General features: G+C 70.9%; 104 protein-coding genes, 1 tRNA gene and 1 pseudogene (2 of these 106 running past the window's edge). 71 read left to right on the top strand and 35 right to left on the bottom strand.

Annotated elements, in window-relative coordinates; genetic code table 11:
- Both clpB and J7E88_RS22945 read left to right on the top strand, forming a co-directional pair.
- Positions 1-153 carry the end of an ATP-dependent chaperone ClpB gene (gene clpB, locus J7E88_RS22950; protein ID WP_215184030.1) on the top strand. It extends 2,433 nt beyond the left edge of the window, so only the last 153 of its 2,586 coding nucleotides appear in the window; the start codon falls outside the window, past its left edge; it ends in the stop codon at positions 151-153.
- Between the two features lie 785 nt (positions 154-938).
- Positions 939-1,484, top strand: a complete 546-nt coding sequence (locus J7E88_RS22945; RefSeq protein ID WP_215184028.1) for a YbjN domain-containing protein — start codon at positions 939-941, stop codon at positions 1,482-1,484.
- A 66-nt stretch (positions 1,485-1,550) separates the two neighbouring features.
- Here J7E88_RS22945 and J7E88_RS22940 read toward each other — a convergent pair whose 3' ends face one another.
- Positions 1,551-2,738 carry a pyridoxal phosphate-dependent aminotransferase gene (locus J7E88_RS22940; protein ID WP_374196309.1) on the bottom strand — a complete coding sequence of 396 codons (1,188 nt, stop codon included), beginning with the start codon at positions 2,736-2,738 and terminating at the stop codon, positions 1,551-1,553.
- A 226-nt stretch (positions 2,739-2,964) separates the two neighbouring features.
- Here J7E88_RS22940 and J7E88_RS22935 point away from each other — a divergent pair, with 226 nt between their 5' ends.
- The 8 genes from J7E88_RS22935 (at position 2,965) to J7E88_RS22900 (ending at position 11,246) form a co-directional block, all read left to right on the top strand.
- Complete coding sequence (locus J7E88_RS22935) at positions 2,965-3,204, top strand: hypothetical protein (RefSeq protein WP_215184024.1); 240 nt, start codon at positions 2,965-2,967, stop codon at positions 3,202-3,204.
- 367 nt (positions 3,205-3,571) lie between these two features.
- Entirely contained in the window at positions 3,572-4,120 is a 549-nt protein-coding gene (locus tag J7E88_RS22930) for a DUF2617 family protein (RefSeq protein WP_215184022.1), read from the top strand.
- A 53-nt stretch (positions 4,121-4,173) separates the two neighbouring features.
- Positions 4,174-5,757 (top strand): polyamine aminopropyltransferase, encoded by a 1,584-nt coding sequence (locus J7E88_RS22925; protein WP_215184020.1) that lies wholly within the window; start codon positions 4,174-4,176, stop codon positions 5,755-5,757.
- A gap of 116 nt (positions 5,758-5,873) precedes the next feature.
- Positions 5,874-6,899, top strand: a complete 1,026-nt coding sequence (locus tag J7E88_RS22920; protein WP_215184018.1) for an SRPBCC domain-containing protein — start codon at positions 5,874-5,876, stop codon at positions 6,897-6,899.
- A 19-nt stretch (positions 6,900-6,918) separates the two neighbouring features.
- Positions 6,919-7,713, top strand: a complete 795-nt coding sequence (locus J7E88_RS22915) for an aldose 1-epimerase (RefSeq protein ID WP_215184016.1) — start codon at positions 6,919-6,921, stop codon at positions 7,711-7,713.
- Between the two features lie 69 nt (positions 7,714-7,782).
- Entirely contained in the window at positions 7,783-8,322 is a 540-nt protein-coding gene (pyrE, locus tag J7E88_RS22910; RefSeq protein ID WP_215184014.1) for an orotate phosphoribosyltransferase, read from the top strand.
- 209 nt (positions 8,323-8,531) lie between these two features.
- Positions 8,532-9,554, top strand: coding sequence for a class II fructose-bisphosphate aldolase (fbaA, locus tag J7E88_RS22905; RefSeq protein WP_215184012.1), 1,023 nt, complete (start codon positions 8,532-8,534; stop codon positions 9,552-9,554).
- A gap of 237 nt (positions 9,555-9,791) precedes the next feature.
- The gene (locus J7E88_RS22900) at positions 9,792-11,246 is read left to right on the top strand and encodes an MFS transporter (protein WP_215184010.1); all 1,455 of its coding nucleotides are present in this window, start codon (positions 9,792-9,794) and stop codon (positions 11,244-11,246) included.
- Positions 11,247-11,521: 275 nt separating this feature from the next.
- On the opposite strand, the gene J7E88_RS22895 is transcribed toward J7E88_RS22900, so the two are convergent.
- Positions 11,522-11,941 carry a DUF3151 domain-containing protein gene (locus tag J7E88_RS22895; RefSeq protein ID WP_215184008.1) on the bottom strand — a complete coding sequence of 140 codons (420 nt, stop codon included), beginning with the start codon at positions 11,939-11,941 and terminating at the stop codon, positions 11,522-11,524.
- Positions 11,942-12,278: 337 nt separating this feature from the next.
- On the opposite strand from J7E88_RS22895, the gene J7E88_RS22890 reads away from it, so the two are divergent.
- The 12 genes from J7E88_RS22890 (at position 12,279) to J7E88_RS22835 (ending at position 24,893) form a co-directional block, all read left to right on the top strand.
- A complete protein-coding gene (locus J7E88_RS22890; protein WP_308307575.1) occupies positions 12,279-13,193 on the top strand; it encodes a DUF3152 domain-containing protein in 915 nt (304 codons plus the stop codon).
- 88 nt (positions 13,194-13,281) lie between these two features.
- The gene (locus J7E88_RS22885) at positions 13,282-14,103 is read left to right on the top strand and encodes a tryptophan 2,3-dioxygenase family protein (protein ID WP_215184006.1); all 822 of its coding nucleotides are present in this window, start codon (positions 13,282-13,284) and stop codon (positions 14,101-14,103) included.
- Positions 14,096-15,289 (top strand): kynureninase, encoded by a 1,194-nt coding sequence (gene kynU / locus J7E88_RS22880; protein WP_215184004.1) that lies wholly within the window; start codon positions 14,096-14,098, stop codon positions 15,287-15,289. The genes J7E88_RS22885 and kynU overlap by 8 nt, the downstream gene beginning before the upstream one ends.
- 339 nt (positions 15,290-15,628) lie before the next feature.
- Complete coding sequence (locus J7E88_RS22875) at positions 15,629-16,498, top strand: S9 family peptidase (RefSeq protein ID WP_215184002.1); 870 nt, start codon at positions 15,629-15,631, stop codon at positions 16,496-16,498.
- Between the two features lie 57 nt (positions 16,499-16,555).
- Entirely contained in the window at positions 16,556-17,377 is an 822-nt protein-coding gene (locus J7E88_RS22870; protein WP_215184000.1) for an SDR family oxidoreductase, read from the top strand.
- A 130-nt stretch (positions 17,378-17,507) separates the two neighbouring features.
- The gene (locus tag J7E88_RS22865; RefSeq protein ID WP_215183998.1) at positions 17,508-18,476 is read left to right on the top strand and encodes an alpha/beta hydrolase; all 969 of its coding nucleotides are present in this window, start codon (positions 17,508-17,510) and stop codon (positions 18,474-18,476) included.
- Positions 18,469-19,635, top strand: coding sequence for an acyltransferase (locus tag J7E88_RS22860; protein WP_215183996.1), 1,167 nt, complete (start codon positions 18,469-18,471; stop codon positions 19,633-19,635). Before J7E88_RS22865 ends, J7E88_RS22860 begins: the two co-directional genes overlap by 8 nt.
- A 19-nt stretch (positions 19,636-19,654) precedes the next feature.
- Positions 19,655-20,953 (top strand): sensor histidine kinase, encoded by a 1,299-nt coding sequence (locus J7E88_RS22855; protein WP_215184135.1) that lies wholly within the window; start codon positions 19,655-19,657, stop codon positions 20,951-20,953.
- Positions 20,950-21,615, top strand: coding sequence for a response regulator transcription factor (locus J7E88_RS22850; RefSeq protein ID WP_215183994.1), 666 nt, complete (start codon positions 20,950-20,952; stop codon positions 21,613-21,615). Before J7E88_RS22855 ends, J7E88_RS22850 begins: the two co-directional genes overlap by 4 nt.
- Before the next feature lie 92 nt (positions 21,616-21,707).
- Complete coding sequence (locus J7E88_RS22845; protein ID WP_215183992.1) at positions 21,708-23,012, top strand: histidine kinase; 1,305 nt, start codon at positions 21,708-21,710, stop codon at positions 23,010-23,012.
- The gene (locus J7E88_RS22840; RefSeq protein ID WP_215183990.1) at positions 23,009-23,668 is read left to right on the top strand and encodes a response regulator transcription factor; all 660 of its coding nucleotides are present in this window, start codon (positions 23,009-23,011) and stop codon (positions 23,666-23,668) included. The genes J7E88_RS22845 and J7E88_RS22840 overlap by 4 nt, the downstream gene beginning before the upstream one ends.
- Before the next feature lie 19 nt (positions 23,669-23,687).
- Positions 23,688-24,893, top strand: coding sequence for a cytochrome P450 (locus J7E88_RS22835; protein WP_215183988.1), 1,206 nt, complete (start codon positions 23,688-23,690; stop codon positions 24,891-24,893).
- A 579-nt stretch (positions 24,894-25,472) separates the two neighbouring features.
- On the opposite strand, the gene J7E88_RS22830 is transcribed toward J7E88_RS22835, so the two are convergent.
- Complete coding sequence (locus tag J7E88_RS22830) at positions 25,473-26,315, bottom strand: diacylglycerol kinase (RefSeq protein WP_215183986.1); 843 nt, start codon at positions 26,313-26,315, stop codon at positions 25,473-25,475.
- Between the two features lie 153 nt (positions 26,316-26,468).
- On the opposite strand from J7E88_RS22830, the gene J7E88_RS22825 reads away from it, so the two are divergent.
- Positions 26,469-27,752, top strand: coding sequence for an adenylosuccinate synthase (locus J7E88_RS22825; protein ID WP_215183983.1), 1,284 nt, complete (start codon positions 26,469-26,471; stop codon positions 27,750-27,752).
- 139 nt (positions 27,753-27,891) lie between these two features.
- Here J7E88_RS22825 and J7E88_RS22820 read toward each other — a convergent pair whose 3' ends face one another.
- Genes J7E88_RS22820 through J7E88_RS22810 form a run of 3 tightly spaced genes read right to left on the bottom strand, consistent with a single transcriptional unit; the run spans position 27,892 to position 31,147 of the window.
- Positions 27,892-28,857: a hypothetical protein gene (locus J7E88_RS22820; protein ID WP_215183982.1), complete on the bottom strand. Its 966-nt coding sequence runs from the start codon at positions 28,855-28,857 to the stop codon at positions 27,892-27,894.
- On the bottom strand, positions 28,854-30,695 hold the full coding sequence (locus tag J7E88_RS22815) for an alpha/beta hydrolase (RefSeq protein WP_308307574.1): 1,842 nt from the start codon (positions 30,693-30,695) through the stop codon (positions 28,854-28,856). Before J7E88_RS22815 ends, J7E88_RS22820 begins: the two co-directional genes overlap by 4 nt.
- Positions 30,692-31,147, bottom strand: coding sequence for a hypothetical protein (locus tag J7E88_RS22810; protein ID WP_215183980.1), 456 nt, complete (start codon positions 31,145-31,147; stop codon positions 30,692-30,694). The genes J7E88_RS22815 and J7E88_RS22810 overlap by 4 nt, the downstream gene beginning before the upstream one ends.
- 459 nt (positions 31,148-31,606) lie before the next feature.
- Here J7E88_RS22810 and J7E88_RS22805 point away from each other — a divergent pair, with 459 nt between their 5' ends.
- Complete coding sequence (locus J7E88_RS22805) at positions 31,607-33,340, top strand: serine/threonine-protein kinase (protein ID WP_215183978.1); 1,734 nt, start codon at positions 31,607-31,609, stop codon at positions 33,338-33,340.
- A 12-nt stretch (positions 33,341-33,352) separates the two neighbouring features.
- On the opposite strand, the gene J7E88_RS22800 is transcribed toward J7E88_RS22805, so the two are convergent.
- Positions 33,353-33,595 carry a DUF397 domain-containing protein gene (locus J7E88_RS22800; RefSeq protein WP_215183976.1) on the bottom strand — a complete coding sequence of 81 codons (243 nt, stop codon included), beginning with the start codon at positions 33,593-33,595 and terminating at the stop codon, positions 33,353-33,355.
- Entirely contained in the window at positions 33,592-34,428 is an 837-nt protein-coding gene (locus J7E88_RS22795; protein ID WP_215183974.1) for a helix-turn-helix transcriptional regulator, read from the bottom strand. Before J7E88_RS22795 ends, J7E88_RS22800 begins: the two co-directional genes overlap by 4 nt.
- 156 nt (positions 34,429-34,584) lie before the next feature.
- On the opposite strand from J7E88_RS22795, the gene J7E88_RS22790 reads away from it, so the two are divergent.
- The gene (locus tag J7E88_RS22790) at positions 34,585-34,992 is read left to right on the top strand and encodes a hypothetical protein (protein WP_308307573.1); all 408 of its coding nucleotides are present in this window, start codon (positions 34,585-34,587) and stop codon (positions 34,990-34,992) included.
- 25 nt (positions 34,993-35,017) lie between these two features.
- Here the strand turns inward: J7E88_RS22790 and J7E88_RS22785 are convergent, their stop codons facing one another.
- A complete protein-coding gene (locus J7E88_RS22785) occupies positions 35,018-36,850 on the bottom strand; it encodes a serine/threonine-protein kinase (protein WP_215183970.1) in 1,833 nt (610 codons plus the stop codon).
- A 153-nt stretch (positions 36,851-37,003) separates the two neighbouring features.
- Between J7E88_RS22785 and J7E88_RS22780 the strand changes: the two genes are divergently transcribed.
- Entirely contained in the window at positions 37,004-38,347 is a 1,344-nt protein-coding gene (locus J7E88_RS22780) for a S1 family peptidase (RefSeq protein ID WP_215183968.1), read from the top strand.
- A gap of 18 nt (positions 38,348-38,365) precedes the next feature.
- On the opposite strand, the gene J7E88_RS22775 is transcribed toward J7E88_RS22780, so the two are convergent.
- The 3 genes from J7E88_RS22775 to J7E88_RS22765 form a co-directional block, all read right to left on the bottom strand.
- Positions 38,366-40,090 (bottom strand): serine/threonine-protein kinase, encoded by a 1,725-nt coding sequence (locus tag J7E88_RS22775; protein WP_215183966.1) that lies wholly within the window; start codon positions 40,088-40,090, stop codon positions 38,366-38,368.
- Between the two features lie 138 nt (positions 40,091-40,228).
- On the bottom strand, positions 40,229-40,711 hold the full coding sequence (locus J7E88_RS22770; RefSeq protein ID WP_215183964.1) for a MarR family winged helix-turn-helix transcriptional regulator: 483 nt from the start codon (positions 40,709-40,711) through the stop codon (positions 40,229-40,231).
- Positions 40,708-41,301 carry a DJ-1/PfpI family protein gene (locus J7E88_RS22765; protein ID WP_215183961.1) on the bottom strand — a complete coding sequence of 198 codons (594 nt, stop codon included), beginning with the start codon at positions 41,299-41,301 and terminating at the stop codon, positions 40,708-40,710. Before J7E88_RS22765 ends, J7E88_RS22770 begins: the two co-directional genes overlap by 4 nt.
- A gap of 226 nt (positions 41,302-41,527) precedes the next feature.
- On the opposite strand from J7E88_RS22765, the gene J7E88_RS22760 reads away from it, so the two are divergent.
- Both J7E88_RS22760 and J7E88_RS22755 read left to right on the top strand, forming a co-directional pair.
- Complete coding sequence (locus J7E88_RS22760; RefSeq protein ID WP_215183960.1) at positions 41,528-42,883, top strand: aspartate aminotransferase family protein; 1,356 nt, start codon at positions 41,528-41,530, stop codon at positions 42,881-42,883.
- 382 nt (positions 42,884-43,265) lie between these two features.
- Positions 43,266-45,038 (top strand): FG-GAP-like repeat-containing protein, encoded by a 1,773-nt coding sequence (locus tag J7E88_RS22755; protein ID WP_215184131.1) that lies wholly within the window; start codon positions 43,266-43,268, stop codon positions 45,036-45,038.
- Positions 45,039-45,091: 53 nt separating this feature from the next.
- On the opposite strand, the gene J7E88_RS22750 is transcribed toward J7E88_RS22755, so the two are convergent.
- A complete protein-coding gene (locus J7E88_RS22750; protein WP_251023040.1) occupies positions 45,092-46,039 on the bottom strand; it encodes an NADP-dependent oxidoreductase in 948 nt (315 codons plus the stop codon).
- 114 nt (positions 46,040-46,153) lie between these two features.
- Between J7E88_RS22750 and J7E88_RS22745 the strand changes: the two genes are divergently transcribed.
- A complete protein-coding gene (locus J7E88_RS22745) occupies positions 46,154-47,167 on the top strand; it encodes a GlxA family transcriptional regulator (RefSeq protein WP_215183958.1) in 1,014 nt (337 codons plus the stop codon).
- 646 nt (positions 47,168-47,813) lie between these two features.
- Here J7E88_RS22745 and J7E88_RS22740 read toward each other — a convergent pair.
- Complete coding sequence (locus tag J7E88_RS22740) at positions 47,814-48,269, bottom strand: hypothetical protein (protein WP_215183956.1); 456 nt, start codon at positions 48,267-48,269, stop codon at positions 47,814-47,816.
- A 104-nt stretch (positions 48,270-48,373) separates the two neighbouring features.
- Between J7E88_RS22740 and J7E88_RS22735 the strand changes: the two genes are divergently transcribed.
- The 5 genes from J7E88_RS22735 to J7E88_RS22715 all read left to right on the top strand — a co-directional run bounded on the left by J7E88_RS22735 (position 48,374) and on the right by J7E88_RS22715 (position 54,572).
- Positions 48,374-49,129 carry a GntR family transcriptional regulator gene (locus J7E88_RS22735; protein WP_215184127.1) on the top strand — a complete coding sequence of 252 codons (756 nt, stop codon included), beginning with the start codon at positions 48,374-48,376 and terminating at the stop codon, positions 49,127-49,129.
- On the top strand, positions 49,126-51,558 hold the full coding sequence (locus tag J7E88_RS22730) for a dolichyl-phosphate beta-glucosyltransferase (RefSeq protein ID WP_215183954.1): 2,433 nt from the start codon (positions 49,126-49,128) through the stop codon (positions 51,556-51,558). The genes J7E88_RS22735 and J7E88_RS22730 overlap by 4 nt, the downstream gene beginning before the upstream one ends.
- Positions 51,559-51,688: 130 nt before the next feature.
- Positions 51,689-52,339 (top strand): hypothetical protein, encoded by a 651-nt coding sequence (locus J7E88_RS22725; protein WP_215183952.1) that lies wholly within the window; start codon positions 51,689-51,691, stop codon positions 52,337-52,339.
- An 84-nt stretch (positions 52,340-52,423) separates the two neighbouring features.
- Entirely contained in the window at positions 52,424-53,368 is a 945-nt protein-coding gene (locus tag J7E88_RS22720; protein ID WP_215183950.1) for a class I SAM-dependent methyltransferase, read from the top strand.
- A gap of 316 nt (positions 53,369-53,684) precedes the next feature.
- Positions 53,685-54,572 (top strand): SGNH/GDSL hydrolase family protein, encoded by an 888-nt coding sequence (locus J7E88_RS22715; protein WP_215183949.1) that lies wholly within the window; start codon positions 53,685-53,687, stop codon positions 54,570-54,572.
- A 368-nt stretch (positions 54,573-54,940) separates the two neighbouring features.
- Here J7E88_RS22715 and J7E88_RS22710 read toward each other — a convergent pair whose 3' ends face one another.
- Positions 54,941-55,690 (bottom strand): SLATT domain-containing protein, encoded by a 750-nt coding sequence (locus J7E88_RS22710; RefSeq protein ID WP_215183947.1) that lies wholly within the window; start codon positions 55,688-55,690, stop codon positions 54,941-54,943.
- Between the two features lie 324 nt (positions 55,691-56,014).
- Here J7E88_RS22710 and J7E88_RS22705 point away from each other — a divergent pair, with 324 nt between their 5' ends.
- The 7 genes from J7E88_RS22705 to J7E88_RS22675 all read left to right on the top strand — a co-directional run bounded on the left by J7E88_RS22705 (position 56,015) and on the right by J7E88_RS22675 (position 62,644).
- Complete coding sequence (locus tag J7E88_RS22705) at positions 56,015-56,350, top strand: YbaB/EbfC family nucleoid-associated protein (RefSeq protein ID WP_215183945.1); 336 nt, start codon at positions 56,015-56,017, stop codon at positions 56,348-56,350.
- Positions 56,351-56,454: 104 nt separating this feature from the next.
- Positions 56,455-57,054, top strand: coding sequence for a recombination mediator RecR (gene recR, locus J7E88_RS22700; RefSeq protein WP_215183943.1), 600 nt, complete (start codon positions 56,455-56,457; stop codon positions 57,052-57,054).
- The gene (locus tag J7E88_RS22695) at positions 57,047-57,706 is read left to right on the top strand and encodes a DUF5063 domain-containing protein (RefSeq protein WP_215183941.1); all 660 of its coding nucleotides are present in this window, start codon (positions 57,047-57,049) and stop codon (positions 57,704-57,706) included. Before recR ends, J7E88_RS22695 begins: the two co-directional genes overlap by 8 nt.
- Before the next feature lie 360 nt (positions 57,707-58,066).
- Positions 58,067-59,338 carry an aspartate kinase gene (locus tag J7E88_RS22690; protein ID WP_215183939.1) on the top strand — a complete coding sequence of 424 codons (1,272 nt, stop codon included), beginning with the start codon at positions 58,067-58,069 and terminating at the stop codon, positions 59,336-59,338.
- Positions 59,335-60,411 (top strand): aspartate-semialdehyde dehydrogenase, encoded by a 1,077-nt coding sequence (locus J7E88_RS22685; protein ID WP_215183937.1) that lies wholly within the window; start codon positions 59,335-59,337, stop codon positions 60,409-60,411. The genes J7E88_RS22690 and J7E88_RS22685 overlap by 4 nt, the downstream gene beginning before the upstream one ends.
- 428 nt (positions 60,412-60,839) lie before the next feature.
- Positions 60,840-61,499 (top strand): SigE family RNA polymerase sigma factor, encoded by a 660-nt coding sequence (locus tag J7E88_RS22680; protein WP_215183935.1) that lies wholly within the window; start codon positions 60,840-60,842, stop codon positions 61,497-61,499.
- Between the two features lie 71 nt (positions 61,500-61,570).
- Complete coding sequence (locus J7E88_RS22675) at positions 61,571-62,644, top strand: hypothetical protein (RefSeq protein WP_308307572.1); 1,074 nt, start codon at positions 61,571-61,573, stop codon at positions 62,642-62,644.
- Positions 62,645-63,017: 373 nt separating this feature from the next.
- On the opposite strand, the gene J7E88_RS22670 is transcribed toward J7E88_RS22675, so the two are convergent.
- Both J7E88_RS22670 and J7E88_RS22665 read right to left on the bottom strand, forming a co-directional pair.
- Positions 63,018-63,776 carry an SURF1 family protein gene (locus J7E88_RS22670; protein ID WP_215183933.1) on the bottom strand — a complete coding sequence of 253 codons (759 nt, stop codon included), beginning with the start codon at positions 63,774-63,776 and terminating at the stop codon, positions 63,018-63,020.
- 282 nt (positions 63,777-64,058) lie between these two features.
- Positions 64,059-65,873, bottom strand: a complete 1,815-nt coding sequence (locus J7E88_RS22665; protein ID WP_215183931.1) for a prolyl oligopeptidase family serine peptidase — start codon at positions 65,871-65,873, stop codon at positions 64,059-64,061.
- 173 nt (positions 65,874-66,046) lie between these two features.
- On the opposite strand from J7E88_RS22665, the gene J7E88_RS22660 reads away from it, so the two are divergent.
- Positions 66,047-66,307, top strand: coding sequence for a hypothetical protein (locus tag J7E88_RS22660; RefSeq protein WP_374196312.1), 261 nt, complete (start codon positions 66,047-66,049; stop codon positions 66,305-66,307).
- Between the two features lie 318 nt (positions 66,308-66,625).
- Here J7E88_RS22660 and J7E88_RS22655 read toward each other — a convergent pair whose 3' ends face one another.
- From J7E88_RS22655 to J7E88_RS22635, 5 genes are all read right to left on the bottom strand, one after another.
- The gene (locus J7E88_RS22655; RefSeq protein WP_308307571.1) at positions 66,626-67,324 is read right to left on the bottom strand and encodes a 4'-phosphopantetheinyl transferase superfamily protein; all 699 of its coding nucleotides are present in this window, start codon (positions 67,322-67,324) and stop codon (positions 66,626-66,628) included.
- Positions 67,325-67,502: 178 nt separating this feature from the next.
- The gene (locus J7E88_RS22650) at positions 67,503-68,078 is read right to left on the bottom strand and encodes a TerD family protein (protein WP_215183927.1); all 576 of its coding nucleotides are present in this window, start codon (positions 68,076-68,078) and stop codon (positions 67,503-67,505) included.
- Between the two features lie 255 nt (positions 68,079-68,333).
- The gene (locus J7E88_RS22645; protein ID WP_215183925.1) at positions 68,334-70,346 is read right to left on the bottom strand and encodes an ABC transporter permease; all 2,013 of its coding nucleotides are present in this window, start codon (positions 70,344-70,346) and stop codon (positions 68,334-68,336) included.
- 29 nt (positions 70,347-70,375) lie between these two features.
- Positions 70,376-71,170, bottom strand: a complete 795-nt coding sequence (modA, locus tag J7E88_RS22640; protein WP_215183923.1) for a molybdate ABC transporter substrate-binding protein — start codon at positions 71,168-71,170, stop codon at positions 70,376-70,378.
- A gap of 139 nt (positions 71,171-71,309) precedes the next feature.
- Entirely contained in the window at positions 71,310-71,705 is a 396-nt protein-coding gene (locus tag J7E88_RS22635) for a molybdopterin-binding protein (protein ID WP_215183921.1), read from the bottom strand.
- Positions 71,706-72,326: 621 nt separating this feature from the next.
- On the opposite strand from J7E88_RS22635, the pseudogene J7E88_RS36115 reads away from it, so the two are divergent.
- A pseudogene (locus J7E88_RS36115) lies at positions 72,327-72,499 on the top strand (LacI family transcriptional regulator); the annotation flags it as partial.
- Here J7E88_RS36115 and J7E88_RS22630 read toward each other — a convergent pair.
- Positions 72,496-73,356, bottom strand: a complete 861-nt coding sequence (locus J7E88_RS22630) for a DUF2637 domain-containing protein (protein WP_215183919.1) — start codon at positions 73,354-73,356, stop codon at positions 72,496-72,498. The pseudogene J7E88_RS36115 and the gene J7E88_RS22630 sit on opposite strands and share 4 nt — an antisense overlap.
- A gap of 1,268 nt (positions 73,357-74,624) precedes the next feature.
- On the opposite strand from J7E88_RS22630, the gene J7E88_RS36110 reads away from it, so the two are divergent.
- Positions 74,625-75,167 carry an SMI1/KNR4 family protein gene (locus tag J7E88_RS36110; protein WP_251023039.1) on the top strand — a complete coding sequence of 181 codons (543 nt, stop codon included), beginning with the start codon at positions 74,625-74,627 and terminating at the stop codon, positions 75,165-75,167.
- Positions 75,168-75,618: 451 nt separating this feature from the next.
- On the opposite strand, the gene J7E88_RS22620 is transcribed toward J7E88_RS36110, so the two are convergent.
- On the bottom strand, positions 75,619-76,338 hold the full coding sequence (locus J7E88_RS22620) for a hypothetical protein (RefSeq protein WP_215183917.1): 720 nt from the start codon (positions 76,336-76,338) through the stop codon (positions 75,619-75,621).
- Positions 76,339-77,610: 1,272 nt separating this feature from the next.
- On the opposite strand from J7E88_RS22620, the gene J7E88_RS22615 reads away from it, so the two are divergent.
- Together J7E88_RS22615 and J7E88_RS22610 are read left to right on the top strand one after the other, a co-directional pair.
- Complete coding sequence (locus J7E88_RS22615) at positions 77,611-78,243, top strand: hypothetical protein (RefSeq protein ID WP_215183914.1); 633 nt, start codon at positions 77,611-77,613, stop codon at positions 78,241-78,243.
- Positions 78,209-79,384, top strand: a complete 1,176-nt coding sequence (locus J7E88_RS22610) for an ImmA/IrrE family metallo-endopeptidase (protein WP_215183912.1) — start codon at positions 78,209-78,211, stop codon at positions 79,382-79,384. Before J7E88_RS22615 ends, J7E88_RS22610 begins: the two co-directional genes overlap by 35 nt.
- A gap of 55 nt (positions 79,385-79,439) precedes the next feature.
- Here the strand turns inward: J7E88_RS22610 and J7E88_RS22605 are convergent, their stop codons facing one another.
- Together J7E88_RS22605 and J7E88_RS22600 are read right to left on the bottom strand one after the other, a co-directional pair.
- Positions 79,440-80,687, bottom strand: coding sequence for an XRE family transcriptional regulator (locus J7E88_RS22605; RefSeq protein ID WP_215183910.1), 1,248 nt, complete (start codon positions 80,685-80,687; stop codon positions 79,440-79,442).
- Between the two features lie 158 nt (positions 80,688-80,845).
- Complete coding sequence (locus J7E88_RS22600; protein WP_215183908.1) at positions 80,846-81,226, bottom strand: GntR family transcriptional regulator; 381 nt, start codon at positions 81,224-81,226, stop codon at positions 80,846-80,848.
- 464 nt (positions 81,227-81,690) lie between these two features.
- Between J7E88_RS22600 and J7E88_RS22595 the strand changes: the two genes are divergently transcribed.
- The 10 genes from J7E88_RS22595 (at position 81,691) to J7E88_RS22550 (ending at position 88,195) form a co-directional block, all read left to right on the top strand.
- Entirely contained in the window at positions 81,691-81,957 is a 267-nt protein-coding gene (locus J7E88_RS22595; protein ID WP_215183906.1) for a DUF6284 family protein, read from the top strand.
- Positions 81,954-82,397, top strand: a complete 444-nt coding sequence (locus J7E88_RS22590; RefSeq protein WP_215183904.1) for a Pycsar system effector family protein — start codon at positions 81,954-81,956, stop codon at positions 82,395-82,397. Before J7E88_RS22595 ends, J7E88_RS22590 begins: the two co-directional genes overlap by 4 nt.
- Positions 82,394-83,269, top strand: a complete 876-nt coding sequence (locus tag J7E88_RS22585; protein ID WP_215183902.1) for a protein spdB — start codon at positions 82,394-82,396, stop codon at positions 83,267-83,269. Before J7E88_RS22590 ends, J7E88_RS22585 begins: the two co-directional genes overlap by 4 nt.
- A gap of 47 nt (positions 83,270-83,316) precedes the next feature.
- Positions 83,317-84,372 (top strand): DNA cytosine methyltransferase, encoded by a 1,056-nt coding sequence (locus J7E88_RS22580; protein ID WP_251023038.1) that lies wholly within the window; start codon positions 83,317-83,319, stop codon positions 84,370-84,372.
- Positions 84,356-84,742 (top strand): DUF6251 family protein, encoded by a 387-nt coding sequence (locus J7E88_RS22575; protein WP_215183897.1) that lies wholly within the window; start codon positions 84,356-84,358, stop codon positions 84,740-84,742. The genes J7E88_RS22580 and J7E88_RS22575 overlap by 17 nt, the downstream gene beginning before the upstream one ends.
- Positions 84,743-84,816: 74 nt before the next feature.
- Positions 84,817-84,978, top strand: a complete 162-nt coding sequence (locus tag J7E88_RS22570) for a hypothetical protein (protein ID WP_215183895.1) — start codon at positions 84,817-84,819, stop codon at positions 84,976-84,978.
- Positions 84,968-85,246, top strand: coding sequence for a hypothetical protein (locus J7E88_RS22565; RefSeq protein WP_215183893.1), 279 nt, complete (start codon positions 84,968-84,970; stop codon positions 85,244-85,246). Before J7E88_RS22570 ends, J7E88_RS22565 begins: the two co-directional genes overlap by 11 nt.
- A 1-nt stretch (position 85,247) precedes the next feature.
- Positions 85,248-85,571 (top strand): hypothetical protein, encoded by a 324-nt coding sequence (locus J7E88_RS22560; RefSeq protein ID WP_215183892.1) that lies wholly within the window; start codon positions 85,248-85,250, stop codon positions 85,569-85,571.
- Positions 85,572-85,660: 89 nt separating this feature from the next.
- Positions 85,661-87,766: an FtsK/SpoIIIE domain-containing protein gene (locus tag J7E88_RS22555; RefSeq protein WP_215183891.1), complete on the top strand. Its 2,106-nt coding sequence runs from the start codon at positions 85,661-85,663 to the stop codon at positions 87,764-87,766.
- Between the two features lie 240 nt (positions 87,767-88,006).
- Positions 88,007-88,195, top strand: coding sequence for a hypothetical protein (locus tag J7E88_RS22550; protein WP_215183889.1), 189 nt, complete (start codon positions 88,007-88,009; stop codon positions 88,193-88,195).
- 55 nt (positions 88,196-88,250) lie between these two features.
- Here J7E88_RS22550 and J7E88_RS22545 read toward each other — a convergent pair whose 3' ends face one another.
- A complete protein-coding gene (locus J7E88_RS22545) occupies positions 88,251-89,231 on the bottom strand; it encodes an HNH endonuclease (RefSeq protein ID WP_251023037.1) in 981 nt (326 codons plus the stop codon).
- 207 nt (positions 89,232-89,438) lie between these two features.
- Here J7E88_RS22545 and J7E88_RS22540 point away from each other — a divergent pair, with 207 nt between their 5' ends.
- From J7E88_RS22540 to xerC, 4 genes are all read left to right on the top strand, one after another.
- The gene (locus J7E88_RS22540; protein WP_215183888.1) at positions 89,439-90,290 is read left to right on the top strand and encodes a bifunctional DNA primase/polymerase; all 852 of its coding nucleotides are present in this window, start codon (positions 89,439-89,441) and stop codon (positions 90,288-90,290) included.
- A gap of 3 nt (positions 90,291-90,293) precedes the next feature.
- A complete protein-coding gene (locus J7E88_RS22535) occupies positions 90,294-91,769 on the top strand; it encodes an ATP-binding protein (protein ID WP_215183885.1) in 1,476 nt (491 codons plus the stop codon).
- A gap of 456 nt (positions 91,770-92,225) precedes the next feature.
- Positions 92,226-92,438 carry a helix-turn-helix domain-containing protein gene (locus tag J7E88_RS22530; RefSeq protein ID WP_215183884.1) on the top strand — a complete coding sequence of 71 codons (213 nt, stop codon included), beginning with the start codon at positions 92,226-92,228 and terminating at the stop codon, positions 92,436-92,438.
- An 86-nt stretch (positions 92,439-92,524) separates the two neighbouring features.
- Positions 92,525-93,706 (top strand): tyrosine recombinase XerC, encoded by a 1,182-nt coding sequence (gene xerC, locus J7E88_RS22525; protein WP_215183882.1) that lies wholly within the window; start codon positions 92,525-92,527, stop codon positions 93,704-93,706.
- 83 nt (positions 93,707-93,789) lie between these two features.
- Here the strand turns inward: xerC and J7E88_RS22520 are convergent.
- The 4 genes from J7E88_RS22520 to mptB all read right to left on the bottom strand — a co-directional run bounded on the left by J7E88_RS22520 (position 93,790) and on the right by mptB (position 97,691).
- Positions 93,790-93,863 (bottom strand) — tRNA-Pro (locus J7E88_RS22520).
- A 153-nt stretch (positions 93,864-94,016) separates the two neighbouring features.
- Positions 94,017-94,955, bottom strand: a complete 939-nt coding sequence (locus tag J7E88_RS22515; protein ID WP_215183880.1) for a metallophosphoesterase — start codon at positions 94,953-94,955, stop codon at positions 94,017-94,019.
- 46 nt (positions 94,956-95,001) lie between these two features.
- Positions 95,002-96,216: a glycosyltransferase 87 family protein gene (locus J7E88_RS22510; protein ID WP_215183878.1), complete on the bottom strand. Its 1,215-nt coding sequence runs from the start codon at positions 96,214-96,216 to the stop codon at positions 95,002-95,004.
- Complete coding sequence (gene mptB / locus J7E88_RS22505) at positions 96,213-97,691, bottom strand: polyprenol phosphomannose-dependent alpha 1,6 mannosyltransferase MptB (RefSeq protein ID WP_215184118.1); 1,479 nt, start codon at positions 97,689-97,691, stop codon at positions 96,213-96,215. The genes J7E88_RS22510 and mptB overlap by 4 nt, the downstream gene beginning before the upstream one ends.
- 225 nt (positions 97,692-97,916) lie before the next feature.
- Between mptB and J7E88_RS22500 the strand changes: the two genes are divergently transcribed.
- Entirely contained in the window at positions 97,917-98,381 is a 465-nt protein-coding gene (locus tag J7E88_RS22500; RefSeq protein WP_215183876.1) for a GatB/YqeY domain-containing protein, read from the top strand.
- Positions 98,382-98,576: 195 nt separating this feature from the next.
- Here J7E88_RS22500 and J7E88_RS22495 read toward each other — a convergent pair whose 3' ends face one another.
- Positions 98,577-100,796 carry a transglycosylase domain-containing protein gene (locus J7E88_RS22495; RefSeq protein ID WP_215183874.1) on the bottom strand — a complete coding sequence of 740 codons (2,220 nt, stop codon included), beginning with the start codon at positions 100,794-100,796 and terminating at the stop codon, positions 98,577-98,579.
- Between the two features lie 398 nt (positions 100,797-101,194).
- Here J7E88_RS22495 and J7E88_RS22490 point away from each other — a divergent pair, with 398 nt between their 5' ends.
- Positions 101,195-101,539 carry a WhiB family transcriptional regulator gene (locus J7E88_RS22490; RefSeq protein ID WP_177149633.1) on the top strand — a complete coding sequence of 115 codons (345 nt, stop codon included), beginning with the start codon at positions 101,195-101,197 and terminating at the stop codon, positions 101,537-101,539.
- Between the two features lie 426 nt (positions 101,540-101,965).
- Here the strand turns inward: J7E88_RS22490 and J7E88_RS22485 are convergent, their stop codons facing one another.
- Positions 101,966-103,297: an ArsA family ATPase gene (locus J7E88_RS22485; RefSeq protein ID WP_215183872.1), complete on the bottom strand. Its 1,332-nt coding sequence runs from the start codon at positions 103,295-103,297 to the stop codon at positions 101,966-101,968.
- Entirely contained in the window at positions 103,294-104,256 is a 963-nt protein-coding gene (locus tag J7E88_RS22480; protein WP_215183870.1) for an ArsA-related P-loop ATPase, read from the bottom strand. The genes J7E88_RS22485 and J7E88_RS22480 overlap by 4 nt, the downstream gene beginning before the upstream one ends.
- Before the next feature lie 291 nt (positions 104,257-104,547).
- Between J7E88_RS22480 and J7E88_RS22475 the strand changes: the two genes are divergently transcribed.
- The 6 genes from J7E88_RS22475 to J7E88_RS22450 all read left to right on the top strand — a co-directional run bounded on the left by J7E88_RS22475 (position 104,548) and on the right by J7E88_RS22450 (position 110,429).
- Positions 104,548-104,709 carry a DUF4177 domain-containing protein gene (locus J7E88_RS22475; protein ID WP_005314434.1) on the top strand — a complete coding sequence of 54 codons (162 nt, stop codon included), beginning with the start codon at positions 104,548-104,550 and terminating at the stop codon, positions 104,707-104,709.
- Entirely contained in the window at positions 104,706-105,176 is a 471-nt protein-coding gene (locus J7E88_RS22470; protein ID WP_215183868.1) for a RidA family protein, read from the top strand. The genes J7E88_RS22475 and J7E88_RS22470 overlap by 4 nt, the downstream gene beginning before the upstream one ends.
- Positions 105,177-105,400: 224 nt before the next feature.
- Complete coding sequence (locus J7E88_RS36815; protein ID WP_308307570.1) at positions 105,401-107,551, top strand: PQQ-dependent sugar dehydrogenase; 2,151 nt, start codon at positions 105,401-105,403, stop codon at positions 107,549-107,551.
- Between the two features lie 72 nt (positions 107,552-107,623).
- Positions 107,624-108,487, top strand: a complete 864-nt coding sequence (locus tag J7E88_RS22460) for an NUDIX domain-containing protein (RefSeq protein ID WP_215183866.1) — start codon at positions 107,624-107,626, stop codon at positions 108,485-108,487.
- Positions 108,484-109,323, top strand: coding sequence for an MBL fold metallo-hydrolase (locus J7E88_RS22455; RefSeq protein WP_215183864.1), 840 nt, complete (start codon positions 108,484-108,486; stop codon positions 109,321-109,323). The genes J7E88_RS22460 and J7E88_RS22455 overlap by 4 nt, the downstream gene beginning before the upstream one ends.
- A gap of 221 nt (positions 109,324-109,544) precedes the next feature.
- Entirely contained in the window at positions 109,545-110,429 is an 885-nt protein-coding gene (locus J7E88_RS22450) for a prohibitin family protein (protein WP_215183862.1), read from the top strand.
- Positions 110,430-110,551: 122 nt separating this feature from the next.
- Here J7E88_RS22450 and J7E88_RS22445 read toward each other — a convergent pair whose 3' ends face one another.
- Positions 110,552-111,226 carry a Crp/Fnr family transcriptional regulator gene (locus J7E88_RS22445; RefSeq protein ID WP_215183860.1) on the bottom strand — a complete coding sequence of 225 codons (675 nt, stop codon included), beginning with the start codon at positions 111,224-111,226 and terminating at the stop codon, positions 110,552-110,554.
- A 317-nt stretch (positions 111,227-111,543) separates the two neighbouring features.
- Between J7E88_RS22445 and nth the strand changes: the two genes are divergently transcribed.
- From nth to J7E88_RS22430, 3 genes are all read left to right on the top strand, one after another.
- Complete coding sequence (gene nth / locus J7E88_RS22440) at positions 111,544-112,362, top strand: endonuclease III (protein ID WP_251023051.1); 819 nt, start codon at positions 111,544-111,546, stop codon at positions 112,360-112,362.
- Between the two features lie 58 nt (positions 112,363-112,420).
- Positions 112,421-113,143, top strand: coding sequence for a CoA pyrophosphatase (locus tag J7E88_RS22435; RefSeq protein WP_215183856.1), 723 nt, complete (start codon positions 112,421-112,423; stop codon positions 113,141-113,143).
- A 117-nt stretch (positions 113,144-113,260) separates the two neighbouring features.
- A protein-coding gene (locus J7E88_RS22430; protein ID WP_215183854.1) for a MarP family serine protease crosses the window boundary here: on the top strand, positions 113,261-114,456 show its 5' portion. The gene runs 4 nt beyond the window's last position; 1,196 of the gene's 1,200 nt are visible here — the first part of the coding sequence; its start codon is at positions 113,261-113,263; its stop codon lies beyond the right edge, outside the window.

Genomic DNA, 114,456 nt, shown 5'->3' with positions numbered 1-114,456 from the left:
CCCGCGTACGGCGCCCGGCCGCTGCGCAGGCTGGTCCAGACGGCGATCGGCGACCGCCTCGCCAAGGAGATCCTCGCGGGCGAGATCAAGGACGGCGACACGGTCCGCGTGGACCGTTTCGAGGACGGCCTGCTGGTGGGCGCGGCGCGGTAGGGGGCGGGGCGGGTCCCGCCGTACGGGGCGCTTTCCCTGCCTCGCCATTCCCGACTGGGGTTTCGCCCGAGGTGCCGTGGACGGCCTGACGCCGGGGAGGTACCCCCGGTCCGGGGCGTCGGCCCCGGCCCTCCACTGCTTGGCGGCCGTGGAGGGCCATCCCGATCCGGGGTTTCGCCCGCGGTGCCGTGGACGCTTTGGCGGCCGTGGGAGGTATCCCTTCACCCCCTCCCCGTCTGGGGTTTCGCCCCCGGGCCGCGGACGGCCTGGCGGCCGTGGGCGTGAGGTCCGCGGCGGAACGTGAGGGGTGCCTCCGTTCCGATACCTGGGCTTAGCCCGCAGGCCCTGGGCGCCCTGACGGTCGTGGGAGGCCCATCGCGATCTGGGGCGTCGCCCCCGGGCCCCGGACTGTCCGGGCGGCCGTGGGAGTGGGGTCCGCGGGCGAAGCCGGGGGGGTCCCCTCATACCCAGACCGGGGCAAGCCGGGGGGTACGGGGGTGTCGTCAAGCCCCTCCTGGGCTTCGCCCGGGGCCCTTCCGGCGGTGTTCCGGGGCTCCTTCCGGGCTCCCCGGGGAGAGCCCCGTACGGCTTGATCGCGCGCAGCGAAATCCAGCCCCGCCGGGGAAACTCCCACAGCCGCCCGGCCGTAGGGGGAAATCGAGGCGAGGTGGTTCGGGGGAATCCCCGAGTCGGATCAGCTCGCAGCGGATCGGGCGCGGCGGGGCTTGCCAGGGGCGGGCGGGGATGGGAGAGGATGGCGGCATCCGTACGAAGGGAAATACACGGTGACCATCGATCCGTCCTCGATTCCGAATTTCGGGGGCCAGCCCCAGCCCCAGGCCGCAGGACCGGCGGGCCCCGTCGTTCCCGACCAGGACCTGGTCAAGCAGCTGCTCGAGCAGATGGAGCTGAAGTACGTCGTCGACGACGAGGGCGACCTCGCGGCGCCGTGGGAGGAATTCCGCACGTACTTCATGTTCCGCGGCGAGAACGAGCAGCAGGTCTTCTCGGTGCGGACCTTCTACGACCGTCCGCACCAGGTCGAAGACCGGGCCAAGCTCCTCGACCTCATCGACGACTGGAACCGCCGCACCCTGTGGCCGAAGGTCTATACGCACCTGCACGAGGACGAGGAGACGAAGGAGCAGTCCCTCCGCCTCATCGGTGAGGCGCAGATGCTGATCGGCACCGGCGTCAGCCTGGAGCACTTCGTGTCGTCCACGGTCAGCTGGGTGCGCGCGTCGATCGAGTTCGACCGCTTCGTCGTGGACCAGTTCGGTCTGGAGAAGGCCGAGGACGGGTCCGACGAGAAGCCGGCCGACGAGTCCTGACACGTCGCACACGCAAGGGCCCGGCGGGAGACCTCCCGCCGGGCCCTTGCGCTTGCGTGGCCGCTCTCAGGCGGCCAGGGATTTGAGCCGGGCCACCGCGTCGTCGAGGACTTCCGTCCGCTTGCAGAACGCGAACCGCACGAACGGGGCACCCTGCTCGCGGTGGTCGTAGAAGACCGCGTTCGGGATGGCGACCACACCGCACCGCTCGGGCAGCGACCGGCAGAACGCGAAGCCGTCCGATACCCCCAGCGGCCGGATGTCGGTCGTCACGAAGTACGTGCCGGCCGGGCGGTACACCGTGAAGCCGGCGGCCGCGAGTCCCGCGCACAGCAGGTCCCGCTTGGCGCGCAGATCGGCGCGCACGTCCTCGAAGTACGCGTCCGGAAGCCGCAGCGCCTCCGCGACCGCGTACTGGAAGGGGCCCGCCGACACGTACGTCAGGAACTGCTTCGCCGAGCGGACCGCGCTCACCAGCTCAGGCGCCGCCGTCACCCAGCCGACCTTCCAGCCGGTGAACGAGAATGTCTTTCCCGCACTGGAGATCGTGACCGTGCGCTCACGCATCCCTGGGAACGACGCGAGCGGCACATGCTCGCCGTCGAAGACCAGGTGCTCGTAGACCTCGTCGGTGACCACCAGCAGATCGCGCTCGACGGCGAGCGCGGCGATCGCCGCGAGTTCGTCCCGGCCGAGGACCGTGCCGGTCGGGTTGTGCGGGGTGTTGAGCAGGATGAGCCGCGTGCGGACGGTGACGGCGTCGCGCAGCTCGTCGAGGTCGAGGCGGTAGGCCCCGTCGTGCGGGCGCAGTGTCACCGGCACCCTTGCCCCGCCCGCCATGGCGATGCACGCGGCGTACGAGTCGTAGTACGGCTCCAGGGCGATCACCTCGTCGCCCGGCTCGACCAGGGCGAGCAGCGCGGCCGCGATCGCCTCGGTCGCGCCCGCGGTGACCAGGACCTCCGTGTCCGGGTCGTGGACCAGGCCGTAGCGGCGGAGCTGGTGCTCCGCGACCGCAGTGCGAAGCTCGGGCACGCCGGGGCCGGGCGGGTACTGGTTGCCGCGCCCGTCGCGCAGCGCCCGCACCGCCGCCTCCCTGACCTCCTCGGGACCGTCGGTGTCGGGGAAGCCCTGGCCCAGGTTGATCGACCCGGTCCGCGCCGCCAGGGCGGACATCTCGGCGAAGATCGTCGTGCCGAACTCGGCCAGCCTGCGGTTGAGCAGCGGTCGTGATCCCGCTTCGCGTCCTGTCATGGGCGCCATCCTGGGCCGAACCTCTGGACTTGCTCAAGTCTGCTTTGGGTCCGTGAGGGCGGGGGCACATCCCTGTCACGCAGATGAACGCCACCGGAAAGACCACGGTGAGCGTCACAACGCCACAGGAAAGACCACGGGGAAGCGGTCGCGCAGCGTCGCGGGGGACTCTCCCCCAGAGCCTTCGGCCTGGGAGGTACCCCCATCGGGGGAAGGAGAAGGGGCGGTGGAAGTGATGGCGGTATTCGGTGCAGTGATCATCGTGGCGATCGTCGGTCTCGCGCTGGTGATGTCCGGCAGGAGGTCGGCGAAGGGCGGCAGCGGCAGTCGGCACCGGAGCGGCGGCAGCAACGGCAGTTCGGGCAGCTGGTGGACGGCCGGTGACGGCGGCAGCTCCTCGTCGTGCGGGGGCGGCTCGTCCTCGTGCGGCGGTGGCGGTGGCGGTGGATGTGGCGGAGGCAGCTGACACGGGGCAGCTGGTCCGCGACCGGTGAAGGTGCCCGGCGGGTGAACTCCCGCCGGGTGCCTTCAGGTTGGTGCCGCCGTAGGCAAGTGCTTCTTACCGGGCGGCATTGCACGTACCCCTTGCGCCCCGCCTTTCGTTGAACAGGTGAACCGCTTGGCCCCCTAGGGGATGGAAACCATAGCAAGTTGGGTAAAAACGCTGCGGTTGACGCGTAGTTCGTGATTCCCTCCACATGGAACCTGTTGGATCCATCCAGCCCTCGGACCTCCTGTGGACCCGAGCAGGCCACCCCCCATGTCGTGCGCCCCGTCGTCGGGGCGTCAGGTCCACGTGTCCACCCGCCGAAGCGCGTATGCGGAGCCGACCCATGCTCACGACCATCGATACCGCCTATACCGACACCCGTGCCGACGACCTCGCCTGGGCGCTCGGCCGGGGGCCGCTGCCCGCCCTCGCCGTTCTCGACCTTGAACTGTCGGGAGCCAAACTGCAGTTGAGACTCCTGGGGGCGTCCCACCAAGTGCTCCTCGACCAGGAGCACGGCGCCTGTTCGGAGACCGTCGCCTGCATTCCGGGCAGCAGCACGCCGCTGCCCCTCGGGGTGGCCAAGCGGCTCGGCGACTGGGAGTACGAGTTCGCCGCGCGGGTCGAGACGCTGTCGGGTCAGTCGTTCGCCGGCCGTGCCCAGGAGCTGCTCGCGCTGGTGGCCGACCACCCCCATGGTCTCGCGGGCACCTTCCCCGGCTCGCCCCACGCCTTCACCGCGATGCTCGCCCAGCCCGGCGAGGGGCAGGTGCGCTGGCGCACCTGGCACGCCTACCCGCAGGAGGGCCGCCTCGTGGTCACACGTACGCGGGTCGGTGCGCTGCACCACGGCCAGCGCGCCGAGCGCCGCCCGGAACGTGCCGCACTGTAGTCAACACCTTTGGGTGACAAGCCGTGCGCGGCCAGAGACGTAGCGTTACGGGAATGGTCGATCGGCAGCTCGCATCCTTGCCCCCCGACACGGTGGTGCTGCCCGTGCGCCCGGACGCCGGCCGCGGTCTCGTTCTGCTCGCGGCCTTCGTCTGCGCCGCCTGCGGACTGGTCTACGAGCTCGAACTGGTCGCGCTCGCCGCGTACTTGATCGACGACTCCGTCACCCAGGCGTCCGTGGTGCTGTCCGTCATGGTCTTCGCGATGGGCGTGGGCTCGCTGCTCGCCAAACGGCTCCGCTGCCGCGCGGCGGTCGGCTTCGGCGTGCTGGAGGCGGTGCTCGCGCTGGTCGGCGGCACCTCGGCGATGGTGCTGTACGCGGCCTTCGCCTGGATGGGCGGCTCGCGCGTCGCGCTGGTGGCGTTCTCCCTCGCGATCGGGGTGCTGATCGGCGCGGAGTTACCTCTGTTGATGGCCCTGATCCAGCGCGTCTCGCGCCGGGACGCGGAGGGCACCGTCGCCGACCTGTTCGCCGCCGACTACGTGGGCGCGCTGGTCGGTGGACTCGCCTTCCCGTTCCTGTTGTTGCCCTGGCTGGGTGAACTGACGGGCGCGCTGGTGACCGGCTGCGTCAACGGGGTGGCGGGCTCCGTGCTGGTGCTGTGGCTGTTCCGGGGGGAGATGTCGGCACGCTGGCGGCTGCGGCTGCTGGTGCTCAACGGGGTGGTGCTCGCCCTGCTCGCCCTCGCGACCGCGCTCGTCGGCGACTTCGAGCGGGCCGCGCGCAGGGCGCTGTACGGCGACCAGGTGCGGGTGGCCGTGCACACCGGCGTGCAGGAGATCGTCCTCACCGGCCGGCCGTCCCAGGCGCCCGACCTCTTCATCGACGGGCAGCTGACGGTGCGCGGCCGCGACGAGCACCGTTACCACGAAGCGCTCGTCCACCCCGCCATGAACGGGCCGCACGCGCGCGTGCTGATCCTCGGCGGCGGCGACGGCCTCGCCGCGCGCGAGGCGCTGGGCTACGGGGACGTCGACTCGGTGACCATCGTCGAACTGGACCCCGGGCTCGTACGGCTCGCCCGCACGGACCCGGCGCTCACCACGCTGAACCGCCATGTCTATGACGACCCCGGACTGCGCGTGGTCACGGCGGACGCGTTCTCCTGGCTGCGCCTCGCGCACCGGGGGCGGTACGACGTGATCGTCTCGGACCTGCCCGACCCCGGCGTCACCGACGCCACCAAGCTGTACTCGCTGGAGTTCTACGGCCTCGTCCGCCGGGCCCTCGCCCCGGGCGGACGCCTGGCCGTCCACGCGGGGCCCGCGGCCCGTCCGCGTGCGTACTGGACCGTCGACGCGACGCTGCGGGCGGCCGGGTTCTCCACCGCCGCCTACCTCGACCGTGATCCGGGCGGCGGGGGCGACCGCTCCGGCAGCGGGGAGCGGACCAGAGGCGGCCGGGGCTTCCTGCTCGCCTCGGCGGGCCGCGTCCCGCATCTCACCCTGGATGACGGCATGCCGCCGCTGCGCTCGCCACTCGTGGACGAACTCGCCGCCTACGGGCGCGCGGCCGAACGCACGCGGGTGCCCGGTCTCGAACCGTCGACGCTGGTGCACCCCCGCTACTCCCGCTGAAACGGCGTTCCACCCCTCGGAGGAAGGGCCGCGCGAAGGGATGTGCGACGGGCCGTGCCGGGGATCTCGCGCGCGAAGGCAGACGCGGCGGGCCCGGCTGAGTAGGCTCGGGTTCCATGGAGCATGAGGTGTTCGTACCGGTTCCGGCTGAGACCCTCCGACAGGTGCTGCGGGATCCCGCCCGGGTCGCCCGCTGCATTCCGGGGCTCCAACAGGATGCCGACGAATCGGCGGAACCGCTCTCGGGCAGACTCAAGGTCCGCGTCGGCAGCCACACCATCACCTACCGCGGCACCCTGCGTCTCGTGGAGCAGGGCCGCACCTTCGCGGTGGAGGGCGAGGGCGGGGAGGCGCGCGGCAGCGGCTCGGTGAAGATCGCGCTGACGATCGGCCCGGAGCCGACCGACGGCGGTACGACGCTGACGTTCAGCGGCTCGTCGACGGCCGACGGCCGGCTCGCGGACCTGGAGGCGTCCGGGCGCACGTCCGCCGCCCATCGTCTTCTGGACCGGTTCGCGGAGGCGCTGGCGGCAGCGGCCTTCGACGCCCCGCCCGTGTCGTCGCAGGAGACGTCGGACGATGCCTCGGGCAAGGCCTCTGAGGACGCCTCGAACGAGGGGGCTCGGGCCGGGAGTTCGGCCGCCGACGTGTCCGCCTCCGACGTCTCCGCTGCCGGCGCAGCCCCGGTGGAGGCCGACGACGTGGAGGCGTCGGGTTCGCCCGACTCCGCCGCGCCCGGCGACGAGGCCCCTTCCGTCTTCGACGCACCTGTGCCCCCGCCGTCTCTCGGCCCCGCCGCCGAGGAGGAGTTCGCCGGTCTCGACGCCTCCGGCAACGACAACGACAACGACGACGACCTCGACGACATCGAGGACCTGGACGCTCTCGACGACATCGAAGGTCTCGACGAGCTCTCGGGCATGCCCGGGGAGCCGGCCGCCGAGGCCGCCCATGCGCGGCGCACGATGATCGGCCGGAGCGCCGAAGAGGTCGACCACGCGCCGCCGCGCGGCCGTTACGCCCCCACCCCGGGTCCCGACGCGGCCGGTTCCGGCGCCACCCTGCGATGGATCGCGCCCGCCGCGGCGCTCGCGGTCGCCTCCGCGGTCGTCATCGGCCGTGTGCTGCGCCGCCGCAGGTAGTGCGGGCTAGTGTCGTCGTGTGAGTAGCGAAGAGAGCGTCCGGCTGGGCGCAGGCGACGTCGAGTTGACCGTGCGTCCGGACAACGGCTGCCGTATCGGAAGCCTGCGCATCGGCGGCACCGAGGTGCTGCGCCAGGGCGAGCGGTACGGCACGTTCCCCATGGTCCCCTGGTGCGGCCGCACCAGAAACGGGCAGTTCCGCAACGGGGACGTCGTCCATCAACTCCCGCTCAACGCGGCCCCGCACGCCATCCACGGCACCGGCCGCGACACCGCCTGGCGCACCGCCACGGCGGGCAAGAGCGAGGCCGCGTTCACCTACGACCTCGCCGAGCCCTGGCCGTACACCGGCCGGGTCACGCAGACCTTCGAGCTGACGGAGGACTCGCTGACCGTCGCGCTGGGGGTGGAGACCTACGGCACCTCGTTCCCCGCGCAGGCCGGCTGGCACCCCTGGTTCCTGCGCAACCTCGGCGGCGGCGAGGACGTCCGCATCGACTTCACGCCGGCGTGGCAGGAGGAGCGCGGCGAGGACCACCTGCCGACGGGCGGTCGCATCGACCCGCTCCCCGGCCCCTGGGACGACTGCTTCGGCATGCCCGACGGCGTGTCGGTCAGTCTGACGTGGCCCGGGCAGCTGGAACTGACGGTCGCCTCCCGTGCGGAGTGGGTGGTCATCTACGACGAGCAGGCCGAGGCCGTCTGTGTGGAGCCGCAGTCCGGCCCGCCGAACGGTCTGAACACCCACCCCCGGTTCGTGACCCCGATCGATCCGCTGGAGATCGCGACGACGTGGACCTGGCGCCGGCTGTGAGGGGGCGGCGCCGGCGGACGGGGTCGAGCGGACGAAGGCGCCGGGGGGAAAGGCCCTAAGCTCATGGGCATGACTGATGTACGTGCAGAGCTGCTCCAGCAGATCAAGGACAAGGCCGTCGTGCACGGCAAGGTGACCCTCTCCTCGGGTATCGAGGCCGACTGGTACATCGATCTGCGCCGGATCACGCTCGACGGCGAGGCCGCGCCGATGGTCGGCCAGGTCATGCTCGACGCCACCGCCCACCTCGACTACGACTGCGTCGGCGGTCTCACCCTGGGCGCGGACCCGGTCGCGACCTCGATGCTGCACGCCTCGGCCGCCCGCGGTCAGCGGCTCGACGCCTTTGTCGTCCGCAAGGCCGGCAAGGCGCACGGTATGCAGCGCCGGATCGAGGGCACCGATGTGAAGGGCCGCCGCTGCCTGATCGTCGAGGACGTCTCCACCACCGGCGGCTCCCCGCTGACGGCTGTCGAGGCGGTACGGGAGGCGGGCGGCCAGGTCGTCGCCGTCGCCGTGATCGTCGAGCGCGGTGCCGCCCCGAAGATCGCCGAGGCGGGGCTGCCGTACGTCAACGCGTACTCCCTCGAAGAGCTCGGCCTCGCCTGAGGTCCCTGCCGACCACCTGGTCGGGCCGCTGACCTGGGCTGATGGTCATGGGCGTTCTGTTTCACGTGAAACAGGACGCCCTTGGCACATCCGGGCACGGCGGGCACTGTGGAGCCGGGCGGAGAGTCTGGAAAGATAGGCCGCGACGATGACGTCGCCCCCAGGTCAGGGCCAGCACCACATACCCGCACATCACAAGGAGCGGACACATGCCCATCGCGACTCCCGAGGTCTACAACGAGATGCTCGACCGGGCGAAGGCAGGCAAGTTCGCCTACCCCGCCATCAACGTGACCTCGTCCCAGACCCTGCACGCTGCCCTGCGTGGCTTCGCGGAGGCCGAGAGCGACGGCATCATCCAGATTTCCACCGGCGGAGCCGAGTTCCTGGGTGGCCAGCACAACAAGGACATGGTCACCGGCGCTGTCGCCCTGGCCGAGTTCGCGCACATCGTCGCCGCCAAGTACGACATCACCGTCGCGCTGCACACGGACCACTGCCCGAAGGACAAGCTCGACGGCTACGTACGTCCGCTGCTCGACATCTCCGCCGAGCGCGTGAAGGCCGGCCGCAATCCGCTCTTCCAGTCCCACATGTGGGACGGCTCCGCCGAGACGCTCGCCGACAACCTGGCCATCGGTCAGGAGCTGCTGGCGCAGGCCGCCGCCGCCAAGATCATCCTTGAGGTCGAGATCACCCCGACCGGTGGCGAGGAGGACGGCGTCTCGCACGAGATCAACGACGAGCTGTACACCACCGTCGACGACGCGCTGCGCACCGCCGAGGCGCTCGGCCTGGGCGAGAAGGGCCGCTACCTGCTGGCCGCCTCGTTCGGCAATGTGCACGGCGTCTACAAGCCGGGCAACGTGGTGCTCCGTCCCGAGCTGCTCAAGGACCTCCAGCAGGGCGTCGGCGAGAAGTACGGCACGAACGCACCGTTCGACTTCGTCTTCCACGGCGGTTCCGGCTCGACGGCCGAGGAGATCAGCACCGCGCTGGAGAACGGCGTCGTGAAGATGAACCTCGACACCGACACCCAGTACGCCTTCACGCGCCCTGTTGTGGACCACATGTTCCGCAACTACGACGGCGTCCTGAAGGTCGACGGCGAGGTCGGCAACAAGAAGGCCTACGACCCGCGCAGCTGGGGCAAGCTGGCCGAGGCGGGCATGGCCCAGCGCGTGGTCGAGGCGTGCTCGGCGCTGCGCTCCACGAGCACCAGGATCAAGTAGGTCCCAGGTCCCAGGTCCGGTAGGGCTCGGGGCCATGTAGGGCCGTGGGGAAGGGTCCGGCACCGGATGCGGTGCCGGACCCTTCTCGTACGCGCCGGTCGTACGGGTCGTACGGGACGTCAGTGCCCGGCAGCCAGGATGGGCGGGTGCCCCGGAGCCGGGCGACCTCGCCCATCTCCTGGCCACGTCGGAGTTTCTGGACTAGCCCGCCGCCGCCGGGGCCGCAAGGATGCCCGTATGGAGATCAGGCTGTCCTCGGCCCAGGGGCGGTGGGTGGTGCTCGCCACCGTCCTCGGGTCCGGCATGGCCCTGCTCGACTCGACCGTCGTCAACGTCGCCCTGCCCCGCATCGGCAGGGACCTCGACGCCGACCTGGCCGTCCTGCAGTGGACCGTCAACGCCTACATGCTCACGCTGGCCGCGCTCATCCTGCTCGGCGGGGCGCTCGGCGACCGCTATGGCAGACGGCGGATCTTCCTGCTCGGAGTGGTCTGGTTCGCGATCGGCTCGCTGCTGTGCGGACTGGCGCCGAACGGTGGCGTACTGGTCGCCGCCCGCGCCCTGCAGGGCGTCGGCGGCGCGCTGCTCACCCCGGGGTCGCTGGCACTGATCCAGGGGAGCTTCCATCCCGACGACCGGGCCCGCGCGGTCGGGCTGTGGTCCGGGCTCGGCGGCGTCGCTGCGGCGGTCGGGCCGTTCATCGGCGGCTGGCTCGCCGACGGGCCCGGCTGGCGCTGGGTGTTCCTGCTCAACGTGCCGCTGGCCGCGCTGTGCGTGCCCGTGGCGCTGCGGCACGTCCCCGAGTCGCGCGACCCGCGGGCTGCGGGCCGCTTCGACGTCCTGGGCGCCGTGCTCGGCGCGGCGGCGCTGGGCCTGGTGACGTACGCCCTCATCGACGCGACGGTGTGGCCGGGTCTCGTCGGCGTGCTCGTGGGTGCGTTCTTCGTCCTCGTCGAGCGGCGGCGGCCCGACCCGATGCTGCCACTGTCGATCTTCGCGCTGCGGCAGTTCACGGCGGTCAACCTGGTGACGCTGTGTGTGTACGCGGCGTTCGGCGGGTTCTTCTTCCTCGTCGCGCTGCAGCTCCAGGTCGTCGCCGGGTACTCGGCGCTCGGCGCGGGCACGGCGCTGCTGCCGACCACCGTGCTGATGCTCCTGCTGTCGGCGAAGTCGGGAGAGCTCGGCGAACGGATCGGCCCGCGCATCCCGCTGACCGTCGGCCCGCTGCTGTGCGCCGCGGGGACGATGCTGATGCTCCGGGTCGGCGAGGGCGCCTCCTATGTCAGGGACGTCCTGCCCGCGATGGCGGTCATGGGCCTGGGCATGGTGACCCTCGTCGCCCCGCTCACCGCGACCGTGCTGGCGGCCGTGGACACCGGCCGGGCCGGCATCGCGAGCGGCATCAACAACGCGGCGGCCCGCGCGGCCGGTCTGCTCGCGGTGGCGGCGCTGCCGCTGCTGGCGGGCATGGGGCCGGAGGCGTACCGCTCGGCGGAGGAATTCGGGGAGACGTTCCGCCGGGCGATCCCGATGTGCGCGGGGGTGCTGGTGGCGGGTGCGGTGATCGCCTGGGCGACCGTCCGCACCCCGCCCCTGGCGGAACGCTCCCATCCGGAGTGCCGGATCAACTGCGGCGTGTCGGCCCCGCCGCTGGAGCCGAGGGTGGCGGGGGAGGACGGGCCCGCCGCGTGAGCGATCCCGCGGGGCCCGCGCTGATGTCGGGGCTCAGCCCCGAGCCCCGCGCCTCAAACGCCGGCGGGGCTGGAATGTGCCTGCCCCCTCTGGTGTCGGCGGGGGCGGGTGGCCCGCGCTGATGTCGGGGCTCAGCCCCGAGCCCCGCGCCTCAAACGCCGGCGGGGCTGGAATGTGCCTGCCCCCTCAGGTGCCGGCGGGGGCGGGTTGACCCGCTCCCCTCAAGCGTTGGCGGGGCTCGATGTGCCCGCCCCCTCAGGCGTCGCAGGGGTGGATCAGCGCTTCAGTTCCGCGTGCGCCTCTTCGCTGCTGTCCTTGAGGAACTGCCAGCAGCGCTCCGCCTCCTCCGTCTCCTTGATGGCGTCGGCGGCTCGCGCCAGTGCGGCCAGGCAGCGCAGGAAGCCGCGGTTGGCGCGGTGGCTGAAGGGAATGGGGCCATGGCCCTTCCACCCCGAGCGGCGCAGGGCGTCGAGCCCGCGGTGGTACCCCGTCCGGGCGTACGCGTACGACTCCACCACACGACCGGCCTCGAAGGCGTCGTCGGCCAGCATGGCCCAGGCGAGGGAGAAGGTCGGGTGCGCGGCGGCGACCTCGGTGGGCGCCGCGGACTGCTCCGCGAGCATCCGGTAGGCCTCTTCGTTCTCCGGCAGATGAGTCGGGGGCGGTCCGCCGAGCAGGTTCTCGTGAAGGTTCATGGCTGAAGTCTGCCACCGGCGCACGGCACCGGACCGGGACCACCGGGTGGACCGCCGACGGGTGGTCTCGGTCACTTCCCCCACGTGCGCCGCCCGGAAAGGGCCCTGGGCCGTCGGCCCCCAGCACCCGGCCCCGGCAAGGAACCGCGGCGTCGTGGGCGGCGTCCTGGTCCCGGGAGGGCCACGGGGACCAGGGCCGTCACGGGGATCCACCGTCCGGTGGCCGGGTATGTTCGCACGCGCTGTCGATTTACCTGGGAGCAGCGGAAGTGCACCGCCGGAGCAGAGGCCCACACCCTCCCCCAGGGCACCGGCCGAACCAGGGGAGAAGTCTGTCGTGGGCAAGCGCGCCGCCACCGGACGACGACGTGTGCGTGGCCGCGGGGCCCCGTCCCGCCGCCGTCCGCTCGCTCCGCTCCTCGTGCTCGGCCTCCTCGTCGGGCTCCTGTCCGTCGGCGGCGGCGCCGCACTCGCCCACTGGCGCAGCGGCCAGGCCGTCGCCGGGTCCGCCGCCCCGGCCGCCACGCCCCGCGTCGAGCCGCTGATGTCTCCCGTGGCCTCGCCCGACCCCGACCCCGGCCCCGACCCCGAGCCCGACCCCGACCCCGAGCCGTCCGCATCCGCGTCGCCGCGCCCCACCGTGTCCGCGTCGCCCAAGGCGTCCACACCGGCGAGCGGACCGCCGAAGGTACCCGCGTCCGGCAAGGGCACCTTCACCGTGGCGCAGGCGACCGGCGCGGCGACCGGCACCGGCACCCTGCGCCGCTACAAGGTCGAGGTCGAGGACGGCATCGACCTGTCCGCACGGCAGGCCGCGGCCGAGATCGAGGACATACTCGCCCACCCGCGGGGCTGGGCCGCCCACGGCCGCGGCCGGTTCCAGCTCGTCTCCTCGAACGCCGACTTCGTCATCAGGATCGCCACCCCGGTCACCGCCGACCGCCTCTGCCTCGCCCAGGGCCTGAACACCCGCGGCGAGCTGAACTGCGAGACCGTCGAGGGCGTCGTCGTCAATCTGAAGCGGTGGATGCTGGGCTCACCGACGTTCGCCGGGACGCCCGCCGAGTACCGGCACCTGATCATCAACCACGAGGTGGGGCACGAGATCGGCATCCGGCAGCACATGGGCTGCCCCGGTCCGGGGCGCCCCGCACCGGTGATGATGCAGCAGATCAAGGGCCTGAACGGCTGCCTTTCCAACGCCTGGCCCTTCGACGAGGACGGGACGTATCTCACCGGCCCGCCCGCGTGAACCTCGTCTTATGATGCCGGTGGGGACCGGGGCCCACACCGATACAGGAAGGGGCGGACCGCTACCCGGATTCGTCGAGGAGACAGCAATGTCACATGACGCCGCCCCGAATCTGGATTTCGCGGGCACCACTCCGTACGAGGACTACGTCCAGGCGGATGTCCTCACCCACCTCCAGCACCCCCGCTCGGACGATCCGGGCGAGATGGTCTTCCTGGTCACGACGCAGGTCATGGAGCTGTGGTTCACCGTCGTCGTGCACGAATGGGAGACCGCGGCGCGTGCGCTGCGCGAGGACCGCATTCCCGTGGCGATGGACGCGCTGAAGCGCTCCGTACGGGAACTGGAGGCCCTCAACGCCTCCTGGCGGCCGATCGCCAATCTGACCCCCGCGCAGTTCAACGCCTACCGCGACGCGCTCGGCGAGGGCTCCGGCTTCCAGTCGGCGATGTACCGGCGCATGGAGTTCCTGCTCGGCGAGAAGTCGGCGTCGATGCTGGTGCCGCACCGCGGCGCGCCGCGGGTGCACGCGGAGCTGGAGAAGGCCCTGTACGAGCCGAGCCTCTACGACGAGGTGCTCAGGCTGCTGGCACGGCGCGGGTACGCGATACCTGCAGAGGTGCTGGAGCGGGACCTGTCGCAGAAGTACGAGCCGTCCGAGCAGGTCGAGCGGGCGTGGGCCGAGCTGTACGCCGCCGAGGACCACGAATCCGAGCTGGTGCGCCTCGGCGAGGCGCTCACCGATGTCGGCGAGCTGGTGTGGCGATGGCGCAACGACCACCTGGTGGCGACGCGGCGGGCGATGGGCTCGAAGGTCGGCACGGGCGGTTCGGCCGGCGTCTCCTGGCTGGAGAAGCGGGCCCGCAAGAACGTCTTCCCGGAGCTGTGGACGGCGCGCAGCCATGTCTGAGTTCCTGGCCGGGAAGGCCGCGGCGCTGGACGCCGCAGACGAACTCGCCGGTGCGCGAAAGCTGTTCGCCCTGGACGACGCCGTGTACCTGGACGGCAACTCGCTGGGCGCGCTGCCCGCGCATGTGCCCTCCCGCGTCGCGGATGTGGTGACGCGACAGTGGGGCGAGCTGCGCATCCGTTCGTGGGACGAGAGCGGCTGGTGGACGGCGCCGGAGCGGATCGGCGACCGGATCGCGCCGCTGGTGGGCGCGGCACCGGGCCAGGTGGTCGTCGGTGACTCCACAAGTGTCAACGTCTTCAAGGCAGTTGTCGGCGCGGTGCGCCTGGTGGACGATCCGGCGCGTACGGACGTCCTGGTGGACGCCACCACGTTCCCCACGGACGGGTACATCGCCGAGTCGGCGGCCCGGATGACGGGCAAGCGGCTGGTGCCGGTGACCCCGGCGGATCTGCCCGCGGCGCTCGGCCCGCACACCGCGGCGGCCCTGGTCAACCACGTCGACTACCGCTCGGGCCGGCTGCACGACCTGCCGGCGCTGACGTCGGCGGTCCACGAAGCGGGAGCGCTCGCGGTCTGGGACCTGTGCCACAGCGCGGGAGCGCTGCCGGTGGGGCTGGACGAGCACGGCGTGGACCTGGCGGTCGGCTGCACCTACAAGTACCTGAACGGCGGGCCCGGTTCACCGGCGTACCTGTACGTGGCGCAGCGCCACCAGGCAGCGTTCGACTCCCCGCTGCCGGGGTGGAACTCGCACACGGACCCGTTCGCGATGACACCCGGCTACGAACCCGGAACCGGCTCCGTCCGCGGCCGGGTCGGCACCCCCGACATCCTGTCCATGCTCGCGCTGGAGGCGGCGCTGGATGTGTGGGACGGGGTCTCGATCGACGCGGTGCGGGCCAAGAGCCTGGCGCTGACGGACTTCTTCCTGGAGTGCGTCGATGCGTACGTCCCGGCCGGGGCGGTGGCCTCGCTGACCCCTTCCGCGCACGCGGAACGGGGCAGTCAGGTCGCGCTGCGCTGCGAGGACGCGCCGCGGGTGATGCGGGAGTTGATCACCCGGGGCGTGATCGGTGACCTGCGCCGCCCGGACGTGCTGCGGTTCGGCTTCACGCCGCTGTACGTGGGCTTCGGGGACGCGGAGCGGGCGGCGCGGGTGCTGTCGGAAGTAGTCCGGGGCTGACGGCCGGGGCGCCGCCCCGGGCCCAGTTCGGGGCTGTGCCCCGCCGCGCAGCGGTCTGGATTGCCGCTGCGCGGAGCCGTTTCCCCACCCCGCCCTTCCCCGGAACCGGGCTCCTCCCGGACCCGCACCGCGCCTCAATCGCCGGCGAGGCTGGATTTCGCGGAGCGAAATCAGCCCGTCCGGCGATTGAGGACACCGCGCGAAGCGCGGTACAGGGTCCGGGGCTTGCCCCGTTTCGGGAAAGGGGCGGGTGGGGAAAGCACCACCCGCCCCGCCCCGTCGGAAGCTGGTAGCGTCCGCGCTGGTCAGTACGCCACCGCGGGACTGTTGGAGCAGCACATGCCGGACCCCGTCGCCCGTGACGCTGCCGAGGAAGCGTCGGCCTTCTCGCATCCTGCCGTCGCGCCGGACGCCTCCGCCGCCTACGGGGAGCATCCCGATCAGGTCGTCGACTTCTACGCGCCCCGCGGCAACCGGGCCGACGCGCCGCTCGTCGTGCTGCTGCACGGCGGGGCCTGGCGGGCTCCGTACGACCGGCAGCACGTCACCCCGTTCGCGGACTTTCTCGCCCGCCGCGGGCTCGCCGTCGCCAACGTCGAGTACCGGCGCGGGCGGGAGATCCCGCAGCAGCGCGGGAGGGGGCCGGTCGCGGGGCGGTGGCCGGAGACGTTCGACGACGTCGCCGCCGCCCTGGACGCACTGCCGGACCTGGCACGCCGGGCCCTGCCGCAGGCCGACCCGCGGCGCACCGTCGTCACCGGGCACTCCGCAGGCGGACATCTCGCGCTGTGGGCGGCCGCCCGGCACGTCCTGCCCCCCGGATCCCCCTGGCGGCTGCCGGCCCCGCCCCCGCTGCGCGGCGTCGTCGCGCTCGCCCCGATCGCGGACTTCGCCCATGCCGTCGGCCTCGACGTGTGCGACGGCGCGGTGCGCCAACTGCTGGGCGCGGAGCAGGAGTACGAGCAGCGGGCCGCGCACACCGATCCGGCCGTGCTGCTGCCCACGGGCATCGCGACCGTCGTCGTCCAGGGCCGTACCGACATCGTCGTGCCGCAGGCGGTGAGCGAGGCGTTCGTCGCCGCGGCGGCGAAGGCGGGCGAGACGGTCGGGCTGACCCTGCTGGAGGAGGTCGGCCACTTCCCGCTCATCGACCCGGCCGCGGACGCCTGCGCCGTCGTCGCCGAGGAGATCGCCCAACTCGCCTGGTGACAAAGGCTCACGGGCTTGCGGACGGAAGCTGACCGCAAGTCTTTCTACGTTCTTCCCATGACGAATCTCGTGACCGGAGCAACCGGAACCGTCGGCCGCCAGGTGGTCGCCGAACTGCTGCGCCGCGGACACTCCGTCCGCGCCCTGACCCGCGACGCCGCCAAGGCCGTCTTCCCGCCCGAGGTGGAGGTCGTCCAGGGCGACCTCACCGACCCCGGGACACTCGCCGCCGCCCTGGAGGGCGTGACCGGCCTGCATCTGATCACCTTCGGCGGGCCGTACTTCGCCCCGCTGGAGACCGGCCCGCGCATCCTTGAGTCGGCCCGCGAGGCCGGCGTACGGCGGATCACCGTCCTGCACGGCGGCGGCCCCAGTCTGCTGGAGGACGCGGTGCGGGCCGGCGACATCCCCTGGACCGTGCTGATGCCGGTCGAGTTCATGGCCAACGCCCTGGAATGGGCGGACGGCGTCCGCACCGCGGACGAGGTGCGCGAGCCGTTCACCGACCGGCTCAGCGCCATGGTGCACGAGGGCGACATCGGCGCGGTCGCGGCCGTCGCCCTGACCGAGGACGGCCACGGCGGGCAGGAGTACGTGATCACCGGACCTGAGGTGCTGACCCTCAGGGACAAGACGGAGACGCTGGCCGCCGCACGCGGACGGGCGATCCGGCTCGTCGAGCTGACCGAGGAGGAGGCCGTCGGGCAGTGGCGCGCGTCCGGTCTGGGCGAGGACGTGATCGGCTTCCTGCTGGAGGCCTACGGGAACACCCCGCCGGCGGGCCGTACCGTCGTCGACACAGTCGAGAAGGTGACGGGACGGCCGGCCAGGACGTTCGCCGTGTGGGCCGCGGAACACACGGACGCCTTCCGGGCCTGAGCCGCCCGACGCACTACCCGTCATACCTGAGAGGTACGCGGCAAGTGCGCTCCCTGGCGGGACGCCGGTCAGGGGGTCCGATTCCTAACGTCCGTTCCGGACACAGCGATCCGGACCGGAAGGAACCCCCATGGCGTCCCGCCTGCCCCGCACCCTGCTCGCCGCGCTCGTCGCCGCGGCGGTGGCCTTCCCGGTCTCAGCCGCGGCGCGGCCGTCCGCCGTGCCCGCGCCGGAGCCGGCCGCCCTCGCACCGCTCTCCGCCGCCGAACTGCCCACGCTGGACACCCGGTACGCCGCCACACGGGCCGGTATCCGCGCGGCGGCCCGCGTCGCGGACGGCCACGGCGACCACGGCCGGGCCCGCGCGCTGCGAAGGATGACGGCGGACGGGCGGCAGTTCCTCACGTTCGACGGGCGCGACGGCGGCCGCACCGCCGAGGTGTTCGGGGACCTCGCCCGTGCCGACCGGATCACCGTCCTCGTGCCCGGCTCGGACACCCATCTCGACACCTACGAACGCTTCCGCGCGGGCGCCGCCGCACTCCACCGCGAGCTGCGCGGCACCGGCGCGGACCGTACCGCCGTCGTCGCCTGGCTCGGATACGAAACCCCGAGGACCGTCGGCACCGACGTCCTGACCAGCGGCCGCGCTGACGAAGCGGCGCAAGGACTGGACGTATTCATAAGGGAGTTGCGTGCGGCCAAGGAGACCGCCGGGTTCTCGCTCCTGTGCCACTCCTACGGCTCCGTCGTCTGCGCCCGCGCTGCCCACCGCCTGGACGGCGCCCACGTGTCCGACATCGTCCTCTTCGGCAGCCCCGGCACCGGCGCGGACTCCGCCACCGACCTGGGCACCCGCGCCACCGTCTGGGCCGGGCGCGGCGGCGACGACTGGATCGCCGACGTCCCGCACGTACGGCTCGAACTCCTCGACGCCGGGGTCGGCTTCGGTACGGATCCCCTCGCCGACGGGTTCGGCGCCCGGGTCTTCGACGCGGGCGGCGGCGGCCACAGCGACTACCTGCGGCCCGGTTCCACGGCGCTGCGCAATCTCGCGCTGATCGCGGCCGGACGCACGGCGGAGGTGTCCCGTGCCTGACCCGCGCGCCCTCGTCCGCCGGATCGACGCTGCGACCCCGCCCGGCAGGGACCGGGCCGTGGACGCCCTGCGCGCCCTCGCCATCACCGGCGTCGTCCTGGGGCACTGGCTGGTCACCGCACTCGTCGCGGACGGTGGGACGCTGCGCGCCGCGTCCCCGCTCCAGCACCTGCCCGAACTCGCCCCCGTCTCCTGGGCTTTCCAGACCCTGTCCGTCTTCTTCCTCGTCGGCGGGTACGTCGCCGCCCGCAGCCGCTCCTCGTATTCCGGCGGACATCTCGCCTGGCTGCGCTCCCGGCTCGCCCGCCTGTTCCGTCCGGTGCTCGTCGTCCTCGTGCTGTGGACCGCGGTGTCCGCGGGCGCGATGGCCGCCGGGACGGGGCCGCAGACGGTGCGCACCCTGCTCACCCTCGCCCTGTCCCCGCTGTGGTTCCTGCTGGTGTTCGCCGTCCTGACGGCCGCGACCCCGCTCGTCGCCCGCCTGCATCCGCTGTGGCCCCTGGCCGTCGTGCTGCATGTGGACCTGTTCCGCTTCGGCCTCGGCGCTCCCGAATCGGTGGGCTGGATCAACATCGCTGCGGGCTGGCTCGTGCCCTACTGCCTCGGCACGGCCTGGGCCCGGGGGGAGCCCGGCAAGGGCGTGCGTCTGGCGCTGCTGGTGGGCGGTACGGCGGCCACGGCCGCGCTCGTCGCGTGGGCCGGATACCCGGCGTCCATGGTCGGCGTGCCGGGCGAGCCCGTCTCCAACCTCAACCCTCCGACGCTCGCCGCCGTCACCTTCGGCCTCGCCCAGTGCGGCGCCGCCCTGCTGCTGCTGGGCCCGCTGCGCCGCGCGCTGGCAAGGCCCGCCGCCTGGGCGGCCGTCGCGCTGCTCAACCTCTGCGCGATGACCGTCTTCCTGTGGCACCAGACGGCGTTGATGGCGGTGACGGCCACCGGGCTGCTCATCGGGCGGCTGCCCGGACTGCACACCGTTCCCGACGACGGCGCATGGGTGCTCGCCCGGCTCGCCTGGCTCCCGGTCTTCGCGCTCGCCCTGCTGGTGTGCCGGTCGGCCTTCCTCCCGTACGAGCGCGGCCGTCCGAAGGGCGGGGGCCGCGTGGTGCGGGCGCATTGCCCGGACCGGGACGCGGCGGCGGAGGTGCACGGCAGTGTCTAGGGTGGGGCGTGTGACGACCATGGGGACCCAACACGCGTTTTTGCGCGGGGTTCCGAGCTGGCTGCGGGCGCTGTGGGAGGGGCTGTGGTCCTTCCGGTCGGATCCGCTGCCGCCCTTCGTCTGGCTGCGCTGGCTCCCGCACGGTCTGCTCTGCATCGCCGCGTTCGGGATCACGTTCGGCGGCGCGGCACAGCTGGTGGACAACGGCGGTCTCGGCCCCCAGATCGGCTTCCTGATCGGGTTCGCGCAGGGCGGTGCGGTGGCGCTCGCGCTGCGGCGGCCGGTAGCGGCGTGGTGGCTGTCGACAGCGGCCATGGTGGTGGGTGCCGTGCTGGTGCGCCACCAGCTGTTGAGAGGCAACGCAGACGACTTCACCTGGCCCTGGACAGGGGCCGGGGTCCTGGGGCACATGGCCGTGCTGCTGCTGCTCGCACTGCGGGTGCGCACCCGGGTGTCCGCGGCGGCACTGGGCCTGACGGCGTTCCTCACCTATGCCCTCCAGGGCTTGCTGGGGGCGGCCGACTACCAGTCCACCGGGGTGGCCGCGGTCGTCCTGTGCACGGTCGTCGTGCTGCTCGGCGCAGCCCTGCGCGGCCGCCGCCAGGCGCGTGCCGCACTCGTCGAGCAGGAGGTGCTGACCGCCGAGGAGCGCACCCGGCGCACGGTGCTGGAGGAGCGCAACCGGATCGCCCGCGAGCTGCATGACGTCGTCGCCCATCACATGTCGGTGATCTCCATCCAGGCGCAGGTCGCCCCGCACCTGGTCCAGGAGCCCACCGACGAGCTCAAGGAGAATCTCGCGGGCATCCGGCAGAACGCGCTCGACGCCCTCACCGAGCTCCGCCGCGTCCTCGGCGTCCTGCGTTCGGAGGACCCGGCGGCGGCCGAGAGCGCCCCGCATGCCCCGCTGCCCACGCTCGCCCGCCTCGACGCCCTCGTCGAGAACGCGCGGGCCACCGGACTGAGCGTCGCCTGCACGTCGGCGGGTGAGCCGCGTCCGCTCGCGCCGGGCGTGGAGCTGTCCGCGTACCGGATCGTCCAGGAGGCGCTGAGCAACGCGATCCGGCACGCGCCCGGCACGAAGGTGCGGATCGAGCTCGCCTTCTCGCGGCCCGGTCTGCGCGTCCGGGTCACCAACACCGCGCCCCGCGTCCCCGCCCCGCGCTCACCGGGGGCCGGGCACGGGCTGCTGGGCATGCGCGAGCGGGCCGCCATGCTCGGCGGCGACCTCGCGACCGGGCCGGCCCCGGACGGGGGCTACGAGGTGACGGCCTTCCTGCCGGGAGACACACCTGCCAAGGGGGAGACAGCGAAATGACGATCCGCGTGCTGATCGCCGACGACCAGATGATGGTCCGGCAGGGTTTCACCGTGCTGCTGAACGCCGAGCCGGACATCGAGGTCGTCGGCCAGGCCGTGGACGGCCTCGACGCCGTGGCCAGGGCTGCCGAGCTGCGGCCCGATGTGGTCCTGATGGACATCCGGATGCCCGAGCTCGGCGGCATCGACGCCACCCGCCGCGTCGTCGCGGACGACCCGGGGACCAGAGTGCTCGTGCTGACCACCTTCGACCTCGACGAGTATGTCTACGAGGCGCTGCGCGCCGGCGCCTCCGGTTTTCTGCTCAAGGACGCGTCAGCCGACGAACTGGCGCACGCCGTGCGGGTCGTGGCCGCCGGGGACGCGTTGCTCTCGCCGAACATCACCAAGCGGCTGATCACCGAGTTCTCCCGGACGGCCGGCCCGCCTCGCGCCCCGCTCAAGGAGCGCGTCGGCGATCTGACCGAACGGGAGACGGAGGTGTTGTCCCTCATCGCCCAGGGCCTGTCCAACGCGGAGATAGCCCACGCCCTCGTCGTCGCCGAGCAGACCGTGAAGACGCACGTGAGCAGGGTCCTGGTGAAACTGGGCCTGCGCGACCGCACTCAGGCGGCGGTGTTCGCGTACGAGACGGGCCTGGTGCGGCCCGCGGGCTACTGAGACGCGTACCACCAGGTAGTCCTCAGGACGGATGCCGCAGGATCCATAACGATGCTGACGACCTCGCCCTGCGCTCCGCTTACCTTTCTCACGTGACCGAGAAGACCCGAAGCCCCGAGTACCGCCTGGCCCAAGGGGCGCTCAGCGGCCTCCGCCAGGACCTCTTCCACGACGCGTTCGCCTACCGGCCGTTGCCGCCGCTGCGCGCCGACGGGCCGCTGGTCCGGCGGCTGCCGGGCGAGCGGATACGCAGGGGCGCGGTGTGGCTGCCGCATGCCGTGGTGCTCTTCGTCGCCTTCTGCGCGCTGATGCTCGCCGGTGCGGCCGGCAGCGGAGAATTTTTCAGTGGCCTGCTGTTCGGCCTGGTCCCGGCGGGCGCCGTCGCCATGACGCTGATCAGGCCGATCGGCGCCTGGTGGGTGTCGATCCTCAGCACACCGTTCGTGAGCGTGCTGAGCGGTTCCTCGAGCGACTCGCCGTGGTCACCCGGTGGGTTCCTCTCCCACCTGGCGGTGATGGTCGTGGTCGCCGCGCGGACCCGGCCCCGTACAGCCGGCTGGATGTGGTTCGTCACCGCCGGGTACGCGGTCTTCGTCGACGCCTTCATCGGCCGCGGCTACGGCACCAACGCGCCGGCGATGCTGTTCACCTCCGCCGTCGCCCTGCTGGTCGTCAGCATGTTCCTCATCCGCCGCAACGCGAACGAGGAGGTCGCCGCCCAGCAGACGGTGACCGCCGTCGAGCGCGACCGGCGCACACTGCTGGAGGAGCGCACCACCATCGCGCGCGAACTGCACGACGTGGTCGCGCACCACATGTCCGTCGTCGCGATCCAGGCCGAGGCAGCGCCGTACCGGGTGGAGAACCCGCCGGAGGAGCTGGAGCGGGCGTTCGCCACGATCCGTGAGAACGCGGTGGCCGCGCTGACCGAGCTGCGCCGCATCCTCGGAGTCGTACGGGCCGAGGACTACGAAGCCCCCGACGCGCCGCAGCCGATGCTCACCGACCTCGGCACCCTGCTCGCCAACGTCCGCGACGCCGGCCTGGAGACGGAGAAGACGATCACGGGTGCGGTGCGCGAGCTGCCCCAGGGCGTGGAGCTGTCCGCGTACCGGATCATCCAGGAGGCGTTGAGCAACGCGCTGCGGCACGCCCCGGGCTCCACCGCCCGGGTCGAGATCTCCTATGTGCTGGGCGGCCTGGGCCTGCGCGTGGTGAACACGGCGCCCCGGGGGCCGGCCAAGCCCTCCCCGGGCGCCGGGCACGGCATCACCGGCATGCGGGAGCGTGTGACGATGCTGAACGGCGAGATGACCGCCGAGCCGACCGAGGAGGGCGGGTACGAGGTGACCGCCTTCATCCCCGTCGCCGTCACCCCCGCCCAGGAGATGTCATGACGATCCGCGTGCTCATCGTCGACGACCAGGCCATGGTCCGCGAGGGCTTCTCGGTCCTGTTGAACGCCATGCCCGACATCGAGGTCGTCGGCGAGGCGGTCAACGGCCGTGAGGCCGTGCGCCGGGTCGCCGAACTGGCGCCCGACGTCGTCCTGATGGACATCCGCATGCCCGAGCTGAACGGCATCGACGCCACCCGCGAGATCGTCGCCGCCGACAGCGGGGCGAAGGTGCTGGTGCTGACGACGTTCGACCTGGACGAGTACGTGTACCAGGCGCTGCGGGCCGGGGCGTCCGGCTTCCTGCTGAAGGACGCCTCCGCCCGGCAGCTCGCCGACGGGGTGCGGGTGGTCGCGGCGGGCGAGGCGCTGCTCGCGCCGACGGTCACGCGGCGGCTGATCACCGAGTTCTCCCGGCTCGCCGAGAATCCGCGCCCGGCCGCGATGACCCAGGTCGGCGAGCTGACCGAGCGGGAGACGGAGGTCCTGGTGCTGATCGCACAGGGCCTGTCGAACGCGGAGATCGCCTCCCACCTGGTCGTCGCCGAGTCCACGATCAAGACACATGTGAGCAGGGTCCTGGTGAAGCTGGGGCTGCGGGACCGGACGCAGGCGGCGGTGTTCGCGTACGAGGCGAGGCTGGTCACGCCGTCGTAGGCGGGGTTAGCGTCCCGTCATGGACGTCCCGTTCGCACCCTGGTCCCCCGCCTTCGCCGCCGATCCGTATCCGGCCCTCGCCGAGCTGAGGGCGCGGGGCCGGGTGCACTGGTTCGAGCCGACGCGGCAGTTCCTGGTGCCGCACCACGCCGATGTGTCGGCGCTGCTGCGCGACCGACGGCTCGGACGCACCTATCTGCACCGCTTCACACACGAGGAATTCGGCCGGACGCCGCCGCCCGCGGCGCACGAGCCGTTCCACACGCTGGGCGACCACGGGCTGCTCGACCTGGAGGCCCCCGACCACACCCGGATCAGGCGCCTGGTGACCAAGGCGTTCACACCCAGGACCGTGCAGACGCTCGAGCCCGTGGTGCGCCGGCTCGCGGCGGACCTGGTCGCGGACCTCAGGCGCGCGGGCGGGGGAGACCTCCTGGCGGAGGTCGCCGAGCCGCTGCCGGTCGCGGTGATCGCGGAGATGCTCGGCATTCCCGCGTCGGACCGGGGCCTGCTGCGGCCGTGGTCGGCGGACATCTGCGGGATGTACGAGCTGAACCCGTCCGAGGAGACGGCGGCGCGGGCGGTACGGGCCTCGCTCGAATTCAGCGCCTACCTGCGGGACTTGATCGCCCAGCGGCGGGCGGCGCCGGGCGAGGACCTGATCTCGGCGCTCATCGCGGCGCACGAGGAGGGTGAGCGGCTCAGTGAGCAGGAGATGGTCTCCACGTGTGTGCTGCTGCTGAACGCGGGCCACGAGGCGACGGTCAACGCCACGGCCAACGGCTGGTGGACGCTCTTCCGCCACCCCGAGCAGCTGGCGGAGCTGCGGGCCGACCACTCGCTTCTGTCCACAGCTTTGGAAGAACTGATGCGGTACGACACCCCGCTGCAGCTGTTCGAGCGCTGGGTGCTCGACGACATCGAGATCGACGGGACGGTGGTCCCGCGCGGCTCCGAACTGGCGCTGCTGTTCGGCTCGGCGAACCGTGACGGCGCGCGCTTCGCCCGCCCGGACGACCTGGACCTCGCGCGCACCGACAACCCGCACGTGAGCTTCGGAGCGGGCATCCACTACTGCCTGGGCGCCCCGCTCGCGCGGATCGAACTGGCGGCGTCGTTCGGCGAACTGCTGCGGGAGGCACCGCGGATGAGGCTCGTCGCGGAGCCGGAGTGGAAGCCGGGGTTCGTGATCCGCGGCCTGCGGGAGCTGCGTGTGGAGCTGTGAGCCCCCTGGGTCTCCGCCCCGGCCCCGTACCGGTCTCCGCCCTGGCCCCGTACCGGTCTCCGCCCTGGCCCCGTACCGGTCTCCGCCCCGGCCCCTGTACCGGTCTCCGCCGGGCTCCGGCCGGTCCTCAATCGCCGGACGGGCTGATTTCGCTCCGCGAAATCCAGCCCCGTCGGCGTTCGAGATGCCGGGCTCCGCCCCCCTCCGAAATCGGGGCTGGGCCCCAAGGCCCTGTACGGCCTTCGGCCGTGTCCTCAAACGCCGGACGGGCTGAATAACAGCCCCGCGCGGCTCGCCGTCGACGGCCTGGCGGCCGTGGGCGGGGGGCTCTTGGCGAAGCCAGCGGGAAATGCCTAGGGCGCCCGTCCCGGGGAGCCCGGCCTCGCGGGCGTTTGAGGCGTTCGGTGGCAGAGCTCCCGAGAGGGACCGTTCGGGGCGGGTCAGAGTCCGCGAGCCTCACCCCTGCGGCCTGGCGGGCGCAGGCACCGGCGAAGCCAGGGGAGGGGGCCGAAAACCAGCCCGCCGGCGCTTGAGGCGCGGCGGTTCGGGACGGAGTCCCCGAGGGCAGCGACGGCGGCTCTACGGCCCGTCCTGACGGCTCTCCGTCCAGCTCTCCGCCCCTGCGGTCACCGGTAGCGTCAGCCCCCAGGCCCCCGGCCGCACCGTCCAGGTGCGGGTGCGGACCGGGCCCGTCACATGGGTGTCCGCGCGGTAGCGGAAGTCGGGGCCCGACACCGTCACCGTCAAAGCGCTGGTGCGGACCGGCTCCGGGATGGCGGGATGCCGGACGAGGATCTCCGCGCGACCGTCGCGGTCCGCCCGGACGCTCACGCCCTCGACCGGGCGGTCCAGGTCCGTCAGCAGGACCCCGTCCGCCTCCACTCGCAGCCGGTGCACGCGCCGCGCCGCCGGTGACGGCGGAGCGGGGCGCACCAGGGTGCGGACCAGCGAACGGCAGGCGTTCCACACGGACGCCTCGGCCCGAGCCGCCGCCCGTACCGCCGGGATCGACAGGCCGCCCAGCACCACGCCGTCGGACTCGTCGACCAGCAGATCCAGCCGGCGCGCCACGCCGTCGAGCACCGCCCGCGCCGCCGCGACCGGCCCGGCGGGCACGCCGAGCGAGTGCGCCAGCTGCACCGCGGCGCCCACGGGGACCAGCGCGAGCGCGCCGTCCCCGAGCCAGCGGTCGCGGTGCAGCAGGCCGACGGCGCGCAGCAGCGCGCGGTCGTCGCCGACCACGACCGGCCGCCGCTGGCCCCGCCGCGCGAGGGCCCTGGCAAATTCCTCCGGCCCGTCGGGCAGACAGATTTTCGCCTCCGAGCCCCCGCACAGCACATCTTTCGCGATACGTACGGACTCGCCGTCCATTCGGCGGGCGACCGGGTCGATGACCACCAGCAGCTGGTCGTGATCCGACACCTCGGTCCTTCCTCGGGTAGCATCTTTGTGCAAGAGCCCCTTGCGCTATTGCGCCAGGGGCTTCGTCTATTCCGGGGCAACCGGTCCGAATACTCAGGCACGGCTTCGGCCCCCTGACCTTGGTCTTGCCCCACCCGGAAGGGGTGTACGCCTGTGCCCGCACTTGTGCTGCTCGGTGCTCAGTGGGGTGACGAGGGCAAGGGAAAGGCCACCGACCTCCTCGGTGGATCCGTGGACTACGTGGTGCGTTACCAGGGTGGCAACAACGCCGGCCACACGGTGGTCGTCGGCGACCAGAAGTATGCGCTGCATCTCCTCCCTTCCGGAATCCTCTCGCCCGGATGTACTCCGGTCATCGGCAACGGCGTCGTCGTGGACCCTGCGGTTCTGCTCTCCGAGCTGAGCGGGCTGAACGACCGCGGCGTCGACACGAGCAAGCTGCTGATCAGCGGAAACGCCCACCTGATCACTCCGTACAACGTCACCATCGACAAGGTGACGGAACGGTTCCTTGGTAAGCGCAAGATCGGCACGACCGGCCGCGGCATCGGCCCGACGTACGCCGACAAGATCAACCGCACCGGCATCCGCGTCCAGGACCTCTACGACGAGTCGATCCTGACCCAGAAGGTGGAGGCGGCGCTGGAGTCCAAGAACCAGCTGCTCGCCAAGGTCTTCAACCGGCGCGCGATCGAGCCGGCCAGGATCGTCGAGGAGATGCTCCAGTACGCGGAGCAGATCAAGCCGTACGTCGCCGACACCACGCTGATCCTGAACGACGCCATCGACGAGGGCAAGGTCGTCCTCTTCGAGGGCGGCCAGGGCACGCTGCTGGACGTCGACCACGGCACGTACCCCTTCGTCACCTCCTCCAACCCGACCGCGGGCGGCGCCTGCACCGGCGCGGGCGTGGGACCGACGAAGATCAGCCGGGTCATCGGCATCCTCAAGGCGTACACGACCCGCGTCGGCGCCGGCCCGTTCCCGACCGAGCTGTTCGACGAGGACGGCGAGGCGCTGCGCCGCATCGGCGGCGAGCGGGGCGTCACCACCGGTCGCGACCGCCGCTGCGGCTGGTTCGACGCGGTCATCGCGCGCTACGCGACCCGGGTCAACGGCCTCACGGACTTCTTCCTCACCAAGCTGGACGTGCTGACCGGCTGGGAGCAGATCCCGGTCTGCGTGGCGTACGAGATCGACGGCAAGCGCGTCGAGGAGCTGCCGTACTCGCAGACGGACTTCCACCACGCGAAGCCGGTGTACGAGATGCTGCCGGGCTGGTCGGAGGACATCACCAAGGCGAAGACCTTCGACGACCTGCCGAAGAACGCGCAGGACTACGTGAAGGCGCTGGAGGAGATGTCGGGCGCGCCGATCTCCGCTATCGGCGTCGGCCCGGGCCGGACCGAGACGATCGAGATCAACTCCTTCCTGTAGGACGGGCGTGTGGCCGGTGGGTGCTCTGCTCACCGGCCACAGCCGTTCCCGCCCCCGCGCCATGTCCGGCCCTGCGCCGGCCGGTCCCTTCGTCCCTCAGCGCCTCTGAAGGAGTACGCCTCCCCCCGAGGCGGCGTCGTCAGGCGTCCGTGTGCGCGGGACCGGAGCCAGGTGTCGTGACCGCGATGCGCACCGTGCCGGTGGTCGAGGGTGCGACCTGTGCGATCGTGCCTTCTTCGGGGTTGCGGGCGAACACGGCGGGGGTGCCCGCCCCCGTCGGTACGTGGCGCACGCTCCAGCCCGCGCTCTGGAAGTAGGCCTGAGCCCGCGCCAGGGCCCGTACCGTCTCGGCTTCCGGCAGAGGCTCGGTCGACCATGTGTGATGGACCGAGGTGCCGGACGTGTCCCGGATGGTGCTGAGGCCTTCTCCGGGCTGTGGGGGAGCCGAGCTGACCCGCAAAGCGTCGTAGATCCGGCTGGAGTGGGCGAGGGCGCGGCGTCCGGCGGGATCGTCGGCCTGTGGGGTCTCCAGCGCGGCGGGGTCTGCGGTGGTCGATGCCGTGGACTGGCCCGGCGGGAGGAAACAGGGCGACGTCACGCCGAGGGATGCGAGGCCCTCGCCCTTGGCGCGATCCACGACGCCGGTCATGGCGTCCATCCAGAAGTCGTCGGGCTCCGTACGCATGTAGACCGACGGAAAGGGGCCGGACCAGTCGTCCTCGCCCGACGAGTTGTACGTGTAGCCCTGCTTCAGCCAGGCGTCTCGCGCCTGGCGCACGAGCTTCTTGGCCTCGGACCCCGGAACACCGGTCAGCTTGTAGGCGACGGTGACCTGTAGTCGGTCGTCAGGCCCGTGGTCGTCCCTGGCGATGCAGGGGCCGACGGCCTCAAGACCCGTAGGTTCCAGGGTCGGCTTGGGAGACATGCCGTCCACCGCCTGGTGGATGATCTCCTCTGCCCGGTCGATCGCCTGCTGCTCATTCATCGTGACCTGCTTCGGTGTTTCTCCGCCGTCTTCCTGTCCGTCCTCCTGCGACCCGCACCCGGTCACCACGATCGTCATGGCCAGCAGTGCGGCAGCCGGGATTACTTTGCGTAGATTCACGGCTGTCCTCCGGTAACGATATTCGCCAGGCTCCTGAGGGGCTTTTCCTCCCAGTACTGGGAGTGCGCGGGCATCATCTCCCAGCCCGCGCCAGGCAGCTTCCCGTCGGGGACGTCGAAGACCCTGCCGCCGAACTCGTCGGAGACCGGGTCGGTTCCGTGGACGATCGAGTGGTCGTCGAAAAGCTCCATGTACGCCTCTGGGTTGAGGGGTGCCAGAGGGCCTGCCGGAGGCGGGGCGAGGTTGATGAGGTCGTTCTTGGCGGTGGCCGCCCAGACATGGTCCGCCGGGATGTTCAGGTCCTTCGCGTGATCCACGCCCACGCCCGGACTGCCCACCATGATCGCGTTGTCGACCGGCAGGTCCAGGTTGTCCCGCAGAGTCTGGCCGGCCACCAGGGACCCATAGCTGTGCCCCAGGAGTGTCTGCTTCACTTCGCCGCCGTTGGCCTCCTGGATGCCGTGCACGAAGTTGCTCAGTGGCTCCTGTGCCTCGTCGGCCCACTTGGTCTCCGTCGCATCGGTCATGATGCTTTGCGGGGCGTCGTAACCGAGCCACACGATCGACGCCGTCGAACGGCTGGGATCGGTGCGCTCTGCCTGGTCCTGGAGAAGCTCCGCCCTGCGGATGTCTCCGTCTATCGACTCCAGCTTGGCGAACGTCCCGGGCACGTACGTCACCACGTTGTCGGCGGTGTCCGGATTTCCGATGGAAACGATGGCGTGCCCCAGATTGTTGTCGTCGAAGCCGAGCAGATAAGGGCGCTTGTTCTCACTGGTGTAGGTGTCGAAACGGCTCTGGATCGCGTCCATGCCCTTGAGGCCGTTCTCGAGTTGCTCCTTCTTCTCGTTCCACTCCTTCCACTCCTCGGTCGGGACCATCGCGCCCTTCACCTCGCGGCCCGTGATCGGGCTGATGTAGGGCTTGTAGTGCTCGGGCTCCTTCTTGAGCCAGGCGTCCACCTTCGCCTGCTGGGCGCCGCGCTCTTCCGCGAGCACGGTACGGTTCGCGTCGTCACGCACGTCGGCGGGAAGGCCGTCGAGCGCTCCGACGCTCGCGGGGTTCATAAAGACGTAGGCGGCGCGCTCCTCCTCGGAAAGGCCGTTCCACCACCGGGCGTTGTCCTGCGGCCAGTCGCTCTTGGGCGGCCCCTTGATCGTGTCCAGGTAAGGGTCGGCCGCCTTGCGTACGCCGCTCGTGTCCGACGTGACGTCCGTCCAGTCCCGGGCGGACACGGTCAGGTCGTCGTCGGCCTTGAGGGCCCGTATTTTCGGCGCCCACTTCGCATCCGCGTCCGTTGCTTCCTTCAGCGCATCGGCGATTCGGTTCGCGTACGCCATCGCCTTGCCGTAGTTCGGGTTCGGGTGGATGTTCGCTGCCTGGCGCTCCAGGGCATCGGACGTCTGGCTACCTCCGGCACTCCCGGCCACCGTGCCGCCATCAGTGATCTTCTCGTCGCCGGGCTTCTTGCCCGCTGGATACGTGACCGAGCCGTCCGGGTTCACCGTGCAGCCGTCCGCCCGCGCGTCCTCGATCGCCGCGTCCAGCTTCCGCTTGGCGGCCGCCATGTCGAAGGCGAATCCGTTGAGGGCCGTACTGATCACACCGCACTCGGTCTGGATGTAGAGGAAGTTCTCTGCCAGAGCCCGGAGTTGCTTCTGTGTCGTCTCTGCCGCCTGACCCCGCAGCACCTTGCGCATTCCTGTGGCGACGGTGTTCTCGATGTGATCCTTGGCCGTCTGGGCCATCTCGCTCTTGGAGCGGTATCCGTCGGCGGCTTCCTCGAACTCCGAGGGCATGAGGGCCTTGAGGGTGCTGTAGTCCACGCCCGTCGTCACCGGTCCTTCGCCTGGCCGCCGACGGCGTCCGTGTCCGCGTACTGCGCCTTCAGCTTGTCGACTTCGGTCTTGACCGCCTCATCGGTCATCAGCAGGTCGTGACCCACCTGCTCGAGGATCTTCTGGAGGGATCCACACCGCTTGCTGACGTCCTTGCCGTACCGCTTCCAGGACTCGTACAGCTCCTTCTGCGCCGCCGCGCTCTGGCACCCCGACTGTGCGCCGAGCCCGGCTTGACCCGTCTCCAGCTTGGTCAGCGCGTCGCCGATGCTCTTGCGCAGGGAGCCGACGCCGTCGCCGGCCGTGAGCCACGCCTTCTTGCTGGACGCGAGGCCGCCGGTCACGGCGCTGACTGAGGGACCTGGTTCCACCGGGACGTGGTTGATCTGCATCGCCTCGGACTGCCGATTGCCCACATCGGCTTTGATCTGCTCCCACTCGTCCCACGCCATGCGTGGATCCCCCGTTCACCTGCGTGACACCAACTGGCGTGCGAGACGCACGCTCACGCCGGCTCACGACCCTACGTGCAGGCCACGACCCCTGCGTCCGTCCGGATACTCAGTCACACGTGAGTACCTGCACATCTCGCGCTGTACGAGGGGCGGTTGCCGACTCGACGGTCATGGTCGCGTCCACCCCGGGGCACCGTGCTCGCCGCCGCAGGACAGGGGCGCCCCGTCTCACGCGGGGCCCTGTCGTCAGCCCTGGGCTTCTGCCAGGCACGTGTCACGGCCGGAGCACCGCGTCGATCGTGTCGTCGCCGAGCGAGGCACAGTGGTGTGTCGTCGGCGTTCAGCGCCGCGAGTTCCTTGGTGCGACCACGCGCGTCAGGGTAGGGCGCGCGGGTCCCGAGGCGTTGGAGCCACCTGATCGGCGCCGTGTCACCGGCGTCTCGTAGGCTCCCGGCCATGAACGACGGGGAATCCGACAGACGGGTCATCGACGGACGCTTCGAGCTGGAGGCCCGGCTCGGCGGCGGCGGTATGGGCATGGTGTGGCGGGCGCGCGATCTGGTGCTGGACCGGGCCGTGGCGCTCAAGGAGGTGCGGCCGTCCGATCCGGGGCTCGCGGAGTACGACCCGGAGGCGGCGGCGATGCTGCGGGCCCGGGTGCTGCGGGAGGCGCGGGCGCTCGCCAGGGTCGACCATCCCAATGTGGTGACCATTCACCACGTGGTGGACGGCGGCGGGCTCACCTACCCGTGGATCGTCATGGAACTGGTGACCGGCGGATCGTTCCAGGACCGGCTGGACAAGGGGCCGATGGCGCCCGCCGAGGCCGCCCGGCTCGGGCGCGAGGTGCTGGCCGCGCTGCGGGCAGCCCACGACGTCGGCATCCAGCACCGGGACGTCAAGCCCGCGAACGTGCTGCTCCGGCCCGACGGCCGCCCGGTGCTCACCGACTTCGGCATCGCCGCGATCAGGGAGTCGACCGTCCTGACCGCGACCGGGTCCATCATCGGCACGCCCGACTACATGGCGCCCGAGCGTATCTCCGGCGACGACGGCGGGCCCGGCTCCGATCTGTGGTCGCTGGCGATGATGCTGTACGTCGCCGTCGAGGGGAACAACCCGCTGCGCAGAGGGACGACGCTGGCGACCCTGGCCGCCGTCCTCAGCGAGGAGCTTCCGCCGCCCCGCCGGGCGGGGTCGCTGACCGGGGTCCTGGCCGCCGTACTCGTCAAGAACCCGGCCGCGCGGCCGGACCCGGAGACCGTCGACCGGATGCTCGCGGCTGCGGCGGAGGGCGGACAGAGCACTCCGGGCGGGACCGGCGAGCCCACGTCGTACCGGCTGGGGCCCCCGCCTGGCCCGGCGACCGCGCCGTCCGCACCCGCCGCCTCCGGACCGCCGGGCTTCGGACCGCCGATGGTCTTCGGACCGCCGGCCGGTTTCGGGCCTTCGACTCCGCACATCGGCGTGCCGGGTCAGGCCCAGCCGACGCCCTACCCGGCGGGCCCGACGCGGCAGACTCCGCCCCCGTCCGGCGGACGCGCGAAGCGCCGAGTCGCGATCGCGTCGTCCGTCGTCGGGACCGTGCTGGCCGGCGTACTGGTCTGGTCCCTGCTGCCGAACGACGGCGAGAAGGGCGGCGACACGGCGTCGAACCCACCGGGGAGTTCCACCGGATCGCGGACGCCCGCACCCACTCCGACGCCTACGCCCACACCGCCGCAGGCCGCCGCGAAGAACGATCTGCTGACACCGGACGGCATCCGGACGGCGGTCAAGGAGATCAAGGCCGCGACGGGCACGGACCGCGTGGGGAGCTTCACCGTCTACGACGAGTACGTGTCCCTGGACGTCATGGTCAAGGGCAGCGACACCAAGTACGACAGCTACACCTACCGCCCGGGCCAGGGAGTGGAGAAGGGAATCATCAGCAACACGCTGTCGGGCGGCGATCTCCCGTTCAGCATGGACGACATCGACTGGGACGTCGTCCCCGCCCTGCTGAAGAGGGCGGAGAAGGACCTGAACGTGAAGAAACCGACCCTGCGTTACATCCTGGTCGACAATGCGAACGAAACCTTCGACACCCCGCTCGGCCTGGCGGTCCACTTCGCCGACGATTACGGCGGCGGTCACCTGGCCGCCGATCTCAACGGCAAGGTGACCAGGGTGTTCCCGGCCGAGAACTGACTCCCGAGTCGGCTACGCCCGGGCGGCGTGGCCCACGAACGCGGACCAGGCCTCGGGGGCCACGGCGAAGACCGGGCCCTCGGGGACCTTGGAGTCGCGGACGTGGACGGTGTGGGGGCAGGCGGCGACCTCGATGCACTCGCCGCCGCTGTCGCTGCTGTAGCTGGACTTGCGCCAGTCGAAGGCGACCTCGATGCAGTCGCCGCCACTGGGGTTGCTGTAGCTGGACTTGAACCACCGCAGAGTGCTGCTCATTGCCGATCTCCTGCCAACCGCTCGATGAGGTCCAGCGATTCACGAGGACCCAGGGCCTGTGCCCGGATCTTCGCATAGCGCTGGGCGTACGTGCTCACCTTTGCCGGGGCCTTGATCAGCAGGCTCTCGTCATGGATCTCCAGATAGACCAGGTGATCGTGCTCCGGGGTCTCCACCAGGTTCATCTCGCCGTACGCCCCCGCGTGCTCGCCGCTCAGCCCGCAGTCCTGCGGCAGCACTTGCAGCGTCACATTACGCCTCCTCCCGCACTCCGCCAGATACCGCATCTGGCCGTGCATCACCTCCTCTCCGCCGATCGTCCGCCGCAGCACCGACTCCTCGAGGATCAGCTCGATCAGTGCCACCGGCTCCCGCTCGAACAGCGCCCGGCGCGCCAGCCTCGCCTCCACCAGCTCCTCCACCCGGTGCTCCGGCAGCGGCGGATAGCCGCCGCCGATCAGCGCCCGCGCGTACTCCTCCGTCTGGAACAGGCCGTGCACCACGAGCGTCGCGTAGAGATGGAGTCCCAGCGACTTCTGCTCCAGCAGCGCGTAGTTCTTGAACTGCGCCGGGTACTTGTCCAGCCGCACGTACTCCCGCGCCTGCTCGAAGAGCCCGAGCCCGTCCCCGAGCGCCGCCTCCAGCTGCACCAGCATCTCGTCGCTCGCGGGCTGCGCGCAGGTCTCCATCGCGCTCACCGCCGACGCCGTGAAACCGATCCGGTCGCCTAACTGCTCCTGCGTCCAGCCCTTCCTGGCCCGCAACCTGCGCGCCATATCGGCCACGAGCCGCGTCGTCGGACCTGCCGACTCCTTGTTCTCCGCACGCGCCATTTTCGATCACCTCCCGACTCGACCGGACTCAACCGGTCACCATTCGTCCCCGCCGAATTCCACCCGGCCTCACTGCCGTCGTCGCAGGTCAACCACTGTGTGACGGCATGTCGCCGGGTATGGAAAACGCTAATGCGCGCTCGCCAGACTGGTCCGGTGGATACACAAAGTCGCGAGGTAAACCTCGACTGGATTCCCGTTTCCGGATTCCATCTCCGCAAGGCCGGCGTCCAATTCGACGCCGTACGGGTCATCGGCGACACGGGCCGCCGTCTCGTCGAGCTGATGGACCACATGACGGGCGGAGAGCCCGGCCCGGTCGTCGTGGACGTGAGCGGCCGCTGGTGCGCGTACTTCCTGCTCCCGGCGGGCAGCACCGTCCGCCGCTCGTGGCCGCGCGGCGCGCTGTGCTACAACTCAGCCCGCGGCTACGACAGTTATGTGCCGGTCCCCGCACTGGCCGGGCGCACCTGGCCGGTGCTGTGGCGCTGCCCGCCCGTCGCCGCCGACCGGTTCGTCCACCCGGTCCTGCTGCGCAGCGCGGCGATCACGCTCTTCGGCTGAGCGCGGCGAGGTCGAAATGAGGGCCCTAGTTCCGGAGGTACACGCCCGGCTCGCCGTCCGCGCTCATCCCGTACACCAGCAGCCGCTCCTTGCCCTCGAAGCGGTCCGTCCGCAGGTTCTGGGAGGACGTGTCCGGTGTGCATTCGGGGTCCGACGCCTGCTCGTCCGGCGTGGGCGGGCCGACGACCACCAGGGTGCCGACGCCGGCGAGGACGGCCGTGGACGCGCAGTTGACGGTGCCGCCCGTGGGCTCGCCCGTCGTCTCGTCCGTTCTCGGGGACAGGGACTCGTAGCGGACGACGGCGGAGCCGACGGGGCCCTGGGTGACCGTCACCCGGCGCTCGAACAACTCGGCCTGGCCCGGCCCCCATTCGGCCCCCGACTCGTCCTCGGTCCAGGTGCCGAGGAACTTCGCGGGCACCGCATCGGGGCCGGAGCCCGCCTTCCGGAACGTTGCCGTCGCCGCGCCCGACGTCCACTGGAGGACATCGGGCGAGCGGACGGTGAGCGTCTGGTGCGCGGCCGGGGTGCACTGCTTCTCCGGGACGCTCAACGTCACGTCGCTCTCGCCGAGGACGATCCGGTCGGCGTCCGCCGAGACCAGCACGGACCGGCCCATGCACAGCCGTTCGCCGGTGACGGTGACGTACACGGCGGTCTTCTCGCCGGTACGGCCCTGAGTGATCTGGATGCGGCCCGTGGAGTAGGGGGCGTCCGCCGTGCCGTCGAGCACGCCCTCCCAGGCGCCGACGAAGGACTGCGGCACGTTCCCGGCCGTGCCCGCTCCCGACGCGGGGCGTTTGCCGGTGCCCGCAGGTTCCTTCTCCGGCCAGAACGCCGCCGCGCTCACGCCCCCGGCCGCGAGCAGCGCCACCGCCGCAGCGGCCGCGAGCACCTTCGCCCTGCGCGGGCGGCGCGACGGCGCCGGGTCGGATGCGGGTGTCGGATCGCCGGCGCCCGGCACCGGGGTGTCCGCGTCCAGGACCCGGGCCGCGCTCCTGCCGAGGCGGGCCAGGACATCGGCGGGCAGCCAGGCACCGGTGGGCCCCTGTTCGGCCGCGGCGAGCGCGGACGCGGGCGGGCGGCGGTGCGGGTCCTTGTCCAGGCAGGCCCGGACGAGCGGTTCGAGCTCGGGCGGCAGGCCGGTGAGGTCCGGCTCGTCGTGCGCGATGCGGAACATCGTCGCGTGCGCACCGCTGTCCGCCGAGCCGAAGGGGGCCACCCCGGTCGCCGCGTACGCCAGCACCGCGCCCAGGCAGAAGACGTCCGACGCGGGCGTCAGCTTCTCGCCCCGCACCTGCTCGGGCGACATGAAGCCGGGCGATCCGACGACCGCGCCCGTGCTGGTCAGCCCGCCGTCGGTGACGGTGTCCACGGCCCGCGCGATGCCGAAGTCGATGACGCACGGACCGTCCACGGTGAGCAGGATGTTGGACGGCTTGAGGTCCCGGTGCACCAGTCCGGCCGCGTGGACGTGCGTGAGCGCGTCGGCGAGCCTGACGGCCAGCGCCCGCACGGTGGCGGTCGGCAGCGGTCCGTACTCCTCGGCCACGACGGCGCGCAGGGAGGGGCCGGGCACATAGGTGAGGGCCACCCAGGGCGCGTCGGCCGCGGTGTCGGAGTCGATCACGGGTGCCGTCCCCGCACCCCCGACCCGCTCCAGCGCGGCCACCTCGCGCGCGAACCGCCGCCGGAACTCGTCCTGTTCGGCGAGCTGGGCGTGCACCACCTTCACGGCGACCGTGCGGCCGCCCTCGGAGCGGGCGAGATACACGCGGCCCATGCCACCGGTGCCGAGCCTGCCGATGAGGCGGAAGGGGCCGATCCGGGTGGGGTCGTCGGGGGTCAGGGCGTCCACGCGGCGATCCTTCCACAGCGCGCGGGCGCCGGTGGCATGGTCGCGGCCGCCCTGCGGGTCGCCGGGCCTTCCGGAGATCGCCGGGTGAACGGCCGGCCGCGTGGGCCCGTATAGAGCGGGTGACACCGGAACGGTACGACCTTGGGGCCGCGTATGAGGCACGCACGACTGAACCTGCGGCGGCTGGTGAGGCTGGCCGCCGTGGGCGGACTGCTCTGCGGCGGGTTACTGGTCACGGAAGCTGTAGCAGGCGAACCAGAGGCCGGGCGGGTGTCCAAGGATCCGGTCGCGGACACCGTCTCCGGACTCGGCACGTCCCGTACCGCGGGCAGCTGGACGACCGAGGACGGGCGGAGGGTCGTCGCGGTGACCGACGCGGAGGCGGCCGCGGAGGTACGGGCGTCCGGCGCGGACGCCCGGATCGTGCGCCACAGCATGGACCGGCTCCGTTCGGCCGTCGAGTCCCTGCGCGCCGCGCCCCGCGTCGCCGGTACGGCGTGGGCGGTCGACTACGCGTCCAACGAGGTCACCGTGCGGGCCGACAGCACCGTCTCCGCCGCCGACTGGTCACGGATGTCGGGCCTCGCCGAGCGGATCGGCGGTCATGTCCGTATGGAACGCAGCCGGGGCGTTTTCACCACCAGGGTCGGCGGCGCGTCCCCGATCTTCGGCGAGGGGCGTCGCTGTTCCGCGGGCTTCAACGTCACGGACGGCCGGGACACCTACATCCTGACGGCGGGGCACTGCGGGCCCGAGGGCACCCCGTGGTTCCAGGACAGGCAGAACGCCGAACTCGTCGGCACCACCACCGACGCAGCCTTCCCGGGCAAGGACTACTCCCTGGTCCGCTACGAGAGCGTCGACACCCTCGACCGCACCAACGTCGCGTCGATCGGCGGCGGGCGGGCCGTACGGATCGTCGGCGCCGCCGAACCGGTCGTGGGGCAAAGGGTTTTCCGCAGCGGCAGTACGACGGGTTTCCGTGCCGGTGAGGTCACCGCGGTGAACGCGACGGTGAACTACCCCGAGGGCACGGTCACCGGTCTGATCGAGACGACGGTGTGCGCGGAGCCCGGCGACAGCGGGGGCCCGCTGTTCTCCGAGGGGCTGGCGCTCGGCGTGACATCGGGCGGCGACGGGGACTGCACGACCGGCGGCACCACGTACTTCCAGCCGGTGACCACGGCCATGGAGACCCTGGGCGTCGACCTGACGGGCGGGCCGCCCCCGCCGCCGGGTTCCGGTGACGACACGGGCGGCTCCGGCGGCCAGGCCGCGGGTACCGGTGCCTCCGGTACGTCGGTGCCCGGCGCGAGCGATACGTCCGACGGAGCGTTCGGCTCCAGGGCGGTCACGAGCATCGTGGACTTCGACAACCCGGCCCTGGGAGTGGGAGTCATCGCCGTGAGCCTTCTCGTCCTGGTGGGTGCCCGCTGGATCGTGTCGGCGCAGGAGCGCAGGGAGTTCCGCAGCTTCCACTCCGCGAGCTGGGGCTGATCCTCGGCCCGGTCCCGCTCACCCCGTCTTCGTGTACGTGAGCGGCTCGCCGCCCGAGCCGCCTCGCTCGCGGACGATGGTGGAGTCGTCCGGCATGTCGAGGCGGCTCCACTGTCCCGGCGAGCAGGACACGCGGTCGCCGAACGTGACCGTCGTCGGGCCGAGTTCGAGGGGCGGGCCCGGTGCCCGCAGCGTGGCGGACCAGCGGCAGTCGTAGTTCGGGCCCGTGCCGGACAGGGTCATGACCTGTTCGCCCACGGCACCCTGAGTAATCGTCATGACACGGGCATGGGTGCCGTCGGCGGTGTCGAACGACGCGCGCCAGCTGCCGACGTACTCCTGTGGGACCCCGCCCGTGGCGGAGGACGGCGACGACGAGGGCGATGAGGAGGGCGACGCGGACGGCCCCTTGGCGTCGTCGGACGGCCCCGTGGAGCGGGACGCGGAGGAGGCGGGACTTGTACCGTGGCCCGCCGCCATGTCGCCGTCCTTGTGCTGGGACATGAACGTGTACACCGCGCCGCCCGCGGCGACCGCCACCACCAGGGCGACGGCGATCAGGGCGAGGGTGCTGCCGCGTGACGGGCGCGGCTCCGGTGCGGGAGGCGGTGTCGGGGCCGCGGCCGGCGTGTAGGCGGCGGGTGCGTACCCGGCGGGTGCATAGGGCGCGGGGGCCGGGTGCGGATAGCCGTACGGCGGGCCGGCCGGGTGTCCCACCGGACCGGGCCGAGGCGGCTGCGGAGCCGGCGGGGGAGGCGTCTGCGGGGCCGTCATCGTGGGCGGCTGTGCGGGCGCCTGTGCGAGCGGCTGCGTGGGGGTGGCCGGTGCCGGGGCATCGGCCGGCGGCTGCTCGTACTCCAGCAAATCCACGGCATGACGTCCCAGTTGGGCGACCAGCGCGCCCGGAAGCCACGGCTCCCCGTCCGCTTCCTGCGCCGTGCGTTCCAGGATCTGCGCCGGTGTCGGCCGGGCGGCCGGATCCTTGTGGAGGCAGTCCCGCACCAGGTCGCGCAGACCCTCGGGGACGCCGTCCAGCGACGGTTCCTCCTGCGCGATGCGGAACATCTGCGCGTGCACGCCGCTGTCGCCCGTGCCGAAGGGCAGCCGCCCGGTCGCCGCGTAGGCGAGGACGGACCCGAGGCAGAAGATGTCGCCGGCGGGCGTGACCCGGTCGCCGCGGATCTGCTCGGGGGACATGAAGCCGGGCGAGCCGACGAGCACGCCGGTGCGGGTGAGCCCGCTGTCGGTGACCGTCTCCAGCGCGCGGGCTATGCCGAAGTCGATCACGCGCGGGCCGTCGATCGTGACCAGGATGTTCGACGGCTTCAGGTCGCGGTGGACCAGGTCGGCCTCGTGGATGCTGGTGAGCGCTCGGGCGAGGCCGGAGGCGAGGAGGCGGACGCTGCGTTCGGGCAGCGGGCCGTGGTCGCCGGAGACGACGGTGTGCAGGGCGGGACCGGCGATGTACCCCGTCGCGACCCAGGGCACGGGCGCCTCGGTGTCGGCGTCCAGAACCGGCGCGGTCCACCGGCCGCCGACGCGCAGGGCGGCGCGCACTTCCAGGCGGAAGCGGTTGCGGAACTGCTCCTGCTCGGCCAGCTCCCGCCGTACGAGCTTCACGGCCACGGTCCGCCCTCGGTCGGAGCGGGCCAGGTACACCTGGCCCATGCCGCCCGCGCCGAGCCGGGCCAGCAGCCGGTAGTCGCCGATGTGCCGTGGATCCCCCGGTGCCAGCTGCTCCATGGCGCGTGGCCCTCCCCCATGTCCGATTGTTCGACGGACAGAGGATAGTGCCGCGCATCGGGGTCCGCGGGGCCGCGAGGGCGAGGCTCCCCGTGCGGCGGGCCGGTCCCGTGCCGTTCGGCCGCCCCCGCCCGCGGTTCAGGCGCTCGTGGTCCCCCGCGCATCGTGCTCGATGGCGTCCATCGCCCTCGACAGCCGCTCCAGCACCCGCACGGTCTCCGCGAACTCCTCCGCCCCGAGCTGTCCGAGCAGTTGGCGGGCGAGCATGGCGTGACCCGGGTCGATCTTCCGGATCGCCTCGCGCCCCGCCTCCGTCACATGCAGCAGTTTGGCGCGCCGGTGTGCCGGGTTGGGCCCGTACTCCGCGAGCCCTTGCCCGGCCAGCAGATCGGCGACGCGCTGCACGCTCTGCCGGGTGATGCCCATCGTGCGGGCGATCTGGGCCACGGACTGCGGCTCGCGGAGCACCGCGCCGAGCACCTGCCAGCGGGCCGCCGTCAGCCCGGCCTCCCGGGCCAGGGCGTCGGAGACGGTGATGAACTGGCCGTTCAGCCGGAAGACGCCCAGCGCGGTACGGGTCAGCAGTTCCTGCGGGTGGTTCTCGGATATGTGCGTGCTCATGCCGAAAGGATCTCGTACGCCGTCGGGTCCGAGTCGTGGAACAGCCGGTACCAGGCGTCCAGCTGCTCGCCCTCGTACACCCCCAGCCGGGCGAAGATCTCGCGGGCGAAGGCGACCGGCTCGGTCGGGCCCGCGGTGATCAGATCGCGGTCGGTGACGGCGTCCGCCTCCACGTACCGCTCGCCGCCCCGGTAACCGGTGGCCTCCAGGTAGAAGGAGACGGCGCTGGTGTGCGCGCGGTCGTCGAGCAGGCCCTCACGGGCGAGGCCGGCCGTCGCACCGCAGATGGCCGCGACCGGGACGCCCGCGTCGAGGAACGCCCGCGCCGCCCGGGCGAACGGCGCCAGCTTGTCGCCGGTGTCCCACAGGGAGGCGCCCGGGAGGATCAGCAGTGCGCTGTCGGCAGGGTCCAGTGCGTCCAGCGCCAGATCGGGCTGGATGCGGAGGCCGCCCATGGTGGTGACGGGCTCGGTGGTGAGGCCGACCGCCCGCACGGTGAAGCCGTTCTGCGCGAGGTGGGCGGTGGCGTGGCCCGTCTCCCAGTCGGCTTGGGTGTCGTACACGGCCAGATGAACGATCTTGCGGGTCATGGGTGCCCTCCTCGAACTTTTGATGACAGTAGACTGTCATATCGACAGTATGCTGTCAATCACGCGACGGGTCCCGGGGCCTCTCCCGGCAAGGTCCGGTGCCCCCTCCCGGGCAGGGTCCTGGCCCCGCGCCCGGGCAGACCCGACACCCTGCCCAGGCAGGGAGGCGGAGGTCATACAAGGTGGCCATGTCGGCTCCCGCGCGCCCCTCCCTACGCTGGCCGGCATGACCCCTCATGCCGATCCCCAGGCCGGTGCCGCCGTCAAGGCGGCGGACCGCGCGCACGTGTTCCACTCCTGGTCCGCCCAGGGACTGATCGACCCGCTCGCCGTCGCCGGCGCCGAGGGTTCGTACTTCTGGGACTACGACGGGAACCGCTACCTCGACTTCACCAGCGGCCTCGTCTACACCAACATCGGGTACCAGCACCCGAAGGTCGTCGCCGCGATCCAGGAGCAGGCGGGCAGGCTCGCCACCTTCGCGCCCGCGTTCGCGGTCGAGCCGCGCTCCGAGGCCGCCCGGCTGATCGCCGAGCGGACCCCGGGCGACCTGGACAAGATCTTCTTCACCAACGGCGGCGCCGAGGCCGTTGAGAACGCCATCCGCATGGCCCGCCTGCACACGGGCCGCCCGAAGGTGCTCTCCGCCTACCGCTCGTACCACGGCGGCACCGCGACCGCGATCAACGTCACCGGCGACCCGCGCCGCTGGGCCAACGACAACGGCACCGCAGGCGTCGTCCACTTCTGGGGCCCGTTCCTCTACCGCTCGCCGTTCTACTCCTCGACGGAGGCGGAGGAGTGCGCGCGCGCCCTGACGCACCTGGAGGACACCATCGCCTTCGAGGGTCCGCAGACCGTCGCGGCGATCATCCTGGAGACGATCCCCGGCACGGCGGGCATCATGACCCCGCCGTCCGGCTACCTCGCGGGCGTTCGCGAGATCTGCGACCGCCACGGCATCGTCTTCGTGCTCGACGAGGTCATGGCGGGCTTCGGCCGCACCGGCACGTGGTTCGCGGCCGAGCACTTCGACGTGGTGCCGGACCTGATGACCTTCGCGAAGGGTGTCAATTCCGGTTACGTACCGCTGGGCGGTGTCGCGATCTCGGCCGAGATCGCAGCGACCTTCGACAAGCGCCCCTACCCGGGCGGGCTGACGTACTCCGGTCACCCCCTGGCCTGTGCGGCCGCCGTCGCCACCATCAAGGTGATGGAGGAGGAGAAGATCGTCGAGCACGCGGCCCGCATCGGCGAGACGGTGCTCGGCCCCGGCCTCCGCGAGCTGGCGGAACGCCATCCGTCGGTGGGCGAGGTGCGCGGCACGGGCGCGTTCTGGGCCCTGGAGCTGGTCCGCGACCGCGAGACGCACGAGCCGCTGGTCCCGTACAACGCCACCGGCGAGGCGAACGCTGCGATGGCGGCGTTCGGAGCGGCCTGCAAGAAGAACGGCCTGTGGCCCTTCGTGAACATGAACCGTACGCATGCGGTGCCGCCGTGCAACGTGACGGAGGCGGAGGCGAAGGAGGGCCTGGCGGCCCTGGACGCGGCGCTGTCCGTGGCGGACGAGTTCACGGTGTAGTCGCGGCAGTCACCGCAGTCACCGCAGTCGCGGGTGACGGCAGTCACGGCAGTCACGGCAGGCGTAGTCACGGCGCAGTCGTCGTCGAAACGGCCTGACGGCCTGATGGCCCACCCGCTCGTGAGGGCCGGGGTCACCGACATCGTTGTGCGTGTCGGGGACCCCGGCTCTGTGCGGCCCGTCCGGAGGGGCGGCGCCTCGGTGGAGGGTCGTCGAAATTGCTTTCGGTTCCCGTACATCCTTCGCCCAACCTGGCATGTCTATTCCCGTGCCAGCACCACTGCACCACCGCTCCGAAACCCCCATGGGCGCGCACCACCGAGCGCGGCGCCCCGGAGGCGGCTGTGCAGATGACACCCTTCGAGGGGGGACCTTGACACCCATGGAATCCGGCTGCGCCGCAGCCGGTCCACACAGAACCACCAGCGCCCGCGCCCGCATGCGCGTCGCCGCCTGCACCGCGATCGCCCTCGCCGCCGGCATGCTGCTGGCGGCCCCGGCCGCCCATGCCGACGACGCCCCCGCGCCGCGCCCCACCGTCGAACGGCCCGGATCCGACGACACCGCGCTGCCCAGCCTGGAACTGCCGCGCCCCGAGGTGAACCGCGGCGCGTTCAGCTCCCTGGACGAGGGCGCCCCGCTGGCCGCGCCGCGCAGCGACGTGGACGGCGACGGCTGGTCCGACCTGATCTTCCAGGCCCTCGACGGCCGAGTGATCGTCTCGACCGGTGCCGAGACCCACGAGATGAACTTCTCCGACGGCTACGGGTCCGGCTCGCAGGTCTTCAAGGACGTCTTCTCGGTGGCGGGCCTCCGTCCGGACGGCCCGGTCCACTTCACCCTGTCGGCGTCGGGCCGCCTCGCGGCGCACGTGAACGACCCGTACTACCCGAGCGTCTACTGGTCGGGCACGGGCTGGCAGATCTACAACAAGGTGTTCTCGCCCGGCGATCTGACCGGCGACGGCGTCGGCGACGTCCTCGCGCGCAACTTCGCGGGCGAGCTCTTCCTGTACCGGGCGACGCCCGGCGGCGCCGAGCCGCTGGCCTCGCGCGTGAAGGTCGGCTCCGGCTGGGGCCAGTACGACCAGCTCGCCGGCGTGAACGACGTCAACAACGACGGCATCGCGGACCTCTTCGCCCGCAACACCGCGGGTGAGCTGTTCTTCTACAGCGGCACCGGCGAGCCCAGCCGTCCCTTCAAGGACAGGGTCAAGGTCGGCAGCGGCTGGAACGTCTACAACACGCTGTTCAGCATCGACGACATCGACGAGGACGGCAACGCCGAGCTGTACGCACGGGCGCACAACGGCGACCTGTACCGCTACACGTCCACCGGCACGGGCGCGTTCCTGCCGCGTCTGAAGGAGGACACGGGCTGGAACGCCGCGAGCCAGTTCGCGAACGCCGCCAACATGTCCTCGTGGGGCAAGGACGAGCTGTGGGGCCTCGACACCTGGGGCACCCTCTACTGGTACTACGACCGCAACAACGGCCAGTTCGCGGCCCGGCAGAAGGTCAGTGACGACGGCGGCTGGAAGGGCGCGAAGATCTCGGTCGTGTCCTCGCTCGACGACGACAACTATGCCGACCTGCTCCAGGTCTACGACGGCCACCTGTACAACTACGCCCTGAACGACGGCTCGGGTCCCTGGCACATCGGCAGCGGCTGGGGCGTCTACAACACCCTCGTCGGTCCTGGTGACCTGTCCGGTGACGGCAAGGGCGACCTGCTGGCCCGCAACTCGGCGGGCGAGCTGTTCCTCTACCGGGGCAACGGCAGCGGCACCGGCTTCGCGGCGAAGCAGCGGATCGGTTCCGGCTGGGGCCAGTTCAACGTGCTCGTCGGCGCCGGTGACATCAGCGGTGACGGCCGTGCGGACCTGATCGCGCGCGCCAAGGACGGCAAGCTGTACCTGTACCAGGGTACGGGCGTCGCTTCCGCGCCGTTCGCGGCGAAGAAGCTGATCGGTTCCGGCTGGGGCCAGTACACCAAGCTGGCCGCGCCGGGCGACATGAACGGCGACGGCCGCGCGGACCTCGTCGCCCGCACCAGCGACGGCGTGCTCTACCGCTACGACGCCAACGGCAAGGGCGGCTTCCTGCCCAAGGCGAAGATCGGCACCGGCTGGAACACGTACTCCGGCCTGTACTAGGCACACACGGCCCCGGGGGCGCCGCCCACGCGGCGGCGCCCCCGGGCGTCCGCTCACACCACCGTGAGCACGATCTTTCCCTGCGTCCGGCCCGTCTCGCCGATCTCGTGGGCCTTGGCCGCCTGCTCCAGCGGCAGCACGGTGTCGACGTGCACGCGCAGGCGGCCCGATTCCACCAGCGCGGCGATCTCCCGCAGGCCGCCGTTGTCGGGTTCGACGATGGTGAAGCCCGCGCGCAGGCCGCGCTGTTCGGCCGCGCCGGCGAGGTGCGCCTCCGCGGGCGAGGCGATGGACACCAGCGTGCCTCCCGGCCGGAGCACTTCCAGCGAACGCGGCCCGTACTCGCCGCCGACGGCGTCCAGAACCACGTCCACGTCCGCGACGGCCGCGGTGAAGTCCGTCGTCCGGTAGTCGACGACCTCGTCCGCGCCGAGCCCCCGCACAAACGCGTGCTTGGCCGCGCTCGCCGTGCCGATCACATACGCGCCACGCGCCTTCGCGATCTGGACGGCCAGATGCCCGACGCCCCCGGCCGCCGCGTGGATCAGCACCCGCTGTCCGGGGCGCACGCCGGCGGTGTCGACCAGCGACTGCCACGCCGTCAGTGCGGCGATCGGCAGAGCGGCCGCCTCGACGTGCGAGATCCCGGCCGGCTTACGGGCCAGGTGACGGGCCGGGGACGTCATGAACTCGGCGTATGCGCCTGCCGGTTCGGGCAGCCGCGGCATGCCGAAGACCTCGTCGCCCGGCCGGTACATCGTCACACCGAGCCCGACGGCCTCCACGACACCGGAGACGTCCCAGCCGAGCGGCACCGGGCGTCCCTCGCCGAGCAGTCCGCCCGTCGAACGGTGCCACCAGTCCGTCGGGTTGACCCCGGCGGCGTGGACCCGCACCAGGACCTCCGATGGACCGGGCTCGGGCCGGTCGACCTCGACGATCTTCAACACGTCCGGTCCGCCGAGTGTGTCCTGCCTGATGGCCCGCATGACGTTCCGCATGATGTCCGCTCCTCCGAAGGGAATTGCCCCCGGTCGGAGGCCCGGGACCCACCCTGCGGCAGCGGGAAGCCGCATTCGAGTGGCCGGATGGCCATGATGTGCAAGGATCTGGCCATGGCTCCTTCCGCCCCGCACCGCGTCGTCGTCCTCGCGCTCGACGGCGTCTACCCCTTCGAGTTGAGCATCCCGGTCCGCATCTTCGGCACCGCCCAAGGACCGGACGGCGAACCGCTGTACGAGGTGATCACCTGCGGCCTCGACGGCGGCACGGTCCGCACCAGCGCCGACTTCTCCGTCACCGTCGCGCACGGGCTCGACGCACTCGCGACCGCGGACACGCTCGTCGTCCCGCCGTTCAGCTGCGGCCCGGGCCGAATTCAGCAATGGCTGCCCGCGCCGCTCGCCGCCGCCTTCACGACGCTCCGGCCCGGCACCCGCATGGTCTCCATCTGCACCGCCTCGTACGTCCTCGCCACCGCCGGTCTGCTCGACGGACGCCGTGCCACCACGCACTGGAACGAGGCCGACGCGTTCCAACGTGCCTTTCCCCGCGTCGAGGTGGACCCCGGTGTGCTGTTCGTCGACGACGGAGACGTGCTGACGGCGGCGGGGGTCGCGGCCGGGGTCGACCTGTGCCTGCACCTGCTGCGCCGCGACCACGGCAGTGAGGTCGCCAACCGGGTGGCGCGGCTGTGCGTCGTGCCGCCGTGGCGGGACGGTGGCCAGGCCCAGTTCATCGAACGCCCCGTACCGCCGCCGTCGGCGGCGTCGACGTCCGCGACGCGCGCCTGGGCCCTCGACCGGCTGGGCAGCCCGCTCACCCTCACCGAGCTGTCGGCGCACGCCCGCATGAGCGTCCGGACGTTCTCCCGACGCTTCCGCGAGGAGGTCGGCCTGACCCCGGTCCAGTGGCTGACCCGCCAGCGTGTGGAGCACGCCCGCCGCCTCCTGGAGACGACGGACCTCCCCGTCGACCGGGTCGCCGCGGAGTCCGGCTTCGGCACGGCGGCGTCGCTGCGGCAACACATGGCAGCGGCGATCGGGGTGTCGCCGACGGCGTACCGCCAGACGTTCCGCGCGGGGGCCGGCGAGCCGGCCGGAGGACGTGGCGAGCTGGTCGCCCCATAGGGCCGGTTCGTACGACGGCTCGCGTTCCGGCGCGACGTGGAGGTCGGCTGCTCTCGCCTGCCGTGCCACGTGGGCGGTGGCTACGCCTCCGCGTCACCCCGGGTCGACTCATGCCCTGCCGCCGCCCCTCGCGGTGGCTTACGCCTCCGGCGTGACTGGGGTCGGTTCGCGCCTGGCTCGGGGGCTCAGCGGCGGGTCTTGCCTGTCGCGCGATCTCGGGGCCGGCTCATGCCTCCGCGCGACCTCTGGGGCGGTTCCCGCTTGGCGTGTGGGCCCTGCGGCGGGTCTTGCCTGCTGTGCGGCCTCGGGGTCGGTTCATGCGCCCGCGTCACCTCGGGTCGACTCATGCCCTGCTGCCGCACCTCGGGCGGTGGCTCATGCTTCCGGCGTGACTGGGGGCGGTTCGCGCCTGGCGTGTGGGCCCTGCGGCGGGTCTTGCCTGCCGCGCGACCTCGGCGGTGGCTTACGCCTCCGGCGTGACTCGGGGTCGGCTCATGCATTCGCGCGACCTAGGGGTCGGTTCACGCCTGCCGCGCGGGCCCAGCGGCGGCTCCGGCCTGCCCCGCCAGGTCGGCGGTGGCATGCCCGCGCCACCTCGGCAGTGGCCTACGCCTTCGGCGTGCGCCCGCGTCGCCTCGGTCGCGGCTCACGGACCGCGCAGCGCCTCCACCTCCAGGAAACGTCTGCGCCGCGGCCCCCGGTACAGCAGCGCCTCCCAGCCCAGCCGCCTCAGGGCCGCCGCGCAGGCCGTCAGCTCGGCCTCCTCCGCCTGCTGGGCGCCGCTGCCCGGCGGGCCCAGCCACTCCACGTACACCGTGGCCGGGCGCTCGCCGGGCCGCACGCGGTAGCCCGTCGCCGTCCTCGCGCCCTCGGCGTCGACCGCCGACGGCGCAAAGCCCGCCGCCTCCAGGGTCAGGGACACCGCGCGCACCATGCGGTTCAATTCCCAGGGAGCGGGCACGGCCGCCGGGTCGGGGGCCGCGGTGTTGGTCACACGGCGGATCTGCAACAGGCCCTCGAACGCCGTGCGGACCTCCGCTGCCCGTCCGGCCGCCGCCACCGGGCTCCCGTCCCCGTCAGCCGGTTCGAACACATCCGTCACATCCGCCTCGCTTCCGTCACGGTGCGGGCCCCATGCCCCACGACTCCGCCATGACCCCTGGCCTATCGTGTCCGGAACCGCAGCAGAAGGAGAAGGCCACCACGATGCCCGGCAACGCCACCGGCGGCGGCACCGCCGTCACACGCAGCACCCTGCGACAGCAGATCGCGGACGCGCTGCGCGACGAGGTGCTCGCCGGGCGGCTCCAGCCCGGGCAGGAGTTCACCGTCAAGCAGATAGCCGACCAGTACGGAGTGTCCGCGACACCCGTCCGCGAGGCGCTTGTCGACCTGTGCGCGCAGGGACTGCTCGAATCCGACCAGCACCGCGGCTTCAAGGTGCACCGGTTCTCCGTCGACGACTACCGCACGATGATCGAGGCACGCTCGATGGTCGTGGACGGCGTCTTCCGGCAGCGCACCGAGTGCTGCCCCACGACGCTGACCAGCCAGGGCCTGCTGTCCGTACGCCGCCGGGCCGAGGAGGCCGCGCGCGCGGCCCGCGCCGGTGACCTGGACATTCTGATCGGCTACGACCTCCGGTTCTGGCGCGAACTCGCAGGGCTCGTGACCAACCGCTACATATCCGAGTTCCTGCACCGGCTGCGCGTCCAGGCGTGGGTCTTCGCCGTGCCGTATCTGCGCGCCGACCCGGAGCTGTCGGACTGGCTGTGGAGCGGGCACGAGACCGTGGTGGACGCGGTGACCCGCGGTGACGCCGAGGCAGTGCGCGAGGAGGTCCGCGCCTGCAACGCGCACGCGCTGGCGTGGGCGGACCGGCTGGAGGCCGCGTCCCGCCCCGGAGACCCCGTCCACGCGCGCCGCCCCGACACCAGCCGGGCCGCCGGCAGCGAGCGGTGAGCGTGGACCTGAGCGTCGTCGTACCCGCGTACAACGAAGAGGTACGGCTCGGCCCGACGCTGGACGCCATCTGCGCCTTTCTGCGCGCCGACCCGGAGCGCTGGGGCAGCTGGGAACTGATCGTCGTCGACGACGGCTCCACCGACGCCACCGCGAAGATCGCCCAGGAGGCGGCGGCCGACGAGCCCCGTATCCAGCTGGTGTCGAGCGAGACCAACCGCGGCAAGGGCCACGCCCTGCGCATGGGCGTGCTCGCCTCGTACGGGCGGCGGGTGCTTTTCACCGACGCCGACCTCGCCGCTCCCATCGACGAACTGGCCCACCTCGACGACGAGCTCGCCGCCACCGGTGCCGCCGCGGCCATCGGCTCCCGCGCCCACCCCGACGCCCGGATCGAGGTCCACCAGCGGCTCGTGCGGGAATGGCTCGGCCGCATGGGCAACCGGCTGATACGTCTCGTCGCGGTGCCCGGCATCCGCGACACCCAGTGCGGCTTCAAGCTCTTCGACGGGGACAAGGCACGCGCGGCGTTCGCCGACTCCCGGCTCACCGGCTGGGGCATCGACGTCGAGATCCTGCGCTTCTTCCGGCGCGCGGGCTGGCCGGTGACCGAGGTCCCGGTGCGCTGGTCGCACGTCGCCGGCTCCAAGGTCAGGCCCGCGGACTACGGCAGGGTGCTGCTGGAGCTGCTGCGGCTGCGGACCCGTGCCGTGCGCCGCGCGGACCTGGCCGTCGCCGGTCTGTTCCTCCTCGCGTCCGTGCTGCTCTACAAGGGGCTGTGGACGGACCTCGACCGCGGCTATCTGCGCGACGCGGGCCAGGACCAGAACCAGTGGGAGTGGTTCTTCGCGGTCACCGCCGACAACGTCACGCATCTGCGCAACCCGCTGTTCACCACCCTCCAGGGCCATCCCCAGGGCGTGAACCTGATGGCCAACACGGTCATGCTGGGCCTGTCCGTGCCCCTCACACCCATCACGCTGGTCTTCGGCCCGACCGTCACCTGGGCGCTCGTCCTCACGCTCGGCCTGACCGCGACCGCCGTGTCCTGGTACTGGCTGATCGCCCGGCGGCTGGTGCGCAACAGGGCCGCTGCCGCGCTCGGCGGGGCGTTCGCCGCCTTCGCGCCGCCGATGATCTCGCACGGCAACGCGCACCCGAACTTCCTCGTCCTGTTCATGCTGCCGCTGATCGTCGACCGGGCGCTGCGGCTGTGCGAGGGCAGGAACGTGGTCCGCGACGGGGTGCTGCTCGGCCTGTTCGCGACGTACCAGATCTTCCTAGGCGAGGAGCCGCTGCTGCTCGCCGCAGTGGGCATGCTGCTGTTCGCCCTGTCCTACGCGCTCGCGCGGCGCGATGTGGCGCGGGCGGCGTGGCGGCCGCTGCTGCGGGGCCTGGGGATCGCGCTGCTGGTGTGCCTGCCACTGGTGGCGTTCCCGCTGGGCTGGCAGTTCTTCGGGCCGCAGAGCTACAAGAGCGTGCTGCACGGCGACAACGCGGCCAACAGCCCGCTGGCGTTCCTGCAGTTCTCCGGCCGCGCCCTGTTCGGCTCCGACGCGGGCGCCGATCCGCTCGCGATGAACCGCACCGAGCAGAACGCCTTCTTCGGCTGGCCGCTGCTCGCGGTGGCGGTCGCGATCGTGATCCAGTGGTGGCGGCTGGCGCTGGTGAAGGCGCTCGCCTTCACGGCGGTGGCCGCCGCGTTCCTCTCGCTCGGGCGGACGTTCCGCATCCCGTACACCGACCTCGTGCTGACCGGGCCCTGGCGGGCGCTCGCTCACCAGCCACTGTTCGAGTCGGTCATCGAGTCGCGCGTGGCGATGGTCTGCGCACCCGTGCTCGGCATGCTGCTCGCGCTCGCCGCGGACCGTCTCACGGCGGCCGGAAACCGGTCCTGGGTCCTGCGGGCCGCCGGCTTCACGGCGCTGGCCGCGGCTCTGGTGCCGGTGCTCCCGACGCCGTACCCGGTACGCGAACGGGCGGAGATACCGGGCTTCATCACCCAGGGCACCTACCGCTCCTACCTCGGCGAGGGCGAGTCGCTGGTCACCGTGCCGCTGCCGACGCCGGGCAGCGCGGAGGCCCTGCACTGGCAGTCGGCGACCGGCCTCGGATTCCCGGTCGCCGGCGGATATTTCAACGGCCCGTGGGGCCCCGACCGCATCGGTATCTACGGCGCCACGCCCCGGCACACCTCCAACCTCCTCGGGGAGGTCCGCAACAGCGGCCGGGTGCCCGTGATCGGCCCCAACTGGCAGGCGCAGGCCCGCGCTGACCTGGCCGCCTGGAAGGCGGGCGTGGTGGTGCTGGCGCCGCAGTACAACGAACAGGCGCTCTACGAGACGGTCACGAAACTGCTCGGCAGACCGGGGGAGCGGGTGGCCGGGGTATGGATATGGGACGTGGGGGCAAAAGGCGGTACGCGATGAGGGCCCTCTTCGCCGGTCCACCGCACGGCATTACGCTGTCCCGTCCACCGTCCGCGCACCTCACTCCTCCCCCTGCGGCCCGACGGCCGTGGGCGGCACCCGTCCCGAACCGCTGAGAGCGAGCCTTCCCTTGGCCTGTGACCTGTGGCTGGTCCCCCTTGTCGACGTGCTGTGCCACAGCCCCGACAATCCCTTCGCCGAAGAGATCGCCTCCTACGACAAGGCCCTGACCGGCGCCGGTCTGCCCACCGTGCCCGTCTTCGCCTACATGCCGGGCCTCTCGGGCGACGTCGCCCCCGTGGCCGGCTTCGACTACGACGCCCTGCACTTCCTGCGGCGCGCCTACCTGCTGCAACTGTGCGGTCTCGCGGTGACGCCGGTCGACGAACTGGGCGGCGACTACGAGCAGTTGCTGGAGATGTTCGAGTCGACGGCGCAGCAGTCCCACCTGGTGTGGCACTACGACCACGCGGGCGCGTACGTCCCCGTGGACTTCGCCGCACCCCTGTTCAACGACGAACTGCTGGAGGGCGGCGGACCGTTGGGTTCCACCCAGGGCCTGCTGCGGGAGCTGGAGTACGTGGCCCCGGCGATCGGCATCGACCCGGCGAACCCGCCGGCCGCCCCGGCGCCGCCGGAGCGGCCCACCGCCCTGGAGGAGCCGGCCGGTCCCATTCCGTACGACGAGAGCCCGTTCGCGCGGGAGCGGCACGTGTGGCTGGGGCTGCACGCGGCGGCGACGCGGAGCCTCGGCCAGGGCTCGATGATCATTTTCAGTTGACACACGCGTACGCGCCTTTGGTGGTTAAGGCGCCGGACAGACGGCCGACCGACCCCGGACACCTTGTGCCGGTAGGACCGGGGCATGTCGCAGACAAGTACCCCCACCGAGGGGACGGCCGCGGAAGAACTTCCCAGGCCGGAGCGGTTCGCGGACGTCAAGGGCTGGTTCTGGCCGGTCGACCGGATGGTCTTCGACTGGTTCCTGGCCCGGCAGAGAGACACGGACCGGAAGGGGGACCTCCTGGAGCTCGGCGCCTACCTGGGCAAGAGCGCGATCTTCCTCGGGGGGTATGTGCGGGAAGGAGAGACCTTCACCGTCTGCGACCTGTTCGACTCCGAGGCGCCGGACGACCCCAACAGCGCCGAGATGGACCGCTCGTACGCGACGCTGACGCGCCGGGCCTTCGAGGCCAACTACCTCTCCTTCCACGACGACCTGCCCACGGTGGTGCAGGCGCCGACGTCCGCCATCACCTCCCGCGTCGCCCCGGCCAGCTGCCGTTTCGTCCATGTCGACGCGTCCCATCTCTACGAGCATGTGCACGGCGACGTCGCAGCGGCGCGGGAACTGCTGCTGCCGGACGGGATCGTGGCGTTCGACGACTTCCGCGCGGAGCACTGTCCGGGCGTCTCGGCGGCGGTGTGGGGCGCGGTGCCGACGACGGGCCTCAAGCCGATCGTGATCACGGGCAGCAAGCTGTACGGGACATGGGGCGACCCGGCCCCCTTCACCGAGGCCCTGCTCGCGTTCCTGGCGACGCGGACGGACGTGTGGCACGGAGTGGAGGAGGTCGCGGGCCTGCCGCTGATCCGTATCAAGGGCCCCAAGGCGGAGCCGCCGCCCCCGCCGGTCTCCCGTCACGAGCCGCTCCCGCAGCCCGACCCGGAGCCTGAGCCGGAACCTGGCCCGCCGACGGCCCCGGCCCCGCCGCCCCACCCCGCACGCCGCTCCCTGCCCCGCCGCCTGGCCAGGGACCTGCTCCCGCCGATCCTGACGCGGGCGCTGACGTCCCGCCGCAGGCGCTGAGGACGGCCGCGACACATCCTCTCCTGACCTCCTTCCGACGACTTCCCACACAACGGCTCCGGGGCACGCGCGCCCCGGAGCCGTTGTGCTTGAGGGCGGCAAGCACACATCCCCCGTCGGGGCTTGGTGACGGCTCACGAAAAAAGCGTCAGGGGTTGGGATTCCGTCACAGAAGCGGTCGGCCCGGCCGCTTCTAGGCTTCTCGCACCGATCGGGTGAACGCGCCCCGGCGATCCCCTCGTGGCTCCGTGAACCGGTGCCGCGCACGCCGGAGCATGCCAGAGCCGCACCATTCGCCTGAAGGAGCCACCCCCCCATGCCTTTTCACGCCAAGAACCGACTCCTGTCGGCGGTTCTCGCGACCGCCGGAACCGCCGCACTCGGACTCGGGACCGCCGCCCCCGCCCAGGCGGTCTCCGACCCCCTCAACTATGTTGCTCTCGGTGACAGTTACAGCGCGGGCTCGGGCGTCCTCCCGCTCGACCCGGACGCCTCGCTGCTCTGCGCCCGGACCACGAGGAACTACCCGAACCTGCTCGCCGCCCGCACCGGGGCGAACTTCACCGACGTCACCTGCGGCGGGGCGCAGACCAAACACTTCACCGCGGCGCAGTACCCCGGCGCCGCCCCGCAGTTCGACGCGCTCAGGAGCGACACCGACCTCGTCACGCTGACCATCGGCGGCAACGACAACAACACCTTCGTCAGCGCCATCCTCGCCTGCGGCAGCCTGGGCCTGCTGACGGCTGGTCAGGGCAGCCCCTGCAAGGACACCTACGGCAGCACCTTCTCGGACGACATCGCGGACAAGACCTATCCCGCGATCAGGACGGCCCTGAACCAGATCAGGGCCAAGTCCCCCAAGGCCGAGATCGCGATCCTCGGCTACCCGTGGATCGTGCCCGAGCAGAGCGTCCCCGGATGCTTCCTCAAGATGCCGGTCGCCAAGGGCGATGTGCCCTACCTGCACCAGATGCAGACCGACCTGAACGCGGCCGTGGAGAAGGCCGCCGCCGAGACCGGCGTGACCTTCGTCGACATGGCCGAGGCGTCCAAGGGCCACGACGCCTGCCGCCCGATCGGCACGCGCTGGATCGAACCGCTGTTGTTCGGCACCAACGTCGTGCCGGTGCACCCGAACGCGGCGGGCGAGGCCGCGATGGCGGACCGGGCGGCCGCGGTCCTCGGCCTCGGCGTCGGCTGACGCGGGGTCGCTCTCGTGGCCCTCGGCCCCGGGTGAGGCAACGCAGCTCACGCTGATGGCGGTGGTCAGCCGCCGGTCGACGGGACGTAGCTCAGCGTGACGCCGGTCAGCCCCGGGTCGGCGGGACGCTGGTCAGTCGGACACCGGACAGCTGCCTGACATCCAGACGCTGATCAGTCGGACACCGGTCTGCCGCCTGCCTGTCGGCCACCGGCGGTCCGGACGCCGGCCTGTCGGCCGCCGGTGGTCCGGACCATGGTCGGCGGGCATCGCTCAGCCGGCGGTCGGCCGGACAACCGCTCCTCTGGATGCCGGTCAGCCGCCGGTCAGCCGCTCAGCGCTCGTCCGGCGGTCGGCCAGAACGACGCTCAGCGCGGCGGCTCCGGGGGCCGCTGCCTGGGCATGTTCGGGCGGGTGCCCGGGGGCAGCGGGAAGCGGCCCTGGATCACGCCCGCGGACTGCGACGCCGGGCCCGCCTCCGGGCGGGGCGGGGACAGGGGCCTCAGCCGCAGCGGCGCCGGGCCCGCGCGGAAGTCGGTCATCCAGTCCGCCGTCTCCGTACGCACCAGCTCCGAGAGGTCTTCCGAGAAGCGCCGCAGCACCCCGAGGCAGCGTTCGGCCGCCTCGCTCGCGGTGCCCTCGGTGGGGCCCAGCACCTCCCGTACGCTCTCGGACGCCCAGTCGAACTGGAGCACCTGGAGCCGGTGCTGCACGGCCTGGGCCGTGCCGACGTCGCGCATCCAGCCCGCGGTGAGGCCGAAGTACCGGTCGCAGGCCACGCAGGCCGCGGCCAGCAGGAGCGAGACGTAGCCCCACGGTGTGGCCCCCGCCACCGCCTCCGTGAGGTCGAGCAGGGGCAGGGCCGCTCCCGCGACCGCGCCCAGCGCCGTACCGAGGCGCAGCAGCCGGGCCCAGCGGCGCTTGCGGGCGCGGTCGGCGAGGTACCAGTCCGCCGTGCGCAGGGCGTCGGCCTCCACCCACCGGTAGAGCTCGTCAAGGCGGACCGCCGGCTCTCCCCAGTCCCCGAGCGGGAACGCCCGTCCCGTCAGATCACCCAGCGGCGCGGTGCCGCCCTCCTCCCGGGCCGGCCCCCCAGGCTGCATCTCCGGCTGGCTCACCGGTGCGCTCCTCTACCCTCTACGGCTTCTGCGGCTTCGCTGAAAAGGTGCTCAAAAGGTGCTGACGTTACACCGTGTGACGTACGGTGCGCGCGTTCGTTCTGATACGCCCGCGGATGCGCACGCCCTTCATACCGCCGAATGGTGGGCTGTGCGTTCCCGATGCCCGTATTTCCGCCCGCACGGGGGCCTTGATCAGGTAGGGGAGCCTGATCGAGACAGGTGGCTCTCACTCGAAAGAGTTGGTCACCGCCGAGTGGGGCATCGCGACCGGTGACCACGTAGGCTCGGCCGTATCGAAGCAACGTACGGACAGGAGTGACCGTGATTCCCGGTGGTGGGCAGCCCGACATGCAGCAGTTGCTCCAGCAGGCCCAGAAGATGCAGCAGGATCTCGCACAGGCTCAGGAGGAGTTGGCGCAGACCGAGGTCGAGGGTCAGGCGGGCGGCGGCCTGGTGAAGGCCACCGTCACCGGCTCCGGCGAGCTGCGGGGTCTCGTCATCGACCCCAAGGCCGTCGACCCCGAGGACACCGAGACGCTCGCGGACCTCGTCGTCGCCGCCGTCCAGGCCGCCAACGAGAACGCCCAACAGCTTCAGCAGGACAAGCTCGGACCGCTCGCGCAGGGCCTCGGCGGCATGCCGGGCATGCCCTTCTGATCCGCGAGTTGCCCGCCGGTTCCGTCAGGACCTTCTAAGCGTCATATTCACCAACTACCGTAAGCAGCAAGCCGGCAAGCAGGCAGGCAAGGAAAGGCGTTCCGTTGTACGAAGGCGTGGTTCAGGACCTCATCGACGAACTGGGCAGGCTGCCCGGCGTCGGTCCCAAGAGCGCGCAGCGGATCGCCTTCCACATCCTGCAGGCCGAGCCGACGGACGTCCGCCGGCTCGCGCACGCCCTGCTGGAGGTGAAGGACAAGGTCCGCTTCTGCGCGGTGTGCGGCAACGTCGCCCAGCAGGAGCAGTGCAACATCTGCCGTGACCCGCGCCGGGACCTGGCCGTCATCTGTGTCGTGGAGGAGCCGAAGGACGTCGTCGCGATCGAGCGGACGCGGGAGTTCCGCGGTCGGTACCACGTTCTGGGCGGTGCCATCAGCCCCATCGAGGGCGTCGGCCCGGACGATCTGCGCATCCGCGAGCTGCTGGCCCGCCTCGCGGACGGTGCGGTCACCGAGCTGATCCTCGCGACGGACCCCAATCTGGAGGGCGAGGCGACGGCCACGTACCTCGCACGCATGGTGAAGCCGATGGGACTCAAGGTCACGCGGCTGGCCAGCGGCCTCCCGGTGGGGGGAGACTTGGAATACGCCGACGAGGTCACGCTCGGGCGGGCCTTCGAGGGGAGACGACTGCTCGATGTCTGACGCCATGCTGCACGCCGTAGACCAGGACCCGGACGACTTCGCGGTCCAGATCGCCGACTCGATCGAATCCTTCATCGTGGCGACCACCGAGGTCGCCAAGGGCGACGAGCCGGACAGCGCCGTGCCGTTCCTGCTGCTGGAGGTCTCCCAGTTGCTGCTGACCGGTGGGCGCCTGGGTGCGCACGAGGACATCCTCCCGGACGAGCGGTACGAACCGGACACCGGACCCGACGTGGACGTCGACGACCTGCGTGAGCGCTTCGCCGTCCTCCTCGACCCGGTGGACGTCTTCTCCGAGGTCTTCGACCCGTACGAGCCCCGCAAGGCCCCGGTCCCTTCGCGCATCTCCGACAGCCTCGCGGACATCGTCACCGACCTGCGCCACGGTCTCGCCCACTACCGCGCGGGCCGCACCACCGAGGCCCTGTGGTGGTGGCAGTTCTCGTACTTCTCCAACTGGGGCCCCACCGCCTCCGCCACCCTGCGCGCCCTCCAGTCCCTCGTGGCCCATGTCCGCCTCGACCAGCCGCTGGCCGAGCTGGACGGCCTGGACACGGACGAGGACCTGACGGAGGAGGCGCTGGCGGAGGAGGCAGGCCGGGTCATGGTCCAGGAGATCCTGGGCCCGCCGGAGCTGCGCCGGACGCCCTGAACCGGCCACCGGCCCGCACGGGCTCCACGCCGCTCATGATCCGTCTCCATCGACACGGCGGCCCGGCCGGTGCGGCCTCCGACCAGGGCGTCCCCCGCGAGCCCCCGCTGATGGTCACCGCGCGTCGGGGCTGACGGACACCCGGGTGCCAGCGTGTGAGCCGGCCCACAAACCTGCGTACCCCGCCGTTCCCCGGGCAGCAGCCATCCGAGCGACCGCGTACCTCCCTGGACCCCTTCCTGGATGATCACGTGGTGAGCGGGACATCTCACCATGTGACATCACAGGGGCGTATCGCGGTCGCTCGATAGACTGAGCCGACCGCAGTAGTGACTGCAGAAGACCGAGCGAGGAGCGCACGTGGGCCTTGTCGTGCAGAAGTACGGAGGCTCCTCCGTTGCCGATGCCGAAGGCATCAAGCGGGTCGCCAAGCGAATCGTCGATGCCAAGAAGGACGGCCACCAGGTCGTCGTCGTGGTGTCGGCGATGGGTGACACGACGGACGAGCTGATCGATCTCGCGGAGCAGGTATCCCCGATCCCTGCCGGGCGCGAGTTCGACATGCTGCTGACCGCAGGAGAGCGGATCTCCATGGCCCTGCTGGCCATGGCGATCAAAAACCTGGGCCACGAGGCCCAGTCGTTCACCGGCAGCCAGGCAGGCGTCATCACCGACTCGGTCCACAACAAAGCGCGCATCATCGATGTGACGCCGGGCCGGATCCGCACGGCGCTCGACGAGGGCAATATCGCCATCGTCGCCGGCTTCCAGGGTGTGTCCCAGGACAAGAAGGACATCACCACGCTGGGGCGTGGCGGGTCCGACACCACGGCGGTGGCGCTGGCCGCCGCGCTGGACGCCGAGGTCTGCGAGATCTACACCGACGTCGACGGCGTCTTCACCGCCGACCCGCGGGTCGTCAAGAAGGCCCGGAAGATCGACTGGATCTCCTCCGAGGACATGCTGGAGCTCGCCGCCTCCGGCTCGAAGGTGCTGCTGCACCGGTGCGTGGAGTACGCACGCCGATACAACATCCCGATCCACGTCCGCTCCTCCTTCTCCGGACTGCGCGGCACCTGGGTCAGCAACGAACCGCGAGGGGATCAGAAGGTGGAGCACGCCATCATCTCCGGAGTCGCCCATGACGTCTCCGAGGCCAAGGTCACGGTCGTCGGCGTCCCGGACAAGCCGGGCGAGGCGGCGGCCATCTTCCGCGCGATCGCCGATGCCGAGATCAACATCGACATGGTCGTGCAGAACGTCTCGGCGGCCACCACGGCGCTGACGGACATCTCCTTCACCCTCCCGAAGACCGACGGCGCCAAGGCCATGGCCGCCCTGGAGAAGCAGAAGTCGGCCATTGGCTTCGACTCGCTGCGCTACGACGACCAGATCGGCAAGATCTCCCTGGTCGGCGCCGGTATGAAGACGAACCCCGGTGTGACCGCGTCCTTCTTCGAGGCGCTGTCCGACGCGGGCGTGAACATCGAGCTGATCTCGACCTCCGAGATCCGCATCTCGGTGGTCACCCGCGCCGACGACGTCAACGAGGCCGTGCGCGCCGTGCACACCGCCTTCGGGCTCGACTCCGACTCCGACGAGGCGGTCGTCTACGGAGGCACCGGCCGATGAGCCGACGGCGGCTCGCCGACGGGCCGCCCAAGCCGGCGCTCGCGGTTGTCGGAGCGACCGGAGCCGTCGGCGCGGTGATGCTCCAGATCCTGTCGCAGCACGCGGACATCTGGGGCGAGATCCGACTCGCCGCCTCCCCGCGCTCGGCCGGCCGAAAGCTGGCCGTGCGCGGGCAGGAGTGCGAGGTCGTGGCGCTCGACGAGGACTTCTTCGACGGAATCGACGTCGCGTTGTTCCTCGTGCCGGGCGAGGTCTCCGAGCAGTGGGCGCCCGTCGCCGTGGCCAAGGGCGCGGTGGTCGTGGACAACTCCCCGGCCTTCCGGATGGATCCGGCCGTCCCCCTGGTCGTTCCCGAGGTCAACCGGCACTGCGTACGGCTCCGGCCGCGCGGCATCGTCGCGAGCCCGCACGACACGACGCTGACGCTGGCTCCCGCCGTGGGAGCGCTGCACGCCGAGTTCGGCCTGCGGGAACTGGTCGTGTCCTCGTACCAGGCCGCCAGTGGTGCCGGGCGGGACGCCGTGGACGCCCTGCGCGCCCAGCTGTCCCTTGTTGCCGGTACGGAGCTGGGCACAGGGCCCGGGGACGTACGCCGCGCCGTGGGCGACGACGGGCTCGGACCGCTGCCCGCGCCGCTCGCGCTGAACGTCGTGCCGTGGACGGGCGACCCGCGCGACGGCGGCTGGTCCTCCGAGGAGCTGGGCCTGCGCTCCGAGACGCGCAAGATCCTCGATCTGCCCGCGCTGAAGGTGGCGGCGACGTTCGTACGCGTCCCGGTGCTGACCACCCACTCGCTGGCCGTGCACGCGCGCTTCGAGAAAGAGGTCTCGGTCGAGCGGGCGCACGAGATCCTCGCGACCTCGCCGGGAGTCGTCCTCTACGACGACCCGGAGGCGGGCGACTTCCCGACACCCGCGGATGTGGTGGGCACCGATCCGACATGGGTCGGGCGGGTACGGCAGGCGCCGGACGACCCCTCGGCGCTGGAGCTCTTCGTGTGCGGCGACAACCTGCGCAAGGGAGCGGCGCTGAATTCCGCGCAGATCGCGGAGACGGTGGCGGCCGAGCTCTGAGCGCCGGCGCGTGGCGCGGTGGTCCGTTGCCCGCCCGTTGCCCTGGCGCGTTGCCCGTTGGCCATGGCGCGATACCCGTTGGCGGTGTCGCGTTGGCCGTTTGCCGTGGCCCGTGGGCGCGGCTTCCGACGACGGACCGATAATCGGATCCGGTTGTCTCAGGGGCTTTGTAGGATCTGTGATGCACGCCCTGTGAAGTAGTCGAAGGCTGTACCACTTGAACTGGGGTGCCAGCGTGTTCGACGATGCGCTTCTCTCCTTGCTGCAACCGGTAGTTGGGCGGGAAGCGTCTTTGCGGTCGCCTCGGACGGTGCCCGTAATCAATGGGGCATTGGGGATGAGCGAGTGCGCATAAGGACATTTGGTGCACCGTCAAAAGCGGTGGCGTGCGCGTACAACCCTGACGGGGGGAAGCGTGTCCAACAGGCGTGGCAGAGGTTCTCGACATCGCAGGGGTGGTCCCCGTCCGTGGCGCTTCGGTGCGCCCGATCCGCAGGCCCCGCCCGGCCGGCGGCATGCCGGTGATCGCACCCATGCCCGCACCGCGGACGCGCATCCCGGCTCAGCCGCAGGGCGCTGACGACTCCATGGCTGCCGGCACGACCGTCGATCACCTCACCGAGACCTACCGCGCCCACTACCGGTCGCTGCTGGGTCTCGCCGCCCTGCTCCTGGACGACACCGCCTCGTGCGAGGACGTCGTCCAGGAAGCGTTCATCCGGGTCCACTCCGCGCGCTCGCGCGTACGGGACCCCGAGAAGACCCTCGCCTACCTGCGCCAGACCGTCGTCAATCTCTCCCGCTCCGCGCTGCGCCGCCGCATCCTGGGCCTGAAGCTGCTCTCCAAGCCGATGCCCGACATGGCGAGCGCGGAAGAAGGCGCGTACGACCAACTGGAGCGGGACGCACTGATCAAGGCGATGCGGGGGCTCCAGCGACGCCAGCGCGAGGTGCTGGTCCTGCGGTACTTCGCCGACATGACGGAGGCGCAGGTGGCCCAGACGCTGGGGATCTCCCTCGGCTCGGTGAAGGCGTACGGCTCGCGGGGCATCGCGGCGCTGCGCGTCGCCATGGAGGCCACAGCATGAGCGGGCACACGGACAGGTATGAGCAGTACGGGCCGGACGGGCCGTTTGACGACCGGACTGGGAACGGAAAAGTGAGCAACGGGCCGGAGAACGAGCTGAGCGGCCTTGATACAGGCCCCGACGAGATTCCCGACGGTGCGGGAGTGGACGGTGACGAGGAGGCCCTGCGCAGGATGCTGCACGGCATCGTCGAGGACCTCCAGCCGTCGGACGGCGCGCTCGACCACCTGCGCCGGGCGGTCCCGGCGCGGCGCGCCCGCAAGCGCCAGGCGCTCGTCGGCGCAGCGGCGGCGGTGCTGCTGGTCGGCACCGCGGTGCCCGCGTTCGTCCACGTCGCGAACTCCGGCGGCGGCGACCAGGCCAACCCGGTCAACGCCGGTCACGGCGAACAGGCCCAGGGCGGCACCGGCAACGACCCGGGAGCGACCGGAGGGGACAAGGACCCGCTGTCCCCCTCGAAGGGCAGCGGCCAGGACCCTGAGGTCAAGAACCCCACGTCCGCGGCGCCCGGCGAGCAGCCCGGCGCGGGCGCGGGCGACGGCGCCTCGGGCGAACCGGTCCCGCCGGGCAGCGCGGGCGACAGCGTGCCGGTGTGCGCGGGCGGCGACCTCGGTGTCGTCTCGGCGGAGACCAACCCGCCGGACCCGGAGGGCAAGGTCTACGGCACCTTCCGCATCGCCAATGTGTCGGCGGTCAACTGCACCGTCGGCGGAGGCGGCAGCGTCACCTTCCAGGCCATGGGCGCGGCCGATGCGGCCCGGATCAGCGTGGTCGCACACACCAGTGGCGACCCGGCGGGCGGCCTGCCCGAGCCGTCGGCGGAGGCGACGTCGCTGCTGCTGAAGCCGTCGGCCACGTACGAGGTGAAGTTCGCGTGGGTCCCCTCCGACACCTGCCCCACGGCAGGCCCCTCGCCCGACCCGTCGCCTTCGGACGCCGGATCGTCGGGCACGAGCGCAGGCACGGGCACGGGCACGTCGGGGGACAACACCCAGACCCAGACGGTCGCGGAGGACGGCGGCACACAGGACGGCAGTGTCGCGGTCACCCACACCGCGGAAGCGGGCGCCCCGAGCGCCCAGGCGACGATCACGAACGCCTGCGCAGGAACGATCTACCGCACGGGAGTGCTCCAGGGCCAGTGACGACGCGAGGCCGTCGCGTCGCCAGGCTGCCCGCCAGGTCGCCGGTGGGCCAGAGCCGCCGGGGTGGCTCTTCGCCCAGGGACGGTCAGCGGTCGTGGAGCCGTGCGCGCATGCCATACGCCTGCTGCGCGAGGCGAAGGGCGGCCCCGGGGGACAGCGGGTGCGGAGTCGGAGCCGCGGCGTGGCGCGTCGCGCCGGGGTACTCGGAGGGGACGCGGCGTAGCCCCGGGCGACGTGTGCCGCAGGTTCTCGCGGGGGTCCAGCGGACACCGGGCGGGCTCATCAGCCGGTGCGGCGGCCAACCCGCAGCCGGGTCGCCCGTGGCCCGGGCAGGACCCACCGGGCCGGAGGACGGGATCGTGGAGGGCCGGTGTCAGGACGTCTCGGGCGGCAGCCCGAGTTCGCGGTCGCGGGCCGCCTCCGCCTCGCGGCGGACCAGGCGGAACCACATGAACAGCACGAAGCCCGCGAACACGAACCACTCCCCGGTGTAGCCCAGGTTCTGGAACGCCTTCAGGTCGAGTCCGCTGTTCTCCGGGGCTGACGCGGGCACCGCCGTCAGGCCGCTGTCCGCCTTCGTCAGCGTGACCCACGCGTCGTACACGTCGTCCGGCACCAGGTTCACCAGCGACGCCGCGCTGATCATGCCCAGCTGGCCACGCGGCAGACCGCCCGCCGTGTGCACTCCGTCCGTACCCACGGTCTCGGACGCCTGCAGCGCGCCCGTCACCGTCACCTCGCCCGACGGGGCCGCCGGTGCGCGCTCGCCCTCGGCCAGCCAGCCGCGGACCACCGGCAGCGTCCGGCCCGTGTCCGTACGCAGTAGCGTCAGCACGTACGAACCGCGCCTGCCGTCCAGCTCACGGTCCGGGACGAGGAACTGCTCCCCGTACCGGCCGCTCGCCCTGGCCGGCCGCCCCGACGTCTCCTTGTCGACGGGCAGCAGCTCCTCCAGCGGGGCCGCCGCGCGCTGCTCCTGCCGACCGGCCCCCCGCTCGGCCTCGCGGTGGCTGTCGACGCGGTCCTCGAACCTGCCCAGCTGCCAGGAGCCCATGACGATGCAGAACGGGATCGCCAGCAGGACGAAGACGTTGATCCCCCACCAGCGGGGCGTCAGCAGGAATCGGTACACCCCTCCACGGTACGGAACGTCCCCGCGATACCCAGTGCCGGGTCCGGCCCGCGGTCCCTTGTCCTGGGCCCGTGACCGCGGTGCCTCGTCCCGGGTCCGTGACCGCGGTGTCTCGTCCCGGGTGGCGGGGCCGTGCCCGCGGTTGTCCTGGGCCCGTGACCGCGGTCCCTTGTCCTGGGCCCGTGACCGCGGTGCCTCGTACCAGGTGGCGGGGCCGTGGTCCTCGTCCCGGGGCCAGGACCGGGCCGTGGCCACGGCCCGGACTGGGACCGTCCGCCCCGCCTATGCCATGACCCCGTTCAGATGCCTCTCGGCGAAGGCGATCTCCAGCCGCACCTGCTTGATGCGCTCCTCCACCACGAGCGAGCCGTGCCCCGCGTCGTACCGGTACACCTCGTGGACCGCGCCGCGGGCCGCGAGGCGGTCCACATAGTTCTCCACCTGGCGGATCGGGCAGCGCGGATCATTGACGCCCGCCGAGATGTAGACCGGCGCGCGGACCGCGTCGACGTACGTCAGCGGCGACGACGCCTCGAAACGCTCGGGCACCTCCTCCGGGGTGCCGCCCAGGAGAGTGCGGTCCATGGCCTTCAAGGCCTCCATCTCGTCGTGGTAGGCAGTGACATAGTCCGCGACCGGCACGGCGGCGAGGCCGAGGGCCCAGACGTCGGGCTGGGTGCCGAGCCCGAGCAGGGTCAGATAGCCGCCCCACGAGCCGCCCGACAACACGAGCTTGGCGGGGTCGGCGAGACCCGAGGAGACCGCCCACTCGCGGACCGCCGCGATGTCCTCGAGCTCGATGAGCCCCACTCGGTGCTTGAGCGCGTCCGTCCACTCTCTTCCATAACCCGTCGAACCGCGGTAGTTGACCCGCACCACCGCATACCCGTGGTCGACCCAGGCCGCCGGGCCCGCGGCGAAGGCGTCGCTGTCGTGCCACGTCGGGCCGCCGTGGATCTCGAAGATCGTCGGCAGCGGGCCGCTCGCGTCGGCCGGCCTCTGGACCAGGGCGTGGATCCGGCCGCCGGGGCCCTCCACCCAGGCGTCCTCGACCGGCACCGACGCGGGTGCCTTCATCCCCGGCGGGTCGAGCACGATGCCGCCACCCGTCGAGCGCACCTGCGGCGGCTGTGCGGCGGACGACCACAGAAACTCGACGGTGCGGTCGGGGCGGGCGGTGGCCCCCGAGACCGAGCCGGCCGGGGTCTCTATCCGCGTCAGCCCGCGCGATGCCAGGTCGTAGCGCCACAGCTCGCCGCGCGCCTCGAAGTCGTGCGCGATCAGAAGGCAGGAGCCGTCCGGATACCACTGGGCGTCGACATCGCCCGGGAGGTCGATCGCGAGGTCGGTCTGTTCGCCGCTCACCACGTCCCAGATCATCGGCTCCCAGCGGCCCCGCCGCTGGTGCCCGATGAGCAGTCGGGTGTCGCCGTCGACCGGTGCGAAGCCGAGGACCTCCAAACCCAGCTCAACCGTGCCGTTCTCGGTGTCGTCGAGGTCCGCCACCACCGCACCGTCCAGCCGCAGCACACGCAGCGCGGAGTGCATCGCGTCTCCGTGCTCGGTGTGCTCGATGGCGAGTAGCGTCCCGTCGCGGGACAGGTCGCCGACGCCCGCCGACTCCCGGTGCCGGTAGATCTCGACGGGCTGCGCACCCGCCCGTACGACATGGATGGTCGAGCCGTCCTCGTCCGTCGAGCGGCCGACCACGGCGGTACCGTCCCGGCCTATGGCGAGCCCGGCCGGATACGAGGGCTCCAGGCCGGGAGCCGCGGGCACGTCCTCACCGCCGCCGAACGGCTGCCGCATCCAGATGCCGAACTCGTCGCCGTCCGTGTCGGAGAACCACCAGATGGCCTCGCCGTCCGGTGCCAGCACGCCGTCCGTGGTGCCGTTCGGCCGGTCGGTGACCTGCCGCCGGCCGCCCGTCGCGCGGTCCCATGCGTACAGCTCGTACGTCCCCGTCGCGTTGGAGACGAACAGCGAGCGGTCGGGGGCGTCCTCGGCCCAGTCCGGCAGAGAGACACGAGGCGCCCGGAAGCGCTTCTCCCAGTCGGGCATGCCGGGCATGTCGGGTGTGCTGAGTGCGTCGTTCATGCCCCCTATCAAAGCGGAAACCGGCGACACTCTCCTCAGCCTGTGGATAAGGTGGCGCCATGCCTGATTCCCGAGCCGCCGATCCGCAGTGGATCACCGTCACCGCCTGCGAGAACGTGCCCGGCGGCCCCGGCCCGCTCGCCGCCCTCCGCGCTTGACTGCGTGAGCGCGGCATCGACTGGACGCCCTTCGCCGTGAGCGACGTCTCCTGGGGTCTCGCCTGCGGGCCGGGGCCCGACGGGCGATGGCGCGGATGGTTCTCCGTCGACGTCCGCGCCGACGCGCTGCGCCGTCTCGGGCTCCACCCGGACCAGCCCACTGCCCGGGCCGACGGGCCTTCCCCACCGGGCTGGTGGCACGCCGCCGCCGAACGGACCGCCACCGCCCGCCGGTTCACTCCCGACGGGCGCGCCGATTCGTCCCCCCGTCGGTAAGGCTACGGGCGCGGACCGACGGGCAGCGTGCGCGCCGACTCCTTCCCCACCGGTAACAGCCGTGGGCGTGGACCGACGGGCAGCGTGCGCGTGCGCCCGCAACAGCCGCGGGGGCGCCGGCTCGTTCGTTCCGGCGGCAGGCATGGAAGGCGGTCACTCCGGCGGCACTGCATCCGGATGCATGCTTTCGCTCCGAGCAATCCCATGGTCCCGGCGAGCGGGCCGCCGGCCCGCGACAGGGAGCGGTACGGAGCGGGGAGCAGCCTTGTGTGGCCCACCGGTACCCGCTCAAGGCGGCGGTGTGCCGGAAACGTCGCCCTACAGCGTGCCCGGGCGGCGCACGGCGGCAGCCGCCGCATAGCCGGGGTCGGCGGGCAGGTCGGCGATCAACCACAGGTCCTGCGGCGCCGGTTGGGCGCCGCTGCCCACATAAGCGAAGGCCAGGTCCTCGTTCAGGCCCACTCCCATCGCCTTGAGCATCGCCTCCTTGCGCGTCCAGCACCGGGCGAACGCGACGGTCCGCTCCGCCGAGGGAAGCGCGGCCAGCTCCGCCTGCTCGTCCGGGTGCAGCTGGGTGGCAACGTCATCGACTATGCCGGGCGCAGGCAGGACCTCGACGTCGATGCCCACGGGGGCGGCAGCGAGCGCGATCATCACCATGCCGCTGGTGTGCGACAGGGAGAAGTGGACGGCCCTGCCGGGCACGTAAGGACGACCGTGCGCCCCGCCGCAGTGCGCGCACGGCTCCCGTACGAGCGACACGTCCTTCGGTGCCTGCCCCAGACGCTCGCCGAGCAGCCGGCGCAGCGTCACATGGGCGACGGCGAAGGCGTCGCGGTCCTCTGGGCGCCGGAACACATCGAGGCGAGCGGACTCCTCGGCGTCGAGCACATGCGCGTGCGCGACGGCCTCCTCGGCGTGCTCGGGCACGCGGCCGGACCACACCAACTCCAGCCCTGGCAACGGCTGAGCCATGTCGCCGGCCATCACGTCCTCCACATCGGTCGCACAGTGCACTGGCTGCGACCGTACTGCACGGCGCGCCGCGCCGACCCTGATGCGTACGCATCACCGCGACGCATCACCGTACGCATCACCGTACGCATCCACCGCGCACTCGCCGCTGCGGCGTATGGTGACCGGGTGCGGGCCCCGGCCCGTGGCGCGGACCGGGACCTCGAGCACCCGCTGTGGATCAGATGTTGACGCCGAAGTCCTGCGCGATGCCGCGCAGCCCGGAGGCGTAACCCTGGCCGACGGCACGGAACTTCCACTCCGCGCCGTTGCGGTACAGCTCGCCGAAGACCATGGCGGTCTCCGTGGACGCGTCCTCGCTCAGGTCGTAGCGCGCCAGCTCGGCACCGCCCGCCTGGTTGACGACGCGGATGAAGGCGTTGCGCACCTGGCCGAAGGACTGGCTGCGGCTCTCGCCCTCGTGGATCGAGACCGGGAACACGATCTTGTCGACCTGGGCGGCGACGCCCGCCAGGTCGACCTTGATCTGCTCGTCGTCGCCTTCACCCGCGCCCGTGAGGTTGTCACCGGTGTGCTCGACGGAGCCGTCGGGGCTCTTGAGGTTGTTGAAGAAGATGAAGTGCTGGTCGGACAGGACCTTGCCGTTCGCATCGACCAGCAGGGCGCTGGCGTCGAGGTCGAAGTCGGTACCGGTGGTGGTGCGGACGTCCCAGCCGAGACCCACGATGACCGCGGTCAGGCCCGGGGCCTCCTTGGTGAGCGAGACATTGCCGCCCTTGGAAAGGCTGACACCCATGGAAATCCCCTGCGCAATCCGGCGCGGGCCGCGCCTCTTGACGATTTCTTTGCCCGACCGAGCCAACGAGTGGGCACGGCCACCGGTTCCCCGCAGTAGAGGAACAACCGGCTCGGGTGAAACCAGCCCGCCGCCTTGACGGTCGCGGGACGGTCCACGGCGCCTCAGCCAGCAGGCACCGCAGGCATCCAGCCAGCAGGCATCCCAGACATCAGGCACCGCAGGCGCCCAGGCAGCCCCCGGATCGCAGCGGTCTCACCGGGGCACGGTGGTCACTTCGGTCGCCTTGACGCTCGTCCACACGGGCACTCCCTCGGCGATGCCCAGTTCGGCAGCGGCCTGCGGGGTGATCTCGGCGACGAGGCCCGGCACCTGCTCGGACACGACGAGAAGGCGGAGCCGGCTCCCGGAGACGGTGATCTCACGGACGATGCCCGGCCAGACGTTGCGCGGGCTGCCCGCCGGCCTGTCGCGGTGCACCGAGACGGCCTCCGGTGCGATGACCGCCAGTGCGTCGGTGCCGACCGGGAGCGGGTCGGCGGCCACCAGGGTGCCGCCGCCCGCCAGGTCGAGGCCGTGGGCGGAAGCCGTGCCGGGCCAGGCGTTGCGTCCGAGCATGCGGGCCACCCACGGCGAGCGCGGGTGCCTGGTGACCTCGGCGGGCGGCGCGTCCTGGAGCGCGCGCCCGCCGTCGAGCACGAGCACCCGGTCGGCGAGAGAGACGGCCTCCACCGGGTCGTGGGTGACGATCAGGCACACGCCGCCGAACCCGTCGAGATGGGTGCGCAGGGTGTGGCGTACACGGGCGCGGGCGGTCTGGTCGAGTGCGGCGAGCGGTTCGTCGAGAAGCAGCAGCCGGGGCCGGGCGGCCAGCGCGCGTGCCAGCGCGACGCGCTGGGCCTGCCCGCCGGACAGCTGCGCGGGCCTGCGGTGGGCGAGGTGCCCGACGCCGAGCCGGTCCAGCCAGTGTTGTGCGCTGCGGCGGGAGTCGGCGCGGCGGACACCCTGGGCGCGGAGTCCGTACGCGGTGTTGGCGAGCGCGTTCAGGTGCGGGAACAGCGCACCGTCCTGCGGCACCCAGGCGACACCGCGTCGGTGCGGGGGCAGCGCGGAGACGTCCGTGTCGCCGAGCCGGATCACGGCGTGCGAACGTGCGGTGAGGCCGAGAAGGGCACGCAGCAGGGTGGTCTTTCCGGCGCCGTTGGGCCCGACGACGGCGATGGTGGTGCCCGGTTCGGCGTCCAGTGCGAGCCTGTTGAACCCCGTGACGTCGGCGTGCAGCGCCCAGCCGTCCTGCGGAGCCGGAAGATCCGTTCCTTGCGGGCCCTGCGGGCTTGGCGCACCCTTGGGGCCTTGCGCGTCCTGTGCGCTTTCCTGCGCGTCTCCCCGTTCTCCCCGTGCATCTTCTCGTGCGGCGCCCTGTGCGTCGTACGTGACCGGTTGTGGGCGGCGGTCTTGTGGAGTTCCCGCCCACCGGCCCCGCAGGGCGACAAGGACCACCATGGCCATGGCGAGCAGCAGCAGCGACACCGAAGTCGCGGCGTCGGGCTGCTCCTGGAGGAGCAGATAGACCTGCAGCGGGAGGGTCTGCGTGGTCCCGGGCAGGTTCCCCGCGAAGGTGATCGTCGCGCCGAACTCCCCGAGCGCACGGGCCCAGGTGAGCGCGGCCCCGGCGACCAGACCCGGCATCACCATCGGCAGCGTGACCGTGAAGAAGACCCGTACCGGCGAGGCCCCGAGGGACGCCGCCGTCTCTTCGTACCGCGGCCGCAGACCGCCGAGCGCCCCTTCGAGGCTGATCACCAGGAAGGGCATGGCGACGAACGTCGCCGCGAGCACCGCACCCGAGGTGTGGAACGGCAGGGTGATGCCGAACGTGTCCTCCAGCCAGGGGCCGAGCAGTCCGCGCCGGCCGAAGGCCAGTAGCAGTGCGACGCCGCCGACGGTCGGCGGCAGCACCATCGGGAGCAGGACCAGGGAGCGCACGAGCGCCTTGCCGGGGAAGGGCACCCGGGCCAGCAGCCACGCCAACGGGACTCCGAGGAGCAGCGACAGGCCGAGTGCCCAGAACGAGACCACGAGCGAGAGCCGCAGCGCCTCTGTGGTGCCCGGGCCGGTCAGATGTGCGCCGAGCCGGCCCCAGTCCGTACGGGCGAGTACGCCGATGAGCGGCAGCAGCAGAAACGCGACGGCGAGCAGCGCGGGGACGGCGAGCGCGATCGGCGCGCGGGCCCCCGGCGTGCGGGCCCGGAACGTATCGGGCCGCATCGGCCGGCGAAGGCTGAGAAAACCTTTCATCATTGGAAACCGGCGTCACGGAAGAGCTTCTGCGCCTCGGGCGTGGCGAGCCACTGCACGAAGGCGTCGGCCGCTGCCGAGTGGCGGGAGGTCTTCAAGGGGGCGGCCGGATACTGCGCGATCGCGTTCTGTGCGTCCGGGATCTCGACGGCATCGACCTTGCCTGGGGCGGCGGCTGCGTCCGACTTGTAGACGAGGCCCGCGTCGGCCTCGCCCAGTTCGACCTTGCTGAGCACGGCCCGGACGCTTGGCTCCTCAGAGACGGGCCGGACGACCACCTCCTGCGCGTCGAGGATCTGCCTGCTGTACCGGCCGACCGGAACCTCGGGGGAGGCGAGCACGACCTTGACGTCCGGGTCGGCGAGATCCCTCAACCCGGCGATCCGCTCCGGATTGCCTTCCCCGGTGGCGATGACCAGCCGGTTCCTGGCGATGATCAACGGATCGTCCGTCTCGTCCCGCAGCCCGTCCATGGTCCTGGTGTCGGCGGTGACCAGCACGTCGGCGGGCGCGCCCTGCCGCACCTGGGCGGCGAGCTCCTGGGACCCGGCGAACGAGAAGGTGATCTCCGTGCCGGGGTGGGCGGCCTCGTACGCGGCCCCGGCCTTCTTGAAGACATCGGTGAGGGAGGACGCGGCGAGCACGGTCAGTGCGGCACCGGGCGTGTCCGATCCGCTCGTGCTGAAGCCCCGGTCACCGCTGTCGCTGCCGCAGGCGGCGAGCGGGCCGATCAGAGCGACGACCGCGACGGCGACGGTGGCGCGCCGACCGGGGAGGCGGAAGGCCAGGGGCATGGCATGGACTCCTTGGATAGGTGGACGGCGGACGCCGAAGGGCCGCGACGTGACGGGCGACGCCGCTCCGGCCTGCCGGGGGACTCCGAGCCGGATCCGGCAGCCGATCCAGTCGGCACGGGTTCGTCCGTCGGGCCGGTCAGGTGCGGTCGATGTGCACGCTGGTCGACTTCACCCGGGCGGTCGCCTCCACGCCGACCTCAAGCCCGAGCTCCTCGACCGCCTCCCGCGTGAGTAGGGACACCAGGCGGTGGGGCCCTGCCTGGATCTCCACCTGCGCCGCGACGTCACCGAGCTTGACGGCGGTGACGATGCCGGCGAAGGCGTTGCGGGCCGAGGTGTACGAGCCCTCGTCCTCGTCGTTGCTGCTCTGGGCGACCTCGACGGAGAACGCGGCCAGATCCCGGCCGTCGATGAGACGGCGCCCGCTCTCGTCCCGATGGGTCGCAACCCGGCCGGCGTCCGCCCAGCGACGCGCGGTATCGGGACTGACGCCGAGCAGACGAGCCGCCTGTCCGATGGTGTAGGACTGCATGTGCGCCAGGATACGGCCATCCGGCTCTCATATGCGATCGCTCAGATCGATACACATCGCAGATGCGATGACGTCGGTAGTACGCCGGTCTCTCGCCGCATCCTCGACCGCGACCATGCGCAGCGCTCTGAACTGGTCAATTGCGCGCAACCAGCAGCTGAAGGGGGCATGAGCGCGTTTCCCTCACTGAAGAGCCTCCCGCCGCCTCGACCGGCCCGCGCGCCGCCCACAGGCCACGCCGGGTCCGATCGAAGGGAGCCGGAGGGCGTTCCCGTTGATCTTCGCCCTGACCCGCACGAGGGAGACCCCGACCCACGTGGCCGCGCATCTCCGCACCCCCGGCGCCGTACCCACCGCCACGCCGCGAGGCCGGGGGAGGCCGGGGGAGGGCTGGGGGAGGGCCGGGGGGCCGGGGGGCAACGCGCCCGCGCCCGTCTTCCTCCCGACTCGATGGGCCAGTCGTCCGGTTCCGGGCACGGCGTCCGCGGCGACCCGAGACGCTGCCCGACGAAGCCACAACGTACGACGGGCGGGGCTGAATCACCGGCCCCGCCCGTCGCCTCCTCATTGACAGTGAGCACCGGGTTCGTCGGAGAACCGCGGCACGTACTGGCGGCGCACGTCATCCGCTTCCGTACGAAGCGCGATGCCAAGCAAGCCGCCGACGCCGAAGAGGCAAAGGTGCGAGCAGGCGCATGGAAGCATCCGGCGGCCGGGGACAGATCACCTTCGGCGAGTGCGCCTCAGGCTGGTACGCGGCACAAGATCTGGCCGCGTCCACGATGCAGAACTACATCACGTGGCCGCCGCCCGTCAGCGCCGTACCGGCCCGTGGCATCGGCCCAGCCGACGCTTCGTCAGCGGGTGCCTCGGCACGCTGCAGCCGGTGCCGGGGCAGCGTCCGCAGGGGCGGCCTGCTCAGGGTGATCTGACGCACCAACTGCTGGAAACAGGCGAGAGAGGCGAGGCTCGGCAGAGCGGCAGCCGCGGTGTCGACGACGTTCTTCGGTGCTTGGGCAACACACAGCGCGATCGCGATGGAAGAAAAGAGCACGACCACGCACCAGGAATGGGAAGCCCGACGCTGGTGCAGCGCCGCTCGGAGGATGGACAGCGACGCCACCAGCCAGGGACCGAACACCAGAAGAGGCCACCAGGAGGCCACGCTGCTCTGCGTCCGAGACACTGCGATGAATTGCAGCGGGTCATAAGCGATCATCCCGCCGAAGAAGCTCACCGCGGATGCGATGACGGTCGCCAGTGCGGCGATGAGGAAGCTGGCGGTTCGGATCGCGCCCAGACGCTGCCGTTCCCGGACCTTGCGATGGCCCCGGGGGGCGCCCTTCAGTGGGGGCGATTTCGGCAGCGGGGGCAATTCCGCTGTGATTTCCTCCAGGGCTTCGCGGTGGGTCTTCGGGTCCGGACTGGTGAGGGATTCCTCGGTGCGTGTAACCGGAATTATCGGCTGCTGCTCCTCGATGGCGTCCCGCAGCATGAAGGCCAACTCTTCCGCAGGGTCCCAACCAGAGTCCGGCGGAATCAAAGGATCGGAGAATACCTCGGGTGCCCGATGCCGGCCGCCGCCGCTCGGATAGCCGTCTGAATAATCGGAGGGGGAACCTGGGTGATGGTCAATTCGCTCGTAATACATGACGCACCCTGGTCATTCTACTCGCGAACGACAGGACCAGGTTTCCGCCCTCACCCAACGTCTCGCGAGATCACTTTCCAAGGTGCTCACGGAATCCATGAATTCCTGCAGAATCTCCTCGGTCACTTCGAGCGTGACGGAGAGCCCTCCCCTCATCAGGGTTCCGTTTGCCGCACCCCTGTGGGCAGGTGCGGGCATGTAGGTGTAGGCACCCAGCCGCATGGATGTCCTGCCGGTCGGGTACGACAGGTCCCGGACGGGCTCCAGCACCTGCCCCCTCGTTGCCTTCGTCATGTCCCCACTAACGGCGCCTTTCGGCGGCGGATGCGCGGCGAACGGGTGAAAGATTATCCGGACAAGTACGTTATTCAGGTAGCGAGCGGCCCTATATACATCTGTATGAAGAATGAAAAGCGGGATGCTGTGATGCCGGGAGAGCCATGCGCAAAAACGTTTTACCTTAAGCGTGGCGGGCGATTTGGCGGTGCTAGAACAAAACGGAGTGAGCTCGTCCGCTACGGCTTCCCGCCCTAGTGAACAGTAGCCCTCAACCGACTTGGCGGCAGCCTCATGTGCCCACAGGCCTCAAGCCTCTTTGCCTTCTACGGAGATCGGGGCCTCGCTCAGCACTCGAACATTCCGCTGCAACACCTCGACCATGCGCTGCCGCCGCTGCAATTCTTTGCTGTCGATCGGTCGCATTCGGCAATGGTAGGGTGGTACGAAAATGGACCCCGTGGTGTAGGCGGAAGCGCAAGCGACGAGTGTCCAGGTGACGATGTTCCACATATTTTCTCCTGCTGTGCCCGTAATGGAGGTCGTAGCCTATCCGAGACGGAACACGCTGACAGAATTGCGCGTGATGCTTGGTGGGGTATCACTCGAAGGTCGGAAGAGGAGTTATCCGAACCTTTGGGTGCCGCATCGTTTCTCCTCCTTGTTGCCATTGATCGCGCTGGGGAGAAACTGCACGACTTATGGTTCAACTTTTCAGCAGCCCTGGGCGGGAACGCGCACACATGCGGATTCGTCCTCGCTGCCGTACTGAGCGGCCCTCTGTGGGTCGCGCAGCTGCCCGGCCGCTCAGCTTGTGCGACCGGGAACTGCTCCGCCGTCCCGCCTTCGCCGCGGCAGCGCGCCGCATGGGGCATCGCCTCACCATGTGGGCCACGGTCGGCGCTCGGCACCCGCACCTTCGCGAGGACATCACCGAGACCTAACCTCGGTCTGGACGCGAGGTGAGTGAACATCATGGATTGGCAGACACCATGCTGAGAGTCGAAGAGCTGGAGGCCGCGCTTCCGTCGATGACGCGGTGGCGTGCGCCGGTGCGCCGTAGCGTGGACTGGGCGGCCCTCGAGGCGAACCTGGGCACGGCGTTGCCGTCCGACTTCCGTTCCCTGGCGGAGGCCTATCCGATCCTGGTCGTCGACGACTTCCTGAAGGTGTCCGTCCCCCGGCCCGGCGCCGAGGCGTCATGGGCGTCCGCGGCCAGGGAGGACGAGATCCTTCGGGATCTGTACGAGATGGGCGACACCGAGGGCTACGTTCCCTTCCCGCAGCCGGGAGGCCTGATCTGCTGGGCGGAGTCCAATTCGGGGGACTGCTTCTACTGGAGGACGAGCCCCGCGGACCCGGACGCATGGCCGGTGGTCGTCCGCGGAGACAACGGCGACTGGTCGGAGTTCCCGGTCGGTGCCGTGGAGTTCCTGGCCGGCGTGTACCAGCGCACCATCGACGTGCCGGGCATGCCCAGGAGCTTCCCGAGTGACGATTCGAAGGTGCTGGGCCTGAGCGACCGGATCGACTGATCTGCTACAGCTCCGCAGACACATGTGAACAGCGATCGCCTTCCCCGGCACGCTGCCCAGCCGTGAGGTTGGTCCGTGCGGTGGCGATCGGCTTTGTTTCAGAGAGCTTGAGCGGCGTTCTTCTGGGGCCCAGCCTTCCCCCCCGTCACCGGTTCGGAAGACGCGGTTGCCCACTGACCTGCGAAATCGTTGACCTGGGGTGTAGCGCCAACCTCGCCCTTGTTCCCCGTGGTTCCCCGCCCGGCCCCGCTGATCGGGCACGCATGCTGTGGTCGGCCGGTGTCCTACTCGTACATCGCCGCGACTGGCAGAGCGTTGCCGATGAACTCCCATCCCGGTCCGGGCGGCTCCTCGCCACGAGAGCGGTGGTAGCCCGCTGAATCGTTGATCCATGCGGCCGGCCGTGCCATCACACAACCTTGGCCGGGTAATCGACGGGCTGCTCTGTGAGTCAACGCAGCAGGGCGCGGCGGAGCGTCACGCCGTGGCGTGTGCGCAGCCGGTGGACTTCGAAGGCGGCGATAGCCGTGACCGACAGCGGCGCGCCGCCCAACAGTAGTGCGGCCACTTCGGGCGGGAAGCCGCGGTAAGCGTTGGTGACCAGGCCCGCGAGGGCCGTCCCCCAGGCCACGGTTGTGGACAGCAGGGGCGGAACCAGTTCATGGATGTCGGCAGTGCGCAGGACGTAGGTGATGCTCAGGAACCCGCCGGCAAGTCCGAAGAGCAACAACCACATCAGACATAACACCCCAACGCCCTTGGCCACGTCGGCATACTGGCCCGCCAGGCCGAGCAGCCTCTCCTGAGAACCCTCGTCGGTGATTACCTGAAGGGTGAACGCGTTCCCGAACCATGTCGCCAACGCCAGCAGGGGATAGCGGATCCGGCGAAGGTACAGCCCGCGGTTGGGTGGCCGGGCCGCCAGAATGAACCCCCCGATCACCACGGGGAACACGCCGGCCATCGCGAAGAAGCTGTACCCCATCTGCACGAGCCGTTCGTCCACCAGGTCTTTTGGCGCCAGGGACCGGTAGGCCACCAGCACGCAGGCCGTCACCACCAGGCCCACCCAGGCACGGGCCACCTGGAGCTTGGCGATCAGCGGGTCTTGGACCCGGTCCGCGCGTGAGGGACGGAACACCTTCAGCGCGGCGCTGAACGGACTGACCACCCTCATGATCCGTCGAGTAAGCCCCAGCGGGGGCGCTGGATATCGCCCTGGCGGCTGCCCTGGCCCCCCAAGCCCGTCGCGTGACGTCCTCCGGGTCCCGCTCACACTCGCTCCACTTGGACGACGGCCTCGTTCGTCGTCACGGCTTCGAGGGCCTCCCGGCCCACAGAACACGGATTCGAACTGCGACAGTTCACTGACTCAGCGTAGTGATAGGAGGGTCCGCCGAGCAGGCAATCCGACAAGCTCAAGGACGGCGACCACCGCACCCGCGCCGAATGGAATCCGCCACGGCCGCCTACATCCGGCGGCGCAATGCCCGCGCCGAACCGAAGACGAACTTCCCGGCCCCGAACCGAAGTCGAAAGCCGCGCCCAACTCGCTGATCCGTTCCTGCCCGATCACCGGGCCGAGGCCGCGTGACGAGCCACGAGGTGGGAGTCTCGACCCGTTGCCAGAGACGGAAGCTGCGGACTTGTTCCGTGAAGACTCCGCAGCCCGCTGCATCCCGTCCGTAATGCGGCCCTGGAACTGCCGTACGTACTGCACGCAGCGTGCCGACTTCAGTTCCTCGCCGAGGTTGAAGCGCGTTCGACGCGACCTCGAACCCTCGGCTGGCCCGCCCTGGTTGACACAAGACGGTGATGGAGGATCTTGGGACTCGCCGAAGCTCATGGATGAGCGGATGGGGCACGAGGATGGGTCGGGTACAGGCTCGCTACTCCCACATCACGGGGGATGCGGAGGCGGCTGCTCGACGGTCTGACGGAGCTGTGGGAGGCATCGCTCGATGCACGACTGACCATGTCTCCGCGCTCTTCGGTTGCTGCTCTCGATGCCCTGCTGAAGGCACGGCAGTAGTCGTCGTCGGGAGTGGATTTCCATGATCCACTGCCCGGTCACCCCCGAGAGGCTCCAGAACGCCGGTCAGGGCCGGTTTCCTGTGAAGAGGAACCGGCCCTGACCTGGTGTTTCAGCTGTCGGGGTGGCGGGATTTGAACCCACGACCTCTTCGTCCCGAACGCGATCGGGCCCCCTCCTGACCTTGCTGTGGGGTACTGACGTGCCCGTTTCGGCTCCGGCATCGTCCACTGCCGTCCGGGACGGTCTGGGTTCGGCCGCATCGTTTGGCCCCCTGTTTGGCCCCCGGCTGTGCGCTTCAGGGGCCCTGTCCTGGACGGTCCGTCTTCAGCACACTCCCTGGCAACTTCCCTGGGCGACACCGCTCAAGGTCGTTGCAAGTGTGTGATCGGCGGTTATAAAATAACCGCTATGCTCACACCTGAAGACGCGTCATTCATCACGGCCGCAACCGAGGGCCTCTCTGAACCTCTCTACGCTGCGCTTGACGGTGGCTACACCGCGGCGCACGCGCACTTCGACGAGCACGGCATGGTGGGAGACGGGTACTCGAAGGGGCGAACTGACCTCGCTCGGGACCATGCGCGTCGGTACGTGGAGCGTCTCCATGGTGATCGGAAGCACCTCGGTGGGTGGGAGCCAATCAACGGTTCCAGCGGGCGGTTCCACCTGCGCAACGGCATGCTCACTCTGCGCATCCTGCATGCAACGCCCTATGACCTGATCCCTGCCCCGGGGCGCAACAAGGCTCGCATCAGCTACTACTACAATCGAGCGGTTGACCTGTTCGGCGTCGAAGCGAGTAACCTCCTGGCCGTTTGGCTGTCGCCCCGCGAAGAGGGTGGGGAGATCTCCGTGCGCATCGTGCGTCCGATCGGGGAATGGAAGCCCGGTCGGCCGCCGAAGTTCGACCTCGATTTCGAGCTGCCGCGTGAGACTGAAGCGTTCACGGACTGGGAGTTCATGCCGGACGACAAGGGCATCGTGCTGCCCTTTGAGTTCGACGAAGATGAGCGCGAAGAGGGTGAAGGAAGTGGTGCATGATCCTGCGGAGCGGATCCGGACGCTCCGGCTCCTCATGGGGTTGACCCAAGGGGAGCTGGCTCAGGCCGCAGGCGTGTCTCAGCCGATGATCTCGCAGATCCAGAAGGGCACCAAGGGTGTCACTGACGACCTGTTGGGGCGGATCGCTGAGGCAACGGGAACACCACGCTCATTCTTCGATGTCGACCCGACCGACCTGCCGACTGACACCCTTCTGTTCCGCAAGAAGGCAAGTGCATCAGTTCGTGAGGTTGGTCGGGTCGAAGCGACTGTTCGAGAGGCTTATCGGGTTGCAGCGCGGCTCCTCACTGAGACGCGAGTGCGCCGGACAACTCTGCCTAGGGCAGAAGGGAAAGCCTCTCCTGACGCCATTGAGGACCTTGCTTCTGCAACGCGAGATGCGTTGGGTATTGCCCAGGATGGTGTTCTTGGGCACGTTATCCGATCCTGTGAGCGAGCGGGAATTCCGGTCGTGCCTCTTGTGCTTGTCGACGCTCAAGGGCACGGGGAAGATATTGTTGTCGGACATTCTGGGGTCTCCTGTTGGCGGGGGCAGGCAGAGCCTTCCCTGATCAGCTACTTCTCAGCCGGAAGTGGCGATAGGCAGCGATTCACAGTGGCCCATGAGCTTGGGCACCTGGTGCTGCATCCAGCGAGAAGAGGGGAGCTTTCCCCTAAGGAGGCAGAGGCAGAGGCTCATCGGTTCGCCGGGGCCTTCTTGCTTCCCCGCGTACGTGCTGACGAGGCGTTTTCAGGGCCTCTGATGCTTCGGGACTTCGCCGCGCTTAAGAAGCGTTGGGGTGTGTCCATCCAGGCGCTAATTCAACGAGCGTACGACCTCGGATATGTTGATAGTGATCGCCGAGAAAGTCTATACAAGCAGATTGGCGCCCGGGGATGGCGCACCAGCGAACCTGTTGCTGTCCATCCTGAGCAGCCATCTTTGATGAGGGCGATGCTGGCTCGTCGCTACGGTGAGCCGCCTGCTGTTCTTCAAGCATCAGAGGACTTGGGAATTCACCCTGTCCTGATGAGATCACTTGCCCCGGAAAATGCCGCTAACCCGGCTCCGAAAAAAGCGGCCAATGTCATTAGTCTAGGTGAGCGCCGTCAGCGTGTAGCACGTCTTAAAGCCTTATAGAACGGGGGCCCGCTCGTTGAGAGCGGGCCCCGTGGCGTCTTTGGAAGCAACCCAATTAGCGAGGCATGAAGCCCGGCTTTTGTTCGGCAAGCGAGTGAAGCCGTTCTAGGTAGCCCTGCGCCGCTGGCTCTGAGCTATACCGCCGCCTCATCTCGGCAGCGAGTTCGCGGCTCGTCATGATGAGAGACGGAACCGACTGGCGGTCCCCTTCGAGGGCCCGCTCACCCATGATGAGTGCCTGCTCCAAGTCGCCCTCACGCGCCGCCGTGACTCCGAGCGTGACTCGCGCTTCCGCGTTGCGCATCGGTGAACGCTCGGTGCCGTCGAAGTCTGTTCCCGCCCTCAGCACCTCTTCGGCGAGCGTGCGCGCAAGCTTGTCTTCGCCGACCAGGCGGTAGCAGTCCATCGCGTAGAAGTCGAACTTGGCTGGATCCACCACGAAGTGGTTGTCCAGGTTCTCGGGGTACGGCATCCCTTCGAGCAACCGCCGCCCCTTGTCCAAGGCCACCTCGACTTGCCGGCGGTCTCCGATACGCGCCCAAGCCTTGGCCTCCTGGGCTGCGAGCTGCACGGCCACGCCGTGGTGCTGTGCCCTCTCGGCTCCGGCCTGCGCTGCTGCGATGACACCGCGGTAGTCGCCGGTTGTGAGAGCGAACCACGCCCGCATCTCGTGCGCCCACCCGGCGATCTCTGCGTGGTCGGACTCGGTCGCGAGCGAGAGCGCCGCCTGTCGCGTCGACTCAGCCGCGTGGCGTGCGCCTGTGTCGTACTCGACACAGCCGACCAGTAGGGCGAGCCAACCAGAAAGTGCGAGCACCTCGCGGTGCTGCGCGAGCGTGAGGCTCTTCGTGTGAAGCTCGACGACGCGGCGAAGCCACTGCCGCCCCTCGACGAGAAGCTGTTCACTCGGCATGAACGGGTACTCCGAGGCAAGCCGGTCAGCCGTGATTCGCAGGGCGTCAAGCGTGGCGTTGTCGACGTCGGATCGATTGAGACGGCTCACGATCTCCAGCGTCTCCATCCCGGACGCTGCCAGGATCTCCCTGTCTCCGTCCCGCCGGGCGGGCGCCGGGAACAGCGCGTGCGTCACGGTGCCGAAGAGAGCCGCGATGATCGGTTGGTAGAAGTCGTTCGGCGTCTGGCCCGACTCCCAGCGCTTCCACTGGCGAATCATGCTCTCTTCTGCCGGCAGCTCCGTAGGGGCGTGCGCCCGCAGAGCCCTCACCGCGTCACGTTGTGACCAGTCGCGCGCCATGCGTTCAGCCGCGATGCGCCGCGCCCATGCGGGCCTGTCGTCGGTCATGCGCCCTCCTCCGAGTGCCTGCTCCGAGTCTCGCGCGCGAGCCGGGGGGACAGGGAAGGTGACAGGCGGGTGTCACCGGACATGTCCCCTCCTCCTGTATGCCGTCCCCTGGCTGTCACTTACCTCTCAACTCCCGTTAGCTGCATGCTGGTTGCAGATCACGCACCACCCGGCACGGAGCGGCTTTCGAGCGCTTCGAGCCTGCCGCGCAGTTCCGAGACTTGGGAGGTGAGATGTTCGAGCCGGCGCAGGACTTCGAGAAGGTCGACATCCGCGTCGGCTTCGCTGGCTTCGGTGGCTTGCTGCGGATCGCGGGCATAGCTGCCGCGCGACGTGGTCAGGATGAGCCCGTTCTCACGGAGGATCGCAAGGGCTCGCTGCACGGTCATTCCCGAGATCTTGAACCGTGTTGCCAAGTCTCGCACGGAGCCCACGTGGGCCCCCGGCTTGATGTCGCCACGCAAGATCTCTTGCCGCAGGATGTCGGCCGCTTGCTCGGACTCCGGCCTGGGGTCGTCTTTCGAGATTTCAGCGCTCATCACGCCATCGAGCGTACCCACCCCTAGTACGACCTAGCACGAATCCCCGCGGCCCCCTTGTGCAGTGGCGCGTGCTAGTACATGCTGTTACGTATCAGCACGGCAGGCCCGAAAGGGCTTCGCCGGCTGTGTCCGTAAGTGCTTGACCTGCAAGACCGCACGACCAGGAGCCCCGCATCGGACGGGGGGAGGCGGCCCGGCGCCTTGTCATTAACCGGAGGGCTTAGACCGAAAGGTCATGTCTCCATACGCCTTGGGTTCGCACCCGGAGGAGACATCTGCAGACTTCACCGCTCCACAGCGCTTCGGCGCTGCGGCCGGTTGCCTCCCTCGCCCGTCCGGTCTCGTGCCGTACGGGCGGGGTGTGGGGAGCCGGAATCACCTGCTCCAAGCGGCGCGCGGCCCCGGTGGTAGGACACCGGGGCCGCTCTTCGGGCCGCTCCTATCCGAGAGGAGCACGACCCATGAGGCACATCGGTGCTATTCAGACCCTTGTTACCCCCGCCGAGTTCGACCCCGAACCCACGGCCGCCGAACTGGACGCAATCGACCGCGAAATGCCGCTCATCGCGGCGGAGGTCGATCTGCTGGACGCGCAGATCATGACGCTCGACCGGCCCGCCTCGGAGCTGGACGAGCGACGCATCCGCCGGGCCCGGAACAGGGTCATGGCGGCCCGCCGGGACCTGACCAACCGCGCCACCACTGCGCTGACGGGCGGTGCGGCATGAGCGCGAACCGTGACCTGGTGGCGGCGCATGCCGAGGTGAAGGCCGAGATCGCCCGGACGGACAACAAGACCGCGCTGCTGCTGGCGTTCGCGGGTGCGGTGTTGGCCGGTGCGTGGACGGTCGGCAGCAGGCTCCCGCTGAACTGGCCGGCCGCTGTCGCCGGTGCCCTCGCAGTGGCGGCCGTGCTGGGTGCGGTGGGGATGCTGCTGCACTCCGTGCGCCCGAACCTGTCCGGGCGGCACGGCTTCCCACTGTGGGCCACCCTCACCGCCGAGCAGATCCCCGCCGCCGTGGCCCGTGACCTGGCCGCAGACATCGCGGGCCTGTCTCGGCTGGCGGTCGTGAAGTTCACCGCCCTGCGCCGGGCCGTCCACCTCCTCTACACCGGCGGCGGCCTGTTGATCCTGGCCAGCGTGCTCGCCCTCGGGGGTGCGGCATGAGCGCCAAGACCGTGCTGCCCGCCGTCGCGATGACGGCGGTGTCCATGGTGCTCACCCTGGCCGTGGTCGTGATGTGGCTGGGCACGGCGATGCCGTGGCCCGTCGCTCTGATCGTCGGTCTCGGGATCGACGGCGGATGGCTGGCCACCCTCGCCTACGAGCGCCGCCTGGCCGCGCAGGGCGACCACTCCACCAGCGTCACGGTCGTCGGCTGGTGCTTCGGTCTGGTCGCGACCGGCGTTCTGGTCGCGCACGCGCTCACCGCCGAGACCTCGGCCGGGGCGTGGCTGGCCGTCGCGTGGCTGCCGGTCGCGGCGAAGGCGCTGTGGCTGGTGCACGGGCTGTGGGAGCGGACCGCCCTCACCCCCGGCGCGCTGGGGGCAATCCGCGGCATCCAGCAGGAGGCCCGCGACGAGGCGGCCGTAGCCCGCGCCCGACTGCGCGCCGAGGCCGCCACCGAAGAGACGCGGCTGACGGCCGTCACGGCGGCCGGGGCACGCGTCGCACGCGTCCAGGCAAAGACCGCACAAACGCTCTCGCGCGCATGGTCGACGCTGGAGACGACACGGGACGGCGAGGACACCGGCAGGGCGCTGACCAGCGTGACGACCCGCGTCACGCCCGGCGTCACACCCGCCTGGGAGCTCCCCGTGTGGGGCCCCACCGAGCCCGTTCCCGCGCTTGCCCTGGAGACCGCGCCCGCACTCACCGACGAAGCTCTGGACCGGCTGGTCGATGAGATCCGACACAGCGAGACTCCGGCCCTGTCCTACCGGGAGATGGCCACCCGGTTCCGTGCGGCCGGCCACTCCGCCTCCGAAGTGCGGCTGCGGGCCGCGTGGAAGCGCGTGGTGGGCGGGGTGGCGTCGTGACTGGGCTGCGGCTGGGGTCGCTGTGCTCCGGGTACGGCGGCCTGGACATGGCCGTCCGGTCGGTGCTGGGCGGGGACCTGGTGTGGGTTGCGGACCCCGATCCGGGTGCCGCTCGCATCCTCGCTCATCACCACCCGCAAGTGCCGAACCTGGAGGACATCACGACTGTCGGCTGGGCGGACGTGCCCTCCGTCGACGTCCTGCTGGGCGGGTATCCGTGCCAGCCGTTCAGCACCGCCGGCCGACGGAAGGGAACGGCTGATGACCGGCACATCTGGCCGCACATCGCACGCGCCCTTGGCGTTCTACGACCCCGAATCGCGATCTTTGAGAACGTCGCAGGGCACCTTCGACTGGGATTCGACACCGTCCTCGCCGACCTTGCCCGCCTCGGGTTCGATGCGGAGTGGTGCCTTGTACGCGCATCGGAGGTCGGCGCTCCCCACCGCCGAGAGCGACTATTCATCCTCGCCACTGCTGCCGACGCCAGCGGCAGGGAACCCGAACGACGGGGAGTCGCTGGAGTCCTGGGAGGCCCGTCGGCAGCGGAACCTCGCCAAGGGGATCAACGGCAATGGGCAGGGGACACCCCTGGGCATCGCCGTTCGGCTGCTCCCAACTCCCCGAGCATCGGACTCGGGCACTCCGGGCCGCAGGGCTTCGGAGGGCTGGCGCCCACCGCTGTCGCAGGTGGTGCTGCCGCTGATGCCAACTCCTCGGGCTTCGGACGGAGAGAAGGGCGGCCCGAACCAGCGCGGATCGAAGGGGGATCTGACGCTGCCAGCAGTGGCGCACCGGATTGGGGCAAGTTCGCCCCCGCAGTCGCCCGCTGGGAGCACGCCACCGGACGACGTGCCCCTCGGGCAACTGACGATCGACGACGTCTAAGCCCCGCGTTCGTCGAATGGCTCATGGGCCTGCCGGCAGGACACGTCACCGACGTGCCGGGCCTCACCCGCACCCAGCAACTCAAGGCCCTTGGCAACGGGGTCGTACCCCGCCAGGCCGAAGCCGCGCTTCGCCTCCTGGCCGCACGAGCCGAGCTCCACATCACCCCCAGCACCCACACCCCGCACAGGAGCCCTCATGGAATCGCTGCCTGAGCTGCCCCGGGTCGTGCAACTCCCCGACGGCACCCACGCCTACGCCATCCCCGACCAACTGCCCGTACAGCACCCGCAGTACAGCGGCCCGCAGGTCGTCCACCAGCACGTGCACCACGCCCCGCCGGACCGCACGGTGCAGCGCATCGCTCTCGGCTCCGGAGTCGGCGCCGGGACGGTCGCGGCCGGCGTCTACTTCGGCCCGCTCCTCGTCGGCGTCCTGACCGCGATGGCCGCGAACCTCGCGCTGCTCGCCCTGATCGCCGCCGTCTGCGCCTGGGGCGTCGTCACCGTCGTCAAGAGCGTCGGCGGCGAGGACGGCAAGAACGCCGCGAAGAACATCCGCAGGGCCCGCGGCCGTCGCCGCTGACGGCTGCCCGCGGTCCCGGACACCGCGCCGGGGCCGTGGGGAGTCGGACAGTCCGGCCCCGGACGGGAGCAGAAATGACCAGCCAGGAGTACCGCCAGCGCGCCGAGGCACTGCTGACCAGCCGCTATTGCGACGACCTGTCGCCGCGCCTGGTCGAGCAGGCCGCCGTGTGGGCGCAGCTCACGACCGCCGCCGCGATCGAGGAGCAGCGCAAGGCGGTGCGTGATGGCGAGTGAGCCCAAGCGGAGTGCCGTGTTCGCCGCGAACGCGCTGGAGACCGTCGTGGTCCTGGCGATCGTCGCCGCCGCGTTCACCGGGGGTGCGGTGCTGTGCCGCCTCGCCCACGGCAGGCCCGAGCTGTGGCAGGTGGCGTCCGCGCTGATCGGCGCATACGGGGCCGCCACCGTCACCCGCGCCGCCCTGGACGCGATCGCCGCCACGGCCCGGTACCGGCTGCACGTCGCCGCCGGATGCGTCGACTGCCTCACCACGAAGGAGAACTGACATGTACCGCAGCTACACGCCGGCCGAGAAGCGACAGCGGGCCCTGCTCGTTCTGCGCGGCGCGAAGCAGGCCGTCGCTGATGCGGTTGACCCGCGCATCGACCGCCGGATCGACCGCATCGACCAGGCCGCCGAGGAGCGCGGCGCCCGTGAGGTCACCGCGATGCAGTCCGCGCTGGAGAACGCCAAGAACGCCGTGGCCGCCGCCAGGACCAAGGAGCGCACCGCCGACCGTGCCGACCGTGCCAAGGCCCGGGCCGCACGCCAGCAGGCCGAGAAGGACCTGCGGCGCATCGAGCAGGCCGCCCGCCGGCTTGGGCTGTGACCACGCCCCGGGGCGGCCGCACCCGGCCAAGGAATCCGGCCGCCCCGGGCCCACCCGCCACCCTTTCGAGCAGCAGGAGAGAGACCAGCATGACCGAGAACGTCGTTCCCCTGTTCAAGACCCCCGCCGCAGAAGAGGATCCGGCCCCGCCGCCCGCGCCGGTGGAGCGGCCGGTGCCGCTGTGGGTGCGCTCCGGCCGGGCGGCCCGCACGGTGGCCACGCACGAGCGCACCCGGGCCACCGGCCGCGCCGTCGTCCGGCACGGCTCCTACGTCCTCGGTGGCACGCGGATCGTCGCGAAGCGGGCGTGGGACGGCCGCACGGCCGCCCGCTACGAGCGGATGATCCGCGCCGCCGAAGCGGCAGGGAACTACGAGGTCGCCGCCGAGTGGGAGGAGCGCGGGCAGCAGTTCCGCGCGGCCCGGCACAAGCGGCGCATGGACCTGATCACCTCACCCGAGCGGATCGCGAAGAACGCCGCCTACGGCGCGGGCGGCACGATCGGCGGACTGCTCGTCATCGGCATCGCCCTGGCCATAGCGACCAAGCAACCTGGTGACGTCGTCACGCCGCTGATGGCCCTGGTCGACCTGATTCACCTGCTCGTCGTCCTGGTCACAATCTTGTGGGGACCGTTGGTCGCGGTCGGCCCGTGGCTCGCACTGGCTGGCGTCTGGGCCGTCGGCAAGCATCGGCAGGCCGCACCGAACTGGGTCCTGCCCGCCAAGGCTCGCTCCGGCGAGGGTGAGCCGATCACCCCGTCGATCGTGGTCAAGGCCCTGCGCGATCTGGGCATCGCTCAGCTGCGGAACGCGATCAAGGAGATGGGCGACGCCGGCGCGGCAATGCTCGGCCCGATCACGATCGCCGGGTGCGGTGTCGAGGTCGATGTCACGCTTCCGTCCGGTGTGTCGACGATCGAGGTGCAGAACCGGCGGCGCAAGCTGGCGGAGAACCTGACCCGGCACGAGCACGAGGTGTTCATCACCATCCCGCCGGCCGCCCGCACGGTGCGGCTGTGGATCGCCGACTCGGGGGCGCTGGATGAGCCGATCGGCCCCTCCCCGCTGGTCACGGACGAGACGCTGACCGCGAACTACAAGACCGGCAGGGCCCCGTGGGGTCAGGACCTGCGGGGCGACGCGGCCGAGTTGAGCGTGTATCAGCGTCATTTGCTCGTCACGGGCCGCTCCAACCAGGGCAAGACCGCTTCTCTGCGTGCCCTGGCTCTGTGGCTGGCGCTGGACCGGTCGGTGCAGTTCTGGCTGGGCGACCTCAAGGGCGTCGGGGACTGGGCCATGTTCGACGGCATCGCCGACGTCCTCATCCAGGGACCGACCGATGACCACGTCATCCAGGTCACCGAGATGGTCGAGGACGCGGTGGACGAGATGAACCGCCGCATGGAGGTGCGTCGCACCGACCCGTCGGCCGTCTTCCGGCCGCTGATCGTCCTGGTGGACGAGGCGCAGGTCGCGTTCATGTGCCCGGCGGTCGACGACGCCAAGCGGCCCTACGGCGGCGCCAAGGCCACCTCGCGCTACTTCATGGCCGTCCGCAAGATCCACAACCAGGGTCGTGCGGTCGACGTGCTGATGTGGCAGGGCACCCAGGACCCGACCGACCAGAACCTTCCCAAGCTGGTCCGCGAGGGCGCGCACACCCGCGCCTCCCTCGTCCTGGGCACCGAGTCGCAGTCGCGGATGGCGCTGGGCGACAAGGCCGTGGACGACGGCGCCGCCCCGCACCTGCTGCGCCAGGGTCTCGACAAGGGAACCCTGGTGGTCGCCTCCGACGGCATCGAGATGCCCAAGGGGCAGTCGTCCATCACGGTCCGCACGCACTTCATCGACGACGACCCGGCCGCCAAGGTCGCCGAGCGGGCCAAGGCCCTGCGCCACGGCGTGACCACCCTGCACGTCATCGAGCGGGGGGAGGAGCGCGACCCGCTCGCCGACATCCTCGCGGTGCTGGGCAGCGATGACCGGGTGCGCACCCAGGACGTCATCAAGCGGCTCTCCGCGCTGAGCGAGGACACCTACGGCAAGTGGTCGTTCGTCGACCTCAAGCGCGTCCTGGACGACGCCGGCGCCGAGCCGTACAAGTCCGACGGCCGCATGGTCGTCGCCCGTGACCGCGTCGCCCAAGCGCTCACCAACCGCGACAGCGAGGATTCCGCTTCCGCGTCCCAGTGACAGGGAGGCGACCCACGTCGGGACAGGGAGGCAGGGAGAACTCCCTGACCGCCTCCCTGCCCCCACTCCCTGAGCCTGACCTGCACAAATGATCTACCAGGGAGGCAGGGAGGCACCGCAGGCCAGGCCCCCGAAACCCCCTCCAGAAGCCACCCCCCAGCGGGTGCCACAACTTCCCTGTCCGACCCTCGAAGCTCGTTCCGCTTCCGTCACCGACACGACCAGAAGGAGGCACACGGCATGGCCGTGACCGTCTCGCTCGTCCTGCTCTTCGGCCTCGTCCTGTTCTTCCTGCTCCGCTCCCGCAGCCTCAGCGCGGGCGCCGCCTTCATAGCGGCCGGGTTCGGCTTCTTCCTCGCCTCCACCGGTGCCGCCGAACCCATCAACCAGCTTGCCAACGCCGTCATCAACGCCATCCCCGCCCTGTAGGCGGCGTCAGTCGCCGGCTGTGAGCTGGCACGGCCCGGCGAGGGCTCAAGTAGACCTAACTCGCGGCCATGTTCAGCTGCGAGGCGGTGCCCTGCGCCGGAATGGCGACAGCAGCCGTGCCTCGATGCTGTTCCCAGTGCGCGGCAATCCACTTCTTGTGGGTCGCGGTGATGGGGACTGCGAGCGGGCTGCCGTGGAGCTTGGCGTATGCGTCCCAGGCGCGGGTTTGGGGTGCGACGTCCATGGTGAGCGTATTCGGTTCGATGGCGATCTGCCCGAGGTCGAAGAGCCGGTGGACGTCCTTGCGTAGGAGGAGACCGCCGGAAGTGTGGTGCTTGCCGTTGGCCGCGTAGCTGTAGAGGTGGGCCGCGTCGAGGACGTAGGCCGGCATGGGACCGGTGAACGCGCAGACCTGACCGAAGCTCTCCAGCAGCGCGGCGCGGAAGGCCGGCTGCCCCTTCCGTGCCCTGACGGTCCGCTCGGTGTGGCCGCCGGCGATGACCTCGCGGCTGGTGTCGATGACGTCGAGCGGGGTCGCGTTCTTCCCCGTCTCGACCCGTGCACGGAAGTCGTCCCAGCGCAGCCTGCGCAGGGCGTTCTGTGAGCGCTGCTCCTCGCAGAGCTGACGCAGTTCGCCACCCGAGACGTGGCCGTGAAGGTCGATCCAGCCCGATTCGTATCGGGCGCGGTACGTCGTGACGGGCACCGTCTCGACAGCCGGCTCTTCGAATTCGGCCTTGCAGGTCTTGGTCCAGCAGCGGTACTTGGGCGTCATTGTTTTGCGTTCGGCGATGTCCGCCTTTCCGCACGCGGGGCACGAGCTGAGGTCCTTGGTCCCGGTTCCGGTTTCGATGTGCTCGATGGCCGACATCCCGAGCAGGGTCTCGCCGTTCCACAGCACGATCACGTCACCGACCTGGACATGCGTCGAGTTCGGGACACGGCTGTCCCAGCTGTAGTGGGTCGAGCTGCTGTCGTCGTAACCGCCGCCCACACGCTTCGGGTCGTCCCCCAGGTACATCAGCCACGCCGTCATCTGACTCCCGTGCCTCTCAGGATCGCCGTGTCTCGCACTCACCCAGGCGCGAGACGTCCGCTGATCAACGTATCGAGGGCCACTGACAACCCGCCCGTCAACAAGTGGCGTCATCACACGCCGTCTTTCGACAAGCAGAGGGCGGCCCCCTCTCGCCAAAGCCGGGGCCGCCCTCATCCAGCGTCACGAGAACTGGAGAGATCCAGCATGACCCAACCGAGCACGAACGACTACCTCCGAACGGCGCTCAGCCTGGCCCAAGCGGGCATCCCCGTCCTGCCGCTACGCAAAGGGAAGGTACCGTTCGGAAACTGCCCCGCCTGCACGGACGGCGCGTGCGGCGGACGGCCGAACATGAAGACCGCCGGGGACTGCCGGTGCCCGCGCGTGTGCCACGGCTGGGCAGCCGCCACCACCGACACCGCCGTCATCACCTCACCCGCCTGGGCGCCGATGTGGCGCACGGCCGCCGCCGTCGCCTACCACCCCGCCGGGGCCGGGCTCACTGTCGTGGACCTGGACGAAGCCGACGCCGTCGCCTGGGCCCGCACCGCGCTGCCTCCGACCCGGACCGTGGCCACGACGCGCGGCGAGCACTGGATCTACCGGGGCACGATGCGCTCCGCGAACGCCGTCCGCCCGGGCGTGGACATCAAATCCACGATGGCCTACGCCCGGTGGCTGGGTCCCGGCACCGGCACCATGACCGCCCTGCCCGACGCCATCCGCACCCTTGTGGCGCGGACCGCCCGTGCGGTTCGGCCGACGCACGTCGTCACCGTGCCCACGCCCGCCGGGGGTAGGGAGTGCCATCACCGCACGCCCGTCTACCTGGAGCGTGGCATCGCGATGGCGGAGCAGCGCATCACCGAGGCGCGGAGCCAGGTGCACGCCACCGTGTATCGCACGTTCCTCGCCGTGCTTTCCGCGCACGGTCGGTGCGGTTGCCTGACCGACACCCATGTCGCACGACTGTTCACCGCCGCGCAGGCCAAGGGCGAAACCCTGCGGCACTGCACCGACGCATGGACCAACGCCCGCACCGCCCTGGGGATGTGAGCCATGTCCGAAGACGACAAGACCCCGGCCCGCGAGATCATCACCGACTACGCACAGCAGCACTTCCGGTACTTCCGCACCGCCGACGGCACCGTCTACGCCCAGAAGAACGGCCACCCCGTCGCCCGCCCCATCCGGTCCCAGGGCACGACCGGCAGCCACCGGCAGGAACTCATGGTCGGCCTCTTCCGCGACGGCGTCGGCGTGTTCAACGGAACCGCCCTCAAGGAGGCATTGGACTTGATCGAGGCGCTGGCGCTGACCGAGGAAGTGCAGCCGGTCCACATTCGCGTCGCACCCGGGTTCGACGGTGCCACATGGCTGGACTTGGGCCGCACCGACGGGCAGTCCGTGCGCATCCACCCGACCGGGTGGGAGGTCGCTGTTCCGGACCCGCGTGAGGTGTGCTGGCGGCGCACGCAGCTCACCGGGGAACTGCCCCTGCCGGTAAAGGACACCGACGGCAAGGGCATCGACCTCCTCTTGCGGTTGACCAACTTCGCTACGGCGGAGACCGAGTGCCTGGCGATTGCGTGGCTGATCGGCTGCCTCGGCCCGTCCGTCCCCGTCCCGGCACCGTTCCTCACCGGCCCCCAGGGCGCGGGCAAGTCCACCGCCGGGCGGATGCTCGTGCGGATCATCGAGGGCATGAGCGGCGACCTCAGGCGGGCCCCGAAGGACGAGGAGAACCTGACCGCGGCCGTCGCCGCCGGGTGGGTCACCGCGCTGGACAACCTCTCCCACATGACGCCGGACCTGTCGGACGCCATGTGCTGCATCGTCACCGGAGCCGAGAACGTCAAGCGCGCCCTGTTCACCGACGGGGACGTCTTCCGCGCCCGCTACCGCCGGCCGATGCTGCTGACCGGCATCGACGTCGGCGTCATCCGGCCCGACCTCGCCGAACGCCTCCTTCCACTGCGCCTGGAGCGCCCGAGCGTGCGGCGGACCGAGGCGGAGCTGTGGGCGGAGTACGAGGAGGTGCTGCCCGTCATCCTCGGCTCGCTCCTGGACCTCACGGTGCAGGTGCGGGCCGCCGAGGCGGACATCCCGACCGACCTGCGGATGGCCGACTTCGCGCACCTGTGCGCGCAGCTCGACGCGGCGACCGGCTTCGGATCGCTGGGCGCCTACCGGGCCAGCCTGGACGACCTCAACGACGACGTCATCGAAGGCGACCTGCTGGCCCAGACCGTGTTGAAGCACGCCGCCGGCATGATGCCGGGCGAGGAGACGCGGATGACCTCCTCCGAGTGGCTGCACGCACTCACCGGCCTCTACACCGGCGAGGAATGCCGTCCCCTGCCAAAGGGCTGGCCCACCACCGGCAAAGTCCTCTCCGACCGCCTCAAGCGCCTCCAACCCACCCTCGCCGCCCGCGCCGTCCTCATCGACTGGGGCCGCACCAGCACCGCCCGCTACATCGAAATGACCCGCCCGCCCGAGCCTCCCGCGCACCAGCAGGAAGCGATGCACTGACCGGCCACGGCACGGACAAGCAAGAAGAGCACCGGGCCCGCGCGGACGTGCTCCTCTTGCAGTTCGGCGGCTCGCCGCCGCGCGATGGTCGCGCCGCGAAGCGGCTCCGCATTTCCTTCCTGAGCCGCGCCGCACCACAACAGACATCCCTCCCTTTTGTCCCAAGGGAAGAGACGCTGCGTCACCTGCGTCACCCAGGAGTCTGAAACAGCCCGTGACCTGCCGCAACAGCAGTGACGCAGACGGCGGCCGCTGCGTCATCCCGCGTCACCTGCGTCATGGGTGACACACGGCCTGCGTCACCCGTGACGCACCCCACGACCCGCCGCGTCACGAGAAACTGCAGGTCAGACGAGCCCCGTGACACAGGTGACGCGGTGACGCAGAAATCCGCACCTCGGACAAACGCGCCCCTGAGAAGCCCCTAAGACCCTCCCGCCTAGGAGGCACTCCGCAATGAGCGTCACGCTCCCCGCTCCCGCCGAGCGGCTCCTGTACCGACCGGAAGAAGCAGCGGCCACTCTCGGCATCGGCCGATCGCTGATCTATGAGGAGATCCGCCTCGGGCGACTCCAGACCGTCCGCATCGGCCGTCGCCGACTTGTCCCGCCTGAGTACGTCGCGCAGTACGTCGAACTCCTCAAGCGCGAGGCGGAAGCCGCCGCCTGAACCGCCCGAACACCCATCCATCCCTACGCACTTCGGCAGGGCCGCGCTTCCCAAAGCGCGGCCCTGCCGTTTGGAGAACACACCACATGACCGAGACGCCGAAGCGTGCCCGGAGGGCCGGCCACGGTGAGGACACGATCTATTGGGACGCCGCCAAGAATCGCTACGTCGGTGCGGTGTCCCTGGGGTACGCCCCGAACGGCAAGCGCCGCCGACCGAAGGTCTACGGCAAGACCAAGACCGAGGTGCGCCAGAAGATCCGGGACCTGAAGAAGGAAGTGCAGTCGGGCGTCAAGGCGCCGGCCAACTACACCGTGGCCGACGCTGTGAACGACTGGCTTGAGCGCGGACTCAAGGGACGCGATGAGAAGGGCACCATCGGCAAGAACCGCTCGATGGCCAACAAGCACCTCATCCCGTTCATCGGCAAAGCGAAGTTGAAGGACCTCAGCGCGGACGACGTCGATGACTGGCTGGACGACAGGGCCGAGCACCTCGCGACGCGCAGCCTCCGTGACCTGCTGGCCATCCTTCGCCGCTCCATCGAGCACGCTCAGCGCAGGGACAAGGCCGCGCGGAATGTCGCCCTGCTCGTCACCGCACCGGAAGGACGGCCCGGACGTCCGAGCAAGGCACTGAACTTGAAGCAGGCGGAAGCGGTGCTGGCCGCCGCCCGCCCTTCACGGCTGTACGCCTACCTGGTTCTCTCGCTCCTCAGCGGCGTGCGTACGGAAGAGGCGCGACCCCTCACGTGGGATCACGTCTTCCTGGAGACAGGTGACGGCGTGCCGCCCCACGTCGCCGTATGGCGCTCCGTGCGCAAGCACGGCGAGACCAAGACCAGGAAGAGCCGCCGGACCATTGCGCTGCCGCAACAGGTGGTCGACGTGCTCGAAGAGCACAAGCGGTGGCAGAGACAGGAGAGAGAGTCGAAGGGAATGGAGTGGAGTCCGACCGGCCGTGTCTTCACCACTCGGAGCGGGGAGCCGCTGGACGCGGCGAACGTCCGGCGTGACTTCAAAGCCATCGTGAGGAAGGCAGGACTTGTGCCGGAGTGGACCCCGAGGGAGCTGCGGCACAGTTTCGTCTCGCTGCTCTCCGATCATGGAATCCCCTTGGAGCGCATCGCTCAGCTTGTCGGCCACACCAGTCAGGCGACGACGGAGGCGGTCTACCGCAAGCAGCTCCGTCCGGTCATCACGGAGGGCGCGGAGGCCATGGACGAGATCTTTGCCCAGCGACGAGACCAGACCGCTCGCGAGGCTTGATCAGAATCCTTTGGCCCCCTGTTTGGCCCCCTAAGTACGACAGAGGCCCATTCGCGATCAAGCGAATGGGCCTCTGACCTGTGTCGGGGTGGCGGGATTTGAACCCACGACCTCTTCGTCCCGAACGAAGCGCGCTGCCAAGCTGCGCTACACCCCGATGTCGCCCACTGTCCCGGCGACGTCGTTTACTTTAGCCCACCGGCGGCCGGAGACGAAATCCGGTTTCGCAAGGCCCACGGGCCGCCAACCCAGGGCGCCGGCCGGGCGGCCCCAGGCCATGATCCGTCCCGAGCCGCTCGGCCGCTTGGGGTCAGTCCTTGGGGGTGAGGGTCAGCAGCGTCGCCTCCGGGGGGCAGGCGAAGCGGACCGGGGTGTAGCGGTTCGTGCCGCAGCCTGCGGAGACGTGGAGGTAGGAGGTGCTGCCCTCGGCCGTGTGCGTGGACAGGCCCTTCACCCGGTTCGTGTCCAGGTCGCAGTTGGTGACCAGGGCCCCGTAGAACGGGATGCACAGCTGGCCGCCGTGGGTGTGGCCCGCGAGGATCAGGGGGTAGCCGTCGGCCGTGAACGCGTCGAGGCTGCGCAGATACGGGGCGTGGACCACGGCCAGCGACAGATCGGCGCCCTTCTCCGGGCCGCCCGCGACCAGCTCGTACCGGTCGCGCCTGATATGCGGGTCGTCGAGGCCGGTGAAGGCGATCTCACAGCCCTCCAGCTTCAGGCGATCGCGGGTGTTCGTCAGGTCCAGCCAGCCCGCCGCGTCGAAGCCGTCGCGCAGCTGCTCCCACGGGTTGTGGACAACGCCGACCGCCGGGGCGTTGCCGTTGAGGCCGTGGCGGCCCTGGGCCTTCTCCAGCAGATAGCGGGCGGGATTGCGCAGCTTCGGGCCGTAGTAGTCGTTGGAGCCGAAGACATAGACGCCTGGATACTCCAGCAGCGGTCCCAGCGCGTCCAGGACCTCCGGCACGCCCTCCGGATCGGAGAGGTTGTCGCCGGTGTTCACGACGAAGTCGGGGCGCAGGCCGGCCAGCGACTGGAGCCAGGCGCGCTTCTTGCGCTGGCCGCTGACCATGTGGATGTCCGAGACCTGCAGGACGCGCAGCGGCCGCATCCCGCGCGGCAGGACCGGCACGGTGATCCGGCGGAGCCGGAAGGAACGTGCTTCGAAGCCGGCGGCATAGGCGAGGCCGACCGCGCCGACTGCCGTGATTCCTGCGGTGACTTTCAGGGGGATCCCGTACCGTGCGCGCATACGCCCATCGTTGCAGACCGCTCGGGTCCCGGGGAGCGGCGGGCGGTCATCGGCCGGGAGCGTCCGCGGCCGGCGGTGTGCGCAGAGGCAGAGTGAAGAGCAGCCCCAGCGAGATCCAGACGTAGATATTGCCGCCCAGGAACCCGTCGAGCCCGGACGAGTCCTTGCTCCACAGCCACACCACACTGCTGCACAGGACGACCGGCAGCGCCACGGCCCAGGCCAGCAGCCGACGGCGGTCCGGCCCTTCCGGCGCGCGCAGTCCCGCGTCGAGCAGCACCACCAGTGCCGGGGACAGCCAGACCAGGTGGTGCACCCACGTGACCGGGCTGATCAGGCAGGCGAGGACGCCGGTCAGGGCGAAGGCGGCGGCGTGATCGCGGGCGGCGTTCGCCTTGCGCACGCGTACGGCCCAGACGGCCAGCAGCACGACCACCCCGAGCGCCCACAGCGCCCGGCTCGGCTCGTGCGGGTCGAAGAGCCGCGCCACCAGCCCCTGCCAGGACTGGTTGGAGACGTAAGCCAGCGCGCCGACGCGGTCGGTGTCCCACAGCGCCTCCATCCAGTAGACCCGGGACGCGTCCGGCGCGGCCCCCGCGGCGATCCCGGTGGCGCCCAGGGCGACGACAGTGGCCGTGGCGGCGGCGCGCGGCCGGCCGGTGAGGAGCAGGTGCACGATGAAGACGGCGGGCGTGAGCTTGATCGCGGCGGCCAGGCCGGTGCCGATGCCCGCGTACCGCGCGGCCCGGCCGCCGGCCAGCAGCCGGGCGTCGCCGATGACGAGCGCCAGCAGGAGCAGATTGACCTGGCCGAAGCTGACGGTGTCGCGGACCGGTTCCAGCAGGGCGAAGGCGCAGCCTGCGAGGGCGAGGGCGTACCAGGGGCTCCAGCCCTCGCGGCGGATCAGCGGGCCCGCGGTCCAGCGCAGGATCACGGCGGCGGCCGCGGCGTTGAGCAGCACGCTGAACGCCACGGCGCTCCGCCAGCCGACCAGCGTCATCGGCAGCATGCACACGGCCGCGAACGGTGGGTAGGTGAAGCCGTAGTGCGTGCCCGGCACCAGATAGTCGTAGAGGGCGCCGCCGTCCGCCCAGTGGTGCACGGTTCCGTAGTAGACCCTGAGATCGAACCAGTCCCTGTGCAGCGGGACCGTCGCGAGGAACAGCACGACGGCGCAGCACAGTCCGGCGATCAGGAGCATCCGCCCGCGCGTGGTCGTCGGCCGCCGCCAGGCGGTCTCAGTCGTCTCCAGCTGTGTCATGCCGTACTCCCAACGGGCCGGTGTACCAACCGATGTGCGCCCCACAACGCCGTCAGCGCGAGCAGCCCGCCGCTGACGGCGAACCTCAACTGCTCGGCGTCGGGAGCGAATCCGCTGGGCGGCACGGCCAGAGCGAGGACCGTGCTGAGCGCGGCGGCCGACCGGCGCAGCGGCCTTCCGGGACCGGCGGCGGCGATCAGGAACAGGCCCCACAGCACGTACCAGGGCCGTATCGCGGGGCCGAGGAGCGCGACGGCCGTCAGGCTGAGGCCCAGGGCGTGGACCGGGCGCAGCAGATGGTGGCGCCAGGCGAGCAGGACGGCCAGAGCGGTGGCGGCGAGGCCGAGCAGGTGCCAGGCGGGCATCGCATGACGGGCGAGGCCCGCGAGTCCGCTGCCGGCGTCGCTCAGCACGGCGGTGGTCATACGGCCGAGGGTGGAGGTGAGGGACCAGTTCTCGGGGGAGACGGGGGTGTCGAGGGCCCCGATCCACCCGTACCCGGTGCCGGCGAGGGCGGTCGTCGCCGCGGTCGTCACCGCGCATACGCAGAGCGCCGCGAGGGCGGCGGACAGCCGGGGCGCCCTGGCCGAGGGCGCGTGCCTTGCCCACAGGACGACGACGGCGATCAGTCCGAGTGAGGCCGGGGCCTTCACCAGGGCGGCGAGGGTGACCAGTACGACCGCGGGGACCGGCCTGCGTCCGAGGGCTGCGACCAGCCCCGCGCCCAGCAGCCCGATCATGATCGCGTCGTTGTGGGCGCCGCCGACGAGATGCAGGAGCACCAGGGGATTGAGCGCGCCGAGCCAGAGCGCGACGGCCGGATCGGTTCCGCAGTGCCGCGCCAGGCGCGGCAGGCACAGCGCCATCAGCGCCACGCCGAGCAGGGCCACCAGCCGCATGCCGTACACACCGCCGGTCACCCGGTCCGTGGAGAACGCCTCGAAGTCCGCGGATCCGGCTATGGCCGAGGCGAGTGCCAGGAACACAGGGCCGTACGGTGCCGGGGTGTCGCGCCACAGCGGTGCGACCTCGGCCGTGAAGGGGCCGCCGAGGTGCGAGGGACCGTAGGCGTACACATCGAGCCGCGCGTCGACCATCGCTCCCTGCGCGAGGTAGCTGTAGACATCCCGGCTGAACAGGGGCGGTGCCACGACGAGCGGCGCCGCCCACAGCGCGAGCGTCATCAGCAGGTCGCGCAGCCCGGGTGGCCGCGGCTCGCGCAGGGCCCGGCCCAGCAGTGTCCACGCCGCTATCAGGACGACGAGCCCGAAGTACGCGGCGGCGAGGCCGAGTGCGGCCGCCCCCGAGCCGGGGGCGAGGACCTCCCGCACGGGCAGCGCCCCGGCGCCCACTCCGCCAGCCGCGAGCGCCGTCGAGCCGACGAGGCCGAGCAGTCGGCAGTGGCGGAGGCCGACGGGCCGGCCGACGGCTCGGCCGACGGCTCGGTACGCGGTTCGGCCGACGCTTCGGCCGATGCTTCGGCCGACGGGGAGACGGAGGGGCGGCACCAGCGCAGGCTGTCAACGGCCGGTGTCGGGGAGGCGACGCTCCGGTCGCCTCCAAGGGGCCGTCAGGTGTCCGCGCCCTGACGACTCCCCGCAGCGCGCGCGTCACGAACCCGCCCGGCGTCGGCCCCGCCGGACGCGCGTCGCGCGAAATGGGCGGGCGTACCCCGCCGCGTACCTGCGACACTTGTCCGCATGACCACGCTCAAGTCCAAGCTGCAGGAAGACCTCACCGCGGCGATCAGGGCGCGCGACGAACTGCGCTCCTCCACGCTCCGGCTGACCCTCGCTGCGATCACCAAGGAGGAGGTCTCGGGCAAGACGGCCCGCGAACTCTCCGACGACGAGGTCCAGAAGGTGATCGCCAAGGAGGCGAAGAAGCGCCGTGAGGCCGCCGATGCCTTCGCGCAGGGCGGTCGTGCCGAGCAGGCCGAGCGCGAGAAGGCCGAGGGCGTGATCCTCGACGCCTACCTGCCGCAGCAGCTCACGGACGACGAGCTCCACCAGATCGTGGCGCAGGCCGTCGAGGAGGCCAAGGCAGCCGGTGCCGAGGGCCCGCGCGCCATGGGTGCCGTCATGAAGATCGTGAACCCGAAGGTGGCGGGCCGCGCCGAGGGTGGCCGGGTGGCCGCCGCGGTGAAGCAGCTCCTCGCGGGCTGAGCGCCGAAGCGCCACGCAGGCTCCGCAGCGCCAAGCGCCGCCCACGGCATCACAGCGCCACGCAGGCCGCAGCGCCACACAGTGCCGCAGCACCGCAGCGCCACGAACCGCCGCGCCGCCGTTGGTACGGCGAAGGGGGACCCGGTCACGGGTCCCCCTTCGCCTATTTCGCCGTACCGCACATCTGCGGGACGCCTACGGGCCGTTGCCGCCGCCGCCGTTGCCCTGGCCGCGGTTGGTGGCACCGCCGATCAGGTCCGGCGGGATGCTGATGCCGGGGATGGGCTGGTTGGCGCCGGGCCTGCCGTCCCGGTCGCGGCTCTTGTCCTTGTCCTCCTTCTCCTTCCCGCGCGGGACGGAGATGGGGTTGAACGCGGGGGTCTCGCCGGCGTTCAGCGCGCCGGTCATCGCGATCTTCCAGATCGGGCCGGGAAGGCAGCCGCCGCAGACCTTGTCGTAGTACTGGCCGCCGATGGTGATGTTGTACATCGACGTCTTCTCGCCGACGTCGTCACCGACCCACACCGCCGTGGACAGGTTCGGGGTGTAGCCCACGAACCAGGCGTCCTTGCGGTCGTTCGTCGTACCGGTCTTGCCCGCGTTGTCGCGGTCCTGGAGGCCGGCCTGCGTACCGGTGCCGTCCTCGACGACGCCCTTGAGCATCTGGTTGATCATGTCCGCGGTCTGCTGGTTCATGACCTGCGAGCACTCGGAGCCCGGCACCTTGATCCGCTTGCCGTTCGCGTCCGTCACGGACTCGATGGCGACCGGGGTGCAGTACCGGCCGCGGTTGGCGAAGGTCGCGTACGCCGAGGCCATGTCCAGGGGGGTGCTCTCCTGGCCGCCGAGGGTGATGGACGGCAGCTCCTGGAGCTTCTTGCCCAGGCCGCGCCCGTAACCCATCTTCCTGGCCATGTCGACCGTCTCGCACAGGCCCGTCTTCTGTTCGAGGTGCGCGAAGTAGGTGTTGATGGATTTGCCGAGGGCGCTCGTCATGTCCCACGAGCCGGCCTCGGACTTGAGCTCGTTCTGGAGATCCCAGTTGCCGCCGCCCGACGGCCCGCCGGCACAGGTCCGGTAGGAGTCCATCGGCAGGGAGATCTTCCACGGGGTGGCGAACGACTGGGCCGGGCTGATCCCCTTCTCCAGGGCCGCCGCCGCCGTGATCGGCTTGAAGGTCGAACCGACCTGGAAACCGTACGTCGTGCCGCCCATCTTGCTGCCGACCGAGAGGTTGAGCACCGTCTCGTGCTGCTTCTGGTCCAGACCGTACGGACGCGACTGGCCCATCGACAGGATCCTGCCCGTGCCGGGCTGGACCTGGACCACGGCCGCGGCGACCTTGTCGGTCTTGCTGACCTTCGCCGTGGCGGCGCTGTTCGCCGCGGCCTGCGCCCTCGGGCTCAGGGTCGTACGGATGGTCAGGCCGCCCAGGTTCCACAGCTTCGAGCGCTCCTCCTCCGTCTTCCCGAAGGCGGGGTCGGTGAGGATCGTCTTGCGTACGTAGTCGCAGAAGAAGCCCGCGCCGTCCACGGAGGTGATGCAGCCGTTGTCCGGCTTGCTGACATTCAGCTTGAGCGGCGCGGCCTTGGCCTTGTCCGCCTCCTCCTGGGAGATGTCGCGGATGTCGGCCATGCGCTGGAGCACGATGTCGCGGCGCTTGGTCGCTTCTTCGGTGTCGTTGACCGGGTCGTAGCGGCTCGGCGACTGGACGATGCCGGCGAGCATCGCCGCCTCCTCCAGCTTCAGGTCCTTGGCCGACTTGGAGAAGTAGCGCCGGGAGGCGGCCTCGACGCCGTACGCCTGCTGGCCGAAGAAGGTGATGTTGAGATAGTTCTCGAGGATCTTCTTCTTGCCCAGCTCCTCCTCGACCTGGATCGCGTACTTCAGTTCGCGGATCTTGCGGCCGATGGTCTGCTGGGTGGCCTGGGCGACCTTGTCCGGGTCGTCGCCGGCCTCCTCGACGAACACGTTCTTCACGTACTGCTGGGTGAGCGTGGAAGCGCCCTCGGACACGCCGCCGGTCTGCGCGTTCTTGTTGAGCGCGCGCAGCACGCCCTTGAGGTCGACCGCGCCGTGCTCGTAGAAGCGGGCGTCCTCGATCGCGACGATCGCCTTCTGCATGTACGGCGAGACGTCCTTGAGGGGCACCACCGTGCGGTCGCGCGAGTACACCGTGGCGATCTTGCCGCCCTCGGAGTCGAGGATGGTGGTGCGCTGACTCAGCGGTGGTGTCTTCAGGTTGGCCGGGATCTCGTCGAATCCCTCGACCGTGCCCTTGGCCGCCAGTCCCAGCGCACCGGCGGCGGGCAGGGCGATGCCCGCCAGCACCGCTCCGGAGAGCACGCTGACACCGAGGAACTTGGCGGCCTGCTGGGTCCCGGTCAGACCACCGCCCGAGCGCTTCTTTGGCATGAGGGCAGCCTACGTTCTCATTTGCCGGACAGGCGTAAAGGCCTTGGCCTAAGCTGCTCTCAACTGTCACATCAGTGCGGTTTCGCATCAAGTCACGTAGCCGGCAGAACTCCGCTGTACCCGAATCCGGCGGAGCCATGCCCGAATCCTTTGCATGTGTCTTCGAAGTCCGTTGCGAGGCAAGAGGGATGCCCGGCCTTGTCGGGTTTGTCGCGCATGTCGCCAGGTCACTCCCCTGGGTGATCTGCCGCGTACGCATAGTCCGTTCGGACCATTCAAGATTGGGCCCCGTGGGGGTGTTGCGCTGTGCCCACCTTCCGTAACGTCCTCAACTGGTAGCGGTGAATATGCCGCTGCCGCCGTGGGGGAGCCTCGATTCGGGAGAGGACGGCGCCGGCATGGGCTGGGTTACCGACTGGAGTGCGCAGGCAGCCTGCCGCACGACGGATCCGGATGAACTGTTCGTACAAGGGGCAGCGCAGAACAGGGCCAAGGCGGTGTGCACCGGTTGCCCGGTACGCACTGAATGCCTGGCCGATGCGCTGGACAACCGCGTCGAGTTCGGCGTGTGGGGCGGAATGACCGAGCGGGAGCGGCGAGCGCTGCTCCGCAGGCGCCCCACGGTGACGTCCTGGCGAAGACTGCTCGAGACCGCGCGCACGGAGTACGAGCGCAGCGCGGGCATTCTGCCGGTCGGACTGGACGATGACGAGACGTACGAGACGTACGCGGCGGTGGGCTGACGCGGTCAGCGCCTCGGCGCGGCACGCGGGCGGATGATGCCGCCGACATGCCGGAGCGCGCTGCGGCACACCCGGCGTGGACTGAGCACGGGAGCGCTGAGCGCCGACGTATGCGGTGCACAGGCCCTGGACCTGGTCCGCCGCCCGTGTGGCGAACCGGTCCGTTCTCAACGCGCCCGGGCGCGTACGCCGGTGCACGACCTGCGCCGCCTGCGCACGAGATCGGCGCCGCCTTGAGTGCCGGGCCATGGGCGCACGTCAGACGCGTTTTGTGCACAGCCGCAGGCCGCGTGCCGCTCGGCCGGACCCCACCGGCGACCCCTGGCGCAACCCCCACCCCCACGCACCTGCCCAACGCGCCAGGTATCCGACGCCACCGTGCGCGCGCAGCCCCGCGGCTTCGACAGTGCGCCACCGCCCCCAGCGCTACGCCCGCGTCGGTGTTTCCGCGGCCAGCCGGGTGCCGATCGCCCGGAGCCCGCCCAGGTCGTGGACGTCACCCGGCAGTGCCGGGACTTCCGTGACGGGCACCTCGGGGTGGAGTGCGGTGAAACGGTCGCGCGTGCGCTGCTCGCGCGCCAGAACCTGCATCCTTTCGGCATGCAGACGCAGCAGACCCGCCGTCAGCTGCCGCGGGGTCTGCGCTTCATGTGCTGCGTGTGCCGCGCGTGCTTCGTTCTCTTCGTTCTCTTCGTGCGACGATCCGAGTGTTTCGGGGGAGACCTCACGGACCTCGGGGGAGTGATCCACGGCCGGGGATTCGGGAGAGACGGCCGCGACGTCACGACCACCAGTCTTCCCGGGCCCCTGATCCACAATGCCGCGCTCGTCAAGATTTTCCGCGGCGGCGAGCGCCCGCTCCGCGGACAGGCCCGCGGCCCCGCTCCCATGCACCCGGTTGAGTACCAGACCCGCCAGCGGCATGTCCTCCGCGGCCAGCCGCTCCACGAAGTACGCCGCCTCCCGCAGTGCGTCCCGCTCGGGCGCGGCGACCACCACGAAGGCCGTGCCCGGCGCCTGCAGCAGCCGATAGGTCGCGTCCGCGCGCGTACGGAAGCCACCGAACAACGTGTCCATCGCGGCGACGAAGGTCTGTACATCCCGCAGCAGTTGACCGCCCAGCAGCTTGCCCAGCGTGCCCGTCATCATCGACATGCCGACGTTCAGGAACTTCATCCCCGCCCGGCCGCCCACCTTCGCGGGAGCCATCAGCAGCTTGATGAACCTCCCGTCCAGGAAAGAGCCCAGGCGCTTGGGTGCGTCCAGGAAGTCCAGTGCGGACCTCGACGGCGGAGTGTCGACGACGATCAGGTCCCACTCGTCCCGCGCGCGCAGCTGGCCCAGCTTCTCCATCGCCATGTACTCCTGCGTGCCGGCGAAACCGGCGGACAGGGACTGGTAGAAGGGATTTTCCAGGATCGCGCGGGCACGCTCGGCGTCCGCGTGCGCCTCGACGATCTCGTCGAAGGTGCGTTTCATGTCGAGCATCATGGCGTGCAGTTCGCCGTCGCCCTCGATGCCCTTGACCCTGCGGGGTGTGTTGTCCAGCGAGTCGATCCCCATGGACTGGGCGAGCCGCCGCGCCGGGTCGATGGTCAGGACGACGACCTTGCGGCCGCGCTCCGCCGCCCGTACGCCGAGGGCCGCCGCCGTCGTGGTCTTGCCCACGCCGCCGGCGCCGCAGCACACGATGATGCGCGTGGCCGGGTCGTCGATGAGCGGGTCGACCTCCAGACGGGCCGATGCGTCCAGCGTCATGAGCCCGCCCCTTGTTTACGCAGTTCCTTCGCCAGTTGGTACAGCCCGGCGAGGTCGATGCCCTCGCTGAGCATGGGCAGTTCGTACGCGCCGAGGTCCAGCGCGTTCAGCACCCTGCGCTGCTCCCGCTCCAGCTCGACCCGTTGTGCGTGCTCGGCGGCCTGCTCCAGCAGCGGGGTGACGAGCTTCGCCGAACCGGGGACGCCCGCCGCGGTCAGCGCCTTGGCGATCTCGCCGCGGCGGCCGTCGGACGCGTCGCGCACCGCCTCCTCGTCGAGGATGTGGGGGCGCACCATGTTCACGATGACGTTGCCCACGGGGAGCTCGGCGGCACACAGCTCGGCGACACCGTCCGCGGTCTCCTGGACGGGCATCTCCTCCAGCAGCGTGACCAGATGGACGGCCGTCTCGGGGGACTTGAGCACCCGCATGACGGCCTGCGCCTGGTTGTGTATCGGGCCGATCCTGGCGAGGCCCGCGACCTCGTCGTTCACGTTCAGGAATCGGGTGACACGGCCGGTGGGCGGCGCGTCCATGACCACGTGGTCGTAGACGTACCGCCCCTGTTTGTCCCGGCGGCGTACGGCCTCGCACGCCTTGCCGGTCAGCAGCACGTCCCGGACGCCGGGGGCGACGGTCGTCGCGAAGTCGATCGCGCCGAGCTTCTTGAGGGCACGGCCCGCGCTGCCGAGCTTGTAGAACATCTGGAGGTAGTCGAGTAGCGCGCGCTCGGCGTCGATGGCCAGCGCGAACACCTCGCCGCCGCCGGACGCCACGGCGATCTTGCGCTCCTCGTACGGAAGGGCTTCCGTCTCGAAGAGCTGGGCGATGCCCTGCCGGCCCTCGACCTCGACCAGGAGGGTGCGCTTTCCCTCGGTCGCGAGGGCGAGCGCGAGGGCGGCGGCCACCGTGGTCTTACCGGTACCGCCCTTGCCGCTGACGACCTGGAGCCTGCTCACGTATGCGAGCCTAACCAGTCGTGACGCGGCCTACGCACGGGACTGCCTGCGGACTGCGTCACGTGCCCCCGGCCTCGACCATGCCACGTGCCCGGTTCGGATCGTGCCCCCGGTGCGTGTCAGGTGCCTGGCGCGGATCGCTGTGGGGCCCCGACCATGCCACGTGCCCGGTTCGGATCGCGCCCCGGACCGCGTCACGTGCCCCGGCTCGGAGCTCGGCGCGGTCCCGTCGCGCAGCCGCACCCCAACCGCGTCACGAACGCGCCGGGCGGTGCGGCTACAGTCGGCTCCATGACCAAGTGGGAATACGCGACCGTGCCCCTCCTCGTGCACGCGACGAAGCAGATTCTGGACACCTGGGGCGAGGACGGCTGGGAGCTCGTCCAGGTCGTGCCCGGGCCGAACAACCCCGAGCAGCTGGTGGCCTATCTGAAGCGGGAGAAGTCCTCGTGAGCGGTGTGGTCGAGCGCAGGCTTGCCGAGCTCGGTCTGACGCTGCCTGAGGTCGTGCCGCCGCTTGCCGCCTATCAGCCGGCCGTGATCTCGGGCGCGTACGTGTACACGGCGGGCCAGCTCCCGATGGTGGAGGGCAAACTTCCGGTCACCGGCAAGGTGGGTGGCGAGGTCACCCCGGAGGAGGCCAAGAAGCTCGCCCGTATCTGCGGGCTGAACGCGCTGGCCGCCGTGAAGTCGGTCATCGGTGACCTGGACCGGATCGCCCGGGTCGTGAAGGTCGTCGGTTTCGTGGCGTCCGCCGCGGACTTCACCGGCCAGCCCGGCGTGGTCAACGGGACGAGCGAGCTGCTCGGCGAAGTGCTCGGCGACAAGGGTGTGCACGCGCGCAGCGCCGTGGGTGTCACGGTGCTGCCGCTGGACGCTCCGGTCGAGGTCGAGATCCAGGTGGAGCTCGTCCAGGACTGAACCGAAGGTCAGTAGGTGTACGGCCCCGAGCCCGCCGGTCCGCCGGTGGGTCCGGGGCCGTCGTCGTACCCGCGACCGGTCGTGGGAATCCGCCGCGCACCTCTTGACGTGGACGCGTCGATGGGTGTGCTCTGGTCGCGGTATTCATGGTTAGGAAGGCTTCCTAACCATGTGAACCGCCCAGGTGAATCCCCTCGTCCCCCACACGAAAGCGGGAGGAATCCGTGGCACTGCTTCTTCGCCATCCGCGCGCGGCGGCCGGCACCCTCGTCGCCGCGACCGCGGCCCTGTCACTCGCCCTGGTGCCGCCCGGCGGCCTGACGACACCCGCCACCGCCCTCGTCGCCCACGAGGCCGGCGTCCAGAAGGCCGTCGCCCACGAGGCCCACGTCCAGAGAACCGTCGCCTACGAAGCCGAAGCGGCCCGCCTCTCCCAGGCCGCCGTCGATTCCGACCACACGGGCCATTCGGGCACCGGCTTCGTGAACTTCCATGCGGTGACGGGCGCGTACGCCGAGTTCACCGTCGGCTCCGCCCAGGCGGGCGCCGCCACGCTCGAACTCCGTTACGCCAACGGCACCCCGGCGAACCGCCCCTTGGACGTGACGGTCAACGAAACGCTCGCCGCCGACGACCTGGCCTTCCCCGCCACGGGTACCTGGAGCACCTGGAAGACCGTCACGACCGGTGCCACCCTCAAGGCGGGGGCCAACACGATCCGCGTCACCACCGCCGCGGCGGACGGGCCGAACCTCGACCGGCTCACCGTCACCTCCACCGGCCCCGCCGACACAGAGAAGCCGACCCCGCCCCGCAATCTGCGGCGCGACAAGGAGCCGACGGCGAGCAGCGTGTCCCTGGCCTGGGACGCGGCCTCCGACAACACCGGCGTCACCGGCTACGACCTCTACCAGCACGGCCAGTTGATGAAGCAGGTCGGCGGGAGCACGCTCGCGGCCACCGTCGACGGCCTGGACCCGGAGACCTCGTACGACTGGACGGTCTTCGCCCGTGACGCGGCGGGCAACGTCTCCGCCGCCAGCAACGCCGTCACCGTCGCCACCCGGCCCGCGCCTCCCGACACCCAGGCCCCCAGCACCCCGGGCGGCCTGCGCTCCACGGGCAGGACCGCGGCCAGTGTCGACCTCGCCTGGGACGCCGCCACGGACAATGTGAAGGTCACCGGCTACGAGATCCACCGCGACGGCGCGGCGTCCGGGACCTCCGACGGGACGACGGCCACGGTCGGCGGGCTGAAGGCCGGGACGGCGTACCGCTTCAAGGTCAGGGCCTACGACCTCAAGGGCAACAAGTCCGCGTTCGGCCCCGAGATCACCATCACCACCTCCACCGCCCAGCCCGGTGGCACCCCCGACCCGGGCACCGTCTCCACCCTCGCGAGGGGCGTGGACGTCGCCTGGGGCCTTGCCTTCCTGCCGGACGGGACGGGCGTCTTCACCGAGCGGAACACCTTCAACGTCCACCGGCTCACCAAGTCGGGGCAGAAGACACTGCTCGGCAAGGTGCCCGACTCCCAGACCACCGGTGGCGAAGGCGGCCTGATGGGCATCGAGGTCAGCCCGTCCTTCGCCACCGACCACTACCTCTACTTCCTCCACACCTCGACCGACGGCAACCGCATCGCGCGCATGAGACTGGAGAACAACATGCTCAGCGGCTACACCGTCCTCCTCCGTGGCATGGAGAAGAGCCGCTTCCACAACGGCGGCCGTCTCCGCTTCGGGCCCGACGGAAAGCTGTACGCGGGCATGGGCGACGCGCAGAGTGCCAGCAAGGCCCAGGACAGGAACTCGCTGAACGGCAAGATCCTGCGCATCAACCAGGACGGCTCCATCCCCTCGGACAACCCGTTCGGCAACGCCGTCTGGTCGATCGGCCACCGCAACCCGCAGGGACTCGACTTCGACTCCAAGGGCAGGCTGTGGCAGGCCGAGTTCGGCAACAGCGTCATGGACGAGGTCAACCTCATCCAGAAGGGCGGCAACTACGGCTGGCCGCACTGCGAGGGCACCAGCGGCACCTGCGGCGGCTACACAGCGCCGAAGAAGACCTGGAGCACCGCCTCCGCCTCGCCCAGCGGACTGACGATCATCAACGACCACGTCTTCGTGGCGACGACGAGGGGTGAGCGCGTCTACCGGCTCCGGATCGACCCGAGCAGCAACCTGGTCGAGCAGAAGACGTACTTCCAGGGGACGTACGACCGGTTGCGCACCGTCGAGGTCGACCACGACGGCGACATCTGGCTCACCACGTCCACCGACAAGGACGGCACGGCCGGGAACGACCGCATCCTGCTGATCGACATCCAGTACACGGGCGGCAGCCGCATGCACGGCACACCCGGGCACTGACAGCACGAAGGGGTGGCCGGCCCCTCCGGCCACCCCTCGAACATCCGCGCGTGAGCGCATAGCATCCGCCCCATGTCCAATGGTCAGTGGTACCCGCCGGAATGGCCCGACCGTATCCGCGCCCTCGCGGCCGGTGAGCTCACGCCCGTGACCCCCAAGAGGGCCGCGACGGTGATGCTGCTGCGCGACGCCGCGGACGGACCCGCTGTCCACATGCTGCGCAGGCGCACGTCCATGGCCTTCGCGGGCGGCGCGTACGCCTATCCGGGTGGCGGAGTGGACCCGCGCGACGACCGGCCCGTGGGCTGGGCCGGGCCGTCCCTGGACACGTGGGCGCGGCGCCTCGGCACCGACATCGCGTCCGCGCAGGCCATCGTGTGCGCCGCGGTCCGTGAGACGTACGAGGAGGCGGGCGTCCTGCTCGCCGGACCGGCGCCCGACACGGTCGTCGGGGACACGACGGGGGACGACTGGGAGGCGGACCGGCAGGCGCTGGTGGACCGGACCATGTCGTTCGCCGAGTTCCTGGACCGGCGCGGCCTGGTGCTCCGCTCGGACCTGCTCGGCGCGTGGGCGCACTGGATCACGCCGGAGTTCGAGCCGCGCCGCTACGACACCTGGTTCTTCGTGGCCGCCCTGCCGCACGGCCAGCGCACCCGCAACGCCTCCACCGAGGCCGAGAGCACGGTCTGGATCTGCCCGGCGGACGCGACCGCCGGCTACGACAAGGGCGAGCTGCTGATGATGCCGCCCACCATCGCGACCCTGCGCACCCTCCAGCCGTACACAACGGCGGCGCAGGCGCTTCAGGCGGCGGCCGGGCAGGATATGACCCCCGTGCTCGCGACGGCGCGCCTGGAGGGCGGCGAGGTCGTCCTCAGCTGGCCGGGCCACGAGGAGTTCACCAAGCACGTGCCGACCGGAGGCCCGCGATGACCGACGCCGCAGCCCTGCCCGGACAGCCCCGCGGAGGCGTGCTCTCCGGGCCCGCCACCGCCCGCGCCACGAACGTCCTCGCGCCCAACCCTTCCGCGATGACCCTGGACGGCACCAACACCTGGATCGTCTCCGAGCCCGGCTCCGGCCTCGCCGTCGTCGTCGACCCTGGACCGCTGGACGACGCCCACCTGCGGGCCGTCATCGACACCGCCGAGCAGGCGGGCAAGCGCGTCGCCCTGACCGTCCTCACCCATGGCCACCCCGATCACGCGGAGGGGGCCGCACGCTTCGCGGAGCTGACCGGTACCAAGGTCCGGGCCCTCGACCCCGCGCTGCGGCTCGGCGACGAGGGGCTCGCGGCGGGGGACGTGATCACCACGGGCGGACTGGAGATGCGGGTCGTCCCCACTCCCGGTCACACCGCCGACTCGCTCAGCTTCCACCTGCCCGCCGACCGTGCCGTGCTGACCGGCGACACGATCCTGGGCCGGGGAACCACGGTGGTCGCCCATCCGGAGGGGCGGCTCGGCGACTACCTCGACTCCCTGCGGCGGCTGCGCTCGCTCACCGTCGACGACGGTGTCCACACGGTGCTGCCCGGGCACGGACCCGTGCTCGACGACGCCCAGGGTGCCGTCGAGTTCTACCTCGCGCACCGCGCCAGCCGTCTGGCCCAGGTCGAGACCGCCGTCGAGGCCGGGTGGAGCACGGCAGCCGAGGTCGTCGCGCAGGTCTACGCGGACGTCGACCGGTCGCTGTGGCCGGCCGCCGAGCTGTCGGTGCGGGCGCAGCTGGAGTATCTGCGCGAGCACGGCCTGATCGAGCAGGTCTGACCTGGGTGGGAGGTCCGGCCTGGGCCTGATCGGGCAGGTCTGACCTGGGTGGGAGGTCCGGCCTGGGCCTGATCGGGCAGGTCCGACCCTGAGCCACCACACAGCCCCGCCCCGACCCGTCCTTGGGATAGGGAACGGGACGCCGCACCCTCCCGCGTCCCCGTCGCCGGTGATGCTTTACGCTCCGCTTACTTTGCGACGTCCGTCACTGGGGGAGAGCCGTGTTCGTCCTGTTCATCATCCTCGTCATCGCCGCTGCGGTGATGTACGCCGTCGCCCGCAGCGGCGACAACCGGGGACTCAAGATCGGCGCCCTGGGCGCCCTGATCGCCGGCCTGTTCGCCGGCACGGCGAGCTGCGTCCACGTGGTCAGCGCCTACGAGGTCGGCGTGCCGGTCACCTTCGGCAAGGTCGGCTCGCCCATGAGCTCCGGCGTGAACCTCACCTCGCCGTTCACCGACGTCACGACCTTCTCCACCCGGCCCGTGGACCTCAACCTCTCCGACAAGGACGTCGTCGAAGTGCGCTCCTCGCAGGGCGGTGTGATGTACGCGGAGCTGACGGTGAAGTGGGCGGTCACCCCGGCCAAGGCGGTGGAGCTGTACCGCCTGGCGGGCAGCGAGGACGCGATTCAGCAGCGTCTGGTCTTCCCGGACAGCCGGGAGATCGTGCGCAACGTCTTCGCCCGCCACACCAGTGAGGAGGGCTACACCTCCGCCCGCGAGAAGATCAACGCCGAGATCGGTGACCTGATCAGGGAACGGCTCGCCCCGCGCGGCATCGACGTCACCACGGTCAACCTGCGCAATGTGAAGCCGTCGGAGAAGCTGCAGGACCAGATCGACCGCAAGATCCAGCAGCAGCAGGCCACCGAGCGGGCGACGGAGGCGGCCCTTACGGCCAAGGCGGAGGCCGAGCGCCGCCGTATCGAGGCCGAGGGCATCGCCAAGGCCAACCGCATCCTCAACGAGTCGCTGAGCGACAAGGTGCTGACCAACCAGTGCATAGAGGCCTTCAGGGAGGCTGCCGAGAAGAACCCGGTGTACGCCGTGCCGTGCGGCTCCGGCTCCGGCAACCCGCTGATCGTGGACAGCACCAGGAACTGACACCCCGCGAAGAGCTAGGCGAAGGGCCACGAGAAGAGGCACGCGAAGAGGCACGCGAAGAGGGCCGCCCGCATCACGCGGGCGGCCCTCTTCGTGCGGGTGTTCGTACTCGTAGGAGCAGGTCAGCGCGAACGCTTGGCCAGGCGCTCCACGTCCAGCAGGATGACCGCACGCGCCTCCAGGCGCAGCCAGCCGCGCTGGGCGAAGTCCGCCAGCGCCTTGTTCACCGTCTCGCGGGAGGCGCCGACCAACTGGGCCAGCTCCTCCTGGGTGAGGTCGTGGACGACGTGGATGCCTTCCTCGGACTGCACGCCGAAGCGGCGCGACAGGTCCAGGAGCGCACGGGCGACACGGCCCGGAACATCGGAGAAGACCAGGTCGGACATCTGGTCGTTGGTCTTGCGCAGTCGGCGGGCGACGGCGCGCAGCAGCGCGGTGGCCACCTCGGGGCGGGCGTTCAGCCAGGGCTGCAGGTCGCCGTGGCCGAGGCCGAGGAGCTTCACCTCGGTCAGAGCGGTGGCGGTCGCGGTGCGCGGGCCGGGGTCGAAGAGGGACAGTTCGCCGATGAGCTCGCCCGGTCCGAGGACGGCGAGCATGTTCTCGCGGCCGTCGGGGGACGTGCGGTGGAGCTTGACCTTGCCCTCGGTGACCACGTACAGGCGGTCGCCCGGTTCGCCCTCGTGGAAGAGCGCGTCGCCACGGGCGAGCGTCACTTCACTCATCGAGGCGCGGAGCTCCGCGGCCTGCTCGTCATCGAGCGCCGCGAAGAGCGGGGCGCGCCGCAGAACGTCGTCCACGAGTTCTCTCCTTGTCGACCTGCTCAGGGGACGTTGTCCCCATGATGCCGGACCGTGCTGTGCTGCTCCGGGGACTCGGTGCCCCACGGCGGCATCGTCAGGGATCGGGACCCCCGTAGTAAACAATCGTGCGATCAATCACAACAAGTTTGACGCACTGGCGCGCCCAACCGTGCGGCAGGGGCCCGATTGGGTCGTGATTCCCGGGGACCGGGGCAGATGTCGGTGCCGCCCCTTAGGCTGGCCGGGTGTCCAATTCGCCCGTGAGAGCGCAGGCCAAGGGGGCTGGAAGCGTGTCCGGAAAGCAGAATTCCGCTCTGGGCGAACAGGCCTCCCCCAGTCCGGACGAAAAGAAGAAACCGGACAAACAGGAATCACGTCTCGCCATGGTCCGCCGTGCCCGCCGCATCAACCGCGAGCTCGCCGAGGTCTTCCCGTACGCGCACCCGGAGCTGGACTTCGAGAACGCGTACCAGCTGCTGATAGCGACGGTCCTGTCCGCACAGACGACCGACCTCAGGGTCAACCAGACCACCCCCGCGCTCTTCGCCAAGTACCCCACGCCCGAGGACCTGGCGGCCGCGGTGCCCGAGGAGGTCGAGGAGCTCATCCGCCCGACGGGCTTCTTCCGCGCCAAGACCAAGTCGATCATGGGCCTGTCCAAGGCGATCCGCGACGACTTCGGCGGAGAGGTCCCCGGCCGGCTGGTGGACCTGGTGAGTCTCCCGGGCGTGGGCCGCAAGACGGCCTTCGTCGTCCTGGGAAACGCCTTCGGCGTCCCCGGCATCACGGTGGACACGCACTTCATGCGGCTCGTGCGCCGCTGGAAGTGGACCGACCAGGACGACCCGGTGAAGATCGAGGCCGAGATCGCCACGATCTTCCCCAAGTCGGAGTGGACGATGCTCTCCCACCGCGTCATCTTCCACGGCCGCCGCATCTGCCACGCCCGCAAGCCCGCCTGCGGCGCCTGCCCGATCACCCACCTCTGCCCTGCCTACGGTGAGGGCGAGACCGACCCCGAGAAGGCCAGGAAGCTCCTGAAGTACGAGATGGGCGGTCGGCCCGGCCAGCGGCTCAAGCCGCCGCCGGACTACCCCGGCAAGCCGGCCCCGGCCCTGGGCGAGGTCGAGTGAGCCGCCCCCACGAGGAACGATCCGGGCGCTCCGGGGCGTTGAGCAGCAGGGGGTGCCCATGACGCGCGCAGGCGAAGAGACCTACAAGATGCACGAGCAGTCCGGCAGGCACGGCGAGGTGTCCGTCTCCATCGACGGCCTGCCCGACTGGCTCGATCCCGTGGTGCGCGCCGCCGACACCGTCCAGCCGCACCAGCTGAGCCGCTTCCTGCCGCCCGAGAGCGGACGCGGCCGCCAGTCCGCCGTACTCGTCCTCTTCGGTGAGGGCGCGAGGGGCCCCGAGCTGCTGCTCATGGAGCGCGCCGGCACCCTGCGCTCGCACGCCGGGCAGCCGTCGTTCCCCGGCGGCGCCCTCGATCCGGAGGACGGCGACCCCGCCACCACGGGCCCGCTGCGCGCCGCGCTGCGTGAGGCCGAGGAGGAGACCGGGCTCGACCCCTCCGGCGTCCAGCCCTTCGGCGTGCTGCCCAAGCTCTACATCCCGGTGAGCGGATTCGTCGTCACGCCCGTACTGGGGTGGTGGCGCACCCCGAGCCCGGTCGGAGCGGTCGACCCCGCCGAGACCGCGCGGGTCTTCACCGTGCCCGTGGTGGATCTCACGGACCCGGCCAACCGCGCGACGGCTCTCCACCCGAGCGGTCACGCGGGGCCCGCGTTTCTGGTCGAGGGCACTCTGGTCTGGGGTTTTACCGCCGGAGTCATCGACCGGATCCTGCACTTCTCCGGCTGGGAGAGACCATGGGACCGCACCAAGGAGGTCCCGCTGGACTGGCGGGCATGACAGGCTGACCCAGGCAGTAAGCGCACCCCGGGGCGCACAGACGAAGCGGCCGCGCCGCGGGCCCGGACACACCAGCCGGAAGGAGCACCCGGCGACGACACTGCGAGGCTAATGACGGTGAACGTGCTGGACATCCTGTTGCTGGTCGCCGCCGTCTGGTTCGCGATCGTCGGCTACCGCCAGGGCTTCGTCGTCGGCATCCTCTCGGTGATCGGCTTTCTCGGCGGCGGGCTCGTCGCGGTCTATCTCCTCCCGGTGATCTGGGACGCGCTGACCGATGACGCCGAGGTGTCGACCACGGCGGCGATCGTCGCCGTGGCGATCGTGATCGTGTGCGCCTCCGTCGGCCAGGCGTTCACCACACATCTCGGCAACAAGCTGCGCAGGCACATCACCTGGTCACCCGCCCGGGCCCTGGACGCCACGGGCGGCGCCCTGGTCAATGTCGTCGCCATGCTGCTGGTCGCCTGGCTGATCGGATCCGCCCTCGCCGGCACCTCGTTGCCCACCCTGGGCAAGGAGGTCCGCAGTTCCAAGGTGCTGCTCGGCATCTCGCAGGTGATGCCCGATCAGGCGTCGACATGGTTCTCCGACTTCTCCTCCGTGCTCGCGCAGAACGGCTTCCCCCAGGTCTTCAGCCCGTTCGCCAACGAGCCGATCACCGAGGTCCAGGCACCGGACCCGGCGCTCGTCGGCAGCCCCGTCGCCGCGCGCGCCAAGCAGTCGATCGTCAAGGTCGTCGGCACGGCCCCCAGTTGCGGCAAGGTCCTCGAAGGCACCGGCTTCGTCTTCGACGAGCGCCGGGTGATGACCAACGCCCATGTGGTCGGCGGCGTGGACGAGCCCACCGTCCAGATAGGGGGCGAGGGCCGGCTCTACGACGCCAAGGTCGTGCTGTACGACTGGGAGCGCGACATCGCGGTGCTGGACGTCCCCGATCTCAAGGCACGCCCGCTGCAGTTCACCGAGGAGGACGCCGACAGAGGCGACAGCGCGATCGTCGCCGGTTTCCCGGAGAACGGCGCCTACGACGTACGCTCCGCCCGCGTCCGCGGCCGGATCAACGCCAACGGCCCCGACATCTACCACCGGGGAACCGTCCGCCGCGACGTCTACTCGCTGTTCGCGACCGTCCGCCAGGGCAACTCCGGCGGACCGCTGCTCACCACCGACGGCAAGGTCTACGGCGTCATCTTCGCCCGGTCCCTCGACGACGTCGACACCGGCTACGCCCTGACGGTCGACGAGATCCGCGCCGACATCGCACAGGGCAGGGCCGCCAACCAGCAGGTCGACAGCCAGGCGTGTGCGCT

It is taken from the genome of Streptomyces sp. ISL-10, assembly GCF_018614575.1.
Lineage (GTDB): Bacteria > Actinomycetota > Actinomycetes > Streptomycetales > Streptomycetaceae > Streptomyces.
The sequence above is the reverse complement of the archived record's forward strand: the minus strand, read 5'-3'. Positions and strand labels throughout refer to the sequence as shown.

Excerpts from the sequence above, each read along its gene's own strand:
- J7E88_RS22585 (WP_215183902.1), top strand. The coding sequence starts at position 82,394 with ATGAGCGCCAAGACCGTGCTGCCCGCCGTCGCGATGACGGCGGTGTCC.
- J7E88_RS22685 (WP_215183937.1), top strand. The coding sequence starts at position 59,335 with ATGAGCCGACGGCGGCTCGCCGACGGGCCGCCCAAGCCGGCGCTCGCG.
- J7E88_RS22810 (WP_215183980.1), bottom strand. The coding sequence starts at position 31,147 with ATGGCGTGGGACGAGTGGGAGCAGATCAAAGCCGATGTGGGCAATCGG.
- J7E88_RS22800 (WP_215183976.1), bottom strand. The coding sequence starts at position 33,595 with ATGAGCAGCACTCTGCGGTGGTTCAAGTCCAGCTACAGCAACCCCAGT.
- J7E88_RS22605 (WP_215183910.1), bottom strand. The coding sequence starts at position 80,687 with ATGACCGACGACAGGCCCGCATGGGCGCGGCGCATCGCGGCTGAACGC.
- J7E88_RS22595 (WP_215183906.1), top strand. The coding sequence starts at position 81,691 with ATGAGGCACATCGGTGCTATTCAGACCCTTGTTACCCCCGCCGAGTTC.
- modA (WP_215183923.1), bottom strand. The coding sequence starts at position 71,170 with ATGCCCCTGGCCTTCCGCCTCCCCGGTCGGCGCGCCACCGTCGCCGTC.
- J7E88_RS36110 (WP_251023039.1), top strand. The coding sequence starts at position 74,625 with ATGCTGAGAGTCGAAGAGCTGGAGGCCGCGCTTCCGTCGATGACGCGG.
- J7E88_RS22795 (WP_215183974.1), bottom strand. The coding sequence starts at position 34,428 with ATGGCGCGTGCGGAGAACAAGGAGTCGGCAGGTCCGACGACGCGGCTC.
- J7E88_RS22580 (WP_251023038.1), top strand. The coding sequence starts at position 83,317 with ATGGCCGTCCGGTCGGTGCTGGGCGGGGACCTGGTGTGGGTTGCGGAC.
- J7E88_RS22515 (WP_215183880.1), bottom strand. The coding sequence starts at position 94,955 with ATGCGCGCACGGTACGGGATCCCCCTGAAAGTCACCGCAGGAATCACG.
- J7E88_RS22715 (WP_215183949.1), top strand. The coding sequence starts at position 53,685 with ATGCCTTTTCACGCCAAGAACCGACTCCTGTCGGCGGTTCTCGCGACC.
- J7E88_RS22750 (WP_251023040.1), bottom strand. The coding sequence starts at position 46,039 with ATGCGGAACGTCATGCGGGCCATCAGGCAGGACACACTCGGCGGACCG.
- J7E88_RS22875 (WP_215184002.1), top strand. The coding sequence starts at position 15,629 with ATGCCGGACCCCGTCGCCCGTGACGCTGCCGAGGAAGCGTCGGCCTTC.
- J7E88_RS22760 (WP_215183960.1), top strand. The coding sequence starts at position 41,528 with ATGACCCCTCATGCCGATCCCCAGGCCGGTGCCGCCGTCAAGGCGGCG.
- J7E88_RS22510 (WP_215183878.1), bottom strand. The coding sequence starts at position 96,216 with ATGACACAGCTGGAGACGACTGAGACCGCCTGGCGGCGGCCGACGACC.
- J7E88_RS22855 (WP_215184135.1), top strand. The coding sequence starts at position 19,655 with ATGGGGACCCAACACGCGTTTTTGCGCGGGGTTCCGAGCTGGCTGCGG.
- J7E88_RS22475 (WP_005314434.1), top strand. The coding sequence starts at position 104,548 with ATGACCAAGTGGGAATACGCGACCGTGCCCCTCCTCGTGCACGCGACG.
- J7E88_RS22485 (WP_215183872.1), bottom strand. The coding sequence starts at position 103,297 with ATGACGCTGGACGCATCGGCCCGTCTGGAGGTCGACCCGCTCATCGAC.
- J7E88_RS22835 (WP_215183988.1), top strand. The coding sequence starts at position 23,688 with ATGGACGTCCCGTTCGCACCCTGGTCCCCCGCCTTCGCCGCCGATCCG.
- J7E88_RS22630 (WP_215183919.1), bottom strand. The coding sequence starts at position 73,356 with ATGTATTACGAGCGAATTGACCATCACCCAGGTTCCCCCTCCGATTAT.
- J7E88_RS22550 (WP_215183889.1), top strand. The coding sequence starts at position 88,007 with ATGGCCGTGACCGTCTCGCTCGTCCTGCTCTTCGGCCTCGTCCTGTTC.
- J7E88_RS22695 (WP_215183941.1), top strand. The coding sequence starts at position 57,047 with ATGTCTGACGCCATGCTGCACGCCGTAGACCAGGACCCGGACGACTTC.
- J7E88_RS22495 (WP_215183874.1), bottom strand. The coding sequence starts at position 100,796 with ATGCCAAAGAAGCGCTCGGGCGGTGGTCTGACCGGGACCCAGCAGGCC.
- J7E88_RS22770 (WP_215183964.1), bottom strand. The coding sequence starts at position 40,711 with ATGAGCACGCACATATCCGAGAACCACCCGCAGGAACTGCTGACCCGT.
- xerC (WP_215183882.1), top strand. The coding sequence starts at position 92,525 with ATGACCGAGACGCCGAAGCGTGCCCGGAGGGCCGGCCACGGTGAGGAC.
- J7E88_RS22735 (WP_215184127.1), top strand. The coding sequence starts at position 48,374 with ATGCCCGGCAACGCCACCGGCGGCGGCACCGCCGTCACACGCAGCACC.
- J7E88_RS22895 (WP_215184008.1), bottom strand. The coding sequence starts at position 11,941 with ATGAACCTTCACGAGAACCTGCTCGGCGGACCGCCCCCGACTCATCTG.
- J7E88_RS22560 (WP_215183892.1), top strand. The coding sequence starts at position 85,248 with ATGTACCGCAGCTACACGCCGGCCGAGAAGCGACAGCGGGCCCTGCTC.
- J7E88_RS22665 (WP_215183931.1), bottom strand. The coding sequence starts at position 65,873 with ATGAACGACGCACTCAGCACACCCGACATGCCCGGCATGCCCGACTGG.
- J7E88_RS22805 (WP_215183978.1), top strand. The coding sequence starts at position 31,607 with ATGAACGACGGGGAATCCGACAGACGGGTCATCGACGGACGCTTCGAG.
- J7E88_RS22765 (WP_215183961.1), bottom strand. The coding sequence starts at position 41,301 with ATGACCCGCAAGATCGTTCATCTGGCCGTGTACGACACCCAAGCCGAC.
- J7E88_RS22925 (WP_215184020.1), top strand. The coding sequence starts at position 4,174 with ATGGTCGATCGGCAGCTCGCATCCTTGCCCCCCGACACGGTGGTGCTG.
- kynU (WP_215184004.1), top strand. The coding sequence starts at position 14,096 with ATGTCTGAGTTCCTGGCCGGGAAGGCCGCGGCGCTGGACGCCGCAGAC.
- J7E88_RS22500 (WP_215183876.1), top strand. The coding sequence starts at position 97,917 with ATGACCACGCTCAAGTCCAAGCTGCAGGAAGACCTCACCGCGGCGATC.
- J7E88_RS22865 (WP_215183998.1), top strand. The coding sequence starts at position 17,508 with ATGGCGTCCCGCCTGCCCCGCACCCTGCTCGCCGCGCTCGTCGCCGCG.
- J7E88_RS22745 (WP_215183958.1), top strand. The coding sequence starts at position 46,154 with ATGGCTCCTTCCGCCCCGCACCGCGTCGTCGTCCTCGCGCTCGACGGC.
- J7E88_RS22610 (WP_215183912.1), top strand. The coding sequence starts at position 78,209 with ATGAGCGCGAAGAGGGTGAAGGAAGTGGTGCATGATCCTGCGGAGCGG.
- J7E88_RS22775 (WP_215183966.1), bottom strand. The coding sequence starts at position 40,090 with ATGGAGCAGCTGGCACCGGGGGATCCACGGCACATCGGCGACTACCGG.
- J7E88_RS22615 (WP_215183914.1), top strand. The coding sequence starts at position 77,611 with ATGCTCACACCTGAAGACGCGTCATTCATCACGGCCGCAACCGAGGGC.
- J7E88_RS22635 (WP_215183921.1), bottom strand. The coding sequence starts at position 71,705 with ATGCAGTCCTACACCATCGGACAGGCGGCTCGTCTGCTCGGCGTCAGT.
- J7E88_RS22530 (WP_215183884.1), top strand. The coding sequence starts at position 92,226 with ATGAGCGTCACGCTCCCCGCTCCCGCCGAGCGGCTCCTGTACCGACCG.
- J7E88_RS22570 (WP_215183895.1), top strand. The coding sequence starts at position 84,817 with ATGACCAGCCAGGAGTACCGCCAGCGCGCCGAGGCACTGCTGACCAGC.
- J7E88_RS22885 (WP_215184006.1), top strand. The coding sequence starts at position 13,282 with ATGTCACATGACGCCGCCCCGAATCTGGATTTCGCGGGCACCACTCCG.
- J7E88_RS22555 (WP_215183891.1), top strand. The coding sequence starts at position 85,661 with ATGACCGAGAACGTCGTTCCCCTGTTCAAGACCCCCGCCGCAGAAGAG.
- J7E88_RS22455 (WP_215183864.1), top strand. The coding sequence starts at position 108,484 with ATGACCGACGCCGCAGCCCTGCCCGGACAGCCCCGCGGAGGCGTGCTC.
- J7E88_RS22490 (WP_177149633.1), top strand. The coding sequence starts at position 101,195 with ATGGGCTGGGTTACCGACTGGAGTGCGCAGGCAGCCTGCCGCACGACG.
- J7E88_RS22850 (WP_215183994.1), top strand. The coding sequence starts at position 20,950 with ATGACGATCCGCGTGCTGATCGCCGACGACCAGATGATGGTCCGGCAG.
- pyrE (WP_215184014.1), top strand. The coding sequence starts at position 7,783 with ATGACTGATGTACGTGCAGAGCTGCTCCAGCAGATCAAGGACAAGGCC.
- J7E88_RS22720 (WP_215183950.1), top strand. The coding sequence starts at position 52,424 with ATGTCGCAGACAAGTACCCCCACCGAGGGGACGGCCGCGGAAGAACTT.
- J7E88_RS22435 (WP_215183856.1), top strand. The coding sequence starts at position 112,421 with ATGACGCGCGCAGGCGAAGAGACCTACAAGATGCACGAGCAGTCCGGC.
- J7E88_RS22930 (WP_215184022.1), top strand. The coding sequence starts at position 3,572 with ATGCTCACGACCATCGATACCGCCTATACCGACACCCGTGCCGACGAC.
- J7E88_RS22755 (WP_215184131.1), top strand. The coding sequence starts at position 43,266 with ATGGAATCCGGCTGCGCCGCAGCCGGTCCACACAGAACCACCAGCGCC.
- J7E88_RS22920 (WP_215184018.1), top strand. The coding sequence starts at position 5,874 with ATGGAGCATGAGGTGTTCGTACCGGTTCCGGCTGAGACCCTCCGACAG.
- J7E88_RS22645 (WP_215183925.1), bottom strand. The coding sequence starts at position 70,346 with ATGCGGCCCGATACGTTCCGGGCCCGCACGCCGGGGGCCCGCGCGCCG.
- J7E88_RS22840 (WP_215183990.1), top strand. The coding sequence starts at position 23,009 with ATGACGATCCGCGTGCTCATCGTCGACGACCAGGCCATGGTCCGCGAG.
- J7E88_RS22650 (WP_215183927.1), bottom strand. The coding sequence starts at position 68,078 with ATGGGTGTCAGCCTTTCCAAGGGCGGCAATGTCTCGCTCACCAAGGAG.
- J7E88_RS22535 (WP_215183885.1), top strand. The coding sequence starts at position 90,294 with ATGTCCGAAGACGACAAGACCCCGGCCCGCGAGATCATCACCGACTAC.
- J7E88_RS22575 (WP_215183897.1), top strand. The coding sequence starts at position 84,356 with ATGGAATCGCTGCCTGAGCTGCCCCGGGTCGTGCAACTCCCCGACGGC.
- J7E88_RS22590 (WP_215183904.1), top strand. The coding sequence starts at position 81,954 with ATGAGCGCGAACCGTGACCTGGTGGCGGCGCATGCCGAGGTGAAGGCC.
- J7E88_RS22460 (WP_215183866.1), top strand. The coding sequence starts at position 107,624 with ATGTCCAATGGTCAGTGGTACCCGCCGGAATGGCCCGACCGTATCCGC.
- J7E88_RS22565 (WP_215183893.1), top strand. The coding sequence starts at position 84,968 with ATGGCGAGTGAGCCCAAGCGGAGTGCCGTGTTCGCCGCGAACGCGCTG.
- J7E88_RS22545 (WP_251023037.1), bottom strand. The coding sequence starts at position 89,231 with ATGACGGCGTGGCTGATGTACCTGGGGGACGACCCGAAGCGTGTGGGC.
- fbaA (WP_215184012.1), top strand. The coding sequence starts at position 8,532 with ATGCCCATCGCGACTCCCGAGGTCTACAACGAGATGCTCGACCGGGCG.
- J7E88_RS22870 (WP_215184000.1), top strand. The coding sequence starts at position 16,556 with ATGACGAATCTCGTGACCGGAGCAACCGGAACCGTCGGCCGCCAGGTG.
- J7E88_RS22940 (WP_374196309.1), bottom strand. The coding sequence starts at position 2,738 with ATGACAGGACGCGAAGCGGGATCACGACCGCTGCTCAACCGCAGGCTG.
- J7E88_RS22780 (WP_215183968.1), top strand. The coding sequence starts at position 37,004 with ATGAGGCACGCACGACTGAACCTGCGGCGGCTGGTGAGGCTGGCCGCC.
- J7E88_RS22600 (WP_215183908.1), bottom strand. The coding sequence starts at position 81,226 with ATGAGCGCTGAAATCTCGAAAGACGACCCCAGGCCGGAGTCCGAGCAA.
- J7E88_RS22900 (WP_215184010.1), top strand. The coding sequence starts at position 9,792 with ATGGAGATCAGGCTGTCCTCGGCCCAGGGGCGGTGGGTGGTGCTCGCC.
- J7E88_RS22540 (WP_215183888.1), top strand. The coding sequence starts at position 89,439 with ATGACCCAACCGAGCACGAACGACTACCTCCGAACGGCGCTCAGCCTG.